General features: G+C 29.8%; 80 protein-coding genes (1 of these 80 running past the window's edge). 25 read left to right on the forward strand and 55 right to left on the reverse strand.

The window, feature by feature from the left end; all coding sequences use genetic code 11:
- Positions 1 to 108 precede the first annotated feature (108 nt).
- The 9 genes from EYW44_RS13745 to EYW44_RS13785 form a co-directional block, all read right to left on the reverse strand.
- Positions 109 to 447: a hypothetical protein gene (locus EYW44_RS13745; protein WP_132724246.1), complete on the reverse strand. Its 339-nt coding sequence runs from the start codon at positions 445 to 447 to the stop codon at positions 109 to 111.
- Between the two features lie 1146 nt (positions 448 to 1593).
- Complete coding sequence (locus EYW44_RS13750) at positions 1594 to 1959, reverse strand: hypothetical protein (protein WP_132724247.1); 366 nt, start codon at positions 1957 to 1959, stop codon at positions 1594 to 1596.
- A gap of 3 nt (positions 1960 to 1962) precedes the next feature.
- Positions 1963 to 6837 (reverse strand): RHS repeat domain-containing protein, encoded by a 4875-nt coding sequence (locus tag EYW44_RS13755; RefSeq protein WP_132724248.1) that lies wholly within the window; start codon positions 6835 to 6837, stop codon positions 1963 to 1965.
- A gap of 6 nt (positions 6838 to 6843) precedes the next feature.
- On the reverse strand, positions 6844 to 11592 hold the full coding sequence (locus EYW44_RS13760; protein ID WP_132724249.1) for a hypothetical protein: 4749 nt from the start codon (positions 11590 to 11592) through the stop codon (positions 6844 to 6846).
- A gap of 134 nt (positions 11593 to 11726) precedes the next feature.
- The gene (locus EYW44_RS13765; protein WP_243643663.1) at positions 11727 to 12335 is read right to left on the reverse strand and encodes a hypothetical protein; all 609 of its coding nucleotides are present in this window, start codon (positions 12333 to 12335) and stop codon (positions 11727 to 11729) included.
- 36 nt (positions 12336 to 12371) lie between these two features.
- Complete coding sequence (locus EYW44_RS13770; protein WP_132724251.1) at positions 12372 to 12905, reverse strand: OmpH family outer membrane protein; 534 nt, start codon at positions 12903 to 12905, stop codon at positions 12372 to 12374.
- A gap of 471 nt (positions 12906 to 13376) precedes the next feature.
- On the reverse strand, positions 13377 to 13760 hold the full coding sequence (locus EYW44_RS13775; protein ID WP_132724252.1) for an HU family DNA-binding protein: 384 nt from the start codon (positions 13758 to 13760) through the stop codon (positions 13377 to 13379).
- Positions 13761 to 14398: 638 nt separating this feature from the next.
- Positions 14399 to 15157 carry a peroxide stress protein YaaA gene (gene yaaA / locus EYW44_RS13780; protein ID WP_132724253.1) on the reverse strand — a complete coding sequence of 253 codons (759 nt, stop codon included), beginning with the start codon at positions 15155 to 15157 and terminating at the stop codon, positions 14399 to 14401.
- 366 nt (positions 15158 to 15523) lie between these two features.
- Positions 15524 to 16342: a hypothetical protein gene (locus tag EYW44_RS13785; protein ID WP_132724254.1), complete on the reverse strand. Its 819-nt coding sequence runs from the start codon at positions 16340 to 16342 to the stop codon at positions 15524 to 15526.
- Positions 16343 to 16633: 291 nt separating this feature from the next.
- On the opposite strand from EYW44_RS13785, the gene gcvP reads away from it, so the two are divergent.
- Entirely contained in the window at positions 16634 to 19480 is a 2847-nt protein-coding gene (gcvP, locus tag EYW44_RS13790) for an aminomethyl-transferring glycine dehydrogenase (RefSeq protein WP_132724255.1), read from the forward strand.
- Between the two features lie 85 nt (positions 19481 to 19565).
- Here gcvP and EYW44_RS13795 read toward each other — a convergent pair whose 3' ends face one another.
- The gene (locus tag EYW44_RS13795) at positions 19566 to 21272 is read right to left on the reverse strand and encodes a hypothetical protein (RefSeq protein ID WP_132724256.1); all 1707 of its coding nucleotides are present in this window, start codon (positions 21270 to 21272) and stop codon (positions 19566 to 19568) included.
- 75 nt (positions 21273 to 21347) lie between these two features.
- On the opposite strand from EYW44_RS13795, the gene EYW44_RS13800 reads away from it, so the two are divergent.
- On the forward strand, positions 21348 to 22151 hold the full coding sequence (locus EYW44_RS13800; RefSeq protein ID WP_132724257.1) for a hypothetical protein: 804 nt from the start codon (positions 21348 to 21350) through the stop codon (positions 22149 to 22151).
- Positions 22152 to 22160: 9 nt separating this feature from the next.
- On the opposite strand, the gene EYW44_RS13805 is transcribed toward EYW44_RS13800, so the two are convergent.
- The 7 genes from EYW44_RS13805 to EYW44_RS13835 form a co-directional block, all read right to left on the reverse strand.
- Entirely contained in the window at positions 22161 to 23012 is an 852-nt protein-coding gene (locus tag EYW44_RS13805) for an alpha/beta hydrolase (protein ID WP_132724258.1), read from the reverse strand.
- A gap of 555 nt (positions 23013 to 23567) precedes the next feature.
- A complete protein-coding gene (locus EYW44_RS13810; RefSeq protein ID WP_132724259.1) occupies positions 23568 to 25073 on the reverse strand; it encodes a lipopolysaccharide biosynthesis protein in 1506 nt (501 codons plus the stop codon).
- Position 25074: 1 nt separating this feature from the next.
- Positions 25075 to 26361 (reverse strand): glycosyltransferase family 4 protein, encoded by a 1287-nt coding sequence (locus EYW44_RS13815; protein ID WP_132724260.1) that lies wholly within the window; start codon positions 26359 to 26361, stop codon positions 25075 to 25077.
- Positions 26358 to 27542: a glycosyltransferase family 4 protein gene (locus EYW44_RS13820; RefSeq protein WP_132724261.1), complete on the reverse strand. Its 1185-nt coding sequence runs from the start codon at positions 27540 to 27542 to the stop codon at positions 26358 to 26360. The genes EYW44_RS13815 and EYW44_RS13820 overlap by 4 nt, the downstream gene beginning before the upstream one ends.
- Positions 27543 to 27545: 3 nt before the next feature.
- A complete protein-coding gene (locus tag EYW44_RS13825) occupies positions 27546 to 28067 on the reverse strand; it encodes a methyltransferase (protein ID WP_132724262.1) in 522 nt (173 codons plus the stop codon).
- A 7-nt stretch (positions 28068 to 28074) separates the two neighbouring features.
- Positions 28075 to 30543 carry a YfhO family protein gene (locus tag EYW44_RS13830; protein WP_132724263.1) on the reverse strand — a complete coding sequence of 823 codons (2469 nt, stop codon included), beginning with the start codon at positions 30541 to 30543 and terminating at the stop codon, positions 28075 to 28077.
- A gap of 2 nt (positions 30544 to 30545) precedes the next feature.
- Complete coding sequence (locus tag EYW44_RS13835; protein ID WP_243643664.1) at positions 30546 to 30824, reverse strand: DUF4834 family protein; 279 nt, start codon at positions 30822 to 30824, stop codon at positions 30546 to 30548.
- Positions 30825 to 30954: 130 nt separating this feature from the next.
- Here EYW44_RS13835 and EYW44_RS13840 point away from each other — a divergent pair, with 130 nt between their 5' ends.
- From EYW44_RS13840 to EYW44_RS13855, 4 genes are all read left to right on the forward strand, one after another.
- Positions 30955 to 32394 carry a transporter gene (locus tag EYW44_RS13840; protein ID WP_165872227.1) on the forward strand — a complete coding sequence of 480 codons (1440 nt, stop codon included), beginning with the start codon at positions 30955 to 30957 and terminating at the stop codon, positions 32392 to 32394.
- A gap of 18 nt (positions 32395 to 32412) precedes the next feature.
- Positions 32413 to 33531: a GNAT family N-acetyltransferase gene (locus EYW44_RS13845; RefSeq protein ID WP_132724265.1), complete on the forward strand. Its 1119-nt coding sequence runs from the start codon at positions 32413 to 32415 to the stop codon at positions 33529 to 33531.
- Positions 33531 to 34235 carry a 16S rRNA (uracil(1498)-N(3))-methyltransferase gene (locus tag EYW44_RS13850; RefSeq protein WP_132724266.1) on the forward strand — a complete coding sequence of 235 codons (705 nt, stop codon included), beginning with the start codon at positions 33531 to 33533 and terminating at the stop codon, positions 34233 to 34235. The genes EYW44_RS13845 and EYW44_RS13850 overlap by 1 nt, the downstream gene beginning before the upstream one ends.
- A 320-nt stretch (positions 34236 to 34555) precedes the next feature.
- Positions 34556 to 35518 (forward strand): helix-turn-helix domain-containing protein, encoded by a 963-nt coding sequence (locus tag EYW44_RS13855; RefSeq protein ID WP_165872228.1) that lies wholly within the window; start codon positions 34556 to 34558, stop codon positions 35516 to 35518.
- A 2804-nt stretch (positions 35519 to 38322) separates the two neighbouring features.
- Here the strand turns inward: EYW44_RS13855 and EYW44_RS22255 are convergent.
- Positions 38323 to 38484, reverse strand: coding sequence for a hypothetical protein (locus EYW44_RS22255; RefSeq protein ID WP_165872229.1), 162 nt, complete (start codon positions 38482 to 38484; stop codon positions 38323 to 38325).
- Between the two features lie 209 nt (positions 38485 to 38693).
- Between EYW44_RS22255 and EYW44_RS13860 the strand changes: the two genes are divergently transcribed.
- Positions 38694 to 39329 carry a DUF4159 domain-containing protein gene (locus EYW44_RS13860; RefSeq protein WP_132724268.1) on the forward strand — a complete coding sequence of 212 codons (636 nt, stop codon included), beginning with the start codon at positions 38694 to 38696 and terminating at the stop codon, positions 39327 to 39329.
- A gap of 80 nt (positions 39330 to 39409) precedes the next feature.
- On the opposite strand, the gene EYW44_RS13865 is transcribed toward EYW44_RS13860, so the two are convergent.
- The 4 genes from EYW44_RS13865 to EYW44_RS13880 all read right to left on the reverse strand — a co-directional run bounded on the left by EYW44_RS13865 (position 39410) and on the right by EYW44_RS13880 (position 44701).
- Entirely contained in the window at positions 39410 to 42328 is a 2919-nt protein-coding gene (locus EYW44_RS13865) for a glycoside hydrolase family 3 N-terminal domain-containing protein (protein WP_132724269.1), read from the reverse strand.
- A gap of 41 nt (positions 42329 to 42369) precedes the next feature.
- On the reverse strand, positions 42370 to 42855 hold the full coding sequence (locus EYW44_RS13870; RefSeq protein WP_132724270.1) for an ABC transporter ATPase: 486 nt from the start codon (positions 42853 to 42855) through the stop codon (positions 42370 to 42372).
- Between the two features lie 49 nt (positions 42856 to 42904).
- Positions 42905 to 43735: a 3'-5' exonuclease gene (locus EYW44_RS13875; protein WP_132724271.1), complete on the reverse strand. Its 831-nt coding sequence runs from the start codon at positions 43733 to 43735 to the stop codon at positions 42905 to 42907.
- 111 nt (positions 43736 to 43846) lie between these two features.
- The gene (locus tag EYW44_RS13880) at positions 43847 to 44701 is read right to left on the reverse strand and encodes a PPK2 family polyphosphate kinase (RefSeq protein ID WP_373681071.1); all 855 of its coding nucleotides are present in this window, start codon (positions 44699 to 44701) and stop codon (positions 43847 to 43849) included.
- A gap of 110 nt (positions 44702 to 44811) precedes the next feature.
- Here EYW44_RS13880 and EYW44_RS13885 point away from each other — a divergent pair, with 110 nt between their 5' ends.
- The 7 genes from EYW44_RS13885 to EYW44_RS13910 all read left to right on the forward strand — a co-directional run bounded on the left by EYW44_RS13885 (position 44812) and on the right by EYW44_RS13910 (position 49541).
- Positions 44812 to 45534 (forward strand): DUF1223 domain-containing protein, encoded by a 723-nt coding sequence (locus EYW44_RS13885; RefSeq protein ID WP_132724273.1) that lies wholly within the window; start codon positions 44812 to 44814, stop codon positions 45532 to 45534.
- A 111-nt stretch (positions 45535 to 45645) separates the two neighbouring features.
- Complete coding sequence (locus tag EYW44_RS13890) at positions 45646 to 46161, forward strand: flavodoxin family protein (RefSeq protein ID WP_132724274.1); 516 nt, start codon at positions 45646 to 45648, stop codon at positions 46159 to 46161.
- Between the two features lie 34 nt (positions 46162 to 46195).
- Complete coding sequence (locus tag EYW44_RS22260; protein ID WP_165872230.1) at positions 46196 to 46342, forward strand: hypothetical protein; 147 nt, start codon at positions 46196 to 46198, stop codon at positions 46340 to 46342.
- Positions 46343 to 46425: 83 nt separating this feature from the next.
- A complete protein-coding gene (locus EYW44_RS13895) occupies positions 46426 to 48009 on the forward strand; it encodes a hypothetical protein (protein ID WP_132724275.1) in 1584 nt (527 codons plus the stop codon).
- A 79-nt stretch (positions 48010 to 48088) separates the two neighbouring features.
- Positions 48089 to 48421, forward strand: coding sequence for an ArsR/SmtB family transcription factor (locus EYW44_RS13900; RefSeq protein WP_132724276.1), 333 nt, complete (start codon positions 48089 to 48091; stop codon positions 48419 to 48421).
- 31 nt (positions 48422 to 48452) lie between these two features.
- The gene (locus tag EYW44_RS13905) at positions 48453 to 49061 is read left to right on the forward strand and encodes an arsenate-mycothiol transferase ArsC (RefSeq protein WP_132724277.1); all 609 of its coding nucleotides are present in this window, start codon (positions 48453 to 48455) and stop codon (positions 49059 to 49061) included.
- A 6-nt stretch (positions 49062 to 49067) separates the two neighbouring features.
- A complete protein-coding gene (locus tag EYW44_RS13910; RefSeq protein ID WP_132724278.1) occupies positions 49068 to 49541 on the forward strand; it encodes a DUF6428 family protein in 474 nt (157 codons plus the stop codon).
- Between the two features lie 267 nt (positions 49542 to 49808).
- On the opposite strand, the gene EYW44_RS13915 is transcribed toward EYW44_RS13910, so the two are convergent.
- On the reverse strand, positions 49809 to 51593 hold the full coding sequence (locus EYW44_RS13915) for a vWA domain-containing protein (protein ID WP_132724279.1): 1785 nt from the start codon (positions 51591 to 51593) through the stop codon (positions 49809 to 49811).
- Between the two features lie 531 nt (positions 51594 to 52124).
- Entirely contained in the window at positions 52125 to 55292 is a 3168-nt protein-coding gene (locus tag EYW44_RS13920) for a VIT domain-containing protein (RefSeq protein ID WP_132724280.1), read from the reverse strand.
- A gap of 252 nt (positions 55293 to 55544) precedes the next feature.
- Between EYW44_RS13920 and EYW44_RS13925 the strand changes: the two genes are divergently transcribed.
- Positions 55545 to 56657: a cytochrome-c peroxidase gene (locus EYW44_RS13925; RefSeq protein WP_165872231.1), complete on the forward strand. Its 1113-nt coding sequence runs from the start codon at positions 55545 to 55547 to the stop codon at positions 56655 to 56657.
- A gap of 32 nt (positions 56658 to 56689) precedes the next feature.
- Here EYW44_RS13925 and EYW44_RS13930 read toward each other — a convergent pair whose 3' ends face one another.
- From EYW44_RS13930 to EYW44_RS13980, 11 genes are all read right to left on the reverse strand, one after another.
- Entirely contained in the window at positions 56690 to 57730 is a 1041-nt protein-coding gene (locus tag EYW44_RS13930) for an AMP-binding protein (protein WP_306766635.1), read from the reverse strand.
- A 10-nt stretch (positions 57731 to 57740) separates the two neighbouring features.
- Complete coding sequence (locus tag EYW44_RS13935) at positions 57741 to 58712, reverse strand: CPBP family intramembrane glutamic endopeptidase (RefSeq protein ID WP_132724282.1); 972 nt, start codon at positions 58710 to 58712, stop codon at positions 57741 to 57743.
- A gap of 7 nt (positions 58713 to 58719) precedes the next feature.
- Positions 58720 to 59757, reverse strand: a complete 1038-nt coding sequence (locus EYW44_RS13940) for an o-succinylbenzoate synthase (protein ID WP_132724283.1) — start codon at positions 59755 to 59757, stop codon at positions 58720 to 58722.
- A 9-nt stretch (positions 59758 to 59766) separates the two neighbouring features.
- Positions 59767 to 60282: an SRPBCC family protein gene (locus EYW44_RS13945; protein WP_132724284.1), complete on the reverse strand. Its 516-nt coding sequence runs from the start codon at positions 60280 to 60282 to the stop codon at positions 59767 to 59769.
- 44 nt (positions 60283 to 60326) lie between these two features.
- Positions 60327 to 60716 (reverse strand): VOC family protein, encoded by a 390-nt coding sequence (locus EYW44_RS13950; protein WP_132724285.1) that lies wholly within the window; start codon positions 60714 to 60716, stop codon positions 60327 to 60329.
- Positions 60717 to 60733: 17 nt separating this feature from the next.
- Entirely contained in the window at positions 60734 to 61411 is a 678-nt protein-coding gene (locus tag EYW44_RS13955; RefSeq protein WP_132724286.1) for a metal-dependent hydrolase, read from the reverse strand.
- Positions 61412 to 61524: 113 nt separating this feature from the next.
- Positions 61525 to 62469, reverse strand: a complete 945-nt coding sequence (gene menA / locus EYW44_RS13960; protein WP_132724287.1) for a 1,4-dihydroxy-2-naphthoate octaprenyltransferase — start codon at positions 62467 to 62469, stop codon at positions 61525 to 61527.
- Positions 62470 to 62527: 58 nt separating this feature from the next.
- Positions 62528 to 63307, reverse strand: a complete 780-nt coding sequence (locus tag EYW44_RS13965; RefSeq protein WP_132724288.1) for a (Fe-S)-binding protein — start codon at positions 63305 to 63307, stop codon at positions 62528 to 62530.
- Positions 63308 to 63443: 136 nt separating this feature from the next.
- The gene (locus EYW44_RS13970; protein WP_132724289.1) at positions 63444 to 64757 is read right to left on the reverse strand and encodes a 4Fe-4S dicluster domain-containing protein; all 1314 of its coding nucleotides are present in this window, start codon (positions 64755 to 64757) and stop codon (positions 63444 to 63446) included.
- Between the two features lie 31 nt (positions 64758 to 64788).
- Positions 64789 to 65754 carry an MlaD family protein gene (locus EYW44_RS13975; RefSeq protein WP_132724290.1) on the reverse strand — a complete coding sequence of 322 codons (966 nt, stop codon included), beginning with the start codon at positions 65752 to 65754 and terminating at the stop codon, positions 64789 to 64791.
- 68 nt (positions 65755 to 65822) lie between these two features.
- Entirely contained in the window at positions 65823 to 67076 is a 1254-nt protein-coding gene (locus tag EYW44_RS13980) for an N-acetylmuramoyl-L-alanine amidase (protein WP_243643665.1), read from the reverse strand.
- Between the two features lie 165 nt (positions 67077 to 67241).
- Here EYW44_RS13980 and EYW44_RS13985 point away from each other — a divergent pair, with 165 nt between their 5' ends.
- Entirely contained in the window at positions 67242 to 69947 is a 2706-nt protein-coding gene (locus tag EYW44_RS13985; protein WP_207893797.1) for a putative LPS assembly protein LptD, read from the forward strand.
- Positions 69948 to 70016: 69 nt separating this feature from the next.
- Positions 70017 to 70397 (forward strand): RidA family protein, encoded by a 381-nt coding sequence (locus tag EYW44_RS13990; protein ID WP_132724292.1) that lies wholly within the window; start codon positions 70017 to 70019, stop codon positions 70395 to 70397.
- Positions 70398 to 70474: 77 nt separating this feature from the next.
- Here EYW44_RS13990 and EYW44_RS13995 read toward each other — a convergent pair whose 3' ends face one another.
- The 4 genes from EYW44_RS13995 to pfkA form a co-directional block, all read right to left on the reverse strand.
- Positions 70475 to 71155: a LipL32 family surface lipoprotein gene (locus tag EYW44_RS13995; RefSeq protein WP_132724293.1), complete on the reverse strand. Its 681-nt coding sequence runs from the start codon at positions 71153 to 71155 to the stop codon at positions 70475 to 70477.
- Between the two features lie 192 nt (positions 71156 to 71347).
- Positions 71348 to 72340, reverse strand: coding sequence for a type I glyceraldehyde-3-phosphate dehydrogenase (gene gap / locus EYW44_RS14000; protein ID WP_132724294.1), 993 nt, complete (start codon positions 72338 to 72340; stop codon positions 71348 to 71350).
- Complete coding sequence (locus tag EYW44_RS14005) at positions 72321 to 72602, reverse strand: type VI secretion system TssO (protein ID WP_132724295.1); 282 nt, start codon at positions 72600 to 72602, stop codon at positions 72321 to 72323. Before EYW44_RS14005 ends, gap begins: the two co-directional genes overlap by 20 nt.
- Positions 72603 to 72608: 6 nt before the next feature.
- Positions 72609 to 73595 (reverse strand): 6-phosphofructokinase, encoded by a 987-nt coding sequence (gene pfkA / locus EYW44_RS14010; protein WP_132724296.1) that lies wholly within the window; start codon positions 73593 to 73595, stop codon positions 72609 to 72611.
- Positions 73596 to 73720: 125 nt separating this feature from the next.
- Here pfkA and EYW44_RS14015 point away from each other — a divergent pair, with 125 nt between their 5' ends.
- The 3 genes from EYW44_RS14015 (at position 73721) to EYW44_RS14025 (ending at position 76938) form a co-directional block, all read left to right on the forward strand.
- Positions 73721 to 75454: a sodium:solute symporter family protein gene (locus tag EYW44_RS14015; RefSeq protein ID WP_132724297.1), complete on the forward strand. Its 1734-nt coding sequence runs from the start codon at positions 73721 to 73723 to the stop codon at positions 75452 to 75454.
- A 7-nt stretch (positions 75455 to 75461) separates the two neighbouring features.
- A complete protein-coding gene (locus EYW44_RS14020) occupies positions 75462 to 76205 on the forward strand; it encodes an AraC family transcriptional regulator (RefSeq protein ID WP_132724298.1) in 744 nt (247 codons plus the stop codon).
- Positions 76206 to 76296: 91 nt separating this feature from the next.
- Positions 76297 to 76938, forward strand: coding sequence for a peroxiredoxin-like family protein (locus EYW44_RS14025; protein ID WP_132724299.1), 642 nt, complete (start codon positions 76297 to 76299; stop codon positions 76936 to 76938).
- A 290-nt stretch (positions 76939 to 77228) separates the two neighbouring features.
- Here EYW44_RS14025 and EYW44_RS14030 read toward each other — a convergent pair whose 3' ends face one another.
- From EYW44_RS14030 to EYW44_RS14045, 4 genes are all read right to left on the reverse strand, one after another.
- Positions 77229 to 77945, reverse strand: a complete 717-nt coding sequence (locus tag EYW44_RS14030) for a LytR/AlgR family response regulator transcription factor (RefSeq protein ID WP_132724300.1) — start codon at positions 77943 to 77945, stop codon at positions 77229 to 77231.
- A 16-nt stretch (positions 77946 to 77961) separates the two neighbouring features.
- Positions 77962 to 78285, reverse strand: coding sequence for an Hpt domain-containing protein (locus EYW44_RS14035; protein ID WP_132724301.1), 324 nt, complete (start codon positions 78283 to 78285; stop codon positions 77962 to 77964).
- Between the two features lie 8 nt (positions 78286 to 78293).
- Positions 78294 to 80636 (reverse strand): PAS domain-containing sensor histidine kinase, encoded by a 2343-nt coding sequence (locus EYW44_RS14040; protein ID WP_132724302.1) that lies wholly within the window; start codon positions 80634 to 80636, stop codon positions 78294 to 78296.
- Positions 80637 to 80740: 104 nt separating this feature from the next.
- The gene (locus tag EYW44_RS14045; protein WP_132724303.1) at positions 80741 to 81154 is read right to left on the reverse strand and encodes a response regulator; all 414 of its coding nucleotides are present in this window, start codon (positions 81152 to 81154) and stop codon (positions 80741 to 80743) included.
- Positions 81155 to 81378: 224 nt separating this feature from the next.
- Between EYW44_RS14045 and EYW44_RS14050 the strand changes: the two genes are divergently transcribed.
- Positions 81379 to 83484 (forward strand): thioredoxin domain-containing protein, encoded by a 2106-nt coding sequence (locus EYW44_RS14050; protein WP_132724304.1) that lies wholly within the window; start codon positions 81379 to 81381, stop codon positions 83482 to 83484.
- Positions 83485 to 83539: 55 nt separating this feature from the next.
- Here EYW44_RS14050 and EYW44_RS14055 read toward each other — a convergent pair whose 3' ends face one another.
- From EYW44_RS14055 to EYW44_RS14100, 10 genes are all read right to left on the reverse strand, one after another.
- The gene (locus EYW44_RS14055; protein WP_132724305.1) at positions 83540 to 84274 is read right to left on the reverse strand and encodes a hypothetical protein; all 735 of its coding nucleotides are present in this window, start codon (positions 84272 to 84274) and stop codon (positions 83540 to 83542) included.
- A 10-nt stretch (positions 84275 to 84284) separates the two neighbouring features.
- Positions 84285 to 84482: a hypothetical protein gene (locus EYW44_RS14060; protein WP_132724306.1), complete on the reverse strand. Its 198-nt coding sequence runs from the start codon at positions 84480 to 84482 to the stop codon at positions 84285 to 84287.
- On the reverse strand, positions 84483 to 86090 hold the full coding sequence (locus EYW44_RS14065; protein WP_132724307.1) for an MFS transporter: 1608 nt from the start codon (positions 86088 to 86090) through the stop codon (positions 84483 to 84485). It lies immediately after the preceding gene.
- Between the two features lie 66 nt (positions 86091 to 86156).
- A complete protein-coding gene (locus EYW44_RS14070) occupies positions 86157 to 87506 on the reverse strand; it encodes a GntP family permease (protein ID WP_132724308.1) in 1350 nt (449 codons plus the stop codon).
- 2 nt (positions 87507 to 87508) lie between these two features.
- Positions 87509 to 89377 carry an NADP-dependent phosphogluconate dehydrogenase gene (gene gndA / locus EYW44_RS14075; RefSeq protein WP_132724309.1) on the reverse strand — a complete coding sequence of 623 codons (1869 nt, stop codon included), beginning with the start codon at positions 89375 to 89377 and terminating at the stop codon, positions 87509 to 87511.
- Positions 89370 to 91625 (reverse strand): glycoside hydrolase family 3 N-terminal domain-containing protein, encoded by a 2256-nt coding sequence (locus EYW44_RS14080; RefSeq protein ID WP_243643666.1) that lies wholly within the window; start codon positions 91623 to 91625, stop codon positions 89370 to 89372. The genes gndA and EYW44_RS14080 overlap by 8 nt, the downstream gene beginning before the upstream one ends.
- A gap of 18 nt (positions 91626 to 91643) precedes the next feature.
- Positions 91644 to 92618: an SMP-30/gluconolactonase/LRE family protein gene (locus EYW44_RS14085; protein WP_132724311.1), complete on the reverse strand. Its 975-nt coding sequence runs from the start codon at positions 92616 to 92618 to the stop codon at positions 91644 to 91646.
- 5 nt (positions 92619 to 92623) lie between these two features.
- Complete coding sequence (locus tag EYW44_RS14090; RefSeq protein ID WP_132724312.1) at positions 92624 to 95908, reverse strand: VCBS repeat-containing protein; 3285 nt, start codon at positions 95906 to 95908, stop codon at positions 92624 to 92626.
- 251 nt (positions 95909 to 96159) lie between these two features.
- Positions 96160 to 97701: a RagB/SusD family nutrient uptake outer membrane protein gene (locus EYW44_RS14095; protein ID WP_132724313.1), complete on the reverse strand. Its 1542-nt coding sequence runs from the start codon at positions 97699 to 97701 to the stop codon at positions 96160 to 96162.
- Between the two features lie 19 nt (positions 97702 to 97720).
- Positions 97721 to 100753 (reverse strand): SusC/RagA family TonB-linked outer membrane protein, encoded by a 3033-nt coding sequence (locus EYW44_RS14100; protein ID WP_132724314.1) that lies wholly within the window; start codon positions 100751 to 100753, stop codon positions 97721 to 97723.
- Positions 100754 to 100956: 203 nt separating this feature from the next.
- Between EYW44_RS14100 and EYW44_RS14105 the strand changes: the two genes are divergently transcribed.
- The 4 genes from EYW44_RS14105 (at position 100957) to EYW44_RS14120 (ending at position 112409) form a co-directional block, all read left to right on the forward strand.
- Entirely contained in the window at positions 100957 to 101829 is an 873-nt protein-coding gene (locus tag EYW44_RS14105) for a helix-turn-helix domain-containing protein (RefSeq protein ID WP_132724315.1), read from the forward strand.
- Positions 101830 to 101972: 143 nt separating this feature from the next.
- Positions 101973 to 104273, forward strand: coding sequence for a beta-glucosidase BglX (bglX, locus tag EYW44_RS14110; RefSeq protein WP_132724316.1), 2301 nt, complete (start codon positions 101973 to 101975; stop codon positions 104271 to 104273).
- 765 nt (positions 104274 to 105038) lie between these two features.
- The gene (locus EYW44_RS14115) at positions 105039 to 107846 is read left to right on the forward strand and encodes a carboxypeptidase-like regulatory domain-containing protein (RefSeq protein WP_132724317.1); all 2808 of its coding nucleotides are present in this window, start codon (positions 105039 to 105041) and stop codon (positions 107844 to 107846) included.
- A gap of 3 nt (positions 107847 to 107849) precedes the next feature.
- Positions 107850 to 112409: a TonB-dependent receptor plug domain-containing protein gene (locus EYW44_RS14120; protein WP_132724318.1), complete on the forward strand. Its 4560-nt coding sequence runs from the start codon at positions 107850 to 107852 to the stop codon at positions 112407 to 112409.
- Positions 112410 to 112484: 75 nt separating this feature from the next.
- Here EYW44_RS14120 and EYW44_RS14125 read toward each other — a convergent pair whose 3' ends face one another.
- A complete protein-coding gene (locus tag EYW44_RS14125; protein ID WP_132724319.1) occupies positions 112485 to 113300 on the reverse strand; it encodes a hypothetical protein in 816 nt (271 codons plus the stop codon).
- Between the two features lie 162 nt (positions 113301 to 113462).
- On the reverse strand, positions 113463 to 115343 hold the 3' portion of the coding sequence (locus EYW44_RS14130) for a PepSY-associated TM helix domain-containing protein (protein WP_132724320.1). Its footprint extends 180 nt past the window's final position; only the last 1881 of its 2061 coding nucleotides appear in the window; its start codon lies beyond the right edge, outside the window — the gene reads right to left on this strand; the stop codon is at positions 113463 to 113465.

Genomic DNA, 115343 nt, shown 5'->3' on the forward strand with positions numbered 1-115343 from the left:
ACTATTTCTAATTCTATCATATCTTTGCTTAGTACTTGGTACATAGGGTTGTGTTTTTATGTTTCGCAACACAAATATCTACAACCCTTAATTTTTTCTCAAAAAAAGTCAAGATGACTTCCTCATTAAATATGTTTTTCCATACAGGTTTACATATAAACTTTCATCAAACAATGAAGAATTTTTAAATTTTTTATAATTTAATGAATTATTAATTTTTTCATCATTAAAACTCAACATTATCATATATATATATTCTTCTAAAACTTCAAAGTTAAAATCTTTTATAACTTCTTGTCTAAATACCTGTATATCTACTCTATTCTGTTTTTCAGAATGTATAACACTACCTATATCTAACTGAAAATTAATCTTTTTATCATCTATATAATCAATATATTCTTGTATATTTTTTTTCTTTTTAAAAATTTTATTTAGGAATTTCATTTTTATCTGTTTTATGATTATTGTTTTTATATCCAAATAAAGTCCAAGTGCCATAAATTCCTGCAAGTCCCTAAGCTGGCGCTCGACTCCCGTCGAGTGATTCGTTAACTAAATTAACTCATAAGCCTGCTAAATATAATCCTTATTTATTATGATAATTTAAATTCATTACTTTCTAAATATAGAACAACTATCTACATTATTATAAATCAAAGTAGTTTTGATGTTTATTATTTTATTTGATTAACATTAATGATACTCGACAGAGTCGAGCCATTACTTTTATTTATTCATTTGGGAGCAAGCTATAGTAAATGTATCATAGGATTAATCTAAAATATGTAAACTTTTTTAGGCCGAGACATTAATTCGAGCGTGAGCTGGAGACTACTTTAAAACCATGACAATTATAAAAATCATGATAAATAAAAGAATCTTTAGCAAACTTAATCTTGCCCTTTTAATATTTTCCATATTAGGTTTCGAAAAACTTTTATTATTAAAATCGAATAGGTTTTCATGAAAATCAGATTCATTTCCACCATTTTCTTCATACACTTTTATAAAATCAACTATATTAAAAAGAATAAATAATAATGAGATTATTAAAATAATATTTATTATCAGACCCATTTAAATCTAACTTGTGTTTTAAAATTTAATTTCCCTTCAAAACTGAAAAAAGGACTACCATTTAATCCTACATATTTACCTATATCTTCCTGATTAATGAACTAAAATAGCTCACAAACCTGTAAGATGTAATTCTTATTTAATATAATTATTTATATTCACAACTTTTCAAATATAAAACAACTACCTCCATTGTTATAAGTTAAAGTAGTTTTGATACGGATTGAAAATCCGCACTAGCATATACGAGCGATCTGGAATTAAACACCATAAAATTCAGTTGCTAATAAATAAAACTATAAAGTATATCAAAAAACAGTATAAACATAAAAAGCAGTAGAGATTATAAAAATCTCTGCTGCTTTCTTTTATCATTTTTTAAATTAATTTTAGACTTACGGATTTAAGGTGCAAATCCGCACCAGCATATCTGAGAGCGATCTGGTTACTCATTCATGAACGCCATTAGAAAAGATTCTAGCCTTTACTTTAATATACTAGCGAACTATGGAATTATCTTTTAAATATAGGGTAAACTTTAGTTTTATATTTATGTTTATTGTATTTTCCTAAGTCTATATCACAATTACTTGGATCATTCTCATCATAAATAACTGTAAAAATACTTCCAATACAACAAACACTTCCATTATCACATTTAAACTTAGACACTTTTTCTTCTCCTGAATATCTTCTGTTATTAACAAAGAAAATATACTTCACATAATGTTTTCCTCCTATGTAATATTCATCAACTATCTTTCCTTTTGTTCTCAGACCATTATTTGCTAAATCTACGTTTCTTTTTATTGATAAAAAAATTAATACAGCTAGCAACGTTATAGATAAAAAACCTATTATACCATAAAATTTTTGCATAAACTATTCTTTTAGAGGTTTTCCCCCATTTATCTTAATATAATTAAAGTTACTATTTTTTAATTCATGAATGGAAAAAAAACTTTCTTTTAATAAGTTCTGATTGATTTGATCTTCCAACTTTTTCACATAACTCTGAGTTAAAGCTGAGAAAAAATATCCACCTCCTATTCTTCCTTTGTATGCTAATTTTGAGTTTAACCTCCCAGCATGTAGACTCAACATCGTTTGCTCTAGTGTTTTTATTTCTAGACCTTTTTCCCATGTGATATCTACACCTGAATTAATGAGTTCTCCTGCAATACCTTTAACTCCAATTAAGGTTAAGCCTACCCCCAGAATATTTACTCTTTCGAAATGAAAATCATTTGCATAAATCTCAGAACCTAAATCATATAAAGTTGCTAATCCATTTCTTGATACCAATGATGAAACTGTTGTACCAACTGAAGGCACAAATGAACCTATAGCCATAATTCCAGGTAAAACAATAGGTGCAGCCATCAAAGCTGCAATACCTACTAATGCTCCATCCATACTTCTTCTTGCTGAACCTGGACCATTAATCAACAACCATGAAGGATCAGACATAATTCTTGCTACTTCAGATGTTCTACCAGTTATTATAACTTCGGACAGACCAAAATCAAACTCTGTATTCCAAGCTCCTTCTGAATAACTCCATGGATTCCCTCCACCATCATAAACTACTCCTCCATTTTCAGGTTTTTCACATTCATTTCCATCTTTATCTGTACACCCTCCGTCAGGATCAACAGACTGGTTTGGAGTATTGTCCATTGCCATATAAGGTGAATGATATTGACCATAAGGATCTGGTGTAAGCCATCTACCTATTCTAGGTTCATATATCCTTAGTTGAAAAGATGGCTTTAATGTCTCAACATCTGTCTCAGCAAACTCTCCCTGATATCCATAACGATACCCATTTGCCCCCCATTTACGGTTTGTCATTGCCATTCCAAAAGGATAATAATCTGTAGCACTCGTAATAGCTGCTGCATTACCCGTTTCATCTTTTGCTATGACCGCACGTACATTTCCTAAGTGATCTGTCAATTGATAAACGCTCGTACTAGTTGCTTTATTATAAATCCCTAACCTACCAGCACCATAAATTGGGAATTCTTTTTGTATACCATTTTCATAAATCGCCAATACTTTTCCAGCTACATCTAATAAATAGTCAGTTCTTTTTTCTACTGAAACTCCATCGTTTTCATATGTTAATTTGACAGTTCTAAAATTTTTGTCATTATACTGAAAAGCTACTTTATTTTTTCCATTATATTTTACCAAGGTTACCAGTCCACTCGCATTATATTCGTAATCTACCTTCTCTTCTTCATTTCTTATTAGCTGACCAATGCTGTTATACTCATAATTATCACCATCTTGATCTTTAATATCATCTGCGTGGGTATCAATAGTTACTGCATCATCTACACGTTTTAACTGATTTGGTTTGTTTTCATAATACTCATAACTCAACTCATCCATTCTATTAGAATCTTCAGTACCAATCTTTTCAGTATTCTTATTTCTAAACAAGCTTTTTATATTACCATTGGCATCATAAGTTAAATTACTTACGTTATAATCACCATTCGCATATAAACTTGCTCCTGCTGTTGGATTGATAGTAGCACTTAATCTGGTTGTATTAGAAGCAACTATAGAAAAACCATCTTTGAATATAATAGAATTGGACGCTTTAATGGTTTGACTTCCTATTAATGGAGTATCCAACACTACAGTCTCTGGAATATCATTATCTAAATCGTCAAAAGTTGCTTTTGTCAACCAATTATTACGATCGTATTCATAAAAATACTGTAACGGACTTGTTTCGCTGCCTTCTATCAATGTATTCCAAGTCATTGCTTTGATATTGCCGTTGTATTGGTCTTCATTAGCTGATGTATAGGAAAATTTATTTGTATCCCTTGCGTAATCTCCACTGTAATAATCTAACGTAACACCAAACAAATCTGTTCCATTAGGATTTAAATCAAGATCTGTTGCTAAACTTGGATGGTTAATAGATTTTAATTGCCCAGCTAAATTGTATACATAATCAATATCCTGAATACCATCTGCTAATGTAGTACGTTTTAAAGCGCCTGTTTCATAATACGTATAATCAGCATGTGTAGTATACCTACTTCCATCAGTAGAAGTTTCCACTTTTACCAACTGCTGTGTATGTTCATCATAAGTATATCTATGAATAAACTTTTCAGCAGTATTGTATTTTTGAAACACTACTTGTAATACTTGGCTTGTAACTGGATCGTATTCATAATCAATCGTTACACCTTTAACCCCTCCATAAAACCCAATCATTTTCTGTACAATCCATTGTACTCTTCCATATACATCGTAACTGTAATAAGTAATTGAATTCTCATTGGATGTTTTAGCTACATTGCTTGCCAAAAATGAAGGATTTCCATATGAAGTATGAACTCCATTAAGATATGTTACATCAGTACTATTTAAAAAATCATATTTTGTATGGTGCTGCTCTTTACGATCATTTGATCCCCTAGGGATAGTAGGTTCATCATATTCCACGCTATTTCGCAATACTTCCTTAAAAGGATTCATTTCTATTGTAATCTCTACTGTTGGAAAAGCCTCTAAATAATTTGAAATATTTCCTTCATAAACTCCACTTTCAACAGGACGTCCTAATTCATCATACTCAGTATAAGAAAACTCGCCTTGTTCCCATTGTTTACTATTTATAGAATAACGAATCTGTCCGTCTTCTCTGTAAATAAACCAAGCATTCCCTTCATCTGGACTTTCTGTAGCAATTAACTGTCCAGATATATCATATTTAAAATAAGATTTTAACCCCTCATTATGACTAACTGTAGCCTTTATTTTGTTTGTGTTGCTAAAACATTCTTCATTAAATCCTAATGGTTGTAATGTTGCTGTTAATTGTCCGATGTCATTATACTCATTTAAACTATAATCGTAATAATTTACTTTATAACGAACCCCTACAGCTAAATTTCCTTCAACTGCGTTAATAGATCCATCACTAGATATATATGTTAAATTAGAAGCTTTAGTATACTCTTTCATACCTATATATTCTATGCGATAAAAACCAGCATTTTGAATTGCATAAGTAGTAGTAACAATCTCTTCTGTTTTTAAATCATATACTTTATAAACTCTATGAGGATCAGGACCTAAAAAACTTAATGTATTTTCACATCCTTTGGGTATATGAATATCCACAAACCCCTGCTCTCCTATCAATGATAATAACTCATACTGAGCTGGTGCTGTTGTTCTTACTGCTGAATCATTATTCCATCCTGATTTTGCTGCTCCCAAAGTCTTACCATCTGTATCAAAAAAAACCACTGATTCATTTCCATCAACATCCTCTACAATAATTTTAGTTGCTTTTAACCATACCATTTGGTTACTCGAGTCATTAATTACAGAGTTAATATTCTCATAAGTATCTGCAATAGGTTGATTCTTTGAAAACTTCTCATAACCAAATGTGTAATACATTTCTTGAGCTACTGGTAATGTAAAACTGACCCCATGCTTCCATTCTCCATTAATCTTATTTCCTCCAATAGTTTGTTTTACTAAACCAGGCATTAAATCACTATAAATAGTTCTCAAATATGGTCGATTAGTAACATCTTGAAACTTTTCTCCTTCATTTGCCCTACTATAATACCAACCTAATGAATTTGGAATATTTGTGACCATAGTTGGATTTTCTGAGTCATGCTCAAAATCTTCATTAGTAAAGGTACCTCCTTCCTTTTGAATAAAATCTGTTTGATATTCAAAATTGAAAGCAGGAGAATTAAATTTTACAGGAGCGCTCAATGTCTGCAATGCTGGGCGACCTTGTGAATCATATTTTGTTTCATTTACCCATATTTTTTTACTACTTATATCATATGTCTGTGACTGTATTCTTTTTCCTAAATCATCGTAATATGTCTTGATTTCGCCTAATAACTTTCCATCTCTATTATAAGCACCTGATCTTACATAATTAAACTGTAAATCTCCTTCAGCATCAGGACACCCATTTCCTGTTCCAAATTCTGTTGGACATTGATCTAGATTGTTATCTGCATAATTATGAGGAACATTTGTTAATTCAAAATACAAACCTCTATTTCCATACCCAAATCCATCTTCATCCATATCTATATAAAAAATACCGTGTGTTGGATTGGTACTTGCTGACTGAATTAAAATGACATTTGAATCTCTTGTGGACCGAACTATTACATTATTATTTGGTACACGATTAATTGATGGTAAACTTCGTAAAATAAATGAATGATCTAATGTTGAACCTGTATTATTTGGTAAAATTGTTAATTTATAAACGTATGCACCTTCTTGATATCCCTCATATTCTATTGAGGGTCCTAATCTTACAATTGTTCCTGTTGTAGTAGTTACTGACATAGTGTTTCCTCCTGTACTTCCTACTCCACCCCCTATGATTATATTTAAATCTACAGGTTCTATATCATCTTCAGGTAGAATTGTTGGTCCATCAATATTCAAATCACATGGTCCCTGTTTATAAACTAACAAATCTAATATAGCACCTTCTGCTGGTACATTTCCTGAAAATGGACTACCGTTTAGCTTTAACTGAAAGGTAAAATCACAGTAAATAAAAGGATCTGATGGTCCAATAGGATCATCAGGACCTATAGGGATAGGAACTGCTAAACCTTCTACATCTTCTATCGAATTTTCTTGCTGCTCTGTTATTTGAGAATAAACTTGATTTATACTTACAAAGAGTGTAAAAACAAATACTAATCTTTTAAAAATCTTTTTCATATTCTTTTAATTGTTATTTCTTTTGTAATTGTATGAATTTCTAGACACCTTTTTAAAACCTCCTTTTTCTTCTTCTGTTTCTGGATTAAGTACTTTATCTATAACCTCTACCTGTGTTTCTACCAATCTTCCAGCAGTGTCATAAATGTAATGAGTAGATAATCCATTTGATCCCATAATATAACTAACCTCATCCCACTCATTATATACGTAACTAATCATACTTGAACTGATTGGGTGTAATCTAAAATCATCTGCATAAATTGTCCCTGAAGTACATGTAATAGCTACACTAGCTCCTTCGATAGGAATATTAATATATCCATTTAATTGAACCCAATTTCCAGCATATACTTTCTCAGAAACATTGAATGGTTTTTGAGAGGTATTCAATAAAATTTTAGTTTTATTTTCATCAACTTTACGTACCCATACAGATACTTTGAATCGTTTTTTCAAATCTGTATTTCTTTCTTCTTTTCTAGGTATATCGACTTGAAATGACTTTTTACCAGCATCTATCTGCATACTATAACTACCTGTGTGTGCTTGCAATACTCTAGCTGTTGCAGTTCCTACCAATACATTTCCTCCTAAATATTGGTGACTCCCTTCTTCTGTATATTCAGCACTACTATAGTATATATCTTCGTATGCTGCATTAGAAATAGCCATTACTTTTGTATAATTATCTCCCATTTTTGTAGAAATATAATTTGCATTTATGTCTTTTACTTCTAATGGTTGTGAAAACTGATTGTATTTTGTAGTCTCACTTGTTTTTTTCCAATTTAAATTAGTGGCACTAGAATTATAATCAAACTCTACAAAGTTATCATATGTGCTATCAGATGCTAATTTTCCATTCCATATGTACGTTTTATGCTTCCTCCAAACATCATTAGAAGTTTCTGAGCTATTATCATCAAATAAATACACCCAATTATTATTCCATGTTGTTACACTAGCTCCAATCTCTTTCCATCTTCCATCTTTAAGGATATAACTAATTTCACCTGCTGTTTGGATTAACATATTTTTGTTGTCAACATCATATAACTTTGATCCCATCATATCGTACTTTTTAAAAGCAGGAACTACCTTTCTTTTAAACCCTCTACCATCACTTGAATATGTTCTAGATTCTAACAATTGTCCTGTTAAAAAATCGTATTCATCAAAATACTCTATCACTGAATGATTTCCTGATTTTTTTTCTACACTTTCTAAAACACTAGGATAGTCTATTTTTGAAGTAGAACTAACATAAAATTTTTCATAATTACTAGTTAAAACATTTTTTGCCACTCTTTTATAACTAGAAAAAGATTCTTGAGTTACACCAATTTCCCCATCGTTCTCTAAATCTATCTTATAATTATTTTCTACTTTACTTAACAGATGTAGTTTTTTATTATATACACTAATACTATTGATACGCCCTAAATTTCCTAATCTGCTTTCTATTGTGTATTTATTTGATATTACTTTTCCATTATCAAAAATAATATTTTCATCTTCTTTAACTCTAAAACACTCCCCTAAACTAAAAATATATCCATTCTCATTCTGCTTTTCTTCAAGGGTCTCAAAATTATATTCGGTTTTCCCTAAAAAATCTCCTTTTCCATCCAAATTTAACATTTCAACTTTACTATACATTACCAATGGTGAAGGTAATTCAGAAGCATATGGAACCCCTTTTTGTTCTTTACTAGGTGCATAAGAAGTAAGTCCTCCATAGTAATTATAATTTGTTTGAGCAATATTCTTTACTCCATCATTTACTAATATACTTTTAGTTCTAATTCCTCCACCTACTTTATAAGTGGAATTATTATAAATAGCCTCTTTATATATATCATTTTCGTAAACAATATTTATTTCACCACCTGTAGGCATTATAATATTATTTAAACTCCATGATTCTGCTCCTTTTTTATTATATCCCCAATCATCAATATCATCTTTATCGTAGGAATTGTTTACTCCATAATTAAATGTATATGGCGGAATTAATTGATTACCTCTTTTTCCCTTGTATAGGAGTTCTTTTAAACTTAAACGCCCCGAAAAAGAATTTGGAGTACCGTCTGTTAAACTGTAATCATGTTTAAATTCAATAACCTCTTGTGCATTTTCCTCTATTCCTAAATCTTTAATATCTTCAACTGTAATAACATTATCATATATATTGACATCAAATTCTTTCAAAACTGATTTATTTTTAAAAAAATATGTATCGTTAAACTTATATGCTCTTGTTGAAATACTGTATCCTTTTTCTTCTCTTATACTCAATTTACTCTTATTAAAGTTTTGTAACTTATCGTTTTGAAAAAGTAAAATTTTATCTAAGCCTAACAATACAGTTTTTGGTGTATACATATTTCTTATTGTACTTTCTGATAAAAGTGGGTATACACAAATAGTCTGACCTTGACCTGCTGGAATATTATGACATGGTAAATTCACTTCGTTTCCATTAATAGTGTAAAATGTTTGTTTTGCCTCAACTGTTCTTTTTGATGAATAGCCCTTACTTTGATTTACAAAATCGTTAACATTAAAACTTTGCATTGTCTTTTTTTCATTTCCAAAGCCATCAAGCCTGGTCTTTTTTACAAACAAAGCTGTATGGGTTCTAGTTTTAATAGCATCTAAATAGTAAAGTTGTTTTCGTCCCCATTTATAAGAATAAGTTGATTTTTTGGAATCTTTTTTATCTATATTCTCTTCTACTCTTCCATTTGGAGTTCTCCAAATATATCCGTCAGACCATTTACCATAATCAAACTCAACCCAATAACCATAATCATCAACATCTAAACTTCCATTTTCATTTATATCTACATAATCTGGTCCTGTTATTGCTGTTAGTAACCAATGTGTTGCATAAGGTGTATTTTTTTGAATTTCATAAAAATTGTCATCTTCAGTAGCAACATCATCACCTTTACCATTTACTTTCTTAAAATTTTTATATACACTCTCAAACTGATAAACAGGCAAAGAATAATGATATGTTTTCCCATCTAACGTAGTAATCTTAAATGCTCCTATTCCATCATCTAAAAATATCTTTGTATTATGTCGATTCAAAGTACTATTACCTTCTTTAGCCTCAATAAAATTTAGTAAATGATTATCCCTGATATCTTTATTTGTATATGTAATTATACTATTACCCTCTAATTTCTTTGAATCTATCAAGCTTTTGGAATTATCAAAAGAAGATAAATCTTTATTGTATTTATACAAATTTAATACGTCTGTTCCTGTAATTTTATTTATTGATTGTTCTATCTCATTTGATAATAAATTTTCTTTTTGAGTTCGAAGAAAAGAATTGTGATTATTAATAAATGTAAAGTTTTGTTTCAATGTCAATAATTCTCCTAAATCATCACCTGTTAAATTATTTTTATAATCTTCAAAAGAATAATTTAGTGATTGGACAAAAACGTCACTATCTCTCAAATCTCCAAATTGTCTTCCTTTACCTCTTCCTGACAAAATTAAATCTACATGATTATAAGGTGTTATATTTCCTGATAATCCCTGAGCTCCAACTGAATAATTATCATAACTAGGCAACATTAAATTATTTCTTTCGTCCTCTCTAGCTTCTTCGATTAAGTCATTAAATTCTGTTACACCATCGTAAAAAGGTTGAATAATATTTATATCCATAAAATGATTTTCAAATAGAGTAGCTCCAGATTTATGACTCAAGTTATTGGCTGCTACTGGATACAAAATACCCGATGTGTATAGATCATTATATTTGTACAATGAATATTCAATATTTGTATGATTAAATCCTATATAAAAAATAAAAGCTGGTAAAAAAAATTCATTCGTATTTGAAATTACATGATAATCTCCTGCATCAATATCTCCAGCATCTGCTGAAATCCCCATTCCATAGCCTCTTATTTTTAAATTACTTGACACCCCTTTAGAACTAAAACCAATTCCTATTCCGGATGAAATAGTGCCTCCTTTTGCCCATCCATTTTTATATTTACCATGCTTGACATTCATTGAAACACCTCCAGAGAAACCTGAATTATAACTATAATTTAACCCTAAACCTAAACTAATATTTCCTTCAGTGTTATAACCTACACCTACACCATTTGTACTTATACTTGCTTTAAAACCAGCATAACCTGCATTTACTCCAACTCCATTTGTACCAATATATCCACCTAAACTAGCCCCATTATCACCTCCTAAACCAATACTTGCAGAGACGTAGCCACCTAATGATTGATTGGAACCCCATGACAATCCAAGTCCCACAGATAAAGTTCCTTTGAATGTAGCACCTGCACTAAATTCATAAAAATCCTCATCCCAACCTTTATCATAAAAAAACTCTTTAAAATTAGTTTTACTCCAATCATCTGGATATCCATTTACAATTCTATTTATAGCTCCAGGATTTAAATTCCATCCCAAACCTACCCAACTTGCATCCTGATCCACAGCTATTCCTGAATGATAACTCAACGCTAATGGATAACCGCCTTCTGGACTAGGAATATTAATTAATGGTAATACATAACTCATATTCCCTGTCACCAAATTCACCATGTCAGTAGCATCCACTGGTTCAAAAGCAGCCGCCTCTGGAGCATTAGGACCAGAACTTTGCCCGAAAATAAAATTATTTGATATTTGTATACTTAAAAAATTACATAAAAAGAACATAGCAATTGTCCTTCTTGTTAAATGATTCTTTATCATAATATATAATTTGATCTTTTTATATTTTATTTAGTTTTAAAAGGAAATTGAGTAATCTATTTGATCGATAAACGATATTAATCACTATCAATTAACAGATTCCTTCGTCGTTCCTCCTCGGAATGACGTTACTTTTAAAATTTAATTTGAGGTTCGTTTTTTATCTGTTTGGTTTGTACTTTAAACTTAACTTCGCCTGTGTAGGTACCTAGATCTCCTACTGTAATGTTTAAATACTCTTCTTTTAAAAATTCTTCATCTCTTGGATATACAAATAACATGGTAGTAGCACGACTCATTCCATACATTCTTGGATACACATAATCCAACAACTCTAATGTATCTTTTTGAGGTGTAAACACATGTACTTTTTTATCCATTCCAAAAGCAAGTTCATTTACCATAGCTCCAAATTCTTGGCGATTTCTGGGTGTAGTACTTAGCAATTCTTTATTTCCTCTTGACATTGATAGTGTAAAGTACAAATACTTCTTATACTTATTGCGAAGTTTTTCAACATCTTCCTTTGTATAGGTATCACTCAACTCTTGATCTACCAACATATCAGTTGGTTTGTATAGCAACGAAAAATCATAGCCATTAACACTTTTTTCGTGTAAATAGCCATGATCTTTATCTTGTAAATATGTTAACAACTCCTCTTTGGTATCAAATGAAGTTGTAGTACAACTAACTATAACAAAAGTTATGGTTAGCAATATAACTAATTGAGAAAGTTTCATAGTCATTCTGTTTAACAGAGCGTTGGCACGCAATGTTTATTTTCCTTCAAATTCAGCGTTTAATTTTTCTAAAACAATATCTGTTAAGTCAGCACTTTTATCAGCATACATGATGTTTCCACCACCGCTAGCTCCAAAAATCATTTTGTAACCTTTTTGCTTACCAAATTCAGTAACGTAATCATTGATATCATTTACTACAGTTTGTGTAGCTTTTTTATCTTCTTCCTGAATCTGTTTTTGAATAGCTTGTTGGTAGTTGTTAATCTGCTGTTGTTTGTTCCCTAACAATTCTTGCTTTAAGTTTAATTCTTTTTTAGAATAGTTAGCACGTTCTTTTTCGTACAATTTTAATTCTTTTTGCCAATCAGTTACTAAACTGTAAACATTAGCACGTAATACTTTTGCTTTCTTTTCAAATTCAGCACGAACTACTTTGGTTCTTTTGTAACCTTCTAATAGTTTGTTTACATCTACGTACACTAACTTAGATCTTTCTTGTGTGTAAAAAAATGTGATTACAGAAAATAGCAATGCGATAATAGCAACTCCTAGAGTAATTTTTTTCATAGTGGATTATATCTTACTTACATTAAATCGGGTGCAAATGTATTTTCTTTTTTTGAAAGATCACAATGTTTTGTTAATTATTTTATTTACAACATTTTATTAAAAGCTTCATTCTCTTTAATATTCACTACGCTACTAGTATTCTTTTTAAAAGTTATTAAAAAAACTGTCTATGCATCTCATTTCATAAACTTAAACAAAGGGTATTCTATTTAATTAAACATATTATAACTATTGAAAATCAAAATTATAAATGATTAGCCTGTTTGAAATCTTCTTTTACAATTGAAAAATTACTCAAACTAGCACTATTAAAAAAAGATGAAGATCGAAACTAGTTTCGATCTTCATCTTTTTGGTAATTCGTCAAGTTCTTTTTTTGAAAAAATTGACTCCTTTTTATAAATTTATTGCATAAAAAAACTCAAATCATACGATTTGAGTTTTTCAATTGTTCATTAAAAAGTATTCTTAACCTCTTTTTCTGTAAGTAAGTGTTGATAATAAATTTCGCATTCCTACTGAAGGTCTAAAAATTATTCTAGCTTTTTTAATGGCTTTTGCCGTTTCCTCTTCTTCAGTATCAAAGCCCTCAGAACTTAAACTTACTTGAAAATCCCCTAACTTTCCTAGTTTTACAATTCTACCTTGCTTTAACTCTCTAATAACATTTTCTTCTAATGCATTAAGTACCGCCACACAATCGGTGCTGGTTACTGTACATTGAGATGATATTAGATCGGCTAATGTTTCTAATTCAGTAGTTCCGTTACTAATTGAACTTGCATAAAACTTTTTTGGTGCTGTTAAATCTCTTGGATTCTTTTTCGAGATTGATTTAAATGTAATACTCATAGCGTAAAAATTTAATTGTTAATAAAATAAAGGTTGCGCAACTTTTTTGTGTATACAATAGTAAGTTGTTTTACTATGAAGACAAAATCAATTTTCAACCATTGCTAATTAACACTCAATCATTGTAGCTGTTATTGTAACTATTGTATTTTGGATATAAGAATATTTGGGTTGATTGTTGATTTTTTTTTTACAATCTCTCGACAGTGCTAGAGTAAACATAAAAAGGTTAGTAATAATTTTTCTAAAAAAATCTTGATGATTTTATTTAGTTCTTAACAAATAACAGATTGCTTCACTACTCTGCGTTTCGTTCGCAATGACATTCTTTTAATGTAAATACAAGGTCATAAAATTGTAAACTAAGACACTGTATACTGCTTACTTAAGAACCATAATATTGTCAGATCGAGCGCAGTCGAGATAGAATGAATAACTAGTTTGCTTGGAAACCTCTCGACTGCGCTCGAGTAGACATTAAGTTAGTAATTGTTTTTCTAAAAAATTTTATTCAGCACTTAATAATTAACAGATTACTTCACTACACTGCGTTTCGTTCGCTATGACTTTCTTTTGTATAAATTAAAAATCATAAAACTGTAAAATAAAACACTGCATACTGCTAACTAAGATATACTCTACCTTGTAAACACCAATTCATTTCCTTCAGACATTTCTTCAGAAAAACCATAACCATCAACATTAAAACCTTTGATCCCATCAAGAGTTTCTATATCATTTTCTATAAGATAACGTACCATTAAACCTCTTGCTTTCTTAGCAAACGTCATGATTGTTTTATACTGACCATTTTTAAAATCTTTAAAAACAGGAACAATCATTGGTACTTTCAATACTTTTTTCGGAACGGCTTTAAAATACTCAGCACTCGCTAAATTCACAAATAACTCATCATCTTCTAGCTCTTCATTTAATGAATTTGCCAATGTATCACCCCAAAACTTATATAAATTTTCAGTACGACCTACTTTAAGTCTCGTACCCATTTCCAATCGATAAGGCTGAATTAAATCTAACGGCTTCAACAAACCATATAACCCTGATAAAATCCTAAGTTTATCTTGTAATTCAGGTATTTTTTCTTCTGGCAATGAGTATACATCTAGTCCCCTGTAGACCTCTCCTGTAAAACTATAAACTGCTTGTTTTGCATTTTCTAAATCGAACGGTACACTCCAAGCCTGATTTCTTTCATAATTTAAATTCGCCAAATCATCAGAGATCTTCATTAACTCCGATAACTTATTTCGAGATAATGTTTTTAATTTTTTCTGTAATTTTTCTGAATGCTCTAAAAAATCAGAATTTGTAAAAGAATCTGTAGCTGCTTTATTTTCAAAATCTAACGATTTTGCTGGTGATATAATTATTTTCATTGAAGTGTCATTATTTGTAAACAAAAATACAATGGTTTTGTCAACTTAAAAAAGACTTTGGATAATCTATCCTTATTTTAATATAATTAGGAGTTATGAATGAGGTTTATGCATTAATTTTCAAGCTTTTTATAAGATTTCAAATGTCATTGTTGTTAGAGAGAATTGTTAAAAAAACATATTTAATTCTACAAATACATTTCGACTGCGCTCAATGTGACAATTCTAATCCATTTATAAAGACTAAAAAAAGTTAAACACTTCAATTATTAACAACTTAAATACTCAGATAAAAATGAACCTTATTCTGAAAAGTACAATATACTCAGATCTCAATACTCAATACTCAGTACTATATACTTTATACTAAGCACTTAATCCAAACATCAATAATAACCATAAAACAGGCACAGCTTCTACCCAAAAAGACGCATAGTATTTTGTTTGATTTCTTGAAGCCCTTTGTAAAAGGAAGATCAATAACATAAAAATCATAATAAAAGGTAGTTTAAAAGAACTATTAGGAGCTACAAAAAACTCTATCAACATTATAATTCCTAACAATACAAATCCTAACTTTTTTGTTCTTTCAACACCTATTAACTGTGGAATGGTCTGTAAATGTTTCTTATCAAACTTCATATCTCTAATATCAAAAGGAAGTGTCAATACAATTACAAATAAAAATCGCTCTACAAAATACAACAGACCATTGAAACCCAATGGAATTCCCTGAGAAATCAACGGAATTAACGTAGTTACTCCTGCCCACACAAGTGCTATTACAACTATTTTAACAGAAGCTGTATTTCTCAAATTTAGAGTCAAGCCTTTAAAAATAGGTACTGCATATAAAAAGGTTAACATTCCGAAAGGAATAAACGATATTAAAATATTTGCTGGTAAATGATACGCATAATAGACCATCAACACAAAACAAATCAATGAAAAAATCTGAATTAACCGTAAGTTTTTAGTCAAACTCAAATGATGCAATTTAGCAATACCCGCATACTTCACAAAGTTATAGCCAGTTATGGTTCCGTAGAAAATAAAATAATTCAACGACTCATTGTATGCTAAATTAAAATAAGCTTCAGTTATTCTAATAAGCGCATAAACAGCAAGTGCTACATGAATACTTGAGTTGATATAAAACTCGAAAATTGATTTAAAAAACTTCACACAGCAAAAATAAAATAATTTCAGTGATCAATTACCAATAAACAATTATCAACTTTAGTTATCTCTTCTTGAACAGAGAGCAACTGTATCTGTTTTCACAAAAAATTACCTTAAAAAACTCTTGAATTATAAATTCTTGCATTTAAAAATTGATAACTGATAAATGTTTATTGATCATTGAGCTATAAAAATTGTTCATAACCATTCTTAATAGTTAAAAACTTGTTTCAAGGAGTTTAAAAAATATTTAAGATTTCGTTATTTTTGCAGCCAAAATAACAACACAACTTAATGAATACAAATTCGTTTCAATTACGTCACATTGGTCCTAGAGAGAATGAAAAGGACACAATGTTAAAAGCTATCGGTGTTGATAGTGTAGATCAGTTAATTTACGAAACTATTCCTGATGATATTCGTTTGCAAAATGAATTAGACTTACCTAATGCACTTAGCGAATATGAATATTTAAATCATATTAACGATTTAGGTGCTAAAAATAAAGTGTTTAAAAGTTATATTGGTTTAGGATATCATGAAGCTATTTTACCAAGTGTGATTCAACGAAACATTTTAGAAAACCCGGGATGGTATACTGCCTATACTCCTTATCAGGCTGAAATTGCACAAGGAAGATTAGAAGCTTTGTTGAATTATCAAACTATGGTTTGTGATTTAACAGGAATGGAGCTTGCAAATGCTTCTTTATTAGATGAAGGTACAGCTGCTGCTGAGGCTATGGCATTGTTGTTTGATGTTAGAGAACGTGCTAAGAAAAAGGCGGGTGCTAACAAATTTTTTGTTTCTCAAGAAATTTTACCGCAAACGTTATCGGTATTACAAACTCGTGCTATTCCTATTGGTATTGAATTAGTGATTGGTGATCATACAAAGTTTAATTTTGAAGATGATTTCTTCGGAGCTATTTTACAATACCCTGGAAAACATGGACAAGTTTTTGATTATGCTGATTTTGTAGCTAATGCAAATGATAAAAATATTAAAGTAGCCGTAGCTGCTGATATTTTATCTTTAGCTGTGTTAAAAGCGCCAGGTTCTTTTGGTGTAGACGTAGTAGTTGGTACTACCCAACGTTTTGGTATTCCTTTAGGTTATGGAGGGCCTCACGCTGGTTATTTTGCAACTAAAGAAGCATACAAGCGTAGTATTCCTGGTCGTATTATTGGTGTTACCAAGGATAAAGACGGCGGTAGAGCATTACGTATGGCATTACAAACACGTGAGCAACATATTAAACGTGAGCGTGCTACTTCAAATATTTGTACTGCTCAGGTTTTATTAGCTGTAATGGCTGGTATGTATGCAGTGTATCATGGTAAAGATGGAATTCAATACATTGCTAATCGTGTACACAATGCTGCAAACACGTTAGTTGCTGCTTTAGACAGATTAGGTTTCAAACAAAAAAACACAGCTTACTTTGATACTATTGTTGTAGAAGTTGAAGCTGAAAAATTAAAAGCTACTGCTGAAGCCAATGAAATCAACTTCAATTATATTGATAACAACCATGTTTCTATCTCTATTAATGAAACTGTTGGTTTAAATGAAATTAATAAGATTGTTGATTGTTTTGAACAAGCTTTCAATATTCAGGATATTACTATTACAGAATTTGTTAGTACTACTGCCATTCCAGATACTGTAAAACGTACGACTTCGTTTTTAGATAACGATATATTTAACACGTATCACTCTGAAACAGACATGATGCGTTATATTAAAAAGTTAGAGCGTAAAGATTTAGCTTTAAATCACTCTATGATTTCTTTAGGATCGTGTACTATGAAGTTAAATGCAGCTTCAGAAATGCTTCCTTTAAGTAATCCTCAATGGGGAAATATTCACCCTTTTGTTCCTTTAAATCAAGCTGAAGGATATCAAACTGTTCTTAAAAATTTAGAACAACAATTAAATGTTGTTACTGGTTTTGCAGCCACATCATTACAACCAAATTCTGGTGCACAAGGAGAGTTTGCTGGTTTAATGGTGATTAGAGCTTATCACTTAGCTAATGGAGATACTCATAGAAACATCTGTTTAATTCCTGCTTCTGCGCACGGTACTAACCCAGCATCTGCTGTAATGGCCGGTATGAAAGTAGTAGTTACTAAAACTGATGAACGTGGAAATATTGATGTAGAAGATTTAAAAGCAAAGGCAGAATTACACAAAGATAATTTAGCTGCTTTAATGGTTACCTATCCTTCTACTCACGGAGTATTTGAAAAGGCGATTAAAGAAATTACGCAAATTATTCACGATAACGGTGGACAGGTATATATGGATGGTGCTAACATGAATGCACAGGTAGGATTAACAAATCCTGCTACCATAGGTGCTGATGTTTGTCACTTAAACTTACACAAAACATTTGCTATTCCTCACGGAGGTGGTGGTCCTGGTGTAGGTCCAATATGTGTAGCTCCACAATTAGTTCCTTTCTTACCTACTAATCCTGTAATTACTACAGGTGGTGAAAATGCAATTACTGCTATTTCAGCTGCTCCTTGGGGATCTGCTTTAGCTTGTTTAATTTCTTACGGATATATTACTATGTTAGGTTCTAAAGGACTTACAGACTCTACTAAAATTGCCATTTTAAATGCCAATTACATGAAAGAGCGTTTACAAGGTCATTTTAGTACTTTATATACTGGTGAAATGGGACGTGCTGCACACGAAATGATTTTAGATTGTCGTGAGTTTAAACAAAAAGGTATTGAGGTAGTTGATATTGCTAAACGTTTAATGGACTATGGTTTCCATGCACCTACGGTTTCTTTCCCTGTGGCAGGAACTATTATGGTAGAGCCTACTGAAAGTGAAAGTATTACTGAATTAGATCGTTTTTGTGACGCATTAATTTCTATTCGTAAAGAAATTGAGGCTGCTACTAAAGAAGACGCTAACAATGTATTAAAAAATGCTCCACACACACAAGAAATGTTAACTGCTGATGAGTGGACGTTACCTTATACTCGTAAACAAGCTGCTTTTCCGTTACCGTATATAGCTGACAACAAGTTTTGGCCTTCAGTACGTAGAGTAGATGATGCTTACGGTGATCGTAACTTAATTTGTTCTTGTAATCCGATTGAAGATTATATGGATTAATTCATTGAAAACATACATGTTTTTATAACATATAAAAAAACCTCACTTTTAAGTGAGGTTTTTATTTTATAAGTCTGAAATTATACTATCCATCTATAAGACCAGATGCAAAGTTGATATAACCTCTTATGTACTTTATCAATTCTTTTTGAGAATATTCTTTTACAGAATAATCTTTAGAGTTTATTTCTTTCATTAGTTCTGAATAAATTACATCTCCATAATTTCTTCGTTCATTACCATACCTATTAAACTCATACTTTAACAACATATCTGCTAATTCTTTGTTCAACTCTTTATTACTCTTATAATCATCAAAATTATACTGCAAAAAAGTATCTGATGCTTTTTTAATTAATGCTACAAATAGTTTTTTTTCAAAACCACTAGCATTGTAAAAATCACACAATTCATCTACTTTTGAATCTATGTCTTTTAGGTTTTCACGGATTTTTACACGTGAATATTTATCGTAAAACAGTAGATTGTTGTTATTGTTTGCATAAGTAATCATTTCATTGAGTATCTCTTTATCAAAAAACTTTTTCTTTTTTCTTTTAAGTAATTTTACTTTTTTATGCATAAAATCTTGGTAGAAAGCTGGATTGGTTAATAATAAACCTACACTTGCTTCTTTTACAAAAAAGACATCTGCAAAATAACTGATATATTTATAAGCCATTCCTACTGTTGCATTGTAACCTTCTGCATTATCCACTCCCATATAAAAATTATATGTTTTTTTATCTCTCTTATTTGGATTAGCATCATATTTAGCTATCACTTCTAGTTTATGACTCGCCATTTCTTTGTTATACACATAGCGTTTTTTATACTTCAACGCTTCTCTTTTAGTAGCAAAAGATACTGCTGTTTTATAATCTTGTAACATATAATGACAAGCAGAGATATTAGATAAAATAGCCCAAACTATTCTTTTTTGTTTTTTATCCTTTTCATCAAAATTTGGCAATAACTTTTCAAAAGCTACAATTACTTCTTTTACTGAATTCATAAACTCAGCGTCTTCAGGATAAAAACTATTATTATTAATTGTCTGTAATTTTGCTACTAACTCATTAACCTTTTCTGCTTTATACTTCTCCGCTTTTTTTATAATAAAAAGATTCATTCTTTCTTTAGCTAATGTGTAATCAATCTCTTTAATTATTTTCTCCAAAAGATTATGCAAAGCTTGGTTATGATTACTAAGAGCACTGTTCAAATACTTATCATCGTTTTTCTTAAATTCTTTAAGTACATACTCTTTTGCTTTACTCTCACTCTGCTCATTACGGTCTATTAATTTACCTTCATCTTTCTCTTTAATTGTAGTAATTACAGCACCTTGATTATCTAAAATTTGTAATTCAATACTCACATCACTCATTATTTTAGCATCGTAAGTATCTGGTTCACTTGATCGATTGCTTTTCTTTTTTTCAGTTTTAAGAAAAACCGTTATTGAATTACGAACAACTTTAAAGTTTAAATCACCACCACTTTCAACGTACTTAAATTGTCTTAATCGTACTTTTCGTAAAAACTTTTCTACTATATCATTTTTGAAATTTTTTATTGTAGTAGGAGGCTTTGCTTCATAATCTTTATCTATAAAAACCTTAATATTAGGGTTCTCAGTAATTTCAGCAACACTATACGTTGACAACTTTGCAGGAATTACTACTTTAGGGATTTGCCAACTAGAAACATATACTCCTTCTGCTTTTGCTTTTTGAGAAAAAACTCCTGTACAACAAAAAATTAAGATGAAGAATGCAACTTTTCTCATAAAATTTAGTTTATTATTTTTCATATATTATTTAAATTTCGATTGCCGAAAATACACATTCTAAAACAAGAAGCTATGAAAATCAAATTAATACCTAAAATAATAATACCTTTTTTACTCTTTTCTGTACTAACAATTATTACTCAAATTGGAGGAATTGTGTATTTAATTAGTAAACTCATTAATTTTAAATGGCAATGGAAGTCTAGGTTTAAACCAATGTTAAGTTTTCTAATTTTATACCTATTTGCAACGCTTTATGTTGTTCCATGCATAGCTCCTATCTTCGGAAGAGAAAAAGTAACTCATACAACAAAAATCCAAGCTACCAATTACTTTACAGTTTTACTGAACAGAAATTATGTAACTCCTAAATTGAATGCACTCATACAGAATACAGCGGAAGCACTACCTAATAATATTAATATTCATTATTTAGATGCTAATTTTCCTTTTTTAGATAAATTTCCACTAGCTCCACATTTAAGTCATAATGATGGTGAAAAAATTGACCTTAGCTTGATATATGAAGATACGACTGGACAAATATCTAACGAACAAAAATCTATTAGCGGTTATGGAGTATTTGAAAATCCAAAACCTAATGAGTACAATCAAGTAGCTGTTTGCTTAAAAAAAGGATACTTTCAATATGATTTTCCAAAATACTTAACTCTTGGTAGCATTAATACACAACTTGTTTTTTCAAATAAAGGCAATAGCATACTTATAAAAACATTACTTCGCCAAAAAGAATTAGGAAAAATATTTATAGAACCACACCTAAAACATCGACTACAACTAAACAACCAAAAGATTAGATATCATGGCTGTAAAGCTGTTAGACACGATGATCATATTCATATACAATTAAAATAGTTTACCTATTTAATCAACTAAAACTGTTTTGTATTTTGAAATATGCTCCGTAATTGCAGTTGTAACTTCCGTATAATTTGTTTGCATTAACCAATGTCCACCGTTTACCTCTTTGTATATATAATCTCCTTTCATATATTGATGTCCGTTTTCAACAGATACTCCTCCAATTGCTAAATCTTTGTTCCCCCAAATAAACAAAGTAGGTATTTCAATGTTTCCAATAGGCGTTGTTTTACCTTTTCCTACATTTGCTCTATAATAATTTAGGGCAGCTGTTAAGGACTTCTTATTTCTAAACACCGATAAATAATCTGTTACTTCTTCTGGAGTACTATTTTTCCAAAGATTTCTAAACTTTTCGAAATCATTTTTTCGTATTCTCATTTCAGGAATAAACGGAAGTGAAAACAACTTAATATAACTACTTTTTTGTTGCTGTTCTTTATCGGTTTCTAAGGCTTTAAAGAAAGCTTCAATATGCGGAACTGACAAGCCTGTCCAACTAATAATTCTTTCCTTGTAATCGTGTACTATATTCCAACCAATTACCGCACCCCAATCATGACCAATTAAATGAAATTTATCTTTATGAAATGAATTAGCAATATCAACAATGTCTTGCACTAGGTATTTCATTTTATAATTTTTGACTCCTTTAGGACAAGCATTTTTACTGTAACCTCTCATATTAGGAGCTACACAAAACAATCCCATAGAAGTTAAAGTATTCATTAATTCAATCCACATGTGAGATGTCTCCGGAAAACCATGAAGTAATATTACTAATTCGTTTTGTTGATCTCCAGATACTCTACAATCAAACTCTAAGTCGTTTATTTTTATTTGTTGTATTTGCATGATAATAGTTAGTTAAATAGAAAGTTCTATCAAGATAACTATTTTACAAATACAATATGAAATTATAATTTACTTTGTATGGTAATAAATCACCATTTAATATTATTGGCATAAATATTAGAAGTCGAAGTAAGAATAAAAACATAAAAAAACCGCAATTAAAGAATAATTGCGGTCAAAAAACTTTGAGACAACGTTAGTTAACCAACCCTTCAAAAAACTAACTGTATTATATATGTTCCCCTCCGTTTATTTGAGTTATATTGTTATATGTTGACTGTACGGCAAAACCATATAATCAATTTTTTACTAAAAATTGTTTGATTGAGGATAATTTAAAGTTCTTTAATAGCTATAACAAATAAACTGATTATTCTTGATTAGCATATTCCTTATAGTGTTAAAAAAATCTTAAACAATTCACAAAGAAAAGAAGTTTTTTACAATCAACACTACAACTAAAATCGCTTTTTATTAACATATTATAACACATCAGTTATAAACTAAAACTTAATAAAAACAGTTTAAACACTTATAATCAAAAAAATAAAAAAATTATCTTTTTACAAATCTATTCACTAAAGCATTGATTTGGTCTGATACCTGAAATTTCACCATTAAAAATAGATATACAGGAACTATTAATAAGGTTTTTAGAATGATATTAAATATTGGATGCAATGGAAGTTTTTTACTGTAAATACTTAAGTGAATCTCTGGTATAGAAAAATTCCAAAAATAGAACACAAAAAATAATACAATGATTAATAGAAAAGCAACTCCCGTTTTGTTAGTAAACGGATTCATTTTCAACTTATAGTGCACAAATATTAATTTGAAACTATTAAATATAATGATCGTTAACAAAGTTGCCAATGCCAAACCATCAGTACTCATATCAATTTTATGATAAAATAATACGTTTAAAAGATACACTACCAATGCAGAACCTAAACCTATAGGCAAAGTAATTTTATAAAATTTAGAGTTTGCTAATATTGATCCGTTATTCCCTAAAATCATATTATATAGTTTAGCAATAGAAATCAGTAAAACAGCAAAAACACCTTGTTCATAACCAGGAGGCATTATTTTAAATAATTCTACAACATTACAATTGATTAATAAAAAAAACAATCCACCAACCACTAATAAATTAATAGAACTCTTCTTGTATAAACTTTCCACTTCTTTATCGTCATTTTCATTCAGTGATTTAGATGTTAATGGTTGAAGAATTTGATTCATCGCTCTACTAGGTGCTTCAATAAAAGAACCGATAAAAACAGCTACTGTATAATACGCTGCGGCTTTAAAAGTCTCTTTACCAATTACCATTACTTTATCAATATCTAAAATCAATGCACCTGCGCTACCTGCTAAGATGATAAAAGAAGAGAATAAAACGATTTCTTTGTAGTTTTTAGGTAATTTAAAGTTGAGCTTAGGAAAGTAAACCGAAAAAGCATACACCATCATTATGATAGTTCTTACAATATAAAAACCCGTTAAATAAAAAGCAAACTCTGTTTTAGTAATCCAACCAAAATACACTGCTACTAGTAAAATTAGTATGGCTGCTCGGTTATAAAACTCTTTTAAAAAGTTACCTAAAACAGTTTTCAGTTGCACTTTTGCCCATGCATAAAACACCTCAAAATAAGCACAACAAATTGCTACAATGTAAATAACATTAGTATAATTGTGTATTCCTTTATTTTTCTCATCTACTAAATGATTGATAATAAATTCTTGAATACTATTCCATAAAAAACCAATTGGTAACGCTAATAAAAGTGGTAAAAAAATAGCTAGGGATAAAAACTTGTCTTTTTCTTCTTTTGTTTGGTATACTGAAAAAAACTTAATAATGGTATAATGTACTCCCATAGCCATAATAGGCATTATTAAGTTGGAATACGCTAATAAAACTGTTATTATACCTTGAAAAGTATCACCTAAAATATTCGGATAAAAGAAAATGGTGTTTAATCCACCAATTAAAAACCCTAGATAAATGATTAATGTATTCTTAAACGATTGTTTTAAAACTATTCCCAAACTATTTTTGAATTAAATCTTTAATAATGATTGACAATTTTTCTGTTAAGTTTTTACGATGATACGTATCTAAGTTACGAATATTTACTTGTAAACTTCCCTTTTTGTATTCAGCGTATAATTTTAAAATTTCTTCTCTTACTTTTTCTTTGTTTGAAAAATCAATCGCTACACCTGCTGTTGTTTCCTCTAAAATTGCTGATAAATCTCCATCTTCTGGTGCAAATGCCAAAATAGGACGTTGTGCTTGTAAACACTCGAAAGTTTTACCAGGAATCATTTCTTTTGCGCTCGGATAATCATTTACCACAATTAATAAAACCTGTGCTTGTCTTTGATATTTTTTAGCTGCTGTATGCGGTACATATGGAATACGAGCTACATTTTTAAAATTACGTGGAGCTATTTCTTCATTCCAAATAGTATCATCTAACTTACCTATTAACTTCAGCTCTAAATCTTCAGCAAAAACAGCATCTTCTTTACACAATTCTGAGAGCGTTTCCCATAATATTTTAGGATTTCTCTCGGAATTCATAGATCCAATATGCGTAATTGAAAACTTGGTATCTATTGTTATTTCTTCATCTTCTAAAGAGACTTCTGTATCAAAACCATTGGTAATTACATTAATCTCTTTCGCAAATTCTTTATATTTTTCTTGAGCATGATTACTCACCATCAATACACTATCCGCACTTCTTACCACTTCTTCTTCCATTCTGAAGTGCTTTTTTCGTGCCGATTTAGTTAATGGTAATAAATGAAAATAATCAATGCTTGTCCACGGATCTCTGAAATCTGCTAACCACTTTACACCTAATTGCTCTTTTAATTTTTTTCCAATTAAATGCAAACTGTGTGGTGGTCCTGTAGTTATTACCAAATCTATATTTTCTTCAGAAATGTATTTTTTTAGCTTTTTTACAGATGGTTTTACCCAAAACATGCGTGCATCTGGAATGAAGTAATTTGCTCTAATGTACAACAACACTTTAGCAAAAAATGAAGGATTCGGATCTAAAAAACCTGCACTCTTCTGTGCTTCACTCTTCTTTAATTTAGCAACTATATTATTGGGCTCAAAAATAGGACATTTAATAATCTCTATTCCTTCTGGCACATCTTCTGCTAAAGAAGCATCTATTGTTGGGTAATACGGATTATCAGCAGTAAAAACTACTGGTTCTATTCCAAAATTTCTAAGATATTTTACAAACTTTAACCAACGTTGTACTCCTGGTCCGCCTGCTGGAGGCCAATAATATGTTACAATTACTACTTTCAATCTAATTTTTTATAAAGTTCAATCAACTCTTTAGAGGTTTTATCCCAAGTAAAACTTGATCTAACAAACTCTTTTCCGCTGTTACCTAAAGCTTCTCTTAATTCCTTATCTGAATACAATTTTAATAACTGTTCTGTAAAACCTTCTACATCTTTAGCAGTATGAATTAAACCTGCTCCATTATTTTTAACTACATCTTCTTGCGCTGTAGCATCACTTACCAATAACGGTTTTCCTAAACTCATGTATTGGAAAATCTTGTTCGCATAGGTAGTATCATGATGAATATTTCTATGTAATGGTGAAACACAAAGATCACTTACACGAATCCATTCAGGAAAAGTGGTATCTATTTGCCACCCCATTAATTTCACCTGATTCTCTAACTTATTATCTGCAACTAACTTTTCCAAGTAATTACTAGGTTTCCCTATTACAACAAATTTTATATTAGTAATATTTTTCTCGTCTCTAAGTTTTAACAGACTTAAAACAACTGTTTTTAAGCCTCTTCGAGTTCCAGTATCTCCTAAATATAAAATGGTAAAATCGTCTGATTCTTTTTGATATGAAATTGGTTTTGCTGCTCCTTCATAAAAAGATGGACGAATTGTATTGGGTACAGCATATATTTTATCAGCAGTAACTCCTACTCTATCCACTAATTCTTGTTTAGCATGATCGGTTACTACTACAACTTTGGTAGCTTTTCTAACAAATTCTTCTTCCTTTTTTATCCACTTGTCTATCGAAATCAACAACTTTCCATACGTCTTTTGTAAATGCGGATAAAAGCGCATGATTTCCGGTCTGTTTTCATGCAAATCTAATACTGTTGGTAATTTAGTACTCGTATTTGCCTTGAAAACTGCTGATGCAATTTGCATATCATGAATGTGTATAGCATCCACTTTATTTTTAAGTACAAAGTCTTTTATTTTAGGTTTCATAAACCAATCATAAAAGGGAAAAGTATATGCTAATGCAGATAACTTATACTCTAGTTTGTTGGTTTTATAACGTCGAACGTTAATACCTTGCACTATTTCTTCTAACTTTTCATTTCCATAAGTTAAACAGAATAAAAAAACATCATGACCTTGCTTAATCAATTCAATGGCTTCATTCTCTACTCTAGGGTCTGGCGGATATTCTTTATCCAAAATCATTCCTATTCGCATCGGCTATTTTTTTCTTTCGGCATAAACCGCGTAATATCTTGGTGTAAATTTTCTTAAAATAGGTCTTATTCCTATTTTATTGGTTGGATTGGTCCATTTTTGAGTTTCTTTAATATCCCAACCCGACTTTTCTAACAACCAATCAAATTGCCAGTCTTCAAACTCATGGTAATGCCTGTCCCACATATCTGTTTTACTTCTGTATGCTGACGAAAACCATAATTTTAAAGGCACTGTGGTTATTAACTTATCACACTCTATTTGCTGTAACACATTAAAAGGCGATAATAAGTGTTCAAATATTTCAAAAGAAGTAACAGCATCTACTTTATGTTTCTTCACTATTTCAGGAACAATATCTAAATCTTCTCCTTCAGTATTAAAAACAGTGTAACCATGTTGCTCCATAATTTCACTGAACGGATTTCTAACACCTAAATCTAGCACTGTGGCCGGAGCTGGCAATACTCTTTTTAATAAATCAAGCGTTTGATTGTAACGCTTTTTTGGTAATTTATCGTACATGATTCTTTTAAGATTCTGTTGTTTGTGTTTTCTTTTTATTGAAAATAAACCAACCTATTGGTATGATAATCATTAACACAAAAAACACTAACGAAATAATACTAGCTTGTTGTATTACTTGTGGTTCAAATTTAAATTCTATGGTATGCTTTCCTGCTGGAACTTCCATTCCTCTTAACACATAATCTACTTGATAATATGGCGTTAACTTTCCATCAATATAAGCATTCCAACCATCTTTATAATATACTTCAGAAAACACAGCAAACTGATTGCTAGTTGTATTACTTTCATAAGTTATATGGTTTGGTTTGTAATCTTTTAAGCTAATAGTTGCTAAAGTATCATTTTCAAAAGTTGTAGTTCCTTTATAAGTGCTTTTACTAACAACAGCTTCTTTTTTAGTATTCAAAGTTTGTAATGCTAAAATTTCTTCATTGGCTGTATTCGCTAATTTTAAAGCATTTACAAACCATGCATTACCATTTGCTTTTTTATTTTCTAAAACATCAGCATCACTTAAAATAAAGTATTTGGTATTCAACATATTTAGCACTCCAAAATCTGCTTGCTCTAGTTTATAAGCTATAGAATCTCTTTGATTAAGTATACCAATTACTCCTGATAATTCATCACCAATCGCATATTCAAACAATTCTTGGTAGCGCATCATTTTTGCTGCATGATATCCACCAATAGATTTATGGAAATAAGATGTTCGCCCTTCATTCATTAAGTTAGCTGTAAAATTAGCTACTCTGTAGTGGGTTTTATCTTTTAAAATTTGCTTATCTGCTTCGTTAGCTACAAATGGTTTGTTTACTTTTCTTGCTGAAGTAAAATCTTCTTCATTTACATATTTTAAATCAACAGATAATAAATCGAATAAAATTAAAGCACCTAGACCAAAGATTACTGGTACTAATTTTAGTTTCTGATTTAAATATGCCCACAGTGCTCCGGCTGATAATAAAATTAAAACCAACGAACGAAGACTATCGTAAAACAACATCGACTTTCTATCATATCGTAATGCATCAACCAATTCAGGTAATTGATCATATTGTCCATCTCTAATTCCTTCAAAAGCAAATAAACTACCTCCAAAGACCATAAAGAATAATGCGATTCCTCCTGTAATGAATACTGCTAATTTTAGTGATTTGAATTTTATTTCATTTGTTTTCTCACCAAAGAAAAAAGACTTTAGCCCCAAAATAGCCAATACTGGTATACAAAGCTCCGCTATTACTTGAATAGAAGAAACTGCTCTAAACTTATTATATAACGGAACATAGTCTATAAAAAAATTTGTTAAGGGTGCAAAATTCTTTCCCCAGCTTAATAAAATTGAAAAAATTGTTGTGGCTACTAACCAGTATTTTAATTTTCCATCTACTAAAAAAGCTCCTAAGAAAAATAAAAAGATAATAATTGCTCCAATGTACGCAGGTGCCTCAACAATAGGTTGGGTTCCCCAATAAGTTAATACCTGACTAGAATATTCTCTGGCTACTTTCGGATTTGCATTTTGAGCTAGTGTTTTATAAAACTCAGAATCTTCTCCTAATTTCTCTACTGTTCCTCCTCCCATAAAACGAGGAATAAACAAATTAAATGTTTCTGATATGCCGTAACTGTACTCTGTTATATATGATTTATCTAGTCCTGAAACTTTTTCTTTTTGGCTTCCATCAGAATTGATTGTTAATTCTGAACTTCCTCTTGTACTAAAGTTTGCATATTCTTTTGTAGATAATAATCGTGTAGCATTTGTACCAATACCAATAATAAAAGCAACTAATAATAATGCTACTTGTTTAGCAAATGTTGGAAGTTGCTTGTTTTTAAACGCTTCAATGGCTTCAACAATTCCTAAAATCAATAAACAAAAACCTAAATAATAAGTCATTTGTATATGATTGGCACATATTTCTAATGCCATTGCTAGTGAAGTAACAATAAAGCCGAGTAAATATCTTTTTTGAAAAACATATAAAACTCCCGCTAAAACAGCAGGCATATAAGCAATTGCATGTGCCTTCGCATTGTGCCCTGCACCAAAAATTATAATTAAATAAGTAGAAAACCCAAAGGACAAACTACCTAATATTGCTAGTTTCCAATCTACTTTTAATGCTGTTAGCAATAAGAAGAATCCTACGAAATATAAAAACAAATAATCTGCAGGACGTGGTAAAAAACGTAAACCGTAATCTATTTGTTTTACAAAATCATTAGGAAAGCGTGCTCCTAATTGGTATGAAGGCATTCCGCTAAAAGCATTCCCAACCCAATAAGGTTCTTCTTTTTTCTCTTTTCGGAAATCGTTCATCTCTTTTGCCATACCGATATACTGAGTAATATCGCTTTGCTTGATTTGTTTTCCGCTTAAAACTGGATTAAAATACAGTAGAGATGCAATTACAAAAAGTATAAGTGCACCTACATAGGGTAGAAATTTGTTGATTTTCATTGTTAGTCGATTTCTTCAAAATCTATATACTCACCCACTCCATTGTTTGATTGTTGGTGCGATTTTGGTTTTTTATCTATTATAGTTTCTCCTACTTTTACATTATTTTTATTATCTTGTTGATATTGTTTTCTAGCTTTTTGCTCCATTTTATTAACTGCTTTTTTCAGTATATACGGACCAAATAGTTTAGCTAAAAACTTAAATGCATAGTAGATGAAAAGTAATATTAATATTGTTCTAATAAGACTCATAGGACCAGCTTGGTGAATTTCTAACATACATGTTTTAATAAAAAAACAACCAAAAATAACAATTTGATCCAAAACCAAGCGTTAATAGTTTGGTAAACTTACGTTATTGATTTTTTTTACTGTATGTTTGTATTACCCTTATATGTTAATGTTGAATATGATTAAGCGAATTTTAAGTGTACTTTTTTTATTGTTAACCACGTCATTATTTTCTCAATATACAGACGTAATTAACTCTAACAGACCAGGGTTTTCTGAAAGCCCGTATAGTGTAGGTATTGGTATTTATCAATTAGAATCTAGTCTTTTTAACCGAAAATTTGAGGCACAAGATCCTCTTTTTAGTAATCCGCAAGCTACTGGTTTAGATTTGCATTACAGAATGGGACTATTAGATGAAAAATTAGAATTCAATTTATCAACCTCTTTACAGTCTAGTACATTTGCATTTACAAATGTGTTTCAATCATCATATTCAGAATTTGGTTTTGGTCAATTTACTATAGGGGCAAAATATTTAGCTTACGTTCCTAAATATGCAGACAAAGGAAAAGAAATTAGAAGTTGGAGAAAAAGACATGGTTTTGATTGGAAACGATGGATTCCTCATGTTGCTGGTTATGCTGGTATTAATTTTGGTTCGTTTTTAAACGATTATCAAGAACGTGGTGGCATTACACCAAAAGTAGGTGTGTTACTTCAAAATGAGTTTTCAAATCAATTTAATTTAATTACCAACGTTTATTATAATTACATAGGTAGTGAATTGCCTGAACTTTCATACATTGTTACGGGTACTTATAACTTTAATCAAAGATGGTCTGGTTTTGCTGAACACCAAACCTTATTCAATAAAAACGAAAGTCAAAGTAATGTTGGATTTGGTGCTGCATATTTATTTAGTCGAGATTTACAAATCAACTCATCATTAAGAGCTACTTTTCAAGAAAGTACTGTGGGATATTATGCGAGTGTTGGAGTTTCATATAGATTAAACAGACATGTTGACCAATATGATGAATTAGATGAAGTTGGTAATAAGATTGAAGATGATGAACAACAAACCTATAACAAAGGTTTCTTTGGACGATTAATTGATAAAATTAAAGGTATTTTCAAGAAAAAAGATAAGAGAGAGGTTCAAATGGATGAAGGTAAAGAAGCACCTACTGAAGATGAAATTAAACCTAGAGGACGAACTCGTCAGAAATCTATTTTAGATGATCTTACTAAGAAAGATGAAAAAGCTAAAAAGAAAACAATTAAAGAAGACAAGAAGGCGGAGAAGAAAAGAATAAAAGATGAAGAAAAAGCTAAAAGAAAACTTGAAAAAGATAAAGCTAAAGAGGCTAAACAAAAAGCTAAAGAGCAAGCTAAATTAGAAAAAGAAATAAAGAAGCTTGAAGAGGAATTGAAAAAAGAGGAAGAAGAAAAATTGAACCAGAAATATAAAGAAGAAAAGAAAAAGAAAGAAGCTGAAGAGAAAAAGAAGAAAGAAGAAGAAAAGCTAGAAAAAGAAATTAAGAAATTAGAAGAGGAATTAAAAAAGGAAGAAGAAAAAGAAAAGAAGAAAGAGAAAGATAAAAAAGACGATTAGAAATGATATTTTTGTGGTATGATTAAACTACAAGAAATAAAAACCAAAAAGGAAATGAAACAATTTGTTTTGTTTCCTTTTTCATTATATAAAGACAATAAATACTGGGTACCTCCTATTATTAACGATGAAATTGCAAGCTTTGATAAAACAAAAAACCCTGTTTTTGAACAAGCAAATGCTTCTTTTTTTGTAGCTCGTAAAAACAATAAAATTGTAGGTAGAGTTGCTGCAATTATCAACACTTACGAAGTAAATCAACAAAACATAAAAAAAATGAGATTTGGATGGTTTGATGTTATTGATGACATTGAGGTTTCTAAAGCTCTTATTAATAAAGTAAAAGAAATTGCGCTTGCCAATAATCTTGAATACATAGAAGGTCCTATTGGTTTTAACAATTTAGATAAAACTGGTGTATTAATTGATGGTTTTGATACCATTGGTACTATGATAACTTGGTACAATCACCCATATTATAAAACACACTTAGAAGCTTTAGGCTTTGTTAAAGAAAAAGAATATCTAGAAAACAGATTCTTATTTGACGATATTAACATAGATAAATATGTTAAGGCGAGTAAAATTATTCAGAAAAGATATCAAGTAAAACCACTGAACTTTACTGCTACCAAAGATATTATGCCTTATGTAGATGAAATGTTTGAAGTATTTAGTAAAACTTACAATAAACTTTCAACCTACGTTCCTATCTCTGACGCTCAAATAGAGTTTTTTAAAAAGAAATATATCAGCTTTATAAATCCTGAATACATAAAATTTGTAGTGGATAAAGACAATAAAATAATTGCATTTGCTATTATTATGCCTTCTTTTTCGGAAGCTTTACAAAAAGTAAAAGGTAAATTATTCCCTTTTGGCATATTTCATTTATTAAAAGCCAGAAAAAAATCGCAAAACGTTACTTTTTATTTGATTGGTGTAGATCCTGAATACCAAAATAAAGGAGTAACAGCACTTATTTTTGAAGCCTTTTACAGAACCTTAGAAGACAAAAACATCAAATACTGTATTCGTACTCCTGAACTTGAAGAAAATACAGCAATCCATAAATTATGGTCACATTTTAATCCAGAAACACATAAAAGAAGAAGAACTTACAGATTAGATTTATAATGCAGCTTTTTTATAACCCAAATATTGATTTAGAAACTAAAGAAATCATCTTTAGCAAAGAAGAAAGTCGTCATATTATTAAAGTATTACGTAAAAAAGAGGGCGACACTTTACATATAACAAATGGAAATGGTGTTTTAGTAACTGCTGAAGTTATTATTGCTAGTGATAAAAAATGTGTTGCGAATGTGGTAACTGCTATTCAAAAAGAAAAAGAATGGAATTATCATTTACACATAGCTATTGCTCCTACCAAAAACATGGATCGTTTAGAATGGTTTGTTGAAAAAGCTACAGAGATTGGCATTGATGAAATTACACCTATCATTTGTGATAATTCAGAAAGAAAAGTAGTAAAAACAGAACGCTTAGAGAAAATTATGCTTGCTGCAATGAAACAATCTCTTAAGTACACTAAAACAACTATAAACCCACCTGTAAAGTTCTCTGACTTTATCACGAACAATACTGATGGAATACTTTGCATTGCTCACTGTGAAACTGGTGATAAAAAACCTTTGAAAACATTTTCTAATACAAAAGATAAAATAACTATTCTTATAGGTCCTGAGGGTGATTTCTCTAATAAAGAAATAAAAGAATCTGAGGTAAAAAACTTCCAACCAATTTCTTTAGGTAAAAGCAGATTAAGAACTGAAACAGCTGCTTTAGTAGCTACACATACAATACATATTATTAATTAACTTTTTTAGTTTATTGTACAGTAACTGTTAAAAAAAACAAAAAATAAACACCAAATTATTTCTTTTAATTTTAAAATTCATTAAATTTATATCGTTAATATCTAATTAAATACCCTCGAAAACAATTGAATACTGCTGATCTTTTCAACCTGTTCTTGTTAATTAGTTCTACAATCGGATTTGGCTTAAGCTTAATTATGTTTTTTTCAAAATATGGAAAAGACAAAAGTTTATTGTTCCTTTCATTAATGATATTATCTATTTCATTAAACAATTTTCAATCGTGGGTTTTAGTAAAGAATTTATTCCAACATAAATTTATGTTAGATTATATTCAGATACCATGGCACTTTATGATTGCTCCTTTCTTCTATACATTTTTAATGAATTATCTAGACATAGCTAATAAACAAAGAAAAATTCTAAACTATTACATTTTCGTATTTGCTGTAATGTGTATCGCTCAAATAAGCTTTGTTATTTACTATTCAGATAAAGGAACCAAAGAAGAGCTAAGTTATTCTTATGAAAAATATACCTCTATTGAAGAAGCAATCAGCTTAATAGGATCGTTGGTAGCGTTTATTTACTCATTCATTATTCTAAGAAATAGAGAAGATTTATTTCAAAAAATTCTTTCTTTTGACAACTTAAAATGGATTTATAATTTTTTCAAACTTACTTCCTTAGCTTATTTAATGTGGATTTTTGCACTGGTAATGAAGTTTAGTTTAGATTTTTCTGGTTTTTTATTTTCATACTACCCTTTAAGAATTTCAACAACTATTATTATTCTTTATTTAGGATATCAAGGTTTTAAATACATTAGAATTCTTAAAGAAAGAAAAGATATTAGAAAAGATATAGTTGAAGAAGATTATCAACCTAAAGAAGAAGACATAAAAGAGCAACAAAAGAATGCTCTTAGATATGAAAAACAGTTTTTAGATATTGATTTACATATTAAAACAAACAAAAAGTTTTTACAACCAAAATATACGCTTAACAATTTATCAAAAGAAATTGGACTTGGCGCTAGTACACTTTCTGCTATTATTAATAACAATGCTAAAAAAAGTTTTGTTGATTATATTAACGAAATGAGAGTGGAACAAGCAAAAAAACTGTTGCTTAACACTAAATATGAAGGTTATACTATTGCCTCAATTGGACTAGAGTCTGGTTTTAACTCTAAATCAGCTTTTTACGATGTTTTTAAGAAACATACGAGTCAAACACCGTTATCTTTTAAAAAATCAAAAATGGCTCTTAAAGAGTCCTAAATCACCCAATATGGACGTTTTAGGACTCATTAAGCATTTTTATATAGTATATTAGCTATATATTTCCTTTTTTATTTTATAGTGAAATATTGAGTTCTAACCATACTTCATTGTAAAATACTCAAGATATATAGAGAGTTTTACACTCTCTATGAAGAGGGAAAAGCTTATACACTGTTATTTTTATAACAGTGTTTTTTTTGAGCCATATTAGACAACTAAAATTACTTTATTTCAATCTTACTAAATTTTGGACATAATCCAATATTTAGAATTTAAAATTCTTACCTAACATTTCAAACAAGATAAACTTATAAAACTCTAATTATCAAACAACAAACTTATCCTAAAACATCCAAAAAACTCAAAATCAGATGTTTTAGGAATCTATTTTTAAAGTTCTTATGTATATTTACATCAGAAAACTTACATAAACTGGTAAATATATTTAGGGATTTTATATTTACTACTCTTCACAAAAAAAGAACACCATTTTAGAGGGAATTGGTGTTTTTTTTTGTCTTATGATTAAATCGATCTAAACTATTATAAATCACTCTAGAAAAATCTTGTTTATCATTAATACATGAATCTGTACTGTCTTTAAAGTTAGAGTAGCATAGTAAATATCGAATTCTATAATATTCTGATTTACAAACCAAAAACTTGTCCTAGATCATCCAAAAAACTCAAAATCAGATGTTTTAGGAATCTGTTTTTAAAACTCTTGTGTATCTTTACAGTAGAAAACTTACATAAACTGGTAAATATATTTAGGGATTTTATATTTACTACTCTTCACAAAAAAAGAACACCATTTTAGAGGGAATTGGTGTTTTTTTTTGTCTTATAATTAAATCGATCTAAATCTTTTAAAATCTATTATAAATCACTCTAGAAAAATCTTGTTTATCATTAATACATGAATCTGTACTTTCTTTAAAGTTAGAATAACATAGTAAATATAGAATTCTAAAATATTCTGATTTACAAACCAAAAACTTATCCTAAAACGTCCAAAAAACTCAAAACCAGATGTTTTAGGAATCTATTTTTAAAGCTCTTATGTATCTTTACACCAGAAAACTTACATAAACTGGTAAATATATTTTAGGGATTTTATATTTGCTAGCCCCCCACAAAAAAACACCATTTTATATCTCAAGTGGTGTTTTTTTGTGCTCCTATTTTAAAATACTTTCAAGCCTTATTACTAATTGATTACACTAGTTATTTATATATACAACTGTATGGTACAAGAAAACTAGATTTCAATATCTACAGAAACAAAATATATAAACAACTGAATAATAAAAATATACCTAAAAACTTATCCTAAAACGTCCAAAAAACTTAAAATCAGATGTTTTAGGAATCTATTTTTAAAGCTCTTATGTATCTTTACAACAGAAAACTTACATAAACTGGTAAATATATTTTAGGGATTTTATATTTGCTAGCCCCCCACAAAAAAACACCATTTCATTTCTCAAGTGGTGTTTTTTTGTGCTCCTATTTTAAAATACTTTCAAGCCTTATTACTAATTGATTACACTAGTTATTTATATATACAACTGTATGGTACAAGAAAACTAGATTTCAATTTCTACAGAAATAAAACATATAAACAACTGAATAATAAAAATATACCTAAAAACTTATCCTAAAACGTCCAAAAAACTTAAAATCAGATGTTTTAGGAATCTATTTTTAAAGCTCTTATGTATCTTTACATCAGAAAACTTACATAAACTGGTAAATATATTTTAGGGATTTTATATTTGCTAGCCCCCCCACAAAAAAACACCATTTTATATCTCAAGTGGTGTTTTTTTGTGCTCCTATTTTAAAACTCTTTCAAGCCTTATTACTTAATTGATTACACTAGCTATTTCTATATACAACTGTATGATAAACAAAAACTACGTTTCAATATCTACCGAAATAAAAACATATAAACAACTGAATAATAAACTCATAACAACAAACTTATCCTAAAACATCCAAAAAACTTAAAATCAGATGTTTTAGGAATCTATTTTTAAAGCTCTCATGTATATTTACAACAGAAAACTTACATAAACTGGTAAATATATTTTAGGGATTTTATATTTGCTAGCCCCCCACAAAAAAACACCATTTTATATCTCAAGTGGTGTTTTTTTGTGCTCATATTTTAAAATATTTTCAAGCCTTATTACTAATTGATTACACTAGTTATTTCTATATACAACTGTATAGTACACGAAAACTAGATTTCAATATCTACAGAAATAAAACGTATAAACAACTGAATAATAAAAACATACCAACAAACTTATCCTAAAACGTCCAAAAAACTCAAAACCAGATGTTTTAGGAATCTAGTTTTAAAGCTCTTGTGTATCTTTACAACAGAAAACTTACATAAACTGGTAAATATATTTTAGGGATTTTATATTTGCTAGCCCCCCACAAAAAAACACCATTTCATTTCTCAAGTGGTGTTTTTTTGTGCTCCTATTTTAAAATACTTTCAAGTCTTATTACTAATTGATTACAGTAGTTATTTCTATATAAAACTGTATGGAACACGAAAACTAGATTTCAATATCTACGGAAATAAAACATATAACCAACTGAATAATAAACTCATACCTAAAAACTTATCCTAAAACGTCCAAAAAACTTAAAATCAGATGTTTTAGGAATCTATTTTTAAAGCTCTCATGTATATTTACAACAGAAAACTTACATAAACTGGTAAATATATTTTAGGGATTTTATATTTGCTAGCCCCCCACAAAAAAACACCATTTTATATCTCAAGTGGTGTTTTTTTGTGCTCCTATTTTAAAATTACTTTCAAACATTATTATTAAGCTGATACTACTAACTATTTTAAAATGCAACTGTATAATAAACAAAAGCTTCATTTCAATATCTCCAGAAATAAAAACACGTAACCAACTAAATAATAAACTCATACCTAAAAACTTATCCTAAAACATCCAAAAAACTCAAAACCAGATGTTTTAGGAATCTGTTTTTAAAGCTCTTATGTATCTTTACAACAGAAAACTTACATAAACTGGTAAATATATTTTAGGGATTTTATATTTGCTAGCCCCCCACAAAAAAAAACACCATTTAGAAGGGAAATGGTGTTTTTTTTATATCTTGCTTTTAAAAGATCATGAGAATTCCTTTTATTTTTATTTTTCTAACTACTTGTATTTATGCCCAACAGATTGGCGTTTTAAAATACAATGGTGGCGGAGATTGGTACTCCAACCCTACTTCATTACCTAATTTGATAAAGTTTGCTAATAGAAACTCTAAAACATCGATAAATAGTAATATTGCCACTGTTAGTCCAGATAGTGATGATATTTACAATTATCCTATTGTTTTTTTAACAGGACATGGAAATGTTTATTTTAGTCAAAGAGATGTAGAAAACTTGAAAAACTACCTTACTTCTGGAGGATTTCTTCATATTTCTGACAATTATGGTTTAGATAAGTATATCCGTAGAGAAATAAAAAAAATATTTCCAAAAACAGATTTTAAAGAAATCCCTAAAGACCATCCTATTTATCATCAAACATTCTCTTTTCCAAATGGACTACCTAAGATACACGAGCACGATAAAAAAGCTCCACAAGGTTTTGGAATTTTCCATGAAGGAAGATTGGTAGTTTTTTATGATTATGAGAGTGATTTAAGCGATGGATGGGAAGATAAAGTAATACATAACAATCCTGAAGAAATAAGAATAAAAGCCCTTAAAATGGGCGCTAATATTATTGAATATTCGTTTAAAAACTAATACATACAATATATATTCAAAACAAGAGACCAATTTCTAATTAAAGAAATTGGTCTCTTGTTTTATTAATAATATCGCTATTAATTTAAAATAGCATCTTGAATTACCTTTTGAATTTTAGTTCTAATGTTACTCTTAACTAATTTTCTGTTATCCATAGTTGGATACACTCTATTTGAAAGAAAAACATATAAAAGTCCAGATTCTGGATCAACCCAAGTATAAGTTCCTGTAAATCCACTATGACCAAAACTTTTTTCAGAAACACAACCACAGGTCGGTTTTTCTCTTGGATTAATTTGTGGCTTATCAAAACCTAAACCTCTTCTATTTTTAACCTCAGGGTAATATCTCGTATTGAATTTATCAATTGTTTCTGGTTTAAAAAACTGCATACCTCCATAGTTTCCTCCTTGCAAATACATTTGCATAATTTTTGCTACATCATTGGCATTTGCAAATAACCCTGCATGTCCACCAACACCACCTTGCATAGCAGCTCCCATATCATGCACATAACCTCTCAATAATTGATTTCTGTAATATTCATCTTTTTCAGAAGGAACAATTTCTTTCCAATTAAATTTTTGAAGTGGTAAATATGAAGTCCTATTTAATCCTAAAGGTTTGTAAAACTCTTCTTGAACAATTTTATCTAAACGTTTTTTGTATTTTCTCTCTACAATATCTTTCATTATATAATATCCTAGATCACTATAACGATACCCTTTTCGATCTCTTAAATCTGACTCTTTTATAATAGTGTGCATTGAATCTTTATACACCTTATTTAAATACAAATCTTTAGCTACTTTAATAGGAAACTGTTTCGACTTTTTTGTTCTGTAATACTCTTTTGATATTTTACCAGTTACAGAATCTAATGTTTTCGTATAAAATGGTATCCAAGCCTTTAAACGAGCATAGTGAGATAAAATCTGTTGTAAATTTAAATCTTCCTTATTACTTCCTTTATAAGAAGGTAATAAATCTTGTAAATCAGCAAACAATGACAATTTTTTATTTTCTTCTAATCGCATGATTGATGGTAAGGTTGCCAAGATTTTAGTTAAAGATGCTAAATCATATAGATCAGACTTTTTTACCTTTCTACGTTTATAGTTTGTTTGATATCCAAAATTGTTTTGATATATAACTTTTCCATGACGAGCAATAATTACTTGCCCTCCTGGTGCCATTTTCTGCTTTAAAATAGTATCAATATAACGATCAACAGATTCTAAATCTTTAGAAGCAATACCTACCTCTTCTGGAATCGTGTACTGTAATCTGTTTAAAGAAGCTAACTTCATTCCTGTTCCTTCTTTAAAATCATCATTAATAGTTACAGGTATTTTTCCTTGTACAGGATAAGCACCAAAAATTGCCTGAGCCGTTAACTCTTGAGCTAACTTACTATTCTGATAAGCAACAACTACAGACTCTATATTTACAAATGTTTTTAATTGTAATAAACTATACGGACTTGCGAAGACATTTAATACTACATTATTATTACGAGCTATTTCTTGTAGCCAAACTAAATCTTTATTAGAGAATTTATAAGACTTCCATGGATGATTGTTTGATTTATGAAAGCCAATAATAACTGTATTGTACTTTTTCAACTTTTTTGTAAGTGTTGCTAAATGTTTTTCAGAAACCACATCTACTTTAGTATAGTTCTTTAACATTTCTACAAAAGTGTCTCCCTTGTCATCACCTAAAGCAACATAAGCTATTTTTTTATCCTCTAAATGCTGTAGTGGTAAATTAAAATGGTCATTTTTTATTACCGAAATTGAATTCTTTATTAATTCTCTATGTAATAATTCATCTTCCTTTGTATTTAAATCAGCTATCAGGTTTTCTTCGTTGATCGGTTCAAAATTATTTAGACCAACCTTATATTTAGCTTTCAAAATTTTTCTAACTGAAAAATCTAACCTTTCTTTTTTTACAGTTCCTTCTTCTAATGACTTTTTAAATAATTTAACTGTACTAGGTATGTCTTGAGGAATTAATAACATATCATTACCTGCTAAAAAAGTTGCTAAATTAATCTCTGCTGCGGTAGCATAATTGGCTGCTCCTTTCATATTTAATCCATCAGTAAGAATCAATCCTTGAAAACCTAGTTTCTGTTGCAATAATCCAGTAACTACATTTTTAGATAAAGATGACGGTAAATTTACATTTGGCTCTAAAGATGGAATACTTAAATGTGCTGTCATTACACTCGCTACTCCTGCATCAAACTGTCTTCTGAATGGATACAATTCAATAGAATCAATTCTTTGTGCCGTAAAATTAATCGTTGGTAATGTAACATGCGAATCTGTTGCAGTATCTCCGTGCCCCGGAAAATGCTTCGCATTGGCTAACACTCCTACACTTTGCATTCCTTTGGTAAATGCTACCGATTTTTGAGCTACATTTTCTTTACGCTCTCCAAAAGAACGATTTCCTATAATTGGATTGTTTGCATTTGTATTAACATCTACTACCGGAGCAAAATTCATATGAATACCTACACGCTTACACTGCTCTCCTATTCTTTTACCTAATTTTTCAATAAGTGCATCGTCTTTAATAGCACCTAAAGTCATATTCCATGGAAAACGATAGGTGTTTTTTAAACGCATATCTAATCCCCATTCACCATCAAAACCAATTAAAAGAGGTACTTTGTTTGCTAAACTTTGGTATTTATTGGTAAGTTTTACTTGTTTCTCTGGAGTTCCTTTCATAAAAATCAAGTTACCGACATGGTAATCAGTTATCATTTTTGAAATAAACTGCTCGTGCTTTTTATCACTATTTGAATATGCTTGTACCATAAATAATTGACCTATTTTTTCTTCCATGGTCATATTTTTCATAATACTATCAACCCATTGTTCTTGAAGTAAATAATTTTCTACTCTAAGTGGATCTACTTGTTGAGCATTTAATAAACTTGTAAAAATTAAAGCAAGTAAAAATACCTTTCTATTCATATAAATCTCTTCTTTTAAGATGTATCTAATTACTACAATACCTATACCAAAAATCTTTTATGCCAGCTATCTTTAGCCGATACCTCCCATGTACTTTCCAATGCTTCTTTGGTATTCACTAAATTGTTAAACACAACTGTATCTTCAGTTATTTTTCCTTCTTTAGCGTAGCCTTGAAAATCAGCTAGCTTTACAACATTAATTCGATCTTCATCTTTAAAAGAAATATTCATTTTATCCATTAAATCTATTTGTAATGTTTCTTCAAGAGATTTAATAAAACGAACAGAGGCATCAATTGAACATCCTGAAGCATTGTTAAAGCTTTCATCAATTGCTATGATTAAAAATTGATTGTACTTTATTGTAAAAGATCCTTTTAAATCATCTCCATGACGTGTCCATTGATCAATAAACATAATGGCTTTTGCAGAAATATGCTCTATCTCTTCTTGAGAAAAACCTCTATTAGATTGATACACCCATACTCTTGCTGTATTGGGTAACTCATTATATTGTACGTACATACTTTTATGTTATTAGGGAAAACAAGTACTAATACTTATTTTTCTTACATTATCTTTGATTAAATTTATTTTGTAATGCCTTTAACTTTTCGGCATCAGACATTTGAGGTTGTCTTGCACCCGCCATTCTTTCTTTAATTAGGCGTAAAACCTTTTTGGTATACAAAGGAAAATCTGCTTGTTGAATCCAAGAATTGTACCCTGGATTTTCTTTTAGTACATCTTCTACTCTTCTACCTTTATATTTACCAAATGAAAATATTTCTTTCTTCTCATCATCAAACAAGATAAAGCCAGCAAAATCTGCTCTTTTAGTATGTGCAGAATATTCACTTAATGCTTCAACCGAATTTTCAATGTCATCATACTTATCTAATTGTGCTTTTAAAATTTCATAAGTTGCTAATGTATCAGCTTCCGCTGAATGCGCTCCTTCTAACTCTTTACCACAATAAAATTTATAACCTGCACTTAATGTTCTTTGCTCTTTTTTATGAAAAATTACCTGTACATCAATTGCTTTTTTATTATCCATATCAAAATCGATACCCGCTCTTAATAACTCTTCAGCTAATAAAGGAATATCAAATCTATTTGAATTGAAACCTGCTAAATCAGCATCAGCTATCATCGTATTAACTTGATCTGCTAACTCTTTAAAAGTAGGTTCATTTACTACTTTTTCATTTGTAATACCATGAACAGCTGTTACATGAGCTGGAATTTCCATTTCTGGATTTACCAACCAAGTTTTACTTTCTTTATTTCCGTTTGGAAATACTTTTAATATTGAAATTTCTACAATTCTATCAGTTGCTATATTTATACCAGTTGTTTCTAAATCGAAAAATACGATTGGTTTTTCTAATTTTAATTCCATTTATATGATTGTTGAAAAGTCTAAAAGTATATTGTCTTAAAATCTTTTAAATAATTACGGAGGAATGATATTTTAATTACTTTTTCTGTTAGACTTTTTTCTCTAATTAATTTATTCGTTATTAAGTTGTGCTTTAAATTCTTCTAGCTTATTTATGTCTTTATCAGCTAAAGTAGGCTCTTTGAAATTATATTTTTCAAATTCTTGTAAAATTGTTTTAGCTACAATAAATCTTGCTGTAGGCTTATCATCTGCAGGTATTACAAACCAAGGCGCATAGTATGTTGATGTTCTATTTATAGCATCTTCATAACACTCTTGGTATTGCTCCCATAATTTACGTTCTTTTAAGTCACCAGAAGAAAATTTCCAATTTTTTTCAGGAATATTTAAACGACGTAACAGTCTATTTTTTTGTTCTTCTTTAGATAAATGCAAAAAGAACTTTAAAATGATTGTTCCAGAGTCTACTAAATGTTTTTCAAACTGATTTATCTTCTCCATTCTAGCATGATAGAATTCATCATTCAAATCATCTAAACTCTTTACAGATGGAATATTCTCTGAAAAAACATACTCAGGATGCACTCTTGTTACCAAAACATTTTCATAATGAGTTCTATTAAAAACACCTACTTTACCTTTTGCAGGTAAAGCAATATAATGTCTCCATAAAAAATCATGATTCAATTCTAGCTCTGTAGGTACTTTAAAACTATTAACCTCTACTCCTCTTACGTTAAATTGCTTAAATACTTCTCTAATTAAACTATCCTTTCCTGAAGTATCCATACCTTGTAAACATATTAAGGCGCTATATTTACCTTCAGCGTACATGGTATCTTGTAAGTCAGCTAATTTTTTTCGTGTCTTTTTTAGCTTTTTTTCTGCATCTTCTATAAATTCGAGGGTACTTATTTTTTGAAGTTCTATATCTTCAGATACTTTATATTTCTCTATATCCATCTTCATTTCAAAATTATCCTATAAATGTATTAAAAATATAAGGTTAAAATAGAATTTTGTAAGACTTTTATCCACAATACTACTAAGTTTTTAAATTAAAATATTTCCGTATGAATCGTTTCTTATATTTTTTGTTGTTTTTAGTATCACTACAAACATTTTCTCAGGATAAAAATATTGTTGTTTTAGAGTTGTTTACCTCTCAAGGATGCTCTAGTTGTCCTCCTGCTGATCGTGTTTTAGCAGAAATTAAAAATACAATGAGCGATAAAACGGTTATTCCTATTTCTTATCATGTAGATTATTGGGATTATATTGGCTGGAAAGATCCGTTTGCTTCAAAAAAGTTTACCGAAAAACAATATGAATATGGAGATAAATTTTTACTTCGTTCTGTATATACTCCTCAATTAATTATTAATGGCGATGAACATTTTGTTGGTTCTAATAGAAGTAAAATTCATAAAAAAATAAATCAATATTTACATAAGAAACCTTCCTCAAATAGTATTACAATTGATGATGTAAGTATCAATAATAAAAAGGTAAACTTTTCATATAAAATTGAAGGGAAAACTAAAAATAAAACAGTCCATTTTTTACTTGTTTTAAATGAAAAAACAACTCAAGTAAAACGTGGTGAAAATAGAAACAGAACTCTTAAAAACTCAAATATTGTGGTACTAGAAAAAGTAGAAGCAATTAAATCATCTACAGGAAATTATAACTTAACGATTCCGGATATTGTTTCTAAAAATGATTCTTTACGCTTAGTAGCGCTTATTAAAGACAAAGATTGGTATGTAAAAACTGGAACTCAAATAACTCTTTAAAATAAATTCAGAATTTATAGGAATTTTCTTATATTTTTTTTCTTGCTATTTATAAATAATTCAAATCGTTTTGAATATAAATAAGTACCTTTTTATGTGATCTTTGAGATTATGAAAACAAAAACTGTAATTATTCAAGCAAGTGCTAAAGCAACAGGTAATACTTCTAAAATTGTTAAGTACCTAAATAAAAATAACGATTTTGATATTATTGATATTTCAGATAAAAAAATTGGTCATTTTAACTATGATTTTAAAAATGCCAATGATGATTTTTTGCCTTTAATTGAACAAATTATTAATAAATACGATACTATCATTTTTGCAACTCCTGTTTACTGGTATAGTATGAGTGGTATGTTAAAAGTATTTTTTGATCGTCTTTCTGATTTACTTCATTATAAAAAAGAACTTGGAAGACAAATGAGAGGTAAAAAAATGGCTATGATTAGTAACTCTGGAGAAAACGATCTTAGAACAGGTTTTAATATGCCTTTTATTGAAAGTGCCAAATATTTAGGAATGGATTATAAAGGTGATATTCATGCCTGGTTTTCTAAAGACGGAGCTTCTATTCACGAAGATGCTAAAAAAGAAATAGATGTATTTAGAGAATTATTTGCCTGATAGTATTAGTTTTGGCTTTTTAAATTAAACACACATGCCTAAAAAAGGTAAAGAAAAAAACACACTAAATAAAGCCAAACACTCTAAACTTATGAATAGAAAGAAAAATAAGTTAAAAGCAGAGAAAGAGCTTCGTAAAAAACGCCTGAAAGAAATTATTCAAAAAGCAAACGAAAAATAGATAATTACTATTCATTATTTTTTGTGAGCCAGTATTTTATAATGTATGTTTGCGCTTTGAAAAAACACAAATAATTATTGATTATGAAATTAAAAATTGCAGCAATTGCTATGATGGCATTCAGCTTTACTATGAATGCGCAAATTAATTTTACAAAAGATATTACTGTTAACGTAAATTCTCCTAAGGAATTAACTGATGCTAACAATAATAGTTTAAAAGTTAATAGTACCTATAAAATTCAACTTATTACAAGAGGTACAGCTACCAAAACAGGTGCTGAGTATTTAGCTTGGGCTGATGATTCTCAATGGAGATTAAGAGCTGTGAATCTTAAAGGTATTACCTCAAACCATCCTATTTTGGTTATAGAAAATAATGTAATTAAATTAAAAACAAATCATACTAGTAACTACGGTGTAAGAGCTTTTGTTACTGAATTAAATGCTGTTGTAAATGGAGCTTCTGCTAACGCTTTTGGTAGCTCTACTCAATGGCAAAGAGAAACTAACAATCTATTTTACAAAGATGGTAATGTTGGTATTGGAACAGAAAAACCTATAAGTAGATTTGATATAACTAACGGTGAATTCAAAACATATTTCACTGGTAATGCATTAACTTTTAAAAATTCAGGTAGGGTATCATACATAGATAAAAGAGATAGTGGTAGTTTAATGTTTAGAATGGGAGAAAACTATAATCATGCTATGGTTATAGACAATAAACGAAATATTGGTATTGGTACCACTTCACCTAATTCAAGATTAACTGTTTTTGGAGAAAGCGGTATAGAATTAAGAAGTTCTTCAACAGAAAATCAATTTATATCTATAAAGCCTAGAATAAACGTCCAAGAATTAAATCCTGGAAATTCAAAAGAAGCTGCACAGATTACAAACTTAAATCTACAACACTTAGTTATTGATATTAAAGCTAACGATGCTAATGATTCTTTTGCTATTAGAACTGACAGTAACTATGACGGTGCTGTAGATCAAATTTCAATGGTTGTTAAACCTAATGGAAACATTGGTATTGGTGTAACAAAACCTGAAAGTAAATTAGATGTTAATGGAATTATTACTGCTAAAAATGAAATCCGTTCTAAATCTTCAAATCCTGCAATTCTTCTTGACGAATCAGATGTAGCTGATAAGAACTGGCATATGCAAGTTAATGGTGGTGATTTGAAATTCTATGAAGTAAATGATGCTAGAAATAGTTGGAAACAAAGAATGGTAATTAAACCTACTACTGGTAATGTAGGAATAGGTACAACAACTACTGGTAATCATAAATTAGCTGTTGAAGGATCTATTGGAGCTAGAGAAATAAAAGTACAAGCGTCTGGTTGGGCTGATTTTGTTTTTGAAAACAATTATGAATTACCTACTTTAAAAGATGTAGAAAAACACATAAAAGAAAAAGGTCATTTAGAGAATATTCCTAGTGCTGTAGAAGTTAAAAAAGATGGTTTCTTTTTAGGTGAAATGGATGCCAAGTTATTACGAAAAATTGAGGAATTAACTTTATATACTATTGATCAGGAAAAGAAATTAAAAACTCAAGAAGATAAAATTGAAAAATTAGAAAAAGAAAATTCAGTTTTAAAGTCTTTATTAGAAAGGGTTTCTAAGTTAGAAAAACAAGTTAACAAACAATAAATAGATAATAAAAAATGCAACTTTAGTAAAAGTTGCATTTTTTATCCGTACCTTTATCGTAATATTGCAATATATAAATATGGGAATTACCAAATCAGAAATTTTTACTAAAGAGCAAAATGATATTGCAGCAATAGCTAAAGTGTTAGGGCATCCTGCTCGTATTGCTATTATGCAACATTTGGCTAAAACTAAAACATGTGTTTGTGGCGATTTAGTAAATGTTATAGGTTTAGCTCAACCTACAATTTCTCAACACTTAAAAGAATTAAAAAAATTAGACATTATTAAAGGTACCATAGAAGGTACTAGTGTTTGTTATTGTTTAAATGAAGTAAAGTGGAATGAAATTGTACAAACGCTAAATCAGTTTTTAAATATTTTTATAATACCTAAAGATAACTGCTGTTAAAAAATTTAATCTTATCAATCGTAATATAACAATGAAACAAGAATTAATTGAAACGATAAAACACATAGCTACTTTGCCTATTCATGAGGATAGAAAAAAAACGTTAGATACTCTAAGTATTTATATCAAAGAAAAATTAGAAAAAAAAGAGGCTATTAGTGTTAATTTTATATGCACACACAACTCCAGAAGAAGTCATTTAGGACAAATATGGATGCAAACTCTTGCTAAATATTTTAATATTGATAATCTAAATGCCTACTCTGGGGGAACAGAAGAAACGGCTGTTGCTCCTCAAATTATTGATACTTTAAAAAAACAAAATTTTGAAGTGGAAAAAATTAGCCACGAAAAAAATCCTGTTTATTCAATTAAGTTTGATGATCATTCGCATCCAATTGTTGGATTTTCTAAAAAATATGCGCATCAATTCAATCCTTCAACAAATTTTGCTGCTATAATGACTTGTTCACAAGCTGATGAAGGATGTCCTTTTGTAGCTGGTTCAGAAAAAAGAATTCCTATAACTTATGAAGATCCAAAAATTTCAGATAATACAGATTTAGAAACTGAAACATATTTAGAGAGAAGTAATCAAATTGCCTCTGAACTTTATTATGTTTTATCTCAATTAAATTAAAAAATTATGACACTTTCAGAAATAAAAAATTATTTAAAAAATTCAGAAACTATAGCATTTCAACTTCCTGACGGTAGTTTTGTTCCTGAGCATTTTCACGTAACCGAAGTTGGTAAAACAACCAAACATTTTATTGATTGTGGTGGTGTTTTGAGAAAGGAAGAGCGTATTAATTTTCAATTATGGAATGCTAATGATTATAATCACAGATTACATCCTGAAAAATTGATGCATATTATTGAGCTTTCTGAAAAAACATTGAATTTAAAAGATGTTGAAATTGAAGTAGAATTTCAAGGAAATGAAACTATAAATAAATATTTCTTGGGATATAGCAACGGAAACTTTGTGCTACAAAATACTCAAACAGCTTGTTTAGCTGAAGATGCTTGCGGAATTACTCCTACCGAAAAACCTAAAATTAAATTATCAGATCTTCAATCAGGATATAGCTGTGATCCTTATTCAGGATGCTGTTAACATATACTTCTTGTAAAATAAAAAACACCGTTTTCACGGTGTTTTTAAATTTACTTGGTCGATCGCTGGATCCTGATCGATTCTGTAAATTTCCTTAAACTAACTAATAATACTCTCCATCGTCTTTCTATCATCTAATAAATAAGCTAAATAAACTCCCTTTCATATAATATGTAGCTTTTAATTTATTTAAAGATACAAGCTTTACACACTAGATAAAACTTATATTGAGTAAACCCTACCTTTGAATGAGTGAACTCTATTTTTTTAATTATTATAAGATTTTACTAATCTTATAAATTCACTTTTGTATCCTTCTTTATCTTGACTTTTACCGTTTTCAGCTAAAGCAACCACATCTTCTAATGTCGTTTCATTTTTATATTTAGAATCACGTAAATGCATACCAAATAATGCCACTGCAGATGCAAAATTCATATTTTCTGTTGGTTGAACTGTTTTATCTTTTACAACTTTTGTAATCTTAACACTTCTTCTCTTGTTAGGTTTCTTATATCTGAATTTCACGGTTAATAACTCATCCGAATGTTCATTTTTTGAAACTCTTTTAGTATACTTTAAATCTGGAATATTTTTTAAATATTTACTATCAACTGCTATTGGAATAATTTCATACAAAGCTGTTACGGTATGTCCACTACCTAATTCTCCTGCATCTTTGGTGTCATCAATAAAATCTTCGTCATCTAACAATCTATTTTCATAACCAATTAAACGATATGCTTTTACTTTTTGAGGATTAAATTCAACTTGAATTTTTACATCTTTAGCTATGGTATGTAAAGTACCTCCAAACTCTTTACCAAAAACTTTTTGAGCTTCTTGCATAGTGTCTATATAAGCATGATTTCCATTTCCTTTATCCGCCAAAATTTCTAATTTATCATCTTGATAATTTCCATAACCAAAACCTAAAACTGATAGAAAAACTCCTGATTTTCTTTTCTTTTCAATTAACAACTCCATTTCTTCATTAGAACTATCTCCTACATTAAAATCTCCATCGGTAGCTAAAATCACTCTGTTATTTCCTTTCTTATTAAAATTTTCTTCTGCTAATTTATATGCCAATTCAATTCCCTCTCCACCGGCTGTTGAACCTCCAGATTCTAAATTTTCTAAGGCTTCAATAATTTTATTTTTATGTTTACCTGAAGTAGGCTTTAAAACTACCCCAGCAGCACCAGCGTATACAACAATAGCAACTCTATCTTCTTCTCTTAACTGTTTTACCAATAACTTAAAAGCTTTCTTTAATAATGGTAACTTATTACTATCTCCCATTGAACCAGAAACATCTATTAAAAAAGTTAAATTAGATGGCGGCAGATTCTCTTTTGGTATTTCTCTTCCCTGTAAACCAATTTTAACCAATTTACTTTGTTCATTCCAAGGTGTTTTTACAACCTCTGTATGAATTGAAAATGGATGTTTTCCTTCTGGTTGTGGATAGTTATAATCAAAATAATTAATCATTTCTTCAATTTTTACAGCATCAGTAGGAATGTCATCTCCATCGTTAATCATTCGTCTAATATTACTGTAAGAAGCTTTATCTACATCAATAGAAAAGGTAGATAGTGGTTTATTACTAGTAGTTCTAAAATCATTTTCAATAATTTTTGAATAAGAATCTCTATTTTTTAATGATCTTTTTGACTTACTCTTTTTTCTAGAAATATATCCCATTACATTTCTTCTTCTGGTCATACCATAACTTGCGACAACAACTTCTTCTAAAACACTGTTATCCTCTTCCAAAAGCACATTAATTTTATTTGACTTTCCTACTATTTTTTCAACAGTTTTCATACCAATAAATGAAAACAATAATGTATTTCCTTCTGTTACTTTTAACTGATAATAACCATCAAAATCGGTTTCTATTCCCGTATTTGTCCCTTTAATTACAACAGAAACTCCTGGTAACGGACCTGAAACGTCTGAGACAACTCCTGAAATTAATTTTTCTTGCGCCTGTAATAATGATATACAACCTATCATTAATATGTAAAATAACCTTCTAATCATATCATTTAGTTTTTGATTCTACGTAAAACTAACTTTATGATGAATGGTAAAAAAATCAAAATGAGGTAACTAGTACTTACAACTAGGCAACTCATATAGTAAATGAGTTTTAAACAGCTATCTAACAATAAATAACTATAACACACTTTTACAGAATATCGTATAACAAAAAACACCGCAAAAGCGGTGTTTTTTGTATGCACGGTTTAATAAAAATCAACCTTGCAAATCCCCAACAATTATTTTTTCATAACATAACTTTTTGATGATTAGTTTTCCCTTTTTCACTCTTTCTTTTCATAGCTATTTTTTTCTTCAAACAATTAATTTATTTTCTTTTTACATTGTAAATGTACTAACTACTCACATATTGAAAAACCTATATTGAGTAAACGCTACGTTTTATTGAGTAAACGTTCTTAACAAATAAGTATTAGTATTTTTAGTTTTATCAAAAAACCTTTTTTCTGTACCATATAAAATAAAAAAACCGCTCCAAAAGAGCGGTTATATCTAGGTAATCAGAAAAAACTATGATCGTAAATTGAAGAAAAAATTACCTAGATCTAAAACTTCATCTACTTCTTTTAAGCGAATCAACTGTGTTTTTTTTATTTCTTTCTTCGTTCCATAATGTTTAAAGGTTGTTAGTTTTAAAAATGTAGGTCCTGAAATTTTTTGCTGACTACTTGAATAGTATTTAACTTTCAACTGGTATTTTCCTTCTAAACCTTTTTTTAGCAAAAATTGTTCTGGTCCAAAACCTCTTGTCATATCTTGAGACATTAAACCACCTATTTTAGTTTTCTTATGACTATAGAAACACTTTTCCCCATTAGGATCTATTACCCATAAATCAATATCAGTATCGTTATGATTCCAATCAATTAACACTCTAATGTCTGTTTTTATTGGAGTTATAAATCTTGATTCAAAATGTTGTGTTTCTAATTTCTCTCCATATAATTGAAGCATTCTATTAAACTCTACCAAAGCAATGGCTTCAATTCCTGAAAAACGTCTGCTTTCATCTTTTTCTAATAATTCTCCATTAACAATTTGATATAAAATATCTATTGACTTTTGATATTCATCAACACACTCATACGCCAATGCCAAATCTCTGTAAGACTGAACATCTTCTGGTCTTAGTTTTAAAATTTCTTTATAAGTAAACACTGCATATTCATGCAATTCATAAGCCTCAAATTTATAGGCTAATGCTTTTAACAATTCATAATTATCAACATCTATTTCTGCTACATTTGTTAAAATTTGAATTGCTTTTACATTATCATTTCTACTTTTAAAAAAGTCAGCTACATCAATATAAAATGATGGTGAATTGCCGTATGTTTCTCTTAGCTTTACATACAAAGTATATGCTTCTTTTAAATTGGTTGTTTTATGTAAAGCATCTAAATACGGAGTTTTAGGATTCCATCCCTTTAACTCAGTTTTATCTCTTACTAATTGTTCAAATTGCTCAATTCTTTCTTTACTATTTATACTTCCTTTTTTAGTATTTATAACTATAATTCCTTGAGAAGCTTTCTCTCCGAAGATTGCCCAACTTTGCTGAGCTGTTAATCTGTAAGTATTTACAATTTGTATAGATTTAGTATTAGGTGTTCCGTCTATTAGCTCACCATCTACCACATAAGCATATTTTACTCTCGATTGTTCAGTATTACTTCTTCTTTTACTTGTTAATGCTGATAATTCTGCTTTCTTATTACTACTTCTACCATTATAATTGAATCCATTTGATTGAAAAGATCTAGCATCATAAATTGCTTCATTTTCTGGTTCTACTATTTCTTCATATTCCTCAGCTTCTTCAATACTTTCTACTTCAACCGCTTCATCTTCATCAGTAAATTCTTGTTCTATAATAACATTTGGCATTGGTTCTCCAGTACTATCTATCTTATACAGTTTTTCTTTTGAAAGCTTTCTTTTTATTACACTAAAATCTTTCTTATACCAACTGAAAAAGTCTTCATAAGTTCCATACAAATCTCTTTGTAAATCAGTTAAACGTTGTTTTTTATTATTAACTTTTTGAGACATCAATCTATTGTACTCATCTAACAATTCGCTAGGTGGAACAATTTCATGTTCAACATAATCTTCCACTCTATCTAAAATAAGCATTGATGTAAATGGACTTATAATTTGGTATTGCTTACTAAGTCTTATAATTTCAGTCCTATTATTTTCTTTATCACGAATCAAATCATTCAACTTTTGCTGAGCCCAAATTTTAGGTAACTGATAAACTTTAATACTCCTTTGAGGAATATTTACATTTATCGTTTCTAAAACTTTATCTCCCTGTCCTACAAAAACTTTGAATGTTTTTCCTTTCACATTTCCTTTTCCAACTATAAAAAAATTGTCGGAAATTACACTTCCTTTTTTAGGATATACAGTTACATTTACTGCATCTAAATCTGTTCCTAAAAATTGCAACTTTTCATTACTGAACTTTTCAAAAGCTTTCTTTATTGATAACTGAGCTAAGTTTATATAATCACCACCTGAACAAAGAGCTTTGTCTTTTAAAATAATATGATTGGCACTAATTGCACTATTAATAACATAAGTTTTCTTATCAAAATCTACATTAAAATCATCCAATGTGTTCATTCCATCGGTAAACAATAAATTTGCTTTTGATGTATTCTTTTGAAATTGAAGTATATTAAAAGCAGAACCACCATCATAAACAACAGAGTTTAACTCTTTTTTCAGTTGATTCCAATTTCCATTTTTGACAACAAATTTTTTACTACTTCTAACATCTGTATTAAAAACAACTAACTGTACATTTGCTTCTAATACTTTTTTAAAATACAAATCTAAAAGTGATAATTCAGCCGTTACTTTTTTATTTTTTTGAGAGAGAGAAGCATCCCAAAAAATAGTTATGTTTTTTTCTAGATTCGTTTTATTGGTAGGTATATTTAATTTTTTTGAAACATAGAAATAACGATCTGTAGCTAATATTTTTTTACCTGAAGTATTTAAAGGTATTTTTACCAAAACTGGTTGTGTAACCTTAATTTTTTTTCTGTTTAAAAAAGCGTAATAAGAATCCTTTTTTGAGTTGTATTCAAACTTAGAAATCATTCCTTTTACAACTTCTGGTTTATTTTTTTGATTTAAAACTTCAATTGATACAGAAAAATCTTCTAACTTATCTTTAAAATTAAAAGGCAATTTTAAATAATATGAATCATTATTTAATAATAGTTTTTGTTGCACTCCTATTACAACTCTCTTATACCCTTTTGGAGGTATAGGGTAAATTCTAGCTTTATAAGTGTTTCCTTTCGTTTTTTCTAACAAAGCCGGATCAATTTGTCTTCTCACCGTACTTTCAAAAGCTACTCTAGCTTTCTCTTTTTCTATGACTACAGCTTCTCTTAAATTACCGTTTATATCTAATGCAAAACGATTGACTGATTGATTTTCACCTAAAGGGAATACCAATTCTCCTTCTAAAATCCTGTTATTAGGATTGTAAAACTGCATGTCGTAGGTAGTAAAGACAATATCTCCAATAACTGTGGCTTCAACTTTTATCTTTTTTACAGAAATTTTTTCTTTTCCTATTTTTATAACTGGAATTTCTTGTGCAATTCCATGAAAAAACATCTGTAACAATACAATTATTAAAATCTTACTTTTCATCTGTTTTAATTTTTTTGAAAATTACAGATAAATAACTTACCAAAAAACTACTGTTTAGCTAAACATCTTTTTAAACTAGTAAACTATCTTTTTAAATGAGTAAAACTAATTTGATCCATTATACTAGTTTAAGAAGTTTATTTTTATTTAAAATAAATTTAAATAAGACTTTAATTTGATTCATTTTTAAGTAGATTTGCCGCCGACCTGAAAAATTTGTCTGTATAAATAGACATTTAAATTAATCTACTTGTGAAGAATTTTATATTGTTTGTTACTTTAATAGCGATATTGATAGGCTGTAAAGAAGAAAAAAGTGAATATCAATTATTAAGAGATATCTACAAAAAACCAACTCATTTATGGCCTAAACCAGATATTGATAGTACTGTTGAACATCGAGAATTAGCTATTATTCCAGATGCTAAGTATCCTAACGGAAAACAACCATCGAGAGGTTTAATAGAATTAGGTAAACAACTTTTTTTTGATCATCGATTATCACAATCAAAACAATTAGCATGCGCATCTTGTCATCATCCAGATCAAAACTTTACAGATAATCGACAGGTTTCAATGGGTAATTTATTACAACAAGGAAAAAGAAATGCTCCTACATTATTAAACTTATCTCATAATACTTCTTTCTTCTGGGATGGAAGAGCTGCTTCATTAGAAGAACAAGTTTTAGGTCCGCTTCAAAATCCTATTGAAATGAATACTTCTCTTGATACTGTTGTAGCTAGAGTGAATAATATTAAAGGATATAGAAAAGCTTTTAAAAAAGAATTGAGTAAAGACAAAATTGATATTAATGATATTGCTTATGTTATTGCTTCTTTTGAAAGATCTTTGGTAAGTAACAAATCTAAATTCGATTTCTTTTTACATGGCGATAAAGAATTAACTGAAAGCGAATTAAAAGGATTACATCTTTTTAGAACTAAAGGAAGATGTATGAACTGTCATAATGGTCCACATTTTACTGATCACAAATTTCATAATATTGGCTTATCTTATTATGGTAGATATTATGAAGATTTAGGAAGATATAATGTAACTAAAAAGAAAGAAGATGTTGGTGCTTTTAGAACTCCAAGTTTACGAGATGTTATGAGAACCAGACCATGGATGCATAATGGTTTATTTGACGATATGGATGGTATTTTAAATATGTATAGCAATGGAATGCCACAACCTAAAAGAAAAGAACATCAATTAAATGATAGCTTGTTTCCAAGTACTTCAAGACTGATTGTAAAAACAAACTTTACCGAAGAGGATAAAAAAAATATTATTGCTTTTTTACATACAATTTCCGCTCCTTCTGTATGGATTTTAAAGCCTGAATTACCTAAGGAATAGTCTAAAATTAATTGTAGCTTCTAAAGAAAAGCTTACAAATTAAGTAAATCCAATGTTTTTGTACGTTGGATTTTTTTTGTTTCTGTTTCTACAAAAGTTGCTATAAAAAATATGCTTTTAGGCTTTTCATATTTAGTCAACAAATTGAAGTTTTTTAACTTCTCCTCTATACATTCTTTATTATCAGAATTACCTTCTACTACTAAAATTAATTTTTCACCTAAAACTGTATCAGAAACTCCAGCTACAAAAAATCTAGTATCAATTATTTTTGATAGTTTTTCCTCTATTTTTTCAGGATGTAATTTAATACCTCCAGAGTTTATCACATTATCAAAGCGACCTAACCATTCAAATTGACTTTCAGAAATCAATTGTACCACATCATTTGTAATTACTAAACTATCAGACACTTTTGATGCTTTGATACACAAACAACTTCTTTCATCAATATAAATATCTACATTCGGCAACACTGAATAGAAAGGTTTAGATGCTTCTATATGGTTTAATTTTTTTACAGCTATATGCGTAATTGTTTCTGTCATACCATAAGTCGCAAATACTTTAGTTACTAAACCTTGTAATTCCTTTATTAAATTATTAGAAACTACGCCTCCTCCAACTATTAACTGATCAACTCTATGAAGCTCTTCTAGAGAATTTTGTAGCTGTAAAGGTACCATTGCTGCAAAGTCATAAGCTTTTTCAGTAATGGCTAACGGATTTGAAACAGGTGATATACAGTCTAGTTTCCAGCCTAAAACCAATGCTCTCACCAACATCATTTTACCCGCAATATAATTGGTAGACATGCATAATAAAGCTGTTGTATTTTCTTTTATGCTGAAAAACTCTCCTGTAGCTAAAGCTGAGTTTTTCATATATGCTTTTTTTAATTGAATTGGCTTTGGTGTACCTGTAGATCCAGAAGTATTTACAACCACATAAGATTTATCGTTGAACCATTCTTTTAAAAACTGATAAATTTCATCCGAAAAATTTTCAGCATACTTTAATAAAGTTTCCTGTGAAGAAAATGATTGATTATTTAATTGAAAACTTGAATGCAAAATTTACTTTTTAAAATTGTACTGAATCAATTCCTTCAACCTCATTCATTGGATTGACCTCTTTTACTTTACCTACTAATTTATCTCTCCAATTTTTCCAACCATATTTTTTTGATAAAATCAACAACATAAGTGGATATAAAACAAAAACTGGTAAAAACATTTCCATTCCTACTGAAGGTTCTGAAGTATCAATAAAAAGAGCATCTGTCTGAAAAACTGTCCAATCTGTAGTAACAGCTATTGCTGCAATTATATTATTTATTGCATGTAAACCAAGAGCTAACTCAGTCCCTTCATCTAATAAGGTTACCATACCAAAAAACAAACCTGTTCCTATGTAAAAAACCATTGATATATAGCCCAGTTTTGCTACTTCTGGATTTGCTCCATGCAACAATCCAAAAATAATTGACGTAATAATTAAAGGCAACCATCTATTTTTAGCTGCAACACCAATTCCTTGCATTAAATAACCTCTAAATAATAGCTCTTCAAAACTGGTTTGAAACGGTAGGAAAACAAAGGATATAAGTGCCAATGTAAAAAAAGGAACTGGTTTAAAGTTCCAAACATAATCTTCTGGAGACATTACTATACCTACTCCAATAAATACACCTGCTATTGCTCCCCATAAAATAAAAGCAAACCAAAAACGCCTCCAATCAATAGTATCTCTTGATGTGATTAAGGTTTTAAAGCTTCTTTTGTGAATGTATTTAATACAAAATCTTAAGGCTATCAATCCGAAAATGAACATTAAAATCATTAAAAAGAGAAACAAGTTTTTATTGATTCCTAAATTCAAAAAATTCTCATTTGCCGCTTTATAAAATTCATTAGGATCTTGAGAATGTAAAACACCTGCTACAAGAAGTGGTATAGATCCTATAATTTGCCAAGCAATTACAACGATAAAAAACGTCGCTAAATATAAATACCATTTATTTTCTCCTTTGTAAGCTTGCTGTATGTAATTCATATTCTTTTTAATCTAAATTAAAGTCCCATTTACTGTTTAAACTGTAATGTAAACTACCATTTTTCACTTCTAATGGACTATCAAAATTATTAGTAAATAAAGCTCCTGTTCCTAAACCTTGTGGCATTTGATTGTTTAAAGTATAGGTCCATTGAGCAATTGCATTTAAACCTATATTACTCTCTAAAGCAGAAGTAATCCACCAACCTGCATTCATTTTATTAGCAATTGATATCCATTCATTACTTCCCTTAAAACCTCCAACTAAACTTGGTTTTAAAATAATATATTGAGGTTGTATGGTTTGTAGCAAATCTTCTTTTTTTGTTACATCAAAAACACCAATTAATTCTTCATCTAACGCTATTGGTAACGGTGTTTTTTCACACAAAGATGCCATCTCATCTATTTTACCTTGTTTTATTGGTTGTTCTATTGAATGTAAATCAAATTCTGATAATCTTTTCAATTTTTCCAGTGCTTCACTTGGTAAAAAAGCACCATTTGCATCCACTCTTAATGTGATTAGCTTTTTTGAAAACTGACTTCTTATATATTTTAATAATGCTAATTCTTCTTCAAAATCAATAGCTCCTATTTTCATTTTTATACAAGAAAACCCTTGTGCTATTTTTTCTTTAATTTGAGTTTTCATAAACTCTTTATCTCCCATCCATATCAACCCGTTAATTGAAATGGGTGCTTCTTTAGTTGAAAACTCAGAAGGGAATAAAGTAAACTTATCGCTACTTTTTAATGATAAGAAAGCTTGTTCTAATCCAAATTGAATACTCGGAAATTCAATGGTTTCTTCAAGTAAGCTTTCCTCTCCTAACGTAATATTATCACATACCCATTTTAACTTTTCTTCGTAATCGGGTCTATCATCAACACTTAAACCTCTAAAAAGACCACACTCTCCTACTCCTTCCTTTACTCCCTCAGTGATTTTTATAAAATATGTTTCTTTGGTTCTTAAAACTCCTCTTGAAGTTCCGCTAGGGCGTTTAAAGTTTAATATGTATTTGAAATAAGTAGCAATCATACTATGATTTTATTTTTCAGCAATCTTTTTAAAGTTATTTAAATATCCTTGATCTTGTTTTTTAAACGTTGATTTAAAATAAGGAAATACACAGCTCAATAAGTAAGAATTACTTCTACAAACAGACTCATTTTTTATGGTTGTTACTCCATCTTTAAATGTAAAAGAATAATCATCTGTTTTTAACATATTATCTGCATGAATAAATAATGTTACTTTTTCATTTGGTACATATGCCAACACTTTTTCTTCTAAATTAATTTTTTCTCCATTATTACTTGTTACCACCATTTTATAGGTACTACCAATCTTGCCTGGCTTTTCATCTGTTGCTTCTATAGATTTCAATTCAGGAATCCATTCTTTTATTCTTGAACTATCATTAAATAAACTAAACACTTCTTCTATTGGCTTGTTAACAGCTACTTCTGTGGTATATTTTGTTTCTTTAAAAATTAAACCTGTAGCTAAAAACACAATGGTAAGTGTTATGATTATTCCTAATATTATTTTAATGGTTTTCATGAATATAATTTGTTATTTTAATATTGTGTTAGGTAGACTTTATCTTAAAGATCAATGTTATTGATTGGTGAAGAAACGTCTACTATAGTTCCGTTAGGATCTTTTAGTATCAGACGTCTTTGACCATAAAATGTATCAGTAGGTTTATTTACTATTTCAAATTTTTCTGATTCAGCAATCTTAAAAACCACATCTACATCATTAACAACAAACGTAATATAAAAACCCTGAGGTATTTTTTTTGCTTCCTCAGGAACAATCTCATTTGTCTTATCTATGATACCTAATTCTAATTTTTTATCCTTAGAAGCTAAATGAATAAACCAATCGCTTTCATATGCTATATTAAACTCAAACAATTTAGAGTAAAAATATTTCGTTTTCTCTAAATCATCCGAACAAATATTGGTTAGCATTCGATTTATTGTTTCCATCTTCAACTAGTCTTAAACTATATTTGATAGGTTTCTCCTATTTCTAAAATCTTTAGTTCTTTATTCGCTTTTTCAAAAGCTGTTTTCGCTTCATCAGTGTCTATTGTTATCGGTGGAAATGTGTTAAAATGACATCCAATTACAGTATCACACTCTACCAAATCACTCGCAATTACAGCATCTTCTATTCCCATAGTAAAATTATCTCCTATCGGAAAAATAGCAGCTGTCAATTTTGTAGTCATTGGTATTAATTTCATATCCATAGTTACAGCAGTGTCTCCTGCTACATAAAGAGATTTTTCTCCTGCAGTAATTACAAATCCACCTGGCTGACCTCCATAAGCACCATCTGCGAATGATGATGTATGAACTGCATTTACATATTTAGCTGAAAAAACATCGGTTTTAAAAGTTCCTCCATGATTAACAGGATGTCCTTTTAAATTTTTCGCACCGTAATACATAACAATTTCATAATTAGAAACAATGGTTGCCCCTGTTCTTTCGGCTATTGTTTCAACATCTAATACATGATCTTGGTGTGCGTGAGTTACTAAAATATAATCTGCTTTTATAGTTGCTATATTTATTGACGATGCTAATGGATTTCCTGAGATAAATGGATCTATTAAAATATGAGTTCCGTTAATATCTATACCAAAACAGGCATGTCCGTAAAATGTAATTTTCATTTATATGTAAGTTGTTTTTTCGTTTATAAGTTATCAATGATCAATTAACATGCATCAACAATGGAAACTAAAAATATCTACTGCATGATGCTTGATCATTGAATATAGTAAATTTACAAAATGGCACTTCCCAATCCAAAAAGAATCGCAAATAGAAATGTACTTAAAGCTACTTTTTTAAGCTCTCCATCGAATAATTTTTCATCTGTATTTTTATATACAAAGAGCACGTGTTTTATAATAGGAATATATGCTATTAAAAAAAGAAACTGAAAAGGTGTTCTGTAGTTAATTGACACATATAATAACGCAAACAAAAAAGAAGATGCTAACAAATAATAATGATAATACTTTGCGAATTCTTCTCCTATTTTTACTACTAATGTATTTTTGCCTGATGCTGCATCATTAACTCTATCACGCATATTATTTAAGTTTAATACAGCTGTACTTAACAAACCAATAGAAAAAGCTGGTAAAAATATTGTAAAGTTGATTTCTTTAGTGTACAAGAAATAAGTTCCGACTACTGCTAATAACCCAAAGAATACAAATACAAATACATCTCCAAAACCACTATAACCATATGCCGATTTTCCTACTGTATACTTTATAGCTGCAACTATGGATGCTATACCTAATCCAAAAAACAATAATGAATATAGAAAGTTTTCTTTACCAAAAGCTGTATAGATTAATAAAAGCGCTACTATTAAAGTAATAATTGCTGTAATAATCATAGCTTGTTTCATTTGTTTTGGACTAATAGCGCCTGATGCTACCATTCTAGCTTCTCCTTCTCTATTTTTATCCGTTCCTTTTATACCATCACCATAATCATTTGCAAAGTTTGATAATACTTGAAAACCAATAGTCGTTAAAATAGCTAACCAGAAAATTGAATTCTCCAATATGCTTGGCTTGCTAAAGTTTCCTTTAAAAACGTTTGCCAAAACATCATAAGAATCATTATACCCTAAAAAAGCTCCTACAATAATTCCGGAAACAGATAATGGTAACGTTCGTAAACGTGCTGCTTTTATATAGTTTTTTATCATTTTTAATCCATAAAAAAAGGAAGAATAATTTCTTCCTTTTCTTTATTCGTATTATAATTTATAAATTATTTGCTTCAGCAATTAGCTCTGCAATATCTTTTACTACAATTTGATCTTCTTTTAAGTGAAATTTCACACCATCAGTCATCATTGTATTACAGTAAGGACATCCTGTTGCTATAATTTCAGGATTTGTTTCTAAAGCATCCTTAGTACGTAAAATATTAATATCAATATTTCCTTGTTCTGGTTCTTTAAACATTTGAGCTCCACCAGCACCACAACATAAAGCTGTAGATTTGTTACGCTTCATCTCTGTAGATTTCACTCCTAAACGACGAATTAAATCACGCGGAGTTTCATATACATCATTTGCACGTCCTAAATAACAAGGATCGTGGTATGTTAATCTTTTATTCTTTAAATTTTCACCTTCAATAGATAGTCTATTCTCAGCAATTAACTTATTAATGTATTGTGTGTGATGATATACATTATAATTTCCTCCTAAACCAGGATACTCATTTTTTAAAGTATTATATGAGTGAGGGTCGCAAGTAACTATTGTTTTAACTTCATAAGCATTTAAAATTTCAATATTAGCCATTGCTTGCATTTGAAATAAAAACTCATTTCCTGCTCTTTTTGCTGCATCTCCTGTTGAACTTTCTTCAGTTCCTAACACCGCAAAATCAACATTTGCTTGGTGTAATATTTTTACAAACGATTTAGTGATCTTTTTAGCTCTATCATCATAACTTCCTGCAGCTCCTACCCAAAACAACACTTCTGGTTGTTTTCCTTGAGCCATCATTTCTGCCATTGTTGGTACGTTCATAATTAATTTTAAATTTTGGAATTATGAAATCTAAACTTTTTCGTTCTATTCATAATTGTAAATTAATAATTGTTTTTTTGGTTGTTACACCGTATACTTTTTTGGAAATCAATTCAAGTTAATGAACCGTTGAGTACTACTCATCTTTCCAGTTTAATCTATCCATTTGACTATACTGCCAAGGCGCACCATTGTTTTCAATGTTAGTCATCATCATGTTTAACTCTTGTGGAGCAGCAGACTCTTCCATAACAAGGTATCTACGCATTTCCATAATAATAGATAAAGGATCTATACCAATAGGACATTCTTGTACACAAGCATTACAACTTGTACATGCCCATAATTCTTCTCTGGTAATATAATCGTCTAATAATTGCTTTCCATCTGGCTTAAATTCACCATTATTTTCATCAATATTTTTACCAACTTCCTCTAAACGATCACGAGTATCCATCATAATTTTACGAGGAGATAATTTTTTACCTGTTAAGTTAGCTGGACAAGATGATGTACATCTACCACACTCTGTACAAGTGTAAGAATTCATTAACTGTACCCAATTTAAATCGGTTACATCAGAAGCACCAAACTTCTCTGGCTCTTCATCCTCAGCACCATCTTCTGGCATTGCATATGGATCTGCATTTGGATCCATCATCATTTGTACTTCTTTAGTAACTGCTTCTACGTTTGTAAACTGACCTTTAGGTTTTAAGTTAGCAAAGAATGTATTTGGGAATGCTAATAAAATGTGTAAGTGCTTTGAATAATATAAATAGTTCAAGAATATTAAAATACCGATAATGTGTAACCACCAAGCAGCTCTTTCGATAGTATGAAGTTCTTCTGGTGAATATCCGCTAAACCAAGGAGCAATAAATTGAGAAATCACATTTCCATGACCAGCCTCTTGAAAATGAACATCCGTAGCATTCATCACTAAGAATAAAGTCATTAATACTATTTCAAAATATAAAATAATATTACCATCATTCTTTGGCCATCCTTCCATTTCTTTACTCCAAAAACGCTTAATTTTTTCAATGTTTCTTCTTAACCAAAAGATAATTACAGAAACTAATACTAAAACAGCTAAAATTTCAAAGTTCCCTATTAAAAAACCATAAAGACTTCCTAAAGGTCCACTAAAAATTCTGTGAGTTCCTAAAAATCCATCTACAACGATTTCGAGTACCTCTATATTAATAAGAATGAATCCTATGTAAACAACAACATGTAAAATACCAGAAACGGGTCTGCGTACCATTTTGTATTGCCCTAAAGCAATCTTTGCCATGTTTTTCCATCTTTCAGGTTTTCTGTCTGTTCTATCTACATCCTTCCCTAATTTTATATTTCGTATTAACTTTCGAACATTCATTACGAAATAACCTATTCCTGCGATAAATATTAGTGCAAAAAAGATGTTTGGTACGTATTTCTCCATTTGTTATTATTACTTAATTATTATTTAATCTTTATTGATTACTTATGTTCTTATTATTGTTTTCTTGATTATATGGCTTTGGTTTCTTTCCAAATAAAGAAAAATGCACAAATCGTTTCGGATTCAATTTCATTTCTCTCAATAGCTCTTCCATTTCTTTAGTTGCATTATTTAAATTCGTATACAATTGGTCATCAGAAAGTAATTTCCCCATTGTACCTTTACCACTTTTAATGGTTGCTAATAAAGAATTTGCATTTTGCAAAGTCTGTTCTAATTTCTTAACCGTTTCACCTAAATTAGCTTTCGCTAAATCTTCTGAAACTTTAGTGAAGTTATCTGTTATTTTTTTAGTATTTTCAACAGTTGCGCTAAGATTCGATTTGTTTTCTGATAGTAATTTATTTACCGAACTAATTGTAGCATTCACATTTCTCATAGTAGCCTCAAAACCTACCATAGTTCTATTTAAACTTTTTCTTGCATCTTTGTCTAAAGTAGAGTTCAATCCAATTACTAAAGAATCTACATGCACTAAAACACTTTCTAATTTTGCTTGTATTGGATTTAATTTCTCTCCTACTGATGAAAATAAATCTGATTCAATATCTCCGTTTAAATAATCACCTGAAATAGCATTTTCACCCTCGTAATTAGGAATAATTGCTAAGTTTTGACCTCCCATTAATCCGGCAGAGTAAATTTTAGCTACACTTTTTTTCGAAAATTTAAAGTCGTCATCAATAGACATTTTCACTAATAAACTTCCTTTTTTATCTGGCTTAGGATTAAAAGTAATTTGATCTACTTTACCTACTTGAAGTCCGTTAATTGTAACAATACTCGCTTCACTCAAACCATTAATATTCTCATATTCAACAAAGAAATAACGCGAGCTAGGGCTAAATATATTTTGTCCTTTTAGGAAGTTATATCCCCAAATTCCAAGAGCAATAATTGCTAATGATATAATTCCTGTTTTAAGTTCTTTCGACATAGACTATATATTACTAAAACACGAAATTACTAATTATTTTTGGGAGATTTAAGTAGATTTTTTCTAAATTATCGTTTTCTGAGCGCTTGTTGTATAGAAATTTTCTGTCCATTTTCAAAAGCAACAATAAAACACCCCTTATGACCAGCATTTTTTGCAACTTTTAAATTCTTTTTAGCTTGAGTAAAACTAGTTGAGCTACCATAATAGTATTTGAAGTATTCATCTATCACTAGTACTTCAACATCTTCTAAACCTCTAAAATTAAAATTCTCATCTGTTAAATACTCTCTTGATGCTGCTATTTGTACCTTAAACTCAATAATTACTTCTTGAGGCACTATTGTTAAAACTGGTTCTTGTTTGTCAATCTTTGCAGGTTTCTTTTCTGTAAGATTCTTTGTAGGTTCTTTTTTCTTAATCTTTTCAGTGCTAACAACAGTTTCTTTCTTTTTAACTGGCGGAGTGCTTTTAGGTTTTACCTCTTTTTTAACTGCTGGTACTTTTTTCTCTTTCTTGGCTACAGTAGTTGTACTAGTTTCCTTTTTTCCAGTAATTGTATTTTGCTTTTTATCGGAGGTTACTACTTTGTTGTCAACCGTATTTAATTTCTGTTGATTAATATATTTTCCTATTGCTTTTGCTATAGATTTTGCCATTTTTAACTGTCCTACGGAAGAGTTCAAAAATTTACCTTCTGCCTTGTTAGTAAGAAAACCTAACTCAATTAATACACTAGGCATCACAGTTTCTCTAAGTACTAAAAAGTTGTTCTGTTTTACACTTCTATCATACCTTTTTGCTAAAGAAAAATTATTCTGAACAAGTTCTGCAAAAGCCAAACTTTCATCTAAGTTTTCTTCTTGAAGCATTGACAGACTAATTACAGACTCTGGTGAATTTGGATCATAATCATAATTTTTCTCATAATTATCCTCCATTAAAATTACAGCATTCTCTCTTTTGGCTATTTCTAAGTTTTGTTTATTTCCACTTAATCCTAAAACAAAAGTTCCGGCTCCAAATGCTTTTGGACTTCTATATGAATCACAATGAACAGACACAAACAAATCTGCTTTTCCTTCATTCGCTATTTTAGCTCTATTATGAAGTTCTACAAAAACATCTTTGTTTCTGGTATACACTACTTCAATATCTTTATTGTTTTTTTCAAGCTCTTTACCTATTAATAAAGCTACTTTTAAAACAATTTTAGATTCTCTGTATCCATTACCTAAGTTACCAGGATCTTTTCCTCCGTGTCCTGCGTCTAAAACTACCTTATACTTCTTTTGTGCATATGAAGTATGTATCCCGTACATCACAAATATTAACATCAGCATATAAACTGAAGTTATTCTATTAATATTATATTTGCTGAATTTTAAGAAATGCATCAATAAAATTTAACTAATTTTGGCTCTTTAAGGTTTGGTGCTTCAAATATTGAGCCATACTTTTATCAAACAAAAATAGCATTTATCGAGTTGAAAGCAAATTCATCCTACATACTTTTATTTTTATTTCTTTTTTGCTTCAAAATAAGTGTTGCTCAAGAAGGTGATAAAAAGGGAATTCCAGAGCAATTAATTACAAAAAAAGATTCAGCTAAGGTTATAAAAGAAAAAACAAATTTTAGCATTAAAAACGACAGTGTACCTGTTGTAAAAACCGATTCTATTCCCAAAGACTCTATTATTAAACCAAAAGAAGTTATTGATTATATAGTTACTCACGATGCTGAGGATTATACAATTCAAAATGCAAAAAATAAAACTGTAACTTTATACAACAACGCAAGAGTTGTGTATGGTGATGTTGATTTGAAAGCTGGTAAAATAATAGTAAACTATAAAAATAATACTGTATACGCTACAGGTATAAAAGATAGTACTGGTTATGTACAGCGTCCTGTTTTTAAACAAGGAAATCAAGAATCTGAACAAGATTCTATTTTATTCAACTTTAAAACTGAAAAAGCACTTATTTATGGTATTAAAACAGTGCAGGGTGAAATGATTACCTATGGAGAAAAAACAAAACGTGTAAATGATTCTACTATATATATGAGTAGACTTCGTTTTACAACCTCTAAAAAGAAAAGACCAGATTACCATATTGCCACTAACAAAGCAAAACTTGTTCCTGGTAAAAAAATTATTGTAGGTGCAAGTAACTTGGTTATTTCTGATGTACCTACTCCTTTATATTTACCATTTGCGTATTTTCCTTTAACACAAGAAAGAACTTCTGGTTTTATCATTCCTTCATGGGGTGAGAATAATCAACAAGGATTCTTTTTACAAAATGGTGGATATTATTTTGCTATTAGTGATTATTTTGATTTACAAGTTACTGGAGATGTATACTCCAATGGAAGTTGGGCTATAAACACAAATACAAACTATAAGGTTCGGTATAAATATTCTGGAGGACTTAGTTTCCGTTTTCAGAATTTAACAACTAGTATTAAAGGATTTAGCGATTTTTCTCAAACATCTAATTATAATCTTTCGTGGAATCACCGACAAGACACTAAATCTAGTCCTAACTCTAGTTTAACTGCACGAGTTAATATTAGTAGTAGTAGTCAGTTTTTTAGACAATCATTAAATGAGATTGATCAAAATCAAAGATTAAATAATTCATTTAACTCCTCTATTACGTATTCAAAAAAGTTTGTGGGTACTCCTTTTAATATGACTACAAGTATTACTCATAATCAAAACTCAACAAACGAAATTGTTAATATGACATTACCTAACTTGCAAATAAATATGGATCGTATTTATCCGCTTGCAGGAAAAGGAGGTATTAAAAAAAACCCAATACAAAAAATAGGTGTTACTTATAACTCAAGTACAGAATATAGAATACGAACTACTGAAGATAATTTCTTAACCTCAAGAATGTTTGAAGGTGCTAGATCGGGGGTTCAACACAATGCTAGTGCTAATACCAACATAAAGGCATTTAAATATTTCACTTTATCTCCTAATGTAAGTTACAAAGACGTTTGGTATTTTAATCGAATTCAAAAACGTTACGATCCTACATTCGAAAACAATGACGACACCCTTGGAGCAGCTGTAAACGACACCATTAGTGGTTTTAATAGATTTAACGAATATAATTTTGGGGTTTCTTTAAGTACTAATGTTTATGGTACGTTTAATTTTAAAAAGGGACGATTAAAAGCTATTAGACATACAATTAGACCTACAGTATCTTGGAGTTACCGTCCTAATTTTGCTGAAGAGTTTGAACAAACTGTTCAAAGTAATGCTGATGGAGACATGATTACCTATAACCAATTTGAAGGAGGTATTTATGGTACTCCTGGAATTGGTACTTCTAACTTGATTAGTATGAGTGTAAACAACGTATTAGAAGCAAAAGTTGCTCCTAAAGATGATGACGATAGTGATGAAGACAAAAAAATAACACTTCTTAATAACTTAAACTTTAGTACTAGTTATGACATTACTAAAGATTCCTTACGTTGGAGCAACGTTAGCTTTTCTGCAGGTACACAACTATTTAAAAATAAAATGGCGGTAAACCTTTCAGGTAATCTAGATCCTTATCAAATAAATGATCAAGGAGTTCGTATCAACAAATTCAATAAAGACTTATTTAGATTGAATAGCGCCACTTTAACCGCAAACTATAGTTTTTCTAGTAAAGATTTTGAAGATGATAAAGGTGGTCAAAACAACAATAATCAGAACAACAATCCAAATAACCCACCTGACGTTTTTGGATCTGATGTAGACCCTACAAATGGTTTTGTGAATAGACAACCAAGTACTAGTAAAGAACCAATTGAAGAAGAAGCTGAATTATACAAAGCTAAAGTGCCATGGGATTTAGCATTAATTTATTCTGCTAATTATTCTAACAACGGTATTAATAACGCAGGTATACAAACACATACTTTAGGTTTTAGTGGAAATGTAGAACTAACTCCTAAATGGAAAGTAGGATTTCGCTCTTCTTACGATATAAAAAATGGCGCTTTCTCTTACACTACTATGAACTTTTCTAGAGATTTAGATAGTTGGCGTTTTAACTTTAATTGGGTTCCGTTTGGTAACTTTACTTCATATAACTTCTTTATTGGAGTTAAATCTTCTATGTTAAGTGATTTAAAATGGGATAAGAGACAACCACCTGATAGACGTTTATTCTAATAAACAGATAGTTTAAGTTTACAGATAGGTATTATTCAAAAAATAAAGCAACTAAAAAACTTATATAAAATGAAAAAAATAATTAACACAAGCAAAGCTCCTGCTCCTATAGGTCCGTATAACCAAGCAGTTTTAAGTGGTAATACATTATACACATCTGGACAAATAGCTTTGAATCCAGAAACAGGAGAACTTGTATTAGATGATATACAAACTGAAACTAAACAAGTTTTAGAAAATATGAAAGCGGTATTAGAAGAAGCTGAAATGACTTTTGAAAATGTTGTAAAAACTTCTATTTTTATATCTGATATGAATAATTTTGCTGCTATTAATGAAGTTTATGCTTCATATTTTAATGAAGAAAGCGCACCAGCAAGAGAAACTGTAGAAGTTGCAAACTTACCTAAGTTTGTAAACGTAGAAATTAGCATGATTGCTATAAAATAACATATAAAAGGATGCCTTTAAAAGGCATCCTTTGTCTAACTAATAAAAAATAAGTAATAGAAATTTACTTAAAAAAACTAATTCATCTGTGCTAATAGCTCATCTATAGTTTTAGCCATTACAACACCTGGTAATTTAACTGGTGAACCTATTTGCGCTACAAAAGTTCCTTTTACTTCTCCTTTCTTAAAAGTAGTAAACCCAACTCTATAAAGTCCTCTTGTTAACGCTTTCAACGGATCTCCTTTTTTACTCTTATATCTTAATAACGAATTGTATTTTCTTCCACTAGGCTGTTTAGGCATTTCTCCACTATCATCGTTTCTTGCTAATACTGTCCACGAAGCAGAAGCTGCATCTTTAATTTTTTCTTTTGTTAAAATATCAGATCTTTCTAAAGTAATGTATGTGTCAAAATAATCTTTAGCATCAGCATTTGCATCAAATGTTTTTCCTTTTATCGGATTTTTCGCCTTAACATTTTTAGCTGGAGACATCATTCTTAGTCCTAATTCTGGAGCTACTGCAGGTACCCAAACATAAATGTAATAGAACTTTTTTCCGTTTTTAACTTCATCTTCAGTATTAGGTGCAGCATATCCTAAATAACTTACCACATCTGTATATGGTACTTTTTTCTTTACGAAACCTATCTTTTTTTCTATTGAACTACCAAATGATCCAAGTTTTTGAGCATTTGCTGTTGATAAAGTAAAAATTGAGATCGCTAATAATAATGTAATTTTCAGTGTTTTCATTTTTTTGTTGATTTATTACAACACAAAATTACATATGAAGAAGGCTTTAAAAATGTCTCAATAAAAAAGTGACATCATCTAGTTCATATTTGATCACTTTAAGAAGTTATTTGTTTTAAAAATAAAAAAACTGCGAGTAACTTAATACTCACAGTTTTAAAAAAAAGATACTCTTTTCCTCTTTTTCTTATACTATAATGATGCTGAATACACTAATAAATCTACTATTTTAGTTGCATATCCATACTCGTTATCATACCAAGAAATTACTTTGAAGAAGTTTTCGTTTAATTCAATACTAGCTCCTGCATCAATGATAGAAGTTCTAACATCAGAAACAAAATCTTGAGATACTACTTCATCATCAGTATACCCTACTACTCCTCTTAATTCTCCTTCAGAAGCTTCTTTTAACTTAGCTAAAATATCTTTTAAAGAAGTTGCTTTTTCAGTTCTAAAAGTTAAATCAACTAAAGATACATCTGCAGTTGGTACACGAACAGCCATACCAGTTAACTTCCCTTCTAATGCAGGAATTACTTTTGTTACAGCAACAGCAGCTCCCGTACTTGTTGGTATCATGTTTCTTAATACAGAACGTCCTCTACGCCATTTACTATTTGGCCCATCAACAGCATCTTGTCCAGATGTAGCTGAGTGAATTGTAGTCATTAATCCTTCTACTAACCCGAAGTTATCATGAACAACTTTAGCTAAAGGAGCTAAACAGTTTGTAGTACAAGAAGCATTTGAAAAAATAGCTTCATCTTTAGGAAGTTCTGTATGATTTACTCCCATAACGTACATGTTAGCATCTTTAGAAGGCGCAGAAATAATTACTTTCTTAGCACCACCTTTTATATGTAAGCCTGCTTTCTCTTTAGTTAAGAAAAAACCTGTTGATTCAATTACATAATCAGCACCAACCTCATCCCACTTTAAGTTTTCAGGGTTTCTGTCTGCTGAAATTCTTATTGATTGACCATTTACTACTAAATTACCATCAATAACCTCTACAGTACCATCAAAACGACCATGTACAGAATCATATTTTAGTAAATACGCAAGATAATCTACATCTAATAAATCATTAATTGCTACAACTTGAACATTATCTCTTTGAATTGCTGAACGAAACGCTAAACGCCCGATTCTACCAAAACCATTAATTCCTATTTTTATCATTTTTTTGAATTTTATCTAGTGTTGTTTGTATTTCTTTTATTGTTTCATTGTAATCATCTTGGAAGCTTATATAATTTGGATTTGCTCCAAACCCGAAAAGATTTTCATACAATGCGTCAAAATGTTCTTTATACGTTTTCTGATCCTGTTCTAATTTTTCTATTCGTTTAATTAACTCTTCATTTTCAGTATTTAATTGTGTATATGAAAATGAAATAAATAGCACAAAACAGAGTAAGAAACCTATAAATATATTTTTCATTATTTTCTATGTTGTCATAATATCAGACACTCTCAGTAACTCTCTATCAATTGGATTTTGTCCTTTGATTGCTTTTTCTAAATCGGTTGACTTTACTTCGTTATTTACAAGTCCAACCATTAAATTAGATTTCCCATCAATCAATAGCTCAACAGCTTTCACTCCTAAACGAGAAGCTAAAACTCTATCAAAACAACTTGGAGAACCTCCACGTTGCATATGCCCTAATACAGAAACTCTTACCTCATATTCAGGCATATTTTCTTCTACATAGTCAGCTAGTTCATACACATTCTTTCCAGACTTATCTCCTTCAGCTACTACTACAATACTTGAAGATTTACCTGATCTTCTACTTTTCTTTAAAGACTCTAACATTCTTTCTAGTCCTAAATCTTCTTCAGGCACTAAAATTTCCTCTGCACCTGCTCCTACTCCTGCGTTTAAAGCGATAAAACCTGCATCTCTTCCCATTACTTCAACAAAAAATAGTCGATTGTGTGAAGAAGCTGTATCTCTAATTTTATCAATAGCATCCATTGCAGTATTCAAAGCCGTGTCATATCCTAATGTATGTGAAGTACCATATATATCATTATCAATAGTACCTGGAATACCAATTACAGGAAAATCATATTCTTGATTAAATACAACTCCACCTGTAAAAGAACCATCTCCTCCAATTACTACCAATCCATCTACTTCATGTTCTTTTAGGTTTTCGTAAGCTTGTGCTCTTCCTTCTTTGGTCATAAACTCTTTTGATCGAGCTGACTTTAAAATAGTTCCTCCTTTATTAATAATATTGTTTACACTTCTTGCGGACATTGGAATAAAATCTCCCTCAATCATTCCTTGATACCCTCTGTAAATTCCAATACATTCAGTTCTATAATACGCACACGCTCTAACTACAGAACGTATGGCTGCATTCATTCCAGGTGAATCTCCACCGGAAGTCATTACTGCTATTTTTTTAATTTTTTTACCCATAAATGTTGAATCAAATTTACTTATTATTTGCAATTATTAGTCATAAAAATGCGAAATCGTTTTCGATTTGTAGCAAAATATTACATTTTAAATTATTTAGTTAATTTAGCCTACAAACCAAAATTATGCAACTTACATCACTAGATTATATCATTATAATTTCATTTTTCATTATTTCTTTAGGAATCGGTATTTACGCAGCTAAATCGGCTGGAAAAAACAGTTCTGAGTTCTTTTTATCTGGTAGAAACATGCCTTGGTGGTTATTAGGTGTATCTATGGTAGCTACTACTTTTGCTGCTGATACTCCTGGTTTAGTTACTGAACTTGTTAGAAAAAATGGAGTTTCTGGAAATTGGGTTTGGTGGGCAATGCTATTAACGGGTATGCTTACTGTATTCTTTTATGCCAGATTATGGAGACGATCAGGTATTTCTACTGATCTAGAATTCTACGAGTTAAGATATTCTGGAAAGGTTGCTGGTTTTTTAAGAGGGTTTAGAGCCATTTATTTAGGCGTTATTTTTAATATTATTACCATGGCGGGTGTGTGTTTAGCTGGTGCTAAAATTGCTAATATTCTTCTTGGTATTTCTCAAACACAAATGCTTTTGTATTCTTCTATTATAGTTGTTATTTATTCTTCTTTAGGAGGATTGAAAGGTGTATTGTTAACCGATTTTATTCAATTTGTAATTGCTATGATTGGTTCGGTTTGGGCTACTATATATATTGTAAGCCTTCCTGAAATTGGAGGTATATCTCAATTACTTTCAGAACCAACAGTACATAGTAAATTGAATATTTTACCTGATTTTTCAGATAAAGAAAGTTTAATTACCTTATTTATTATTCCTTTTGCTGTTCAATGGTGGAGCACTTGGTACCCAGGAGCAGAACCTGGAGGTGGTGGTTACATTGCTCAAAGAATGTTAGCTGCTAAAGATGAAAAGAATGCTACTTGGGCAACCTTGTTTTTCAATTTTGCTCATTATGCTCTTAGACCTTGGCCTTGGATTATAGTTGGTTTGGCTTCTTTAGTTATTTTCCCTGATGTTTCTAGTATTAATGAAACTTTCCCTGGACTTACCAAAGAAATGCAGGGAGATGATGTTGCTTATGCTGCAATGATGACTTATTTACCTGCTGGTTTATTAGGAATTGTATTAACTTCTTTAATAGCCGCTTTTATGAGCACAATTTCTACGCAATTAAACTGGGGTAGCTCATATATTGTTAACGACTTTTATGCACGGTTTATAAACACAGAAGCTTCTGAAAAGCAAAAAGTTATTGTTGGAAGAATTGCGACATTAATATTAATGTTATGCGCCGCTTTGTTTTCATTTTACTTACAGTCTGCAAAAGATGTTTTTGACTTGTTACTACAAATTGGTGCTGGTACTGGTCTATTATTTATCCTTAGATGGTTTTGGAATCGTATCAATCCATACAGTGAAATCGCTGCTATGGTGATATCTTTTTTGATCGCCTTCTTTTTCTTTATTAATAATAAAATGGACGCTCCACTTGTAAGTATTCCTTCTTATTGGCAACTAATACTTGGAGTAGTAATTACAACTATTGGATGGATTATAACAACGTTAGTTACTCAACCTACTGATACTAAAACTCTTGATAATTTTAATCAAATTATTTTTGGTAATGAAAGTAAATTTAAAAACGTAGGAGCTAAAATAGTTGCTTTTTTTGCGGGAGTTATTGGGGTTTATAGCTTTTTATTTGCTACAGGAAACTGGATTTATGGAGAAGTAACTAATGCCGTTATTTTAAGTATTGTGTCTCTTGTTTGTGTTTTTACTATTATAAAACTATGGAAATTAAAATATTTAGATTAATTTTTTCATGTACCAAAAATTAGAAAACAATCAAGAAGTTTTAGTGAATGAGTTTGGTTTTATGCTAATGTTATCGGGTAATATTACTGTAACAACCAACTCTGAAACTTACTTAGTAAAGCCTAAAACATTTTCTTTTGTAAGCAATAACTTTAATATAATAGCTGCATCGCCTTTTATTGATGCTTATTTTATTCCTTTAGACACTCCTTTTTTTAAAAATCTTCCTGAAATTCAAACTGAATGTAAAAACATAAATGAATTTAGTTTTGCTTTTTTGAATATTATGGATTTTCAACACAAAAAAAGCATCATAGATAACATAAAAGCTATTCCTACTTCTAAAATCTCATTATTAAAAAGTTACTTACACATTTTAGCTAATCAGTTAATTAATGACATAAAAAATATTACTGTATCTAAACTTAGTGTTTTTGAACAATTTGAAAATTTAATTGAAACAAATATTGAAAATAACTTCTGTGCTGGTACCTATGCTGAAATGCTAAACATTCCTCTAAAAAAATTAATTAAAGAAGTAAAAGTAACCACTAACAAAACTCCGTGTAACATAATTACAGAGAAGGTAATTGAGAAAGCAAAAACTAAACTCTTAGAAAGTAATGATACAAGTCAAATGATTGCTTATCAATTAGGTTTTGAAGACCCGTATTATTTTATAAAATATTTTAAAAAGAATACTTCTTTCACTCCTACTCAATTCAGAACTAAATTCAAAAAGGTTTCTTAACAGGGAATTTTTTCCATCATTTATATTTTTTGTCCATTTTAAAAAACCTCAATTTACTTGAAATTTGTATCAAATTAAAAACGCAAGTAACATGAGTTTATCACAAATATTAACTGAAAGAAAATCTAAAAACGAACAAAATATTCCATCTGACAAATGGGCTATTATGGAAAGAGCTACCAAAGACTTAAAAACTGAAAATTTAAGTAACAAGGCTATTAAAACTGGAGAGATTCTTCCTAACTTTAGTTTACCTAACATACACAATAACCTTGTCTCATTAACTGATTTTAATGCTGATTTCTTAATCGTCTCTTTTTATCGAGGTGGTTGGTGTCCATTTTGTAACATGGAGTTAAAAGCTTTACAAGATATTTTACCTGAAGCTAAAAAATTAAATACTGAACTGGTTGCTATCTCTCCAGAAACACCTGACAACTCCATAACCACCCATGAAAAAAATGAGCTTAGTTTTGAGGTTTTAAGTGATTTGAATAATACATATGCTACATCAATTGGTTTGGTTTTTCAATTGCCTGAAGATTTGAGAGAAGTATATCATTCTTTTAATATAGATGTTCCTAAACATAATAATAACAATGATTACGAATTGCCTATGCCTGCAACTTATGTATTAAACAGTAAAAGAGAAATTATTTATCATTTTATTCCTGAAGATTACACCGAAAGATTGGAACCTACCACTATTTTAGAGGTTATTAAAAACGCTTAAACTTATAACAACCCAATATTTGGGTTGTTATTTTTTTTGTAACAAAAAACCTTTCACGGATGTGAAAGGCTGTTTTAGATTAATCAACCAAATAAATCTAAAAATCATCTACGAAAAAAGAAGTTCCGTAGTGAAAAAAACAAAACTTTTAAACTAACTACACTACTAAATTAATCAGTATTTGTAGTTTTTTATAAAGTTATTCGTTGTATATTTTGATAACTTAGGTTAGCTATAGGATTAGTTTCGATGAACTGCAAATTTAGTCGTTAAATCGCGAAAATAAGAAATTATAATAAATTAAGACGCTTCATTAATTCTGGTCTGTTTGACCTACTTACTGGTATTACATCTTTACCTATTAATACACTATTATCTTCAATATCTATAATTCTCTTTAAATTAATAACATAAGACCTGTGTACCTTTAAAAACAGTTCATTTGGTAGCTTTTCTTCTATCTTTTTTAAGGTAGAATGTACAGTGTAATTTTTTTCTTTGGTTTTTATTAAAATGTAATCTCCTTTTGCCTCTACTAAGTTAATACTAGGTATTTCAATTTTAATCAACCTTCTATCAATGTTAATGTATAGTTGTTGATCTTCTTCCTTGGCTTCTTGGGTTGCTTTAGTTTCCTCTTCTACTTTTGCGGTTGATTTAAACTTTCTAGCTTTCTCTACTGCTTTAATAAATCTTGGAAGTTCTATTGGCTTTACTAAATAGTCTACAATGCAATCGTATTCAAAAGCGTCAATAGCAAACTGTTTATCTGAAGTTGTTAAGATTACTCTTGGTGGATTTTTTAATGTTTGAATTAAATCAAAACCTGTAAAATCTGGCATGTGAATATCTAAAAAGATTAAGTCAACTTCGTGCTGATTTAGGTATTTAATTGCTTGTATTGCATTAGAAAATTCTTCTATCACATTTAAAGACCCTTCGCTTTTACATAGTTGACTAACAATAGCTCTTGCAGCAGATTCATCATCAATAATTAAACAATTCATATATAGCTTAAAAGTTTTACAATGTGTCTAAAAAATTAGACATTACAGTTAATAGTTTCATAAAATCATCGTGTTCATTTGCGTTCTCAGAAAGAAGTTGTTTTTCATGATTTACAGCAAAATCATACGACTTTTCTAAGCCTAAAATACTAATTTTATGTTTAACTTTATGAACGATTTCAGCTGATTGTTTAAAATCTTTATTTTCTATTGATTTTTTATACGCCGAAACTTCTTCTGGAAGCTCTGATTTTAGTATCGAAATCATTTTTTCTTCGAATTCGGTATCTCCACCAGACAAATCTTTGATGTAGTTTAAATTGGGGGCTTCAATTATCATGATTAATGTTATTTTTTAAATTCTATAAAGAATGTTGTGCCAATGCCTTTTTTACTTTCAAGCCATATTTTTCCACCGTAAGCATCTACAATCTTTTTAACGATTGACAATCCAATACCTGAAGAATTTTTATGATTTCCCAATGATTGAAAAACTTCAAATATTTTCTTGTAATACTCCTCTGGTATTCCAACACCATTATCTGATACACTAAAGATAAAACTTTTATTTTTTTCTTTAAAATCTATTTCTACTATCCCCTTTTCTTTATCAATATAATTTACAGCATTACTCATTAAATTTTGAAAAAGTTGTTGAATTCTAACTTTATCAGCATTAATAGTAGGTAAATTTTTATTGATTTTGATTTCTACATGCTTTGGCACATATATAATCTTCTTTATCTCATCTACAACTTCGTAAGTATTTACTTTTTCAGTGTTTGCCAAAGAATCACTATCAATACTTGAATAATTTAAAATATCATTGATCAGTCGTTCCATTTTTTCAACTACTTCCTGAATCAAATCAACATTTTTCATTCCTCCCGATCCTAAAGACTCTCCATAATCTTCCTTCAACCAACTTGTTAATGCCGAAATACTTCGCAAAGGAGATTTTAAATCATGAGATACTACATGTGCATACTCTTCTAATTCAACATTTCTCCTTTCCACTTTTTTCAACAACTGTTCTTTCTGACGCTCTAAACTCTTAATATGAGTGATATCTAAAATAATACCAATAGAACCTATAATTTCTCCTTGAATATTAAAATTAGGTGCCGTACTTACTAAAAGTGATTTTTCTACATTTACATTATTGATAAAACTAAATTCATAAGAACCAGATCTTCCTTTGTTTCTTCTCTTTTGAATTAGTTCTTTTATTTTATCTTTCTTAAATAAATTTCGAATGTCTTGTTGTAAAATTTCATCTTCATCAAAACCAGTCATCTTGATAAAACTCTTGTTAGCTGATAAAATGAAATTATCATTATCTAACTCTACCAAACCTAACTGTAAGTTTGCAATAATATTACTGTAACGTTTTTTATGAGCTTCTAAGCTTTTTCGGTAGTTTCTTGACAAAGTAACATCTCTGTAAGTCCACAAATGTCCTTTGTACTCTTTCCCTTCTGATACAGGTATATAATCACGCTCTAGAATTCGACCGTTTTTTAAGCGAATTTCATCTCCTAGCACCACTTTTTTGTCCTTTACTAATTTTTTCACCCTTGTACTATGATACTCAGGATTTTCAAAAATCAACTTAGTTTCTTCAAGTAATTTAGCTGAATTTTCACCTATTAGTTTTCTTTTATCTATTGAAAATAACTCGCGAAACTTATCATTAGTAATTACAATATCTCTTTGTTCATCTTCTAACAACACCCCACTATCTAATTTAGATATTAGTGATGACAGTCTGTTTTCAGATTCTACTAATTTTCTATTGGCTAATTTATTTTTTGTAATATCTTCAATGGTAGCAACCTGAAATTTTATCTTGTTATCCTTATCTCTTACAGCTTTAACAGTTGTTTTAGCCCAAAGAATATCTCCGTCTTTTTTAATATATCGTTTCTCTAAGCTAAACTTGTTTAATTCACCTTTGCTAAGCTTCGATTTTAAGAGAGTAGATTTTTCTTTATCTTCTGGATGAGTAAAATCTGTTACTTTCATTTTCTTCAACTCGCTAGATGAATACCCCAACATCTTCCCTAAAGATTTATTCACGAAAATAAAATCATTCTCATCTTCTTTAGACAATGTTATTCCTATAGGCGAATTATTAAAAATAATATCGAGCTGATCTTTTTGTGTTTCTAATAAGTTCTGAAGTTCAATTTCTTTGGTAATATCTCTAACAATACCTTGTGCTCCTATTATTTTCTTTTCCTTATTATATATAAGACTAGAATTAACTTCTATTTGCTTTATACTTCCGCACTTTCTAATAATACGTGCTCTATATTTAGAATAAGATCCATCATCTAATAATTTTTTGAATGATCCCAACGTATATTTGTAATCATCTGGATGTATTAACTTCATCAAATTAAAAGGCGTGTCTTCGTCATGTTTGTAACCAAATAACTCAGAAGCAATGTTATTCATTTTGATAACATTTCCTTTTAAATCAATAGAAACAAAAGCATCATTGATGTTCTCAAAAATACCAAGTAATTCAGCTTCTTTTTGTTGAAAAGTATGTTGCAATTTTTCATTCTTACTTTCTAACTCAAGATTTTTTTTCTCAAGCTCAAGAATTCTTTGCTCCTTAATAAGCAGCTCGTTATGTTTCTCTTTTAAAGAATGTTCTAAATTGTCTGTATCAATTCCACTCATAAATTCTAAATTGAACAATAATTAAAAGCTTACCTTTTACTCCAATTTACGAGTTTAAATTAATAAAATTTGTCGGTTAATTTTAAGTCTTAGCAGTAAAAATCTTAAACAGTTATTAATTCGTTAGCACTCCAATAAGATAATACCTTTACTAATTTACTTTGATAATCTTCATATTTAAGAGGCTTTACAATATAACCAGCTATCCCTATTTTATAACATTCTAACATGTCTTTTTGATTGCTCGAAGTAGTTAGTACAACAGTTGGTAAATATTTTAGAACTTCATCATTTTTTAAGATCTTTAAAAACTCGATACCGTTAATTTTAGGCATATTTAAATCAAGTAATATAATACTTGGAAGATTGTCTCTGTCTGATAAAATTTCTAATGCTTCTTCTCCATTATTAGCCTCAATAACATTATGAATAGAATTTAATTTTGATAAAATTCTATTAAACTTCATAATCTCTATTTGATCATCTTCAATTAACAAAATTGTTAATTTTTTTTGCATTTTTTATAATTTAGTAGCTTTAATCTGCAATTTAATTTTAATATCACCCGATTTTTTTTTCTTTAGTTTAAGTAATCGTATTTAACGGTAAAGAGTAGAAAAGTGTAGACGAACAGACTAAATGGCTCTTTCAATATTTTTGAGTTTTAATTTTCTTTTATATCTTCAAAAACTAATTTTTGTTTGTTACAAATATGTATTCAACTCTTTAAAATCAACTTCAATTGATCTATTCATCTTTTAAAAAATATATTCTACTACCATTCATCATTTTCGCTTTTTCTTGTAAAAAAAACGTTTCTGAATACACTTATACCAACGAGTTAATTAATGAATCTAGCCCTTACCTACTTCAACATGCTCATAATCCTGTAAATTGGTATCCTTGGAAAAATCAGTATTTAGAGAAAGCTAAAAAAGAAAACAAACTCATTTTATTATCTATAGGTTACTCTTCATGCCATTGGTGCCATGTAATGGAGAAAGAAACTTTTGAAGATAAAGAGGTCGCTGAGTTTATGAATACACACTTTATAAATATTAAAGTGGATAGAGAGGAACATCCTAATGTAGATAAAACATATTTAACTGCTGTAAAAGTAATGACTGGTAATGGTGGTTGGCCTTTAAACTGTATCCTTTTACCTAATGGTGAACCTCTTTGGGGTGGAACTTATTTTAACAAAGAAAATTGGTTAAATGCTTTACAAAATATTCAAGCTATTTATGCTGAAGATCCTGAACAAGCGAAAGAATTTGCTACCAGATTATCTAAAGATTTAATTTCACTACAAACGGTTTCAAATAATCAAAAAAACATCAATTTCTCAACTGATACTTTAAAAGTGTTCATTAACGATTGGAAACAAAGTTTAGATACTATTAACGGAGGATTAGTTGGTAAAAACCAGTTTCCAAGACCAAGTAGTTATCAATTTCTATTGAGATATTCACATCAAACAAACGACACTTTATTACAACAATTTGTATTTAAAACATTAGATAAAATAGCATTAGGCGGATTGAATGATCCTATTGAAGGTGGTTTTGCTAGGTATACCGTTGATAACAAATGGCATATTCCTCATTTTGAAAAAATGTTATATGATAATGCTCAGTTAATTTCATTATTTTCAAATGCCTATCAATTATCTAAAAATGAACGTTATAAAAAAATAGTGTACAATACCTTACACTTTACAGATACCAATCTCCATAAAAATGATCTTTATTTCTCTTCTTTAAATGCTGATAGTTTTAATGAAAACAACGAATTGGAAGAAGGTGCCTATTATACATGGAAAAAAGACTCTTTACAAACATTCATAAAAGATGATTTTGAATTATTCAGCGATTATTTTGGAATTGATAAAATTGAAAAGTTAGAAAACAAGCATGTTTTGTTACAAATATATAGGGATAGTGTTTTTGCAAAAAAACATCAACTAAAACTTGATGAGTTAAACACAAAGGTTTCCTCTTGGAAGAAAATATTATTAGAAAAGCGTGCTAATAGAGTTGCTCCTGAATTAGATAATAAAATACTTACTTCTTGGAATGCTCTTATGTTACAAGCTTTAACTGATGCATATAAAGTTTTTGGAGATGAAAGCATAAAAAAGAAAGCTATTAAAAATGCCATCGCTCTAAAAAACAAAGCTATTTCAAATGACGGATCGGTATACAGAAGTATAAATTCTGAAAACAACAAAATAAAGGGCACTATGGAAGATTATGCTTTGCTAATTAATTCTTACATATCTTTATACCAAATAACATTTGATGAAAGTTGGCTACAAACAGCCAATAAATTAACAGAATATGTACTGAAAAATTTCTATGATAAAAATAAAGGATTCTTTTATCCTTTAAAAGAGAATCAGAATTCCATTATGAATAACCTAAATATTGAAGACATTGTAATACCTTCAGCTAACTCTGTAATGAATAAAAATCTTTTCTTTTTAAGCCATTATTTTGATCATAAAAATTACGCTGACATTTCTTATAAAATGCTACATAACATACTACCCAAAATAAAAAAACACCCTTATTCATATTCTAATTGGTTAGATAGTTATTTAAATCTTTCACTTCCTTTTTATGAAACTGTTATTGCAGGTGAAAATGCGCTCGAAAAATCAAAAGAATTAAATAATTATTACATACCCAATCAACTATTATCTGGTAGTACACAAAAAAGTGAACTTCCTTTATTAAAAGGACGATTTACAGATAGTAATACATTTATATATGTTTGCGTTAACAAAACATGTAAACTCCCCACAGATGACATAAAAAAAGCACGAGAAATGCTTACAAAACAATAATATATCAAAAACAAGAGAGGTGCTTTAAAAGCACCTCTCTTGTTTTCTAAACTGATCAATCGATATTTTTACTTGATAAAATTACATCATCAATCCAAACTTTTCGATACCCTCCATTTTTCTGATAATCAACCCAACCTAATGTTATGGCTTCAAAAAAAGGAAATGTCCAATCACCATTATTTTCATTACTTAAACATCCTTTCTCAAGATTGTTTCCTTTTAATTCATGCACTAATTCATTATCCAACCACAACTTCATATTATTAGTTTTTCTATTCATATACCATTTTAGAGAAAACCATCTTTTCTCAGGTATTTTAAACTTTGTATGATGCCAACAATCCGATTTTATTCCTTTAGTATCATAATTTGCCATGAGTCTTTGGTTATGTTGACCTCCATAACGAACCTCAGCTATAAAATCTTTCTCTGTTTTTCCAGAAGCCTGAATCATTGTCCAGTGAATTCCATCTGGAGAAGCTTCTTCTATGTACATTTTTAAACTTCCATAATAGAATTCAGTTTCTTTATTAAAAAGATCATACACAGAAATAAAAGCTCTATTCTGAAAACCTTCTCCACTATTAAAAAACATTGATTTTTTTCCTGAAAAAGATTTTGTTGTATCTATATAAACTAATCCTTCTCCCGATGTAACCCATGGAGATATTGGTTGCTTTTGTGATTCATATTTTTCAAAATCATCTTGGAATACAATTGTAGTATTTTTAGCACACGAAATAAAAAGCAACAATATTGCTACTATTAACAACTTAATAGTCTTCATATTAATTTAGTTATAATAAACACATTCTAACAATATGATACGGCGATTTCCACATGTTCACTTTAGGTACATGTATTGGGTTTTTGTCTGCATCCAATTTTTCATACCATTCACCATGACTATGATCTATCGCTTTTGTAGACCAAAACTCCATTACCTCATCTAAAATTGAAGCTATTTCTTTTTTACAAAACTCCGCAATACGCATTTAAACCTTCGCTCTTCTAGCATTTAAATCTAAGGTTACTTCATCCATTTTACTTTGATTTAAGGGATACAGCACCATTAGGCCTGCAGCAATCATGGTAACAATTGCAGGTATCCAACTCATTAACATTATTATTCCTGGAATAGCCTCTTTAATGGAAGCTCCACTTTGTCCATCATAGCCATAGATAGTTAATACAAATCCTATAATTGCGCCAGCAATACCTCCACCAAACTTGGAAGCAAAAGAACCTGCCGAGTATACTAAACCTGTTGCTCTTCTTTTATTTTTAAATTCAGAGTAATCTGCAGCATCACCAAGCATTGCAAAAAACAATGTTGGAAAAATAGCAGCAAAAAATTCAGAGATAATTCCTAATACGAAAATTAAAATTATATCATTCGGTCCACAAAAAAATAGTAATGCATTGATTGTACCAGATAAAACTAAAGCATAAATAAATAAATTTCTTTTTCCAAGTCGTTTACCTAAGGGAGCTGTTACAATGGCTCCAGCTATAGAAGCTAACATTAAACCTACTAAAAAACTAGCTGCTAATAGTTGATCATTTAGATAATGGGTAAAATAGATTACTATAATACCTTGTTTGATGGAGTTATATATATTGAATAGTAACCCAACTACCAATAAAACTAACCATGCTTTATTTGTTATTAAATCTTTAAAGTCTTGTTTTAAATTACTCTTTTGCCCTTTTGGTGGTGAAACTCTTTCTTTTGTTGCATAAAATGTATACAACATAAAAACAATCAAAAAGAAGGATAATACATAAATAGATTTGCTATATCCATTATTCTGATCTATTATTGAAATATTTTCTTCCGCTAGATCAGCTTCTCCTTCAACTATAAAAGAATATTTTTCACCTGTTTTCATAGCGAAACTTTTTCTATTACTAGGTTCCTCATTCTGAAGAGCCTCATTTACTCCTGCTCCCCATGTAAACATGGCAATACCATCTTCAGTTTTTACATTCACACTAGAAACATCTTCTAAAGCTTCTATTTTAACACTATATTTTTTGTTTTCTAATTTTTCTATTTGAATAGTTGAACTTACTTTACCAAATGAAGCTACTAAATACAGTAGTAATCCTTGCACTAGCATACCTCCAACAAAGGCTCCTACCATTCTGTACGAACCTAAGCTAGTTCGTTCTTTATCATCGCCCGTCATCACAGCCATTAAAGCTCCATAAGGAATATTATTAGCCGTATAAATTAGCGTAAATAGAATATAAGTGATGTAGGCATAAACTATTTTACCTTTATCACTAAAATCTGGACTTGTAAATAACAATGATAAAATAACACCTAATGGTATTGCTGTCCATAAAATCCAAGGTCGGAATTTACCATATTTAGAGTTTGTCCTATCTCCAATAACCCCCATTAAAACATCACTAATTCCATCACTAAATCGAGCAGCTAAAAACAATACTCCAACTGTGGCTGGACTTAATCCAAAAACATCCGTATAATAAATAAATAAAAAAGTAGCGACTCCTCTCCAAGCGATATTCGCAGCTCCATCCCCTAAAGCATATCCTATTTTCTCTTTAATGGTAAGTTTCGTTTGTTCTAACATGTGTGTTTTTATTTGGTTAATATGTTTTTCTTTATTTGATTATAAACTTCTCTCTTTTTATCTTTCTTATGAAATAAATAATGACATTATTGTTATGATTGTAAAACTGGTTAAAGCTAAAATGGTTGTCATCATTGTCCAACTTTTAAATGTCTGTTTTTCATTTAATCCTAAATATTTTCCTACAAGCCAAAAACCACTATCGTTCACATGTGACATGATTGATGCTCCTGACGCTATAGCAATCACTAACAATGCTTTACTTAATTGAGAAATATCTCCGTTAGCTATTAAAGGGGCAGTTACACCCGCTGCAGTAATCATTGCTACTGTTGCTGAACCTTGTAAAACTCGAACTAAAACAGCTATAAAAAAACCGAAAAACAACATCCCTATTCCAATACTAGAAAAATAATTCGCTAACATTTCACCTGTTCCTGTATTAATTAGCATTTGTTTAAAAACACCACCTGCTCCAGTTAACAAAATAATTAAGCCAGCTGGTCCCATAGAATTTGTAGCTACTTTTAATAACTTATCTTTTGACCATCCTCTTTTGATTCCTAATAGATACCATGCTATTATATTTGCAATTATTAAAGCTATAAAAGGATTTCCAATCATTTTCATCCATTCTTTCACATTTTCAGAAATAACATCATTCCCTACTAATGGACTATTTAAAAAGGTATTACCTACAATTAACAAAATAGGTATAATGATGATGGTAATAATTAATCGAATTGCCGGGTACTCTTGTTCTTTATCTAATTCACTTTCTAATTTTGGAGCCTCAACATGTATTTTTTGAGAAATGTATTTTGCAAATAGAGGTCCACACACAACTGCTGTTGGTGCTCCTACTAAAAAACCAAACAAAATAACCCAACCTAAATCTGCTTTTAAAATATCAGCTACAGCTACTGGTCCAGGAGTTGGGGGTATAAACGAATGAGTAATTGCCAGTCCTGCTAATAGAGGAATTGCATATAATAACAACGACTTTTGTGTTCTTCTTTGTAATGAATATACCATCGGTATTAAAATGATAAATGCTACGTCAAAGAATACTGGAATAGCCACTAAAAAACCCGTTAACATTAATGCCCATGATGCATTTTTATCGCCAAACTTTGATAATAAATAAGTAGCTAATGCTTCTGCGCCTCCTGATTGTTCTAGAATGGCTCCAAAAATTGCACCTAAACCTACAACTAAAGCTACAAAACCTAAGGTATTCCCCATACCACTTTGCATGGTTGTAATAATATTTGAAGGTGACATACCTGCAACAACACCAACAACAACACTAGCTATTAATAACGAAATAAAAGCCTGAATTTTAAATCGTAATATTAAAACTAACAAGATAGCAACACCTGAAAAAACTGCCAATAAAAGTTGATAATCTAACATACTTAACTCCAATTATAATGAACAAATTCTTCTGTGTCTGCATTTACCTTTTGAAACCTATGTGCTCCAAAAAAATCTCTCTGAGCCTGAATTAAATTTGCTGAAGATTTTTCAGTAGTCATAGCAATCCAATAGTTATAAGCCTCATAAAAACAAGGTATTTGAATTCGATATGTTAATGCATAAGCAATAACTTTTGTGATAGCTTTTTCATTTTTATATAATTGTAATACAATCCTCTCTTCTTCCAATAACGTATCTACATTTTGCAGAACCTTACTATACTCTTTAATTTTTTCAGATTTAATAATACATCCGTTAGACCAAACTCTACATATTTCTCCTAAATTCAAGTTCCAATTATAAGATTCTGAAGCTATTTTTATCAACTGTAAACCTTGATGTAAATTTACCGTTCTCGCAAAATCATATGCTTGTGCTAATACATCTATTTCAATTGATTCATACTCCCTTTCTGACGTATTGAAAACTGACAAACGCTTTCTTTCTTCTTTATAAGATGATGTATAACGTGCATTAACTGCTGCCGTTTTTATAGTTGTAGGTATTCCTAACTGTAACGCAGCCACACTAGACCATGATCCTGTACCTTTATTACCCGCTTTATCTAAAATTTGATCTAATACATATTCACTTCCATCTTTTTCTTTTAAAATTTTAGCTGTTATTTCTAGTAAGTAACTTCCTAAATCACCTTTATTCCAATTAAAAAATACGTTAGAGATTTCTTGATAATCCATAAATTTTGAAAGTACATCATACAGTTCAGCCAATAATTGCATATCTCCATATTCAATACCATTATGAACCATTTTCACAAAATGTCCTGCACCTGAAGGTCCTATAAAATTACAACAAGACTTTCCTTCTTCATCTTTTGCTGCTATTGTTTCTAAAAATTCAGATACATGTTTATAACTCTCAATAGTTCCTCCTGGCATTAATGAAGGTCCTTTCAAGGCTCCTTCTTCTCCTCCTGAAACTCCCATACCAATAAATGAAATTCCTTTTTCTTTCACATATAATTCTCGCCTAGCTGTATTTTTATAATGAGAATTTCCCCCATCAATCAAAATATCTCCTGCTTCTAAAAATGGTAGTAAACTTTCTATAACAGTATCAGTCACATCTCCTGCTTTTACCATCATTAGTATTTTTCTAGGCTTTGCTAATGACATTACAAAGTTTTCTATTTCCGTAAACCCTCTCACTTCTTTGTGAGATTGTTCTTCTAAGAAACGTTTTACAATACCTTGCTCTTCTGATGTTTCTCTATTATAAACAGATAAAGTAATGTTTTTGTTCAGCATATTTATAGCCAAACTTTTTCCCATCACCCCTAATCCTACAATTCCGAAAGAAGATAATTCCATAGTACTTTTAATAATTTCAATAATTTGAGTTGGTTCTTTACTAATACCTATCGTTGTTCCGTAGTTCGGTGTTTCTAAGCAATCAAATTGAGATTGTAACAAATCACTTTTCATAAAATGATCTTCCCTACTTTCTAACCTGCTTTTGATTAGCTGAAAATCTCCTTTTAAGTAAAACCAGTGCACATTTTCAATACCTGAAGTAAGTATTTCTCTATAAGATTCTTTTAATGCAGAGCAGCTTAAAATGATTCCCTTTCTTTGTTTTTCATCAAGAATCTTTTTATGCAGTACTTTTAACCATGGAAATCTGTCTTCATCATTTAAAGAATTTCCATTACTCATTTTTTCAATATTAGATTTTGGATGAAAATTATCTGCATCAAAAAACGGTATATCAATTTGTTCAGACAGGAGTTTTCCGATAGTAGTTTTTCCACTTCCACTAACTCCCATTAATATAATTACCTTACTCATACACAAAACTACCTTTTAAACCTTCTGCTGAGTTTTTTCCTATCCAGATATTAAAATCTCCTTTCTCTACACCATACTTTAAATCGCTATTAAAGTATTTTAAATCTTCAACTTGTATTTTAAAACTTACATTTTTAACTTCTCCAGACTTTAACAAAATACGTTCAAATCCTTTCAATTCTTTTACGGGTCTTGTAATACTACCTACTACATCTTGCACATACAATTGTACCAATTCACTACCATCTTTACTTCCTGTATTCTTTACAGTAACTGTTGCTTCTATTGTATTTGCATCTGTTAATTTTTGGGTAGACAATTTCAAATCACTGTACTCAAAAGTGGTATAACCCAATCCATGACCAAAAGGAAAATGTGGTGTAAAACCTGCATCTAAATAATGTGAAGTATTCCCTAATGAACTTTGCCAAGCTCCAATTGGAATACTATCTATATGCACAAACTCCTCAGAAGTTGCAGGTCTCCCTGTATTTTTATGATTGTAAAACAATGGTAATTGTCCTGCTGTTTTTGGCCATGTTACTGGCAACCTTCCTAAAGGTTCTTGCTCTCCGTATAACATATCATAAATTGCAGGTCCTCCCATAGTACCAGGATGCCATGTCATTAAAACCGCATCAACATCATCAATGATATTTGTTAAGGTAATGGGTCTACCTGCCATAATCACTAACACTATCTTTTTACCTGTTGCTGCTAACTTTTTAATTAACTTTTCTTGTGCTCCTGGTAAATTAATATTAGCTCTACTATGCGCTTCTCCTGATAAAATTGCCTCTTCTCCACCAATAAACACAACTACATCAGACTTTTTAGCTGTATTTATAGCTTTTTGAAACTCATTTTCAGAAACATCTCTACTATAGCTTAACCCTTCAATAAAATTAAAATTTGCTTTTGCTTTAGTGAAAGTTGCAACAGGTGTTACTGTATGCGTTTTATCTCCATCAAAAGTCCATGTTCCTAATTGTTCTCTTGGTTTATCTGCCAATGGTCCAATTACTGCCACTTTAGCTTCTTTATTTAAAGGCAATATATTTTCTTTATTTTTTAATAAGACACTACTTTCTATAGCTGCTTTTTTAGCTAATTCTAAATGACTTTTAGCATATAAATCTCCTGAATTATTAGTATCTCTGTTAGGATTTTCAAATAATCCCATTCTAAATTTTACACGTAAAATATCTGCAACTAAATTATTGATCTGTTGTTCAGAAATTTTCCCTTCCTTTAATAACTCTTTAATATGATTCTCATAAGAAGCACTTGTCATTTCCATATTCATACCAGCATTCACACTAATTTCTGCTGCATGTTTCTCATCTTTGGCAAAACCGTGAGGAATCATTTCAATTACCGAATTCCAATCACTTACTACAAAACCATCAAATTTTAATTGTTCTCTTAAAATGTCTTGTAATAATTTTTTATCTCCACTTGCTGGAATTCCGTTTGTTTCATTAAAAGAAGTCATTACTGTTTGACTCCCCGCATCAAAAGCTGCTTTGAAAGGTGGTAAATACACGTTTTGAAGTAATTCTTTATTTATAATAGCTGTATTATAATCTCTACCACCAATAGCTGCTCCATATCCTATAAAGTGTTTCGCACAAGCAATCATACTTGTAGGATCATTTAAACTATCTCCCTGAAAACCTTCTACATATGCTTTTCCTAAAACTCCTGCTAAATACGGATCTTCTCCTGGCGACTCTGCTATCCTTCCCCATCTGCTATCACGAGCAATATCTAACATAGGTGCAAATGTCCAACGAATTCCTGAAGAAGAAGCTTCTACTGCTGCAACTCTTGACGATTCTTTCACTGTTTCTGCATTCCATGATGCCGCTAAACCTAATGGAATTGGAAAAATAGTTTTAAATCCATGAATAACATCTCTGGCAAAAATTAATGGAACCTTATTTGGGCTTTCATTTACTGCTATTCTTTGTAATTCATCTACATATTCAGTATTCATTACATTTAAAAATGCACCAACTTTTCCGTCTCTTACTGATTGTTTTAATTCATCTGACAAACCTCCTTTAACTCTACTTGAAGTTCCTCTTAAATTTAATTGCCCAATCTTTTCATCTAAAGTCATTTTTGCTAATAGCTCATTGACTTTTGCTTCTGTAGGATTATTATCATTTCCTAAAGTTTTCTTTTCTTCTTTACAAGAAATAATAACTATGATAATTAGTAGTAGATATAGCTTCTTATACATGATTTGTTTGTTATGCTTTTAATTTAGTTGTGCTGTTTGTGTTATTGATTTTTTAAAGAACGGACTCTTTACTCCTTTAAGATCTAGCTTCACCTTAAAAAGTGAACCCGCTAACGGATACTTCTCCTTTTCTTCTTTAGTCATATCTACACTTGCTGTAGTAATATATAATTCATCTAAATTTTTACCTCCAAAAGCACAAGCTGTTACATTATGCGCTGGTACTTCTATTTTTCGAATCAACTCACCTGTTTTAGGGTTATAATTTGCTACCGCATTTCCATTCCACATGCCAACCCACAACATATCGTTCTCATCTATCGCCATTCCATCAGGAAAACCATCTTTCTGATCTACATTTACTGCTACTCTTTCATTAGAAATAGTACTAGTTTTCACATCAAAGTCATAAGCTTTAATTTTACCCGTAGGCGTATCTATGTAATACATGGTCTTTTTATCTTTAGACCATACAATTCCATTAGAAATAGTAATATTATCCAACATTTTATTGGCCTGTCCATTACTATCAATCTTATACAAATTAGCATTTGGTTTTGATTGTTTCAAATGCATTGAACCCACCCATAAATTTCCATTAGGATCACATTTTCCATCATTAAAACGATTTTCAATCATATCTGATTCTACGTCAGAAAGAATTGATAATTCATCTGTTTTGGTATTTACAATGTAAATTCCATCTTCAAGTGCTACAATTGCCTCATCTTTTTCTGTGGTAGGCACTACTGTCCCTATTCTACAAGGCATTTTTATTGTTTTATTCTGATTGGTTTTAGGTGAAAAAATGTTCAACTCTTTACTTTCAATATCAATCCAATAAAATTCATTCGTTTTGTAATTCCAGATAGCTCCTTCGCCAAGTTTAGCCGGAGTTTCATAAACTAATTCAACTTTATTTAGTTTTTCATCTTTCGTTTTACATCCTGTAAAAAGGATTGAAAACAATATAAAAACACTTATTTTTTTCATGTTTTTTACTTTAAAATTTTTATAAATTGTAGGTAATCATTGTTTTTAACAGACATGATATACGACTCTTCTTGTATTTTAATTTTTTGTAAGTCTTTTACATCTCCCTTGGTATAAAATCCACTTTCATTTACACTAACAGTATTAAAGTTTCCTTTTCCATCTCCTTTTAGAAAGAGTCCATAACCAGCATCATTCCTAGGAGTCTCTACTTCTGAATTGTATAAGTTCCCAGCGATTAACACATCCAAGTTTCCATCATTATCAAAATCGTTGGCAATCATTTGTTGCACACTTGACATTTGCGCTTCAACTGGTAATTGATGTATTGTAAAAACTCCTTCATCATTCTCTAAATAGATGCTTGCAAATGATTTTACTTGATAATGCAATGCATTATCTAAATTCTTTTTTCCATACACATCAATCAATGTTGCTCTGGAAAAGTCATCGTAGTTTTTAAACTTATTTTTAATTCCAGGAATTTGTTCTGATGAACATTGTTTCCCTCTTACAGGATATTGTTTTCCTTTATTATAATAACTAAGTACAATATCTGACTTATGATTCTTATCAAAATCTTTCACATAAATATCAAATGTTTCCTCATTAGAAGCTTTGTATTTATAATTCAGCCCATTATTTCCTAAAACATAATCCACATCTCCATCATTATCAAAATCACCTTGAACGATACTCCACCACCAACCAGTAGTATCTTTTGAAAGCCCCATTTTATCAGAAACTTCTTCAAAAACACCTTTGTTATTTCTAAATACTTTTATTGACATCCATTCTCCAACAACAATAAAATCTTCCCAAGAATCATTGTCAATATCTGTAATTACCGCACTGGTTGCCATACCTAAATCAATTAACTGTGGAGCTACATTCTCTGTAGCATCTTCAAACTTCACATTTTCTTTTGTTGATTTATTTTGAAGAATAAAAGAAGATGTTGGCATTGGATATTTTTCAGGAACCTGTCTCCCTAACACTAAAACATCTTGTTTACCATCTTTATTAAAATCAAAATTGTATGCTTTAGAACCACTTACTGTTATTGATGGTATTGCTTGTGATTTTTTATAATCTCCTGAGCCATCATTTATATATAATCGATCTATCAAGCGTTTTGAACTTTCAGAAAACTCATACCCTCCACTTACAACATATAAATCTTGATCGCCGTCGTTATCGGCATCAAAAAATAATGCACCTGCATCTTCAGATATTTCATCCTCCTTAAAAGCTTTAATTTGTTTTTGCTCAAAACCATTCTCTGTTTGTACATACAACGCTGCTTGTTTACCATAAACACCTCCCATAAAAAAATCATCCAAACCGTCTTTATTAATGTCTTGTATCGCTATTACTGGACCTAATGTTGACATTTTGTGAGGCAACAAAACTTGCTTTTCAAAATCATCAAACTGATTTTCTTTATGCTTTATGGTTTTGGACAATTGATCATTGTTTACAAATAAGTTTTTACCATTTGTTTTTCGAACCACTGTCTTTTGATCAGCTTCTTTGTAATCTAATACCAGTGTTTGATTTGAGACAACATTTTTCAAGGTTTGAACATTATCCATATTCCAAACTACTTGTATACTATCTATTTTTGTTGATTGATTTACACCAAAATGAAGTTCAGGTGCTACTGAAGATTGAAAACCTCTTGTTAAGGTTAATTCCTGTACTTGTTTTTCTTTTCCTTGATACAAATTAACAACTGCTCCTAGTCCATTTGTATTTGTTTTGCCTCCTTTAAAACGAATTTTCAAATACTTTTTTGTTTCAGAAGCTTTGTTTTCATACACTGTAGCCTCTTCATCTATATTATTCACAATAATTTCTAGATCACCGTCATTATCCAAATCCCCATAAGCTACTCCGTTAGAAAACCCTTTATGAGATATTCCCCAATCTGTATTCACTTTTTCAAACTGTAAACCTCCTTTATTTTGAAACATAAAGTTATCTATAGGTTCACTCGGAATTAGTTTTGTTTTTTCTAAAAGAGAAACCTCATCATAAGCTTCTTTTCCTATTTTATTAAAAAAGTCTTTGTTGTTTACTTCTCTTCTAGTACCATTGGTAACATACAAATCTTTAAATCCATCGTTATCAAAATCAGCAAATAAAGGTGCCCAACTCCAGTCGGTTGATGAAGTACCTGTTAAACGAGAAATATTTGAAAATTGAGGAATGCCATTTTCATTATAACCTGAGTTTAACTGCAAACAGTTGTGCATATATTGATAATGAAAACCATACAAAACAGTTTCGTAAAACAATCTCGGATTCATACTAGACATATTTGCTTTTTGACGACGATTGTCATCTGAATCCATATCTGCTTGAAAAATATCTAAAAAACCATCATTATTAATATCCGCAATGTCAATTCCCATTCCGTAAAATGCCGTTTGAGAAGTTGCTTCTTTTATTACTTCTTTAAAAGTTCCGTCTTGATTATTTAAATATAAAAAATCTGGTATGCTATAATCATTAGAAACATATAAATCTTTCCAACCATCATTATTTAAATCTGCCGCTGTAACACCTAATGAAAAACTATAATTTTTTACTCCAGCTTCTTCAGAAACATCAGTAAATTTACCTTCATCATTTCTATACAATTTGTCAGATTCAATGTCTTTTACATTTTGCATTCGATTCTTATAAATCATATTGGGAGTTGATGGATGCGATATAGGATAATTTGCTATGTATAAATCTAAATCACCATCATTATCAAAATCAAAAAAAGTAGCTTGAGTTGAATTTCCTGCATCCGCAATACCATATTCCTCAGCAAGCTCGGTAAATGTGTTATCTTGATTATTTACAAATAATTGATTCTTCTTGTCTCCTTCTTTACCAGCTACAGAACAATACACATCTAAAAAACCATCGTTATTAATATCTACCATGGTTGTACCAGTATACCATCTATTATCACCTCCAATCCCAGCTTTTTTTGATATATCTTCAAAAGTTAAATTTCCTTTATTTAGATACAATTTGTTTTTCACTTGATTTCCTGTTAAAAAAACATCTAACAATCCATCATTATTAATATCTCCCAAAGAAACTCCACCTCCCATATATATTGAAGTATACTTGAAATAATTAAAACTTTCAGTTTCGTTTAAATTATTGCTAAATGTAATATTGGTTCGTTTTGAAGATACTTGTGAAAATATTTTGGTGTCTTTCTGTTTTGTTTTTTTAGAAACACATCCTACTAAGATTATAAAAAAAAGCAGTCCTACTTTCTTCATATTTTGGTCGATTTTTAACTACTAAACAATGTACAATAAAAACTTTTTATAGCACTTTGCTCCATAGATTATATAAGCTTGAAGATTTTGAATAGAATGTTTTCTCATCATACTCAAAACCTTTCAACTTATTAATTTCTAGCTTAAGTTATGGTATAAGAATATTAATAAAGCAGTATGAAACCATACTGCTTTACCAAATTTAGATTAGATTATTAATTCAAATACAATCTACAACTATGATATTTTGATTAATAACCAGGGTTCTGGTCATCAGCTGATAAAGCTGTATTCTTATCGATCTCTGATTGAGGTATTGGGAATAAGTTATTTTTAGATGTATAACCTGTACCAGATAATTCAGTACTAGCTCTGTTCCATCTTACTAAATCCCAAAAACGCTGACCTTCGTGTGCTAATTCTAAAAACTTTTCGTTTACAATAGCGTCAAATAAATCAGTTCCAGCAGTAGCAGGATTGATATCTGCTAAACCAGCTCTATTTCTAACTTTATTTAATTCTACTATAGCTTGTGGGTCATTACCTTCTTGGTTATATGCTTCTGCTGCTAATAATAAAACTTCTGCATATCTAAATAGCCTAAAGTTTGTAGTATAATTTAATTCTCGTACACCATCAGCACTAGTATCTTCTGCTTTTGTTGAATACTTAATTCTAATAGCTCCTTCGTAATCCCAAATAGCTCCTCCAGCAGCTTTAGAAGGATCTACTCCTCCTCCATTAGCTATTAAATCAGCTTCTGTCATTAAGGTTGCTCTTTGTCTATCTGTATCTCCTGCTGCTGCAAAAGCATTTGCTAATTTGCTAGTTGGTAAATTGAATCCCCATCCATTTAATAATCCTACAGATCCTACAGAGAAAATTCCGTCTCCTCTAGGGCCCATTAATTGAATATGTAAATTACTCTCATTTCTTCCTCCCCAAGCAATATTATCCCAGTTTCTACCAGTTGTTGAGATATAACCAATCTCTAACAAAGATTCTTTTCCAAACTCAGTATTTACTGACCACACATCTTCAGGTGATGCCTCTAAATCGTGTAAAGGATTATTTATTACAGCCTCAAAGAAAGGAATTGATTCAGCATATTTTCCTTCAAAAACCAACACTTTCGCCATTAAAGCCTGTGCTGCTCCTTTAGATACTCTAAACACATCTGCTACCGCTGACTTTTCAGGTAAATTAGCAATTGCATCATCTAAATCTTCTTTTATTTGTAAATAAATTTCTGCTCTAGGCTTCTTAGGAGAAGGAAAATCATCTGCTCCTGTAGGTAATACCAATCTTAAAGGAACATCACCAAACATCGTTGTTAATTCAAAATAACACCATGCTCTTAAAAACTTAGCCTCTGCCGTAGCTCTATCTTTATTACTAAGCGTACTTTCTTTTAAGTTTTCAATAACTAAATTAGAAAGTGCTATTGTTCTGTAAAAATGATCCCAAACACTTTGTATAGATACATTTGATGTTGAAACATTCATGTAATCATCTATATCTTGTAATTGAGCTTGATCTTCAGAATTCCCTCCAGCACAGTTAGCATCATCACCAGGTAATAGTTTTACTAAAAAAGCACTATGCCAGTCTCTACCATAATTAAACTGCATTAAATCATAGATACCAATTACAGCTTGTTCTACATTCTCTTCAGCTAGGAAAAATGTACTAAGGTCTTGTACATCTTCCCTAGGATTGTTTGTGAAATCTTCATCACATGCAAAAATCCCTAAGATGAATACAAATGTTATGTAAGAAAATATTTTTTTCATTTTTTTATAAATTAATTCATTAAAAGTTTAGAGAAAATCCAAAAATAGCACGAGCAGCTGTTGGATAATATCCTCTATCTACACCTATATCGTTAAATCCAAAGTTTCCAATTTCAGGATCAAGACCTTTATAATCAGTAAAGGTAAAAAAGTCATCTAAAGATAAGTAAAATCTTAGACTTTTAACATTCAAACTACTAACAGCACTCTCTGGTAAAGTATACCCTAATTGAATTTGCTTAATTCTCATATAAGATCCATCTTCAACTACTAAATCAGTATCATATGAAGCAAGTACTGGGTCACCTGCTGCAGGAAATTTAGCTACATCACCTGGATTCACCCATCTTTCTGTGAAAAAATGCAATGGTTTGTTACTTACTTGTCTTGATGGTTGATGGTATGTAGCGATGATATCATTACCTACAGTACCTTGGAACTGTAAGTTAAAATCAAAATTCTTGTATCCTAATTTCACATTACCTCCATATAAAATATCTGGATGCGGTGTACCTATAAACGTTTTATCTGCATTATTGATAACTCCATCATCATTGGTATCTACTCTAATCACCTCTCCATTTGCAGGATCTATACCTGCTGTTCTATACCCATAAAAATACCATGCTGGTAAACCTTCTGTAAATCTTGTTATTCCGTCAGGATTTTGAGGTGCACTTGCTCCTTGTAAAGAGGTTCCTTCTGGTAAAAATTTAATCTCAGTAACCTCATTATCTAGTGTAGATAAGTTAGCATTTATTTGGTACGTAAAACCACTACTCGTTTCATCAGAATATCCTACTTCAAATTCTAAACCACTATTTTCTATAGTCCCTGCATTAAATTCATTCGAATTAAATCCAGCAGAACCTGGAGTAATTAAGCTACCATCATTAATTATTAAATCTTTGGTAGTTTTCTTATAATAATCTGCAGAAAAATTGAACTTATTATTAAATGCACGTCCATCTAAACCGAAACCTAATTGTTCAGATGTTTCCCAAACTAAATTTTGATTGGCAAAACCAGTTATTTGCGCACCTGTACTTCCTAAATAATTCAACCCTAAACCTCCAACTTGATTTGTAATTGCAATAATATCTGAATTACCATTTAAGTTATTTTTACTACCATTTTGTCCCCAACTACCTCTAACTTTAAAGTAGTTTAAAAACATGTCTGCATTCCAAAAATCTTCTTTTGAAACTACCCATCCAGCAGAAAATGAAGGAAAAGTTGCTGTTCTATTATTAGAAGGGAACTTATCCGATCTATCACGTCTTACGGTAGCTTCTAAAAGATACTTCTCTTTATAATCGTAAGAAAATCTTCCATACATAGACACTAAATTATCTTTAAAAGCAATAGTTTCTGGTGAAGTTGTATCAAAAACAAATGCAGGATTATTTACGTCAAATCCTGAGAAATCTTCTACTGAAGAAGAAAAATTCCTAGTAATGTAAGCAGGAACTCTACTTTGCTCAGCTGAATATCCTAATAATACTTTAAAATTATGATCGTTTATCGATTTTTCATAAGAAGCAAAATTTTCCCATAACCATCTAGTAAAATTAATCTTAGCATCAGTAATCGTGTAAGAAGTTCTTGCTGCTTCTACACTTACGTAATACGGATTGTTGTTTTGTTGATTAAAAAATTGATTTTGTTCATATCCGTATCTTGAAGTAAAACTTAATCCTTCTAAAATATTAAACTTTAAATATGCTGTAGTTAAAAACTGATCGTTTTCATTTCTATTCTCTTGAATTGCATTAGCATATGCTACTGGATTAATAACCTCTCCAGTTGAGTATGTAGGATATCCATACACATTACCATCTTTATCTCTTAAAACTGGCACTCCATTATTCGCTGATCTATCGAATACACTAGAAGGCACTCCGTTTGTATAAGTAACAGGCGTTAATGGATCTATGATTAACATATTTTGAAGAACTCCTCTAGTATCACTATTTTCTGGAATTCCTTTTCTATCAATAAACGAAGTGTTAGAATTGATTCCTACTTCTAACCAATCAGTAATTTCACTTTTAATATTAAATCTAAATGTATTTCTTTTAAAAGTGGAATTATCTCCTACAACAATACCATCTTGATTTGTATGTGATGCAGAAAAATAATATGAAGTACTTTTTGTAGCACCTGATAAACTTAAATCATAACGTTGCATAAAAGCAGAGTCAAATGTTTCATCAAGCCAATTAGTATCTATTCCATTATCTACAACAAAAGCCTGATTACCTTCTTGCATATACGTAACAAATTGAGATGCATTCATTAACTGCATATCTGTGTTTACGAATTGAACACCTAATTGAGAGTTAAAACTTACTTGCAAATCACCTACTCTACCTTTTTTTGTAGTAATAATAACTACCCCGTTTGCTCCTTCTGTACCATAGATAGCTGCTGATGCCGCATCTTTTAAAATTTCCATGTTTGCAATATCAGATGGTGCAATATTATCAATTGTAGACACTTTCATTCCATCTACAATAAATAAAGGCTCTGAATTACCACTTGAACCTGTACCTCTAATTCTAATTCTTGCTCCTGAACCTGGTGATCCTGAAGAAGATGAAACGGTAACCCCAGAAGTACGACCTTGTAATACTTGTTCAACTCTTTGATTAGAAACACTCTTAATTTCTTTGCTATCAATACTAGAAATTGCTCCTGTTACTAAACTTTTCTTTTTGGTACCGTACCCTATTACTACTACCTCATCTAAGGTACTAGAATCTTCTACTAATGTAACATTAATTGTACTTCTACCATTAACGGGTTCTTCTTTAGTTTTATATCCAATAAAACTAAACACTAATATGTCGTTAGGCTTTACATCTGTTAATGAATAATTACCACCAAAATCGGTCTCAACTCCACGAGAAGTACCTTTGATAACAACATTAACTCCAGGCAGTTCTCCTGACGCATCAGAAACTACTCCTTTAACCGTTTGAGCACTCGCTGAGAACGATAACGATAAAGTACATACTAGCAAAAAAAATGTAAGAATATTTTTTTTCATGTTTTAATAATTAATTTGGTCTTTTTTTGTTATAAGAGTAAAATTACAACACTAAAATTATCATAATTTTAAAAATAGATGAACACTTACTTCACAAAAAAAATTGTTTCATACAAAAATAGAGTCAATATTAACTTATTATTAATATAATTTCGTCAATCATTAATAATTTTTTAATATTGTTTTGTCAAAAAACAACCAAAATGAACAAAAAAATACATCGAGAGATAACTCAATTGTCTCCAACAGATAGTTTTTTAGTCTACTACAGAGTTAAAGATGACTTCGATTTCCCTATACATTTTCACCCTGAATACGAATTGAATTTTATACATAAAGGGTCAGGTGTTAGAAGAGTGATTGGAGATCATATTGGAGAAATTAACGATTATGAACTTGTATTGGTAGGACCTAATTTACCTCACTGCTGGGAGCTTCATAATTGTACCGGTAAAGACATACATGAAATCACTATACATATACATCAAGACCTATTAGATGAAAAGCTTCTTTCTCGCAGAGTTTTTAAATCTATTAGAGATATGTTGAACAGATCTATTCATGGAATTGCTTTCTCTGAGAAAACAATAAAAGAAATGATGCCAAGACTTTTTGAGTTACCTAAAACATCTGGTATTGACTACTTTCTGGAATTTATATCAATCTTACACGACCTTTCTATCTCAAGAAATCAAAAGCTTTTATCTACTTCTTTCTCTAACTACAATAACTTTGAAAACAGTGATAAAATAAAGAAAGTATACGAGTATATTCAGAATAACTTTCAACGAAAAATATCATTAGATGAGATTTCTGAACTAGTAAATATGACTCCTGTGTCATTTAATAGATTTATTAAGAAGAGAACTGGAAAAACTTTCGTATCTTACATAAATAGTACTCGAATTAGCCATGCTAGTAAGTTTTTACTTGAAACTGATTTAAGCATTGGAGAAATAGCCTACAAGTGCGGTTTTAATAACCTTGCAAACTTTAATAGAATGTTTAAAAAATTAAAGAATAATACGCCTAGTGAATTTAGAACAGAATTTAACGGAATTCAAAAAACACTGTAGTACGAATTAATCATTTTAAAGACAAAAATTAACCTTAGAAACAAAAAAAATACCAATTTTTGATTATTTTGAACGCATCTTTTATACCTCGTCTATCATAATTTTGTATCACTTGTTTCAAAAATAAACAAACAAACAACACCATGAATTATAAAACAAAGCAAGTTATTACTGTATGCGGTATCGTTCTGTTTCTTTTTGGATGCTCAAGTGATCAAAAGAACAAATCAATGATAGATACTAAAAACGCCACCGTAAATGAGAAGGTAACATCACTTCTTTCTAAAATGACTATTGAAGAAAAAGTTGGTCAAATGAATCAATACAATGGTTTTTGGGATGTTACTGGTCCTGTTCCTGAAGAAGGAAACGCTAAAACAAAATACGAACACCTTAGAAAAGGTTGGGTAGGTTCTATGTTGAATGTTAGAGGTACTGAAAACGTTAGAGCTGTTCAAAAAATTGCCGTTGAAGAAACCAGATTAGGAATTCCCTTAATTATAGGATTCGATGTGATACACGGATATAAAACTTTAAGTCCTATTCCACTAGCTGAATCTGCCAGTTGGGATTTAGAAGCCATTGAATGTTCTGCTCGTGTAGCTGGTACTGAAGCTGCTGCTTCTGGTATTAACTGGACATTTGCTCCGATGGTTGATATTTCAAGAGATGCTAGATGGGGAAGAGTTATGGAAGGTGCTGGTGAAGACCCTTATTTAGGTTCAAAAATTGCAAAAGCAAGAGTAAAAGGTTTTCAAGGAGATGATTTATCAAAAAATAATACGATTGCTGCTTGTGCTAAGCATTTTGCAGCCTATGGTTTTTCTGAATCAGGAAAGGAATATAACTCTGTAGATATTGGTACTTCAACTTTATACAATACAGTACTACCTCCTTTTAAAGCTGCTGTTGATGGCGGTGTTAGAACTATCATGAATTCTTTTAATGAATTAAACGGAGTACCTGTTACTGCTAGTAAATTTTTACAAAGAGACATTTTAAAAGATAAATGGAACTTTGACGGTTTTGTTATTTCTGATTGGGCTTCTATTAATGAAATTATTATTTGGGGACATGCAAAAGACAAAAAAGAAGCTGCTAAATTAGCTTCAATTGCTGGTTCTGATATGGACATGGAAGGTTATGTATACATTAGAGAATTGGCTAACTTAGTTAAAGAAGGCGTTGTTAAAGAATCTATTTTAGATGATGCTGTTAGACGAATTTTAACTGTAAAATTTGAATTAGGTTTATTTGATGATCCATATAGATATTGTGATCCTGAAAACGAGAAGAAAAGTATTGGTAACAAAGAGCACATGGATGCTGTATTAGATGTTGCTAAAAAATCAATTGTACTTCTTAAAAACGAAAATAACTTATTACCTCTAAAGAAAAAAGGTCAAAAAATAGCTTTAATTGGTCCTTTAGCAGATGATAATAATAGTCCGCTTGGTAGCTGGAGATTAGGATCTGATGACAATACTGCTGTTTCTGTTTTAGAGGGTATGAAAAACTACAAAGAAAACACCTTAGTATTTGAAAAAGGCCTTGACTTATTTACTGGAGATGTTGCTTTTACCCAACAAGTAAACGTAAACACTACTGATGACTCTAAAATTAGTAAAGCTGTTGCTGCAGCAAAAAGTGCTGACGTAGTGGTGATGGTTTTAGGTGAACACGGATTTCAGAGTGGTGAAGGAAGAAGTAGAACTAAATTAGACTTACCTGGTTTACAACAAGAACTTTTGGAGGCTGTTTATAAAGCAAACAAAAATGTAGTTTTAGTACTTAATAATGGTCGTCCTTTAGCTATTGAATGGGCTGATGAAAATATTCCTGCTATTGTAGAAGCATGGCAATTAGGTACACAATCTGGAAATGCTATTGCTGAAGTTTTATACGGAGATTACAATCCGAGTGGTAAACTTCCAATGAGTTTTCCTAGAAATGTAGGACAGGTTCCTATTTATTATAATTATAAAAATACTGGACGCCCAAATACAGAACAACATGTATTTTGGTCGCACTATATAGATTCAGAAAAAACACCTTTATATCCGTTCGGGTACGGTTTAAGCTACACTACTTTCGAGTACAGTAACTTAACTATTAAAGGAGGTGAAACTTTTTCTGTAAATGATACTATTACCGTTACTGTAGATCTTAAAAACACAGGAGATGTTGATGGTAAAGAGGTTGCTCAACTATACATTAGAGATTTAGTAGGTAGCGTAACAAGACCTGTTAGAGAACTAAAAGGTTTTGAATTGGTTCCTCTTAAAGCTGGTGAAAGTAAAACTCTTGAGTTTACGCTTTCTAAAAACGAGTTAGGTTTTTACGATAATGATGGTAATTTTATGGTAGAAGCTGGTGATTTTAAAGTTTTTGTTGGTGGAAGTTCTACCACTAAACTTGAAAAAAGTTTTGAATTAAAAAACTAATAAAGGGCTTATAACTCTTAATTGGTCATAATCTAATTTTATATAGTTTTCCAAAAAACACTCTTTAGAAAAGAGTGTTTTTTTTGTTTGAATAACGGGGCGTAAAAAGAATGGTTTACTTCAATTGTCGCTATGTATAGAATCTACTCCATCCCAAAACGTCTTTGCGAGCGAAACGCAGTGGAGCGAAGAAATCTTTAACTTTTAAAACTTGAAATAGAATTGCTAACTAACAAAAAACGGATTGCTTTACTTAGATTATTACTCAATTCCTTATCGTGATGACATTTCTGAACGTCTTTGCGAGCGAAACGCAGTGAAGCGAAGTAATCTGCTAATTCTATTATACTTTACCTCTACTCATTTCTATCATCTTTTTAAAAACATAGACAGTAAACTCGTGCTTTTTTAAAAAAAATGAATTTTTAATTAGTTTAATTGTAAGATTAATAATTTAACACGACTGTTGTAATACATTATTTGAATTAAAGAAAAGAAGTTGAACCTGAGGGGGGGGGATTCTTCTTTTCTGTTTCGAACTCTACTCTCTCTTTATAATCACCTATTAATAAAGACTATGTTAGTTTTTTAATGCATGATATTTTTTTACATGTACTAGTAGTTATTAAATAATATGTATACCTAATTTTACAAATAAAAACTACTTCCTTGCTTTTACTCACTCAAAAACAACCTTTACTCATTCTTTCTTTATCTTGTTAAAAAGTGTTAATACATTTGAATACAGATTAAAGTTAAAAAAGCATGAAAAAAAAATCTACTATTCTATTTTTCTTCTTTCTACTAATAACAGTTTCTATGTTTTCTCAACAAGGAATTGTTACTGGAACCTTAGAGGACGAAGATGGTCCATTACCTGGTGCATCTGTTACTATAAAAGGAACAAAACATGGAACTGAAACTGACTTTGATGGTAATTATAGTATTAAATGCAATGTTGGAGATATACTTATAATTTCATTTGTAGGAATGGAAACTCAAGAAGTTAGAGTTACACCAGATATGTTTAATTCCACAACCTCAGAAACTGTTCAAATTTCTTATGTAGCCACAAAAAAAGCACAAACTGATGCTTATAAAAAAGCGATTCAAAAATTTAAAAAAGATACCATTGTTCAAATAAATACTTCTGAAAGAACTTATAATTCTACTCCTTTTTATTTTGAATTTGAAAGAATTAAAAACATACAAGTAAATGAAGAGGATGTATTTCTTACTTATTTTAAACCAGATATTTTCTTTGAAATTGATTTTGAATCTAATATTGGAATCCAATTTATTAAAAACAGCAATCTACACAGTTTACAAAATTCTTTTAGTCAAGGTTATTCATTAAACAACACCTTCACTTATTTAGCACCTGAAACAAATACTGTTTTTTCATATGGTCCTGAATTAAATACTCTTAATTTTGATGGTAGTGCATATAGCTATGATATAAATGGAAGGTTAATTGTTAATGGAAACGGCAATAAACCTATACCCTACAACAACTCTTTGTTTAAAACCAGCATTAATAATTATAATAGAGTTTCTTTTGCTGTAAACAATAATAAACATCACCTAAAGTTTAATTTTTCTAATAAATACACTAGTGATATTTTTAATAGAAACTTAAACTCTAATAATAAACTAGCTATCAATTATAAATTAGGAGAAGAATACAACAAAAACTGGTCCTCTTCTATTAATTATCAAACCATTAAAAACAATCAACCAAATATTAATGGTTTTTATAACAATCTAATTTTAAATTCATGGAGCACACCTATTTCTTTTAGTAATAGTCAAGGTGATAAGCTGCTAAATAATACACAACGAAGTTTTAGTAATACTTTTAATAACCCAGAGTGGTTATTAAATAATCATAGCAATAAGAACACTACAACCTCTTTTATAGCAACTATTAAAAATAAAAGTAATATTGATTACGACATTCAACTTAATAGTAGTTTAAGTTATAATTACAGTAATGATTTACAATACTTTGGATTACCTGTAGGTACTGTAGGTTTTGATAATGGTTTTTTAAGTACTAAAAAAAATATACTACAAAATATAAATGCCAATGTTAATTTTGAATATGATATTGATTATACGTTTAAAATAAAATCAATTGTAAATTATAATTATGAGCATTTAAACTTTGGTTTTGAAGAGTTTTCTAATTTCAGTTCTTTTCCTTTTAACAATGCTATGACTAAAAATTCAAATGATAAAACTATTTTTAGAAATAAACTTCAATTACTTAATCAACTACAAATTAATATAGATAGAATTTTAAATCTTAAATTAACGAATAATTCTTACTACTCATCTATCCAAAATAATGCTTGGTTTTTATCTTCTTTTAATGCCGAATTGAATTTACGAAATTGGTTAAAAATGTATGATATTAATACATTTACAATAAGTGCCAATGCTTCTTTTGATATAAATGATGCTTCATTGTATTTTAATAATCAAAATCATAATAGTTTAATTATTACTCCACAACAAAGTGCTAGTTACACTACTAACAATGACTTATTTATACAACCAAATCTTGACCTAGAGAAAAAAGAGCTTTATGAAATTAATGCTGCATTTGAGTTTCCTCTTTTTAATTATAATACTTCTATTAACTTTTCGTATTATAACTCAACTACAAAAGGTAGTGTACATCCTATTTTAAGCAACAATACTTTTACGCTAGATAATGTTGCTGATATAAAAAACACAGGATTTGAATTTATTATAAACTCTAATATAGAGCTTGTTGATGATTTTTATTACAAACCCATTATCTCTTTTTCTACCTACAACACAAAGGTTTTAAAACTATTAAATACTACAAAAAGAATTCCTACAGCAGGGTTTTCAAGTGTTTCTGAAAATTTAATTGAAGGACAACCTGCAGGAGTAATTGTAGGTTCGGCTTATGAAAGAGATGCTAACAATAGAATTATTATAGGTGATAATGGCTTTCCGTTAGTAGCAACAGCGCCTAAAATTATAGGAAATCCTATTCCTGATTTTTCTATTGGTTTTCAAAATAATTTTACATGGGATAGATTAACTTTTGCTATTGACTTAGACATTCAAAAAGGTGGTGATATTTGGAATGGTACACAAAACGTTTTAAACTATTTGGGAACTTCAAAACAATCTGCTACAGAAAGAACTATTACTGACTTTATTTTTAATGGTGTAAATACACAGGGTAATGAAAACTCAATACCTGTTGATTTTTACAACCCAAATAATTCTATAATTGAAAATAGATTTGTTAGGTACGGTTTTGATGGTATTGCTGAAGAAGCTATAGTGGATGCTAGCTATATAAACTTACGAACCATAAACGTAAATTACCAACTTATAAGAGATAAAAACAAACGCTTTTTTAGAGAATTAACGTTAGGTTTTTACGCTAATAATATTGCTACTTGGTCTAATTTTAATGGGCATTCACCTTACAGTACTTTATATGGAAATTCTGGTACTAGATCATTAAACTTTTTTAACATTCCATTACAAACTGAAATAGGTTTTAACTTATCTTTAAAAATATAACGCATGAAAAAGTTACCATTTATAAAAATTATTTTTTTGCTTTTTATTTTATGTTTCATAGGCATAAAAGCGCAAGAAAAAAGGAAAACTATTTTAGAGAAAATATACACGCAAACTGATCGTTCTTTTTATTTTCCTGGAGAAACTATATGGTTTAAATCGTACATTGTACAAGCTGAAAACACCATTTCTACTCTTAACGATATTATGTACGCTGAATTAATATCGCCTAATGGAAGTGTAGTAAAAACTATAAAACTTGCTATTAATGATGGTTATACTTTTGGTGATTTTGATATTAAAGATGATTGGATTGGGGGCGTTTATAAAATAAGAACCTACACTAACTCGATGCGAAATAATGGAGATATTTCTTTTTTCTCTAAAAAAATTACCATTCAAAAAATTGTAAAACCAAACCTGCTTCTTTCATTAGAATTTGAAAAAGAAGGGTATGGAAAATCAAATTTAGTTAGAGCTAATTTTAAAGTACATGATTTAAAAAACAATCCACTTATTAACTCTAAAATCAACTATACTGTTTCTGTAAAAGGAAATCAAATTTTATCAAACAACAGTACTACAAACAATCAAGGAAAAACTGTTATAGAGTTTAAACTTCCTGATGATTTAAACACTAGAGATGTTGTAATATTGGTTACAGTACCTTACAAAAGTACTACTGAGGCTATTTCTAAAAATGTACCTGTTGTAATAGATACATTTGATTTACAGTTTTTTCCTGAAAGTGGAAAATTACTTCCCAATATTTCTAGTAAAGTAGCTTTTAAAGCTGTTGATGAATTTGGAAAACCTATAGATATTGAAGGTAATATTACCAATCAACATGGTACTGTTATTAGCTCTTTTAGTAGTTTTCATAATGGAATGGGAACATTTAACCTTACTCCTGTTAATAATGAAACTTACTATGCTAATATTAAAGTACCTTTTATTTCTACTAAAAAAATAGCATTGCCAAAAACAGCTAAAAAAGGTGTGAATTTTAAAGTAGTATCTGATAGTTTGTATACTAAACTTACCATACACAATAGTACTGATAAAAAATTATTTTTAACTGTTTCTAATTCATACAATACATTACACACTCGTAGTATTACTAATAACTTAGAGATTATTAATACTCAAAAATTTCCTATTGGAATTACTAAATTTAAAATTACAGATACAAATAACAATCCATTAGCTGAACGCTTGGTATTTATTAATCAGCATAAGCAGTTAAACATAAAAGTGCAACTTGATAAAAAAGTATATGATACTAGAGAAAAGGTAAAAGCTACTATTATTACAACAGACAAAGAGAACAACCCAATACCGGCAAACCTTTCTGTTGCTATTGCTGATAATAAATTGGTTTCATTTGCTAATGATAAACAAGATCATATTTTATCGTACTTATTATTATCATCAGAATTAAAGGGAAAAATATACAAACCTGAATTCTACTTTAACTCTAAAGAAGAAAAATCGTATGAAGCCCTAGATTATGTGATGCTTACTCATGGCTGGAGAAACTATATTACCAAACCTTTGAGTATTGAAAATTTAAAATACAATCCTGAATCATTAACTATAGAAACTGGTCAAATTATAGATAGTAAAGGAAATCCTACACAAGCAAACTTATTATTATTTGACGAAGAAGGAAGTAAAGTAGCTGTTTTTAAAACAAATAAAAAGGGATGGTTTTCTTTCAAAAAAAGTAATAACACTCGTTTAGTCTTATTGGCCTATACTGAAGATAAAAAAAGACTTACTTTTCATGATCATAAAACTATAGTGGGTTATATAAATACTGAGAATTCAAACTCAATTACCCATAAAAAACAATCAATCATAAATCCGTCAACTTCTAAGTTTAAACAACCTATTCGTAAAAAAACAATAAAAAAAGGGTCTAAAAACATTTCGCTTAGTTCAGATAAAAGTCAGCTAGATGAAGTTGTTATTGTTGGTTATGGAACGTCTAATAAACGAAACTCTTCAGGCGCATCTGTAGCTTTTATCACTTCAAAAGAAATAACTAATAATAATTCTTTAGATCAATTATTACAAGGTAAAGTTTCTGGTGTTCAAATAAGTGATAAATACAACACATCACCAAACATATCAATTAGAGGTAGTCAATCTATATCTGGTAACAGCGAACCTTTATTAATTATAGACGATGTATTATACCCTAATTCTTCTAATTTTTTACACAACTTATCTCCTAATGAAATAAAATCTGTTTCAATTTTAAAACAAACAGCCGCTACTTCTTTATACGGTAGCAATGCTTCAAACGGAGTAATAGTTGTAGAAACAAAAAATAAAGTTTTTAATGGTAATTGGTACAAGAAAAAAATTAACAATAAAAAATTTCACAACTATTCTATAAAACTTTTTAACCCAAACTACAATACTTCCAATCAGTATTATTTAGGCAAAGAATTTTATATTCCAAAATATGAAGGAAAAGAACTACCTAAAGAACGTAGTGATTTTAGACAAACCATTTACTGGAATCCTGTTATACAAACAGATGAATATGGTAAAGCTGAATTTGAATTTTACAATTCAGATGCTATTACTTCTTTTATAATGACTGTTGAAGGAATTGGCTACAATGGTTTATTAGGTAGACAACAACATAAATATGCTACTAAAAAACTATTGAGTGTAGATTTTAAAACACCTAATTATATGGTGTTAAACGATACTATTACTTTACCTGTTACAATTACTAATGAAACTAAAACAAAGAAAAACATAAAGTTGGCAATTGCTTTGCCTAAACATTTAAAATTTCAAGGTTCTTTTAATAAAGAAATTTTTGTAAATGCTAATAGCTCAATAATAAAAAATATAAAAGTAATTCCTTTTGCTAAAGGGAAAAACAAAACAATTGAAGCATCTATCACCTCTACTGGTTTTTCTGATGTGATAAAACGAAAAACAACCATAGTTTCTCCTTATTTTCCTACTAGAGTTTCTGTTTCTGGATCAAAATCAGATGCTTTTAACGTTCAACTAAATAATATTGTTAATAACAGTATTCAGGCTGATTTTACTGTGTATACAGATGTAATTGGTGATGTAATGAACGGAATTGAATCTATTATTCGTGAACCCTACGGTTGTTTTGAACAAGTGTCATCAAGTACATATCCGAATATTTTAGTATTAAAATATTTGCAGGAAACAAATAAAAGCAATCCTGAAATAGAAGCAAAAGCACTTGAATACATTAAAAAAGGATATAAGAAGTTAGCGGCTTATGAAACCTCTAAAGATGGTTTTGAATGGTATGGTGCAGCACCTCCACATGAAGCTTTAACGGCTTATGGTTTGTTAGAATTTACCGAAATGAAAGAAGTTTTCAATGGGGTTAGTGAACCTATGCTACAACGTACTATTAAGTATTTACTAAGTAGAAAAAATGGAAAAGGCGGATTTAAACAGAATCGTGGAAAATATGGTTTTTCTGCGGCTCCTGAAAATGTTAATAACGCCTACATTGTATATGCTATTAGTGAATCTAAGATTGAAGCTGATATTCAAAAAGAATATAACACTACGTTTACCGAAGCTTTAAAAAGTAATGATGCCTACAGAATGGCATTGCTTGCTTGTGCAAGTTTTAATTTGAATAAAACCGCAAATGCAAAACTATTAATAGATAAAATTAAAGCGAATATTAACGAATTTCATTTTTCTAAACTTCCTGTTGATGATACAATTACTAGATCTTATGGTAATGCTAAAAGTATAGAAACGGTTGCTTTTACCTTATTAGCTTTATTGAAAGAAAATGAACCTGATGATTTTTTAATTACTCAAGGAATTGAATATTTAGTGAACCAACGTAAATATGGACGATTTGGTTCTACCCAATCTACTTCAATGGCTTTAAAAGCATTAATTGAGTATACGAAAACTCAAAAGAATAAAATGATTCAGCAGAATTCTTTACAACTTAGTATTAATGGTAAAGAAATAACTAAAGATTTATTAAATACAGTAAATGGTAAAGTTGAAATTAAAAATATTGAATCGTATTTTACTAAAGGGAATCAAAATATTAAAGTTCAATTTTCTGATATTAAAAATACCTTTCCGTATTCATTAAATATAACTTATGATAGTTTTTTACCTGATTCATCTACTGAATGTCCTGTTCTTTTAAAAACTTCTATTACAGATAAAAAATATAAAGTTGGTGATAATGTAAGTATGTCTATTAAGGTAAAGAATAAAAAGAATAAACATTTAGGTATGGTTACTAGTATTATTGGTATTCCTTCTGGTACCACTCCTCAAGCTTGGCAACTAAAAGAACTGGTTAAGCAAAATAAAATTGCTTATTACGAAATTTTCGATAATTACCTAGTGTTTTACTGGCGTTCTTTAAAAGCCAACGAATTAAAAAATATCCGTTTAGATTTAAAAGCTGACATTGCTGGTAATTATAAAGCACCTGCTAGTGCTGCGTATTTGTATTACGGTGATGAGTTTAAACACTGGATTGAGGGAAATGTTTTAAACATAAATAATTAAAACCTTTTATCGGTAATTAATTTATTATTAATTGCCGATAATTGTTTTTTAAACCTTAAAACCTTACCCAAAAGCTCACTTTTTCTTGCGTTTCTTTTTCTTTTTTCTGTTATCTTTTTTTCTTGCTAATTGACCAGAATGTACTCTTTTCTTTTTGGGCATTACTTCTCCTTTTTGTAGCATTTTAAAGTAGCCCCATATTGCTAAAGTTAATACAAACACAAAAAACCATAGTATTCCAGTAACAAATAAAGGAAGATCATTACCATAAAAGGCTCCATAAATAAGTAATAAATTAAACCCTATCATTAAAAAAGGAATAAAGAAATAAAACCCTACAATGGAAAGTAAATCATAATAACGGTCCATTTCTTTTCCTAAAACATAATTGATAGCGCCCGCAAAAAGAAATGTAAAAACTAGTGTAAAAATAAATGCAGCTACAAATTTTAACACCAATACAAAACCTAAAGTAATAACTGTATCTTTTTCTTTATTATAATTAATGCGATAGGTTTTTCCTTCTATTGCATCTGAGGATGAGAAATCTAATTTTCGTTGTAAAACATTTCCGTTTTTTGTAGTAAACTCAACAACTGGTTGATACATTGTCTCATGCACTCTCCTATCAGAGTCATAAGATTCTGATTCAATAAATCGCACTACTGTTGCTGTATAGTTATCTCCTAATAATGCTACATAATAAACATTTTTTACGGTAGTTATAAAAAAACTCCATGATATTATTAAAAAGAAATTGATGCAAAACAACACAATTCCTACATACGTAAATGTTATACATCCTTTACTTTCTAATCTTTTAGTATAAAAATAAGTGAGTAATATTGTTATAAATATGAAAGTTAATGTATAGACAGGCGCAATAGACATGTTATTTATATTTCTTTACTATTTGTGCTAAAATAACAAAGAATAGTAAGACCTCACAGTTTTTTTAAACCTGTGAGGTCTCTCAAATTAATATGCCATATTTTGTATCAACTAGACTAATATTTTTTTAAACTAGCTAGCTATCAAAGAAAATCTGAAAAATTACTCTCCTACTTCTACAACTTTCTTCCAGTCTGAAATTTCTTTTACTAAAAACGCATTTGCAACTGCCATTAATAATAAAATTAAAATTTCAGAAATATTACTTGGCTCATAAATAATAGCTGTTATAAAATGATATATATTAAAAAGACCTAAAATAATAGACCATATTAAAGAAGTCCATTTAAACCAACTTTTAGATAATTGCACTGTTAAAACGGCAAATAAAAATGCCAAACCTTCTAATCCAATCCTCCACGGATGAACCCAACTAGGTGTTTCTCCGGTAGCTCCTTCCATTAATAAAGATTCTTTAAAATATACATTTGCAATTCCGTATACATGATGTAAAATGAAGCCAATAACTAATAAGGTCCATAACATTATAATTTTTGTTCTCATTGGTATATAGTTTTTATTTTTTATGTTTTGTTTTGATTGATTTTTTAATTTCTCTTCTATTATATTTTTTTGAAATTCTTTATGATCTATAGGATTTTTGGTAAAGGCACTTTCTTTTTTAACTTCTTTTGTAATTTTTGAATGAATTAATAATGAAGTAACTCCTATAAAAATCCATAAAACATCTACCGTTAAAATTTCATATTGCTGTTGCTCTATTGTTTTCCATATCCAATTTCCTGAAACTATTCCACTACTAATTGGAATTAACAAAGCTGCAATTCCACCTACAAGCAAACTCATTTTATTCACGAAGTAATTATCCCTTTTAAATCGCATATAAAAGATAAAAGTTAGCCATAAAATGAAGTAAAAACCGTAGATAGCACTTTGTGTATTTGTAAAATAATTACCAAAAAGCTTTACAAATACAAAAGAAATAGCTGTAACAGGTAACATTGATAAGCAAATAGACAAATAAACGTGCCCTACATTTAAAGTAAACAATCGTTTCTCTAAAGTCATGCTCTTTTTATTTCTAGCTTCAATCCAAATTAACACTCCAGTAATTATCACAAAACATGTGATGAAAGCCAATGTAAAATAAACGAACTTCATCATAAAACCTCCAAACGTTGCAAAATGCAATCGTGTCATTAAGGTTTGTGTATCTTTTATATAATTTAATTTATGTGGTGATTGTTTTGTTTCTACTTCTCCAGAAATAGCATCAAATATTATAAATCCATTTCCAATAAAACTTACTTCATTTTTTAATTCTCCTTGAAGAATATACTTCATATTGTTGCCTCCATAATTTTTTACAAAAGCATGTGTAAATTCATAATCATTCCAATAAGTATTTGATTGTTGAATAAGCGCATTGAAACTTTGAATGTTTTCAGTTGTTTTTCCTTTCCATTCATACACTTTTTGCTCTGGACGAATATCTTCCATTAATTTTGCTTGATCTCCTTGATATAAGAAGTTTGCAGGAATCAACACTAATATGCTCAAACAAAAATAAGCTCCTGTTACGGCAAAAATAAATTGAAAAGGCAATCCTATAACACCTAAAGCTGTATGCGCATCTGTCCATACTCTTTTTAATGCTACTTTAGGGTTAAATGAATAAAAGTTTGAAAGAATTTTTTTCCAATGAATAATAACACCCGTCACTATCGCAAACAGAAAAAAGAAAGCTACAAATCCGGCTATGTAAACTCCTATAACTGGTATTTGATGAAAGAAATGTAATCGATATAAGAACTCTCCTATTCCATAATACTCGTGATATTCCTTGCGCTCTAAAGTATTTATATCAACAGAAAAAAACTGAGTTGTTTTACTTTTTTCTGAAGCTAAAGAATCTTGACTAGGCAATAAATAAGCATATATTTTATCTTCCTTTTTTCCTAAATCAATTTGAATATCTCTTCCTTGAAGATCAAACTCATCATCTAAACTTTTAAATATCGT

This window comes from Tenacibaculum sp. M341 (assembly GCF_004337695.1).
Lineage (GTDB): Bacteria > Bacteroidota > Bacteroidia > Flavobacteriales > Flavobacteriaceae > Polaribacter.

What these genes read in the sequence shown, in the direction of transcription:
- EYW44_RS13745 (WP_132724246.1), bottom strand. Translation starts at nt 447, where the DNA reads ATGAAATTCCTAAATAAAATTTTTAAAAAGAAAAAAAATATACAAGAA.
- EYW44_RS13750 (WP_132724247.1), bottom strand. Translation starts at nt 1,959, where the DNA reads ATGCAAAAATTTTATGGTATAATAGGTTTTTTATCTATAACGTTGCTA.
- EYW44_RS13755 (WP_132724248.1), bottom strand. Translation starts at nt 6,837, where the DNA reads ATGAAAAAGATTTTTAAAAGATTAGTATTTGTTTTTACACTCTTTGTA.
- EYW44_RS13760 (WP_132724249.1), bottom strand. Translation starts at nt 11,592, where the DNA reads ATGATAAAGAATCATTTAACAAGAAGGACAATTGCTATGTTCTTTTTA.
- EYW44_RS13765 (WP_243643663.1), bottom strand. Translation starts at nt 12,335, where the DNA reads ATGAAACTTTCTCAATTAGTTATATTGCTAACCATAACTTTTGTTATA.
- EYW44_RS13770 (WP_132724251.1), bottom strand. Translation starts at nt 12,905, where the DNA reads ATGAAAAAAATTACTCTAGGAGTTGCTATTATCGCATTGCTATTTTCT.
- EYW44_RS13775 (WP_132724252.1), bottom strand. Translation starts at nt 13,760, where the DNA reads ATGAGTATTACATTTAAATCAATCTCGAAAAAGAATCCAAGAGATTTA.
- yaaA (WP_132724253.1), bottom strand. Translation starts at nt 15,157, where the DNA reads ATGAAAATAATTATATCACCAGCAAAATCGTTAGATTTTGAAAATAAA.
- gcvP (WP_132724255.1), top strand. Translation starts at nt 16,634, where the DNA reads ATGAATACAAATTCGTTTCAATTACGTCACATTGGTCCTAGAGAGAAT.
- EYW44_RS13795 (WP_132724256.1), bottom strand. Translation starts at nt 21,272, where the DNA reads ATGAGAAAAGTTGCATTCTTCATCTTAATTTTTTGTTGTACAGGAGTT.
- EYW44_RS13800 (WP_132724257.1), top strand. Translation starts at nt 21,348, where the DNA reads ATGAAAATCAAATTAATACCTAAAATAATAATACCTTTTTTACTCTTT.
- EYW44_RS13805 (WP_132724258.1), bottom strand. Translation starts at nt 23,012, where the DNA reads ATGCAAATACAACAAATAAAAATAAACGACTTAGAGTTTGATTGTAGA.
- EYW44_RS13820 (WP_132724261.1), bottom strand. Translation starts at nt 27,542, where the DNA reads ATGCGAATAGGAATGATTTTGGATAAAGAATATCCGCCAGACCCTAGA.
- EYW44_RS13825 (WP_132724262.1), bottom strand. Translation starts at nt 28,067, where the DNA reads ATGTACGATAAATTACCAAAAAAGCGTTACAATCAAACGCTTGATTTA.
- EYW44_RS13830 (WP_132724263.1), bottom strand. Translation starts at nt 30,543, where the DNA reads ATGAAAATCAACAAATTTCTACCCTATGTAGGTGCACTTATACTTTTT.
- EYW44_RS13835 (WP_243643664.1), bottom strand. Translation starts at nt 30,824, where the DNA reads ATGTTAGAAATTCACCAAGCTGGTCCTATGAGTCTTATTAGAACAATA.
- EYW44_RS13840 (WP_165872227.1), top strand. Translation starts at nt 30,955, where the DNA reads ATGATTAAGCGAATTTTAAGTGTACTTTTTTTATTGTTAACCACGTCA.
- EYW44_RS13845 (WP_132724265.1), top strand. Translation starts at nt 32,413, where the DNA reads ATGATTAAACTACAAGAAATAAAAACCAAAAAGGAAATGAAACAATTT.
- EYW44_RS13850 (WP_132724266.1), top strand. Translation starts at nt 33,531, where the DNA reads ATGCAGCTTTTTTATAACCCAAATATTGATTTAGAAACTAAAGAAATC.
- EYW44_RS13855 (WP_165872228.1), top strand. Translation starts at nt 34,556, where the DNA reads ATGTTAGATTATATTCAGATACCATGGCACTTTATGATTGCTCCTTTC.
- EYW44_RS22255 (WP_165872229.1), bottom strand. Translation starts at nt 38,484, where the DNA reads ATGAGTTTATTATTTAGTTGGTTACGTGTTTTTATTTCTGGAGATATT.
- EYW44_RS13860 (WP_132724268.1), top strand. Translation starts at nt 38,694, where the DNA reads ATGAGAATTCCTTTTATTTTTATTTTTCTAACTACTTGTATTTATGCC.
- EYW44_RS13865 (WP_132724269.1), bottom strand. Translation starts at nt 42,328, where the DNA reads ATGAATAGAAAGGTATTTTTACTTGCTTTAATTTTTACAAGTTTATTA.
- EYW44_RS13870 (WP_132724270.1), bottom strand. Translation starts at nt 42,855, where the DNA reads ATGTACGTACAATATAATGAGTTACCCAATACAGCAAGAGTATGGGTG.
- EYW44_RS13875 (WP_132724271.1), bottom strand. Translation starts at nt 43,735, where the DNA reads ATGGAATTAAAATTAGAAAAACCAATCGTATTTTTCGATTTAGAAACA.
- EYW44_RS13880 (WP_373681071.1), bottom strand. Translation starts at nt 44,701, where the DNA reads ATGGATATAGAGAAATATAAAGTATCTGAAGATATAGAACTTCAAAAA.
- EYW44_RS13885 (WP_132724273.1), top strand. Translation starts at nt 44,812, where the DNA reads ATGAATCGTTTCTTATATTTTTTGTTGTTTTTAGTATCACTACAAACA.
- EYW44_RS13890 (WP_132724274.1), top strand. Translation starts at nt 45,646, where the DNA reads ATGAAAACAAAAACTGTAATTATTCAAGCAAGTGCTAAAGCAACAGGT.
- EYW44_RS22260 (WP_165872230.1), top strand. Translation starts at nt 46,196, where the DNA reads ATGCCTAAAAAAGGTAAAGAAAAAAACACACTAAATAAAGCCAAACAC.
- EYW44_RS13895 (WP_132724275.1), top strand. Translation starts at nt 46,426, where the DNA reads ATGAAATTAAAAATTGCAGCAATTGCTATGATGGCATTCAGCTTTACT.
- EYW44_RS13900 (WP_132724276.1), top strand. Translation starts at nt 48,089, where the DNA reads ATGGGAATTACCAAATCAGAAATTTTTACTAAAGAGCAAAATGATATT.
- EYW44_RS13905 (WP_132724277.1), top strand. Translation starts at nt 48,453, where the DNA reads ATGAAACAAGAATTAATTGAAACGATAAAACACATAGCTACTTTGCCT.
- EYW44_RS13910 (WP_132724278.1), top strand. Translation starts at nt 49,068, where the DNA reads ATGACACTTTCAGAAATAAAAAATTATTTAAAAAATTCAGAAACTATA.
- EYW44_RS13915 (WP_132724279.1), bottom strand. Translation starts at nt 51,593, where the DNA reads ATGATTAGAAGGTTATTTTACATATTAATGATAGGTTGTATATCATTA.
- EYW44_RS13920 (WP_132724280.1), bottom strand. Translation starts at nt 55,292, where the DNA reads ATGAAAAGTAAGATTTTAATAATTGTATTGTTACAGATGTTTTTTCAT.
- EYW44_RS13935 (WP_132724282.1), bottom strand. Translation starts at nt 58,712, where the DNA reads ATGAATTACATACAGCAAGCTTACAAAGGAGAAAATAAATGGTATTTA.
- EYW44_RS13940 (WP_132724283.1), bottom strand. Translation starts at nt 59,757, where the DNA reads ATGATTGCTACTTATTTCAAATACATATTAAACTTTAAACGCCCTAGC.
- EYW44_RS13945 (WP_132724284.1), bottom strand. Translation starts at nt 60,282, where the DNA reads ATGAAAACCATTAAAATAATATTAGGAATAATCATAACACTTACCATT.
- EYW44_RS13950 (WP_132724285.1), bottom strand. Translation starts at nt 60,716, where the DNA reads ATGGAAACAATAAATCGAATGCTAACCAATATTTGTTCGGATGATTTA.
- EYW44_RS13955 (WP_132724286.1), bottom strand. Translation starts at nt 61,411, where the DNA reads ATGAAAATTACATTTTACGGACATGCCTGTTTTGGTATAGATATTAAC.
- menA (WP_132724287.1), bottom strand. Translation starts at nt 62,469, where the DNA reads ATGATAAAAAACTATATAAAAGCAGCACGTTTACGAACGTTACCATTA.
- EYW44_RS13965 (WP_132724288.1), bottom strand. Translation starts at nt 63,307, where the DNA reads ATGAACGTACCAACAATGGCAGAAATGATGGCTCAAGGAAAACAACCA.
- EYW44_RS13970 (WP_132724289.1), bottom strand. Translation starts at nt 64,757, where the DNA reads ATGGAGAAATACGTACCAAACATCTTTTTTGCACTAATATTTATCGCA.
- EYW44_RS13975 (WP_132724290.1), bottom strand. Translation starts at nt 65,754, where the DNA reads ATGTCGAAAGAACTTAAAACAGGAATTATATCATTAGCAATTATTGCT.
- EYW44_RS13980 (WP_243643665.1), bottom strand. Translation starts at nt 67,076, where the DNA reads ATGTACGGGATACATACTTCATATGCACAAAAGAAGTATAAGGTAGTT.
- EYW44_RS13990 (WP_132724292.1), top strand. Translation starts at nt 70,017, where the DNA reads ATGAAAAAAATAATTAACACAAGCAAAGCTCCTGCTCCTATAGGTCCG.
- EYW44_RS13995 (WP_132724293.1), bottom strand. Translation starts at nt 71,155, where the DNA reads ATGAAAACACTGAAAATTACATTATTATTAGCGATCTCAATTTTTACT.
- gap (WP_132724294.1), bottom strand. Translation starts at nt 72,340, where the DNA reads ATGATAAAAATAGGAATTAATGGTTTTGGTAGAATCGGGCGTTTAGCG.
- EYW44_RS14005 (WP_132724295.1), bottom strand. Translation starts at nt 72,602, where the DNA reads ATGAAAAATATATTTATAGGTTTCTTACTCTGTTTTGTGCTATTTATT.
- pfkA (WP_132724296.1), bottom strand. Translation starts at nt 73,595, where the DNA reads ATGGGTAAAAAAATTAAAAAAATAGCAGTAATGACTTCCGGTGGAGAT.
- EYW44_RS14015 (WP_132724297.1), top strand. Translation starts at nt 73,721, where the DNA reads ATGCAACTTACATCACTAGATTATATCATTATAATTTCATTTTTCATT.
- EYW44_RS14020 (WP_132724298.1), top strand. Translation starts at nt 75,462, where the DNA reads ATGTACCAAAAATTAGAAAACAATCAAGAAGTTTTAGTGAATGAGTTT.
- EYW44_RS14025 (WP_132724299.1), top strand. Translation starts at nt 76,297, where the DNA reads ATGAGTTTATCACAAATATTAACTGAAAGAAAATCTAAAAACGAACAA.
- EYW44_RS14030 (WP_132724300.1), bottom strand. Translation starts at nt 77,945, where the DNA reads ATGAATTGTTTAATTATTGATGATGAATCTGCTGCAAGAGCTATTGTT.
- EYW44_RS14035 (WP_132724301.1), bottom strand. Translation starts at nt 78,285, where the DNA reads ATGATAATTGAAGCCCCCAATTTAAACTACATCAAAGATTTGTCTGGT.
- EYW44_RS14040 (WP_132724302.1), bottom strand. Translation starts at nt 80,636, where the DNA reads ATGAGTGGAATTGATACAGACAATTTAGAACATTCTTTAAAAGAGAAA.
- EYW44_RS14045 (WP_132724303.1), bottom strand. Translation starts at nt 81,154, where the DNA reads ATGCAAAAAAAATTAACAATTTTGTTAATTGAAGATGATCAAATAGAG.
- EYW44_RS14055 (WP_132724305.1), bottom strand. Translation starts at nt 84,274, where the DNA reads ATGAAGACTATTAAGTTGTTAATAGTAGCAATATTGTTGCTTTTTATT.
- EYW44_RS14060 (WP_132724306.1), bottom strand. Translation starts at nt 84,482, where the DNA reads ATGCGTATTGCGGAGTTTTGTAAAAAAGAAATAGCTTCAATTTTAGAT.
- EYW44_RS14065 (WP_132724307.1), bottom strand. Translation starts at nt 86,090, where the DNA reads ATGTTAGAACAAACGAAACTTACCATTAAAGAGAAAATAGGATATGCT.
- EYW44_RS14070 (WP_132724308.1), bottom strand. Translation starts at nt 87,506, where the DNA reads ATGTTAGATTATCAACTTTTATTGGCAGTTTTTTCAGGTGTTGCTATC.
- gndA (WP_132724309.1), bottom strand. Translation starts at nt 89,377, where the DNA reads ATGAGTAAGGTAATTATATTAATGGGAGTTAGTGGAAGTGGAAAAACT.
- EYW44_RS14080 (WP_243643666.1), bottom strand. Translation starts at nt 91,625, where the DNA reads ATGTATAAGAAGCTATATCTACTACTAATTATCATAGTTATTATTTCT.
- EYW44_RS14085 (WP_132724311.1), bottom strand. Translation starts at nt 92,618, where the DNA reads ATGAAAAAAATAAGTGTTTTTATATTGTTTTCAATCCTTTTTACAGGA.
- EYW44_RS14090 (WP_132724312.1), bottom strand. Translation starts at nt 95,908, where the DNA reads ATGAAGAAAGTAGGACTGCTTTTTTTTATAATCTTAGTAGGATGTGTT.
- EYW44_RS14095 (WP_132724313.1), bottom strand. Translation starts at nt 97,701, where the DNA reads ATGAAAAAAATATTTTCTTACATAACATTTGTATTCATCTTAGGGATT.
- EYW44_RS14100 (WP_132724314.1), bottom strand. Translation starts at nt 100,753, where the DNA reads ATGAAAAAAAATATTCTTACATTTTTTTTGCTAGTATGTACTTTATCG.
- EYW44_RS14105 (WP_132724315.1), top strand. Translation starts at nt 100,957, where the DNA reads ATGAACAAAAAAATACATCGAGAGATAACTCAATTGTCTCCAACAGAT.
- bglX (WP_132724316.1), top strand. Translation starts at nt 101,973, where the DNA reads ATGAATTATAAAACAAAGCAAGTTATTACTGTATGCGGTATCGTTCTG.
- EYW44_RS14115 (WP_132724317.1), top strand. Translation starts at nt 105,039, where the DNA reads ATGAAAAAAAAATCTACTATTCTATTTTTCTTCTTTCTACTAATAACA.
- EYW44_RS14120 (WP_132724318.1), top strand. Translation starts at nt 107,850, where the DNA reads ATGAAAAAGTTACCATTTATAAAAATTATTTTTTTGCTTTTTATTTTA.
- EYW44_RS14125 (WP_132724319.1), bottom strand. Translation starts at nt 113,300, where the DNA reads ATGTCTATTGCGCCTGTCTATACATTAACTTTCATATTTATAACAATA.